General features: G+C 47.6%; 126 protein-coding genes and 3 tRNA genes (2 of these 129 running past the window's edge). 80 read left to right on the top strand and 49 right to left on the bottom strand.

Annotated features, from left to right (window positions below):
* On the bottom strand, positions 1 to 618 hold the 5' portion of the coding sequence (locus ACTHTY_RS02955; protein WP_440366419.1) for a TetR/AcrR family transcriptional regulator. 3 nt of this gene lie to the left of the window's left edge; the window shows 618 of its 621 coding nt (coding positions 1-618); the start codon lies at positions 616 to 618; its stop codon lies beyond the left edge, outside the window.
* A gap of 394 nt (positions 619 to 1,012) precedes the next feature.
* On the opposite strand from ACTHTY_RS02955, the gene ACTHTY_RS02950 reads away from it, so the two are divergent.
* The 4 genes from ACTHTY_RS02950 to ACTHTY_RS02935 all read left to right on the top strand — a co-directional run bounded on the left by ACTHTY_RS02950 (position 1,013) and on the right by ACTHTY_RS02935 (position 5,513).
* On the top strand, positions 1,013 to 3,058 hold the full coding sequence (locus tag ACTHTY_RS02950) for a TonB-dependent receptor (RefSeq protein ID WP_440366418.1): 2,046 nt from the start codon (positions 1,013 to 1,015) through the stop codon (positions 3,056 to 3,058).
* 97 nt (positions 3,059 to 3,155) lie between these two features.
* Positions 3,156 to 3,554: an extensin gene (locus tag ACTHTY_RS02945; RefSeq protein WP_440366417.1), complete on the top strand. Its 399-nt coding sequence runs from the start codon at positions 3,156 to 3,158 to the stop codon at positions 3,552 to 3,554.
* Between the two features lie 100 nt (positions 3,555 to 3,654).
* Positions 3,655 to 4,881 carry an MFS transporter gene (locus ACTHTY_RS02940; protein ID WP_440366416.1) on the top strand — a complete coding sequence of 409 codons (1,227 nt, stop codon included), beginning with the start codon at positions 3,655 to 3,657 and terminating at the stop codon, positions 4,879 to 4,881.
* Positions 4,882 to 5,024: 143 nt separating this feature from the next.
* Positions 5,025 to 5,513: a DUF456 domain-containing protein gene (locus ACTHTY_RS02935; protein WP_070712772.1), complete on the top strand. Its 489-nt coding sequence runs from the start codon at positions 5,025 to 5,027 to the stop codon at positions 5,511 to 5,513.
* A 60-nt stretch (positions 5,514 to 5,573) separates the two neighbouring features.
* Here ACTHTY_RS02935 and ACTHTY_RS02930 read toward each other — a convergent pair whose 3' ends face one another.
* The 6 genes from ACTHTY_RS02930 to ACTHTY_RS02905 all read right to left on the bottom strand — a co-directional run bounded on the left by ACTHTY_RS02930 (position 5,574) and on the right by ACTHTY_RS02905 (position 10,924).
* Positions 5,574 to 6,233 carry a YecA family protein gene (locus ACTHTY_RS02930; protein WP_049348483.1) on the bottom strand — a complete coding sequence of 220 codons (660 nt, stop codon included), beginning with the start codon at positions 6,231 to 6,233 and terminating at the stop codon, positions 5,574 to 5,576.
* 25 nt (positions 6,234 to 6,258) lie between these two features.
* Positions 6,259 to 7,059 (bottom strand): TrmH family RNA methyltransferase, encoded by an 801-nt coding sequence (locus tag ACTHTY_RS02925; protein ID WP_440366415.1) that lies wholly within the window; start codon positions 7,057 to 7,059, stop codon positions 6,259 to 6,261.
* A gap of 118 nt (positions 7,060 to 7,177) precedes the next feature.
* On the bottom strand, positions 7,178 to 7,726 hold the full coding sequence (locus tag ACTHTY_RS02920) for a sigma-E factor negative regulatory protein (RefSeq protein WP_440366414.1): 549 nt from the start codon (positions 7,724 to 7,726) through the stop codon (positions 7,178 to 7,180).
* A gap of 5 nt (positions 7,727 to 7,731) precedes the next feature.
* Positions 7,732 to 8,331, bottom strand: a complete 600-nt coding sequence (rpoE, locus tag ACTHTY_RS02915; protein WP_440366413.1) for an RNA polymerase sigma factor RpoE — start codon at positions 8,329 to 8,331, stop codon at positions 7,732 to 7,734.
* Between the two features lie 210 nt (positions 8,332 to 8,541).
* Entirely contained in the window at positions 8,542 to 9,876 is a 1,335-nt protein-coding gene (gene tilS / locus ACTHTY_RS02910) for a tRNA lysidine(34) synthetase TilS (protein ID WP_440366412.1), read from the bottom strand.
* An 88-nt stretch (positions 9,877 to 9,964) separates the two neighbouring features.
* The gene (locus tag ACTHTY_RS02905; protein WP_049333774.1) at positions 9,965 to 10,924 is read right to left on the bottom strand and encodes an acetyl-CoA carboxylase carboxyltransferase subunit alpha; all 960 of its coding nucleotides are present in this window, start codon (positions 10,922 to 10,924) and stop codon (positions 9,965 to 9,967) included.
* Positions 10,925 to 11,128: 204 nt separating this feature from the next.
* Between ACTHTY_RS02905 and ACTHTY_RS02900 the strand changes: the two genes are divergently transcribed.
* Positions 11,129 to 11,530, top strand: coding sequence for an RNA-binding S4 domain-containing protein (locus ACTHTY_RS02900; protein ID WP_003679090.1), 402 nt, complete (start codon positions 11,129 to 11,131; stop codon positions 11,528 to 11,530).
* A 93-nt stretch (positions 11,531 to 11,623) separates the two neighbouring features.
* On the opposite strand, the gene ACTHTY_RS02895 is transcribed toward ACTHTY_RS02900, so the two are convergent.
* The 4 genes from ACTHTY_RS02895 to ACTHTY_RS02880 all read right to left on the bottom strand — a co-directional run bounded on the left by ACTHTY_RS02895 (position 11,624) and on the right by ACTHTY_RS02880 (position 16,742).
* On the bottom strand, positions 11,624 to 12,823 hold the full coding sequence (locus ACTHTY_RS02895; RefSeq protein WP_440366411.1) for a hypothetical protein: 1,200 nt from the start codon (positions 12,821 to 12,823) through the stop codon (positions 11,624 to 11,626).
* A gap of 96 nt (positions 12,824 to 12,919) precedes the next feature.
* Positions 12,920 to 14,683: an exodeoxyribonuclease V subunit alpha gene (recD, locus tag ACTHTY_RS02890; RefSeq protein ID WP_440366410.1), complete on the bottom strand. Its 1,764-nt coding sequence runs from the start codon at positions 14,681 to 14,683 to the stop codon at positions 12,920 to 12,922.
* A gap of 132 nt (positions 14,684 to 14,815) precedes the next feature.
* A complete protein-coding gene (gene lolD / locus ACTHTY_RS02885; RefSeq protein WP_049333768.1) occupies positions 14,816 to 15,499 on the bottom strand; it encodes a lipoprotein-releasing ABC transporter ATP-binding protein LolD in 684 nt (227 codons plus the stop codon).
* Positions 15,492 to 16,742, bottom strand: coding sequence for a lipoprotein-releasing ABC transporter permease subunit (locus ACTHTY_RS02880; protein WP_004519734.1), 1,251 nt, complete (start codon positions 16,740 to 16,742; stop codon positions 15,492 to 15,494). Before ACTHTY_RS02880 ends, lolD begins: the two co-directional genes overlap by 8 nt.
* A gap of 214 nt (positions 16,743 to 16,956) precedes the next feature.
* Here ACTHTY_RS02880 and ACTHTY_RS02875 point away from each other — a divergent pair, with 214 nt between their 5' ends.
* Complete coding sequence (locus ACTHTY_RS02875; protein ID WP_440366409.1) at positions 16,957 to 17,244, top strand: hypothetical protein; 288 nt, start codon at positions 16,957 to 16,959, stop codon at positions 17,242 to 17,244.
* A 62-nt stretch (positions 17,245 to 17,306) separates the two neighbouring features.
* Here ACTHTY_RS02875 and recR read toward each other — a convergent pair whose 3' ends face one another.
* The 4 genes from recR to rnr form a co-directional block, all read right to left on the bottom strand.
* Positions 17,307 to 17,912 (bottom strand): recombination mediator RecR, encoded by a 606-nt coding sequence (recR, locus tag ACTHTY_RS02870; RefSeq protein WP_003679078.1) that lies wholly within the window; start codon positions 17,910 to 17,912, stop codon positions 17,307 to 17,309.
* Between the two features lie 83 nt (positions 17,913 to 17,995).
* Positions 17,996 to 19,849 (bottom strand): SurA N-terminal domain-containing protein, encoded by a 1,854-nt coding sequence (locus ACTHTY_RS02865; RefSeq protein ID WP_440366408.1) that lies wholly within the window; start codon positions 19,847 to 19,849, stop codon positions 17,996 to 17,998.
* Between the two features lie 145 nt (positions 19,850 to 19,994).
* A complete protein-coding gene (locus ACTHTY_RS02860) occupies positions 19,995 to 20,342 on the bottom strand; it encodes an ArsC family reductase (RefSeq protein ID WP_440366407.1) in 348 nt (115 codons plus the stop codon).
* 81 nt (positions 20,343 to 20,423) lie between these two features.
* Positions 20,424 to 22,919, bottom strand: a complete 2,496-nt coding sequence (rnr, locus tag ACTHTY_RS02855; RefSeq protein WP_440366406.1) for a ribonuclease R — start codon at positions 22,917 to 22,919, stop codon at positions 20,424 to 20,426.
* Positions 22,920 to 22,998: 79 nt separating this feature from the next.
* On the opposite strand from rnr, the gene ACTHTY_RS02850 reads away from it, so the two are divergent.
* The 4 genes from ACTHTY_RS02850 (at position 22,999) to ACTHTY_RS02835 (ending at position 24,747) form a co-directional block, all read left to right on the top strand.
* Positions 22,999 to 23,085 (top strand) — tRNA-Leu (locus tag ACTHTY_RS02850).
* Positions 23,086 to 23,123: 38 nt separating this feature from the next.
* Positions 23,124 to 23,210 (top strand) — tRNA-Leu (locus tag ACTHTY_RS02845).
* A gap of 61 nt (positions 23,211 to 23,271) precedes the next feature.
* Positions 23,272 to 23,362: transfer RNA gene (locus tag ACTHTY_RS02840), tRNA-Ser, on the top strand.
* Positions 23,363 to 23,535: 173 nt separating this feature from the next.
* Positions 23,536 to 24,747 carry a tyrosine-type recombinase/integrase gene (locus ACTHTY_RS02835; protein ID WP_440366405.1) on the top strand — a complete coding sequence of 404 codons (1,212 nt, stop codon included), beginning with the start codon at positions 23,536 to 23,538 and terminating at the stop codon, positions 24,745 to 24,747.
* Positions 24,748 to 25,050: 303 nt separating this feature from the next.
* Here the strand turns inward: ACTHTY_RS02835 and ACTHTY_RS02830 are convergent, their stop codons facing one another.
* Both ACTHTY_RS02830 and ACTHTY_RS02825 read right to left on the bottom strand, forming a co-directional pair.
* A complete protein-coding gene (locus ACTHTY_RS02830; RefSeq protein WP_440366404.1) occupies positions 25,051 to 26,037 on the bottom strand; it encodes a phage portal protein in 987 nt (328 codons plus the stop codon).
* Positions 26,038 to 26,047: 10 nt separating this feature from the next.
* Positions 26,048 to 27,865, bottom strand: a complete 1,818-nt coding sequence (locus ACTHTY_RS02825; protein ID WP_440366403.1) for a terminase large subunit domain-containing protein — start codon at positions 27,863 to 27,865, stop codon at positions 26,048 to 26,050.
* 167 nt (positions 27,866 to 28,032) lie between these two features.
* On the opposite strand from ACTHTY_RS02825, the gene ACTHTY_RS02820 reads away from it, so the two are divergent.
* From ACTHTY_RS02820 to ACTHTY_RS02670, 31 genes are all read left to right on the top strand, one after another.
* A complete protein-coding gene (locus ACTHTY_RS02820) occupies positions 28,033 to 28,824 on the top strand; it encodes a GPO family capsid scaffolding protein (RefSeq protein WP_440366402.1) in 792 nt (263 codons plus the stop codon).
* Between the two features lie 9 nt (positions 28,825 to 28,833).
* Positions 28,834 to 29,835 carry a phage major capsid protein, P2 family gene (locus tag ACTHTY_RS02815; RefSeq protein WP_440366401.1) on the top strand — a complete coding sequence of 334 codons (1,002 nt, stop codon included), beginning with the start codon at positions 28,834 to 28,836 and terminating at the stop codon, positions 29,833 to 29,835.
* A 91-nt stretch (positions 29,836 to 29,926) separates the two neighbouring features.
* On the top strand, positions 29,927 to 30,589 hold the full coding sequence (gene gpM, locus ACTHTY_RS02810; RefSeq protein WP_440366400.1) for a phage terminase small subunit: 663 nt from the start codon (positions 29,927 to 29,929) through the stop codon (positions 30,587 to 30,589).
* A 115-nt stretch (positions 30,590 to 30,704) separates the two neighbouring features.
* Positions 30,705 to 31,190: a head completion/stabilization protein gene (locus tag ACTHTY_RS02805; RefSeq protein WP_295697385.1), complete on the top strand. Its 486-nt coding sequence runs from the start codon at positions 30,705 to 30,707 to the stop codon at positions 31,188 to 31,190.
* Positions 31,191 to 31,200: 10 nt separating this feature from the next.
* Positions 31,201 to 31,419: a tail protein X gene (locus ACTHTY_RS02800; RefSeq protein WP_440366399.1), complete on the top strand. Its 219-nt coding sequence runs from the start codon at positions 31,201 to 31,203 to the stop codon at positions 31,417 to 31,419.
* Positions 31,420 to 31,428: 9 nt separating this feature from the next.
* Positions 31,429 to 31,770, top strand: a complete 342-nt coding sequence (locus ACTHTY_RS02795) for a putative holin (protein WP_440366398.1) — start codon at positions 31,429 to 31,431, stop codon at positions 31,768 to 31,770.
* 2 nt (positions 31,771 to 31,772) lie between these two features.
* Positions 31,773 to 32,051 carry a phage holin family protein gene (locus ACTHTY_RS02790; protein ID WP_440366397.1) on the top strand — a complete coding sequence of 93 codons (279 nt, stop codon included), beginning with the start codon at positions 31,773 to 31,775 and terminating at the stop codon, positions 32,049 to 32,051.
* A 3-nt stretch (positions 32,052 to 32,054) separates the two neighbouring features.
* Entirely contained in the window at positions 32,055 to 32,585 is a 531-nt protein-coding gene (locus ACTHTY_RS02785; protein ID WP_295697377.1) for an N-acetylmuramoyl-L-alanine amidase, read from the top strand.
* Between the two features lie 5 nt (positions 32,586 to 32,590).
* A complete protein-coding gene (locus tag ACTHTY_RS02780; protein ID WP_295697375.1) occupies positions 32,591 to 32,899 on the top strand; it encodes a hypothetical protein in 309 nt (102 codons plus the stop codon).
* Between the two features lie 8 nt (positions 32,900 to 32,907).
* Positions 32,908 to 33,141 (top strand): Rz1-like lysis system protein LysC, encoded by a 234-nt coding sequence (gene lysC, locus ACTHTY_RS02775; protein WP_440366396.1) that lies wholly within the window; start codon positions 32,908 to 32,910, stop codon positions 33,139 to 33,141.
* Between the two features lie 27 nt (positions 33,142 to 33,168).
* Positions 33,169 to 33,393: a TraR/DksA family transcriptional regulator gene (locus ACTHTY_RS02770; protein ID WP_315115025.1), complete on the top strand. Its 225-nt coding sequence runs from the start codon at positions 33,169 to 33,171 to the stop codon at positions 33,391 to 33,393.
* Positions 33,368 to 33,838 carry a phage tail protein gene (locus ACTHTY_RS02765; RefSeq protein ID WP_440366395.1) on the top strand — a complete coding sequence of 157 codons (471 nt, stop codon included), beginning with the start codon at positions 33,368 to 33,370 and terminating at the stop codon, positions 33,836 to 33,838. Before ACTHTY_RS02770 ends, ACTHTY_RS02765 begins: the two co-directional genes overlap by 26 nt.
* On the top strand, positions 33,801 to 34,451 hold the full coding sequence (locus tag ACTHTY_RS02760; RefSeq protein ID WP_440366394.1) for a phage virion morphogenesis protein: 651 nt from the start codon (positions 33,801 to 33,803) through the stop codon (positions 34,449 to 34,451). Before ACTHTY_RS02765 ends, ACTHTY_RS02760 begins: the two co-directional genes overlap by 38 nt.
* 87 nt (positions 34,452 to 34,538) lie before the next feature.
* Entirely contained in the window at positions 34,539 to 34,847 is a 309-nt protein-coding gene (locus ACTHTY_RS02755; RefSeq protein ID WP_440366393.1) for a hypothetical protein, read from the top strand.
* On the top strand, positions 34,844 to 35,458 hold the full coding sequence (locus ACTHTY_RS02750; RefSeq protein ID WP_440366392.1) for a phage baseplate assembly protein V: 615 nt from the start codon (positions 34,844 to 34,846) through the stop codon (positions 35,456 to 35,458). Before ACTHTY_RS02755 ends, ACTHTY_RS02750 begins: the two co-directional genes overlap by 4 nt.
* Positions 35,455 to 35,790, top strand: a complete 336-nt coding sequence (locus ACTHTY_RS02745; RefSeq protein WP_440366391.1) for a GPW/gp25 family protein — start codon at positions 35,455 to 35,457, stop codon at positions 35,788 to 35,790. The genes ACTHTY_RS02750 and ACTHTY_RS02745 overlap by 4 nt, the downstream gene beginning before the upstream one ends.
* Positions 35,791 to 36,702 (top strand): baseplate assembly protein, encoded by a 912-nt coding sequence (locus ACTHTY_RS02740; protein ID WP_440366390.1) that lies wholly within the window; start codon positions 35,791 to 35,793, stop codon positions 36,700 to 36,702.
* Complete coding sequence (locus tag ACTHTY_RS02735; RefSeq protein WP_440366389.1) at positions 36,695 to 37,333, top strand: phage tail protein I; 639 nt, start codon at positions 36,695 to 36,697, stop codon at positions 37,331 to 37,333. The genes ACTHTY_RS02740 and ACTHTY_RS02735 overlap by 8 nt, the downstream gene beginning before the upstream one ends.
* 1 nt (position 37,334) lies before the next feature.
* Positions 37,335 to 38,204: a phage tail-collar fiber domain-containing protein gene (locus tag ACTHTY_RS02730; RefSeq protein ID WP_440366388.1), complete on the top strand. Its 870-nt coding sequence runs from the start codon at positions 37,335 to 37,337 to the stop codon at positions 38,202 to 38,204.
* Between the two features lie 27 nt (positions 38,205 to 38,231).
* Positions 38,232 to 39,947: a tail fiber domain-containing protein gene (locus ACTHTY_RS02725; RefSeq protein WP_440366387.1), complete on the top strand. Its 1,716-nt coding sequence runs from the start codon at positions 38,232 to 38,234 to the stop codon at positions 39,945 to 39,947.
* Positions 39,928 to 40,551, top strand: a complete 624-nt coding sequence (locus ACTHTY_RS02720) for a hypothetical protein (protein ID WP_440366386.1) — start codon at positions 39,928 to 39,930, stop codon at positions 40,549 to 40,551. The genes ACTHTY_RS02725 and ACTHTY_RS02720 overlap by 20 nt, the downstream gene beginning before the upstream one ends.
* Entirely contained in the window at positions 40,552 to 41,034 is a 483-nt protein-coding gene (locus ACTHTY_RS02715) for a hypothetical protein (protein WP_440366385.1), read from the top strand.
* Entirely contained in the window at positions 41,024 to 42,229 is a 1,206-nt protein-coding gene (locus ACTHTY_RS02710; protein WP_440366384.1) for a hypothetical protein, read from the top strand. Before ACTHTY_RS02715 ends, ACTHTY_RS02710 begins: the two co-directional genes overlap by 11 nt.
* Before the next feature lie 89 nt (positions 42,230 to 42,318).
* Positions 42,319 to 43,497: a phage tail sheath subtilisin-like domain-containing protein gene (locus ACTHTY_RS02705; RefSeq protein WP_440366383.1), complete on the top strand. Its 1,179-nt coding sequence runs from the start codon at positions 42,319 to 42,321 to the stop codon at positions 43,495 to 43,497.
* A gap of 13 nt (positions 43,498 to 43,510) precedes the next feature.
* Positions 43,511 to 44,017, top strand: a complete 507-nt coding sequence (locus tag ACTHTY_RS02700; protein ID WP_295697348.1) for a phage major tail tube protein — start codon at positions 43,511 to 43,513, stop codon at positions 44,015 to 44,017.
* A gap of 44 nt (positions 44,018 to 44,061) precedes the next feature.
* Positions 44,062 to 44,430, top strand: coding sequence for a hypothetical protein (locus ACTHTY_RS02695; RefSeq protein WP_295697346.1), 369 nt, complete (start codon positions 44,062 to 44,064; stop codon positions 44,428 to 44,430).
* Between the two features lie 183 nt (positions 44,431 to 44,613).
* Complete coding sequence (locus ACTHTY_RS02690) at positions 44,614 to 45,279, top strand: hypothetical protein (RefSeq protein WP_440366382.1); 666 nt, start codon at positions 44,614 to 44,616, stop codon at positions 45,277 to 45,279.
* Positions 45,161 to 47,260 (top strand): phage tail tape measure protein, encoded by a 2,100-nt coding sequence (locus tag ACTHTY_RS02685; protein WP_440366476.1) that lies wholly within the window; start codon positions 45,161 to 45,163, stop codon positions 47,258 to 47,260. Before ACTHTY_RS02690 ends, ACTHTY_RS02685 begins: the two co-directional genes overlap by 119 nt.
* A complete protein-coding gene (locus ACTHTY_RS02680; RefSeq protein WP_440366381.1) occupies positions 47,260 to 47,715 on the top strand; it encodes a phage tail protein in 456 nt (151 codons plus the stop codon). The genes ACTHTY_RS02685 and ACTHTY_RS02680 overlap by 1 nt, the downstream gene beginning before the upstream one ends.
* Entirely contained in the window at positions 47,715 to 48,986 is a 1,272-nt protein-coding gene (locus tag ACTHTY_RS02675) for a contractile injection system protein, VgrG/Pvc8 family (protein WP_440366380.1), read from the top strand. Before ACTHTY_RS02680 ends, ACTHTY_RS02675 begins: the two co-directional genes overlap by 1 nt.
* Entirely contained in the window at positions 48,976 to 49,140 is a 165-nt protein-coding gene (locus ACTHTY_RS02670; RefSeq protein WP_440366379.1) for a hypothetical protein, read from the top strand. The genes ACTHTY_RS02675 and ACTHTY_RS02670 overlap by 11 nt, the downstream gene beginning before the upstream one ends.
* Before the next feature lie 47 nt (positions 49,141 to 49,187).
* On the opposite strand, the gene ACTHTY_RS02665 is transcribed toward ACTHTY_RS02670, so the two are convergent.
* The 5 genes from ACTHTY_RS02665 to ACTHTY_RS02645 all read right to left on the bottom strand — a co-directional run bounded on the left by ACTHTY_RS02665 (position 49,188) and on the right by ACTHTY_RS02645 (position 52,255).
* The gene (locus tag ACTHTY_RS02665; RefSeq protein WP_440366378.1) at positions 49,188 to 49,610 is read right to left on the bottom strand and encodes a hypothetical protein; all 423 of its coding nucleotides are present in this window, start codon (positions 49,608 to 49,610) and stop codon (positions 49,188 to 49,190) included.
* Complete coding sequence (locus ACTHTY_RS02660) at positions 49,607 to 50,047, bottom strand: helix-turn-helix domain-containing protein (protein WP_440366377.1); 441 nt, start codon at positions 50,045 to 50,047, stop codon at positions 49,607 to 49,609. The genes ACTHTY_RS02665 and ACTHTY_RS02660 overlap by 4 nt, the downstream gene beginning before the upstream one ends.
* A 2-nt stretch (positions 50,048 to 50,049) precedes the next feature.
* A complete protein-coding gene (locus ACTHTY_RS02655) occupies positions 50,050 to 50,385 on the bottom strand; it encodes a hypothetical protein (protein WP_440366376.1) in 336 nt (111 codons plus the stop codon).
* A gap of 290 nt (positions 50,386 to 50,675) precedes the next feature.
* Positions 50,676 to 51,473: a hypothetical protein gene (locus tag ACTHTY_RS02650; protein ID WP_440366375.1), complete on the bottom strand. Its 798-nt coding sequence runs from the start codon at positions 51,471 to 51,473 to the stop codon at positions 50,676 to 50,678.
* A 113-nt stretch (positions 51,474 to 51,586) separates the two neighbouring features.
* Positions 51,587 to 52,255, bottom strand: a complete 669-nt coding sequence (locus tag ACTHTY_RS02645) for a S24 family peptidase (RefSeq protein ID WP_440366374.1) — start codon at positions 52,253 to 52,255, stop codon at positions 51,587 to 51,589.
* A 111-nt stretch (positions 52,256 to 52,366) separates the two neighbouring features.
* Between ACTHTY_RS02645 and ACTHTY_RS02640 the strand changes: the two genes are divergently transcribed.
* Positions 52,367 to 52,561 (top strand): YdaS family helix-turn-helix protein, encoded by a 195-nt coding sequence (locus tag ACTHTY_RS02640; RefSeq protein WP_440366373.1) that lies wholly within the window; start codon positions 52,367 to 52,369, stop codon positions 52,559 to 52,561.
* Between the two features lie 261 nt (positions 52,562 to 52,822).
* On the opposite strand, the gene ACTHTY_RS02635 is transcribed toward ACTHTY_RS02640, so the two are convergent.
* The 3 genes from ACTHTY_RS02635 to ACTHTY_RS02625 are packed head-to-tail and all read right to left on the bottom strand — an operon-like array spanning position 52,823 to position 53,636.
* A complete protein-coding gene (locus ACTHTY_RS02635; RefSeq protein ID WP_440366372.1) occupies positions 52,823 to 53,074 on the bottom strand; it encodes a hypothetical protein in 252 nt (83 codons plus the stop codon).
* Positions 53,075 to 53,112: 38 nt separating this feature from the next.
* A complete protein-coding gene (locus tag ACTHTY_RS02630) occupies positions 53,113 to 53,268 on the bottom strand; it encodes a hypothetical protein (protein ID WP_440366371.1) in 156 nt (51 codons plus the stop codon).
* A gap of 53 nt (positions 53,269 to 53,321) precedes the next feature.
* Positions 53,322 to 53,636, bottom strand: a complete 315-nt coding sequence (locus tag ACTHTY_RS02625) for a hypothetical protein (protein ID WP_440366370.1) — start codon at positions 53,634 to 53,636, stop codon at positions 53,322 to 53,324.
* Between the two features lie 105 nt (positions 53,637 to 53,741).
* Here ACTHTY_RS02625 and ACTHTY_RS02620 point away from each other — a divergent pair, with 105 nt between their 5' ends.
* Positions 53,742 to 54,221: a hypothetical protein gene (locus tag ACTHTY_RS02620; protein ID WP_440366369.1), complete on the top strand. Its 480-nt coding sequence runs from the start codon at positions 53,742 to 53,744 to the stop codon at positions 54,219 to 54,221.
* On the opposite strand, the gene ACTHTY_RS02615 is transcribed toward ACTHTY_RS02620, so the two are convergent.
* Positions 54,218 to 54,388, bottom strand: a complete 171-nt coding sequence (locus ACTHTY_RS02615; RefSeq protein ID WP_440366368.1) for a hypothetical protein — start codon at positions 54,386 to 54,388, stop codon at positions 54,218 to 54,220. The genes ACTHTY_RS02620 and ACTHTY_RS02615 overlap by 4 nt on opposite strands.
* A gap of 127 nt (positions 54,389 to 54,515) precedes the next feature.
* Here ACTHTY_RS02615 and ACTHTY_RS02610 point away from each other — a divergent pair, with 127 nt between their 5' ends.
* The 8 genes from ACTHTY_RS02610 to ACTHTY_RS02575 are packed head-to-tail and all read left to right on the top strand — an operon-like array spanning position 54,516 to position 58,776.
* Entirely contained in the window at positions 54,516 to 54,824 is a 309-nt protein-coding gene (locus ACTHTY_RS02610; RefSeq protein ID WP_440366367.1) for a hypothetical protein, read from the top strand.
* On the top strand, positions 54,817 to 55,122 hold the full coding sequence (locus tag ACTHTY_RS02605) for an ogr/Delta-like zinc finger family protein (protein WP_440366366.1): 306 nt from the start codon (positions 54,817 to 54,819) through the stop codon (positions 55,120 to 55,122). Before ACTHTY_RS02610 ends, ACTHTY_RS02605 begins: the two co-directional genes overlap by 8 nt.
* 21 nt (positions 55,123 to 55,143) lie before the next feature.
* Entirely contained in the window at positions 55,144 to 55,695 is a 552-nt protein-coding gene (locus ACTHTY_RS02600; RefSeq protein ID WP_440366365.1) for a hypothetical protein, read from the top strand.
* Positions 55,670 to 55,882, top strand: coding sequence for a hypothetical protein (locus tag ACTHTY_RS02595; RefSeq protein ID WP_440366364.1), 213 nt, complete (start codon positions 55,670 to 55,672; stop codon positions 55,880 to 55,882). The genes ACTHTY_RS02600 and ACTHTY_RS02595 overlap by 26 nt, the downstream gene beginning before the upstream one ends.
* A complete protein-coding gene (locus ACTHTY_RS02590; protein WP_295697306.1) occupies positions 55,875 to 56,147 on the top strand; it encodes a hypothetical protein in 273 nt (90 codons plus the stop codon). Before ACTHTY_RS02595 ends, ACTHTY_RS02590 begins: the two co-directional genes overlap by 8 nt.
* Positions 56,144 to 56,281, top strand: a complete 138-nt coding sequence (locus tag ACTHTY_RS02585) for a hypothetical protein (protein ID WP_315115103.1) — start codon at positions 56,144 to 56,146, stop codon at positions 56,279 to 56,281. Before ACTHTY_RS02590 ends, ACTHTY_RS02585 begins: the two co-directional genes overlap by 4 nt.
* A 55-nt stretch (positions 56,282 to 56,336) precedes the next feature.
* On the top strand, positions 56,337 to 58,565 hold the full coding sequence (locus ACTHTY_RS02580; RefSeq protein ID WP_440366363.1) for a replication endonuclease: 2,229 nt from the start codon (positions 56,337 to 56,339) through the stop codon (positions 58,563 to 58,565).
* Positions 58,566 to 58,575: 10 nt separating this feature from the next.
* Positions 58,576 to 58,776: a hypothetical protein gene (locus ACTHTY_RS02575; RefSeq protein ID WP_295697299.1), complete on the top strand. Its 201-nt coding sequence runs from the start codon at positions 58,576 to 58,578 to the stop codon at positions 58,774 to 58,776.
* Between the two features lie 399 nt (positions 58,777 to 59,175).
* Here the strand turns inward: ACTHTY_RS02575 and ACTHTY_RS02570 are convergent, their stop codons facing one another.
* From ACTHTY_RS02570 to dnaQ, 5 genes are all read right to left on the bottom strand, one after another.
* Positions 59,176 to 59,919 carry a thermonuclease family protein gene (locus tag ACTHTY_RS02570; RefSeq protein ID WP_440366362.1) on the bottom strand — a complete coding sequence of 248 codons (744 nt, stop codon included), beginning with the start codon at positions 59,917 to 59,919 and terminating at the stop codon, positions 59,176 to 59,178.
* 73 nt (positions 59,920 to 59,992) lie between these two features.
* Entirely contained in the window at positions 59,993 to 60,664 is a 672-nt protein-coding gene (rpiA, locus tag ACTHTY_RS02565; RefSeq protein WP_003679072.1) for a ribose-5-phosphate isomerase RpiA, read from the bottom strand.
* Positions 60,665 to 60,707: 43 nt separating this feature from the next.
* A complete protein-coding gene (gene ispF, locus ACTHTY_RS02560) occupies positions 60,708 to 61,187 on the bottom strand; it encodes a 2-C-methyl-D-erythritol 2,4-cyclodiphosphate synthase (RefSeq protein WP_440366361.1) in 480 nt (159 codons plus the stop codon).
* Positions 61,188 to 61,219: 32 nt separating this feature from the next.
* Positions 61,220 to 61,906: a 2-C-methyl-D-erythritol 4-phosphate cytidylyltransferase gene (gene ispD / locus ACTHTY_RS02555; RefSeq protein WP_101755496.1), complete on the bottom strand. Its 687-nt coding sequence runs from the start codon at positions 61,904 to 61,906 to the stop codon at positions 61,220 to 61,222.
* Entirely contained in the window at positions 61,903 to 62,640 is a 738-nt protein-coding gene (gene dnaQ, locus ACTHTY_RS02550) for a DNA polymerase III subunit epsilon (protein ID WP_440366475.1), read from the bottom strand. The genes ispD and dnaQ overlap by 4 nt, the downstream gene beginning before the upstream one ends.
* Before the next feature lie 341 nt (positions 62,641 to 62,981).
* Here dnaQ and ACTHTY_RS02545 point away from each other — a divergent pair, with 341 nt between their 5' ends.
* The 3 genes from ACTHTY_RS02545 to ACTHTY_RS02535 all read left to right on the top strand — a co-directional run bounded on the left by ACTHTY_RS02545 (position 62,982) and on the right by ACTHTY_RS02535 (position 66,432).
* Positions 62,982 to 63,458 carry a hypothetical protein gene (locus tag ACTHTY_RS02545; protein ID WP_049348077.1) on the top strand — a complete coding sequence of 159 codons (477 nt, stop codon included), beginning with the start codon at positions 62,982 to 62,984 and terminating at the stop codon, positions 63,456 to 63,458.
* A 142-nt stretch (positions 63,459 to 63,600) separates the two neighbouring features.
* Positions 63,601 to 64,284 (top strand): 16S rRNA pseudouridine(516) synthase, encoded by a 684-nt coding sequence (locus ACTHTY_RS02540; RefSeq protein WP_440366360.1) that lies wholly within the window; start codon positions 63,601 to 63,603, stop codon positions 64,282 to 64,284.
* 783 nt (positions 64,285 to 65,067) lie between these two features.
* Positions 65,068 to 66,432, top strand: coding sequence for a sodium-dependent transporter (locus ACTHTY_RS02535; protein WP_440366359.1), 1,365 nt, complete (start codon positions 65,068 to 65,070; stop codon positions 66,430 to 66,432).
* A gap of 60 nt (positions 66,433 to 66,492) precedes the next feature.
* Here ACTHTY_RS02535 and dld read toward each other — a convergent pair whose 3' ends face one another.
* From dld to ACTHTY_RS02515, 4 genes are all read right to left on the bottom strand, one after another.
* Positions 66,493 to 68,184 (bottom strand): D-lactate dehydrogenase, encoded by a 1,692-nt coding sequence (gene dld / locus ACTHTY_RS02530; RefSeq protein WP_440366358.1) that lies wholly within the window; start codon positions 68,182 to 68,184, stop codon positions 66,493 to 66,495.
* A gap of 163 nt (positions 68,185 to 68,347) precedes the next feature.
* A complete protein-coding gene (gene pnp, locus ACTHTY_RS02525) occupies positions 68,348 to 70,471 on the bottom strand; it encodes a polyribonucleotide nucleotidyltransferase (protein WP_107697060.1) in 2,124 nt (707 codons plus the stop codon).
* 233 nt (positions 70,472 to 70,704) lie between these two features.
* Positions 70,705 to 71,568: a phosphoribosylaminoimidazolesuccinocarboxamide synthase gene (locus ACTHTY_RS02520; RefSeq protein ID WP_440366357.1), complete on the bottom strand. Its 864-nt coding sequence runs from the start codon at positions 71,566 to 71,568 to the stop codon at positions 70,705 to 70,707.
* Positions 71,569 to 71,731: 163 nt separating this feature from the next.
* Entirely contained in the window at positions 71,732 to 73,186 is a 1,455-nt protein-coding gene (locus tag ACTHTY_RS02515) for a calcium-binding protein (protein WP_440366356.1), read from the bottom strand.
* Between the two features lie 441 nt (positions 73,187 to 73,627).
* Here ACTHTY_RS02515 and rfbD point away from each other — a divergent pair, with 441 nt between their 5' ends.
* From rfbD to ACTHTY_RS02495, 4 genes are all read left to right on the top strand, one after another.
* The gene (rfbD, locus tag ACTHTY_RS02510; protein ID WP_107769397.1) at positions 73,628 to 74,491 is read left to right on the top strand and encodes a dTDP-4-dehydrorhamnose reductase; all 864 of its coding nucleotides are present in this window, start codon (positions 73,628 to 73,630) and stop codon (positions 74,489 to 74,491) included.
* Positions 74,492 to 74,641: 150 nt separating this feature from the next.
* The gene (gene uvrA / locus ACTHTY_RS02505) at positions 74,642 to 77,488 is read left to right on the top strand and encodes an excinuclease ABC subunit UvrA (protein WP_440366355.1); all 2,847 of its coding nucleotides are present in this window, start codon (positions 74,642 to 74,644) and stop codon (positions 77,486 to 77,488) included.
* Positions 77,489 to 77,525: 37 nt separating this feature from the next.
* Entirely contained in the window at positions 77,526 to 77,891 is a 366-nt protein-coding gene (locus ACTHTY_RS02500) for a hypothetical protein (RefSeq protein ID WP_440366354.1), read from the top strand.
* Complete coding sequence (locus ACTHTY_RS02495) at positions 77,888 to 78,199, top strand: hypothetical protein (protein WP_440366353.1); 312 nt, start codon at positions 77,888 to 77,890, stop codon at positions 78,197 to 78,199. Before ACTHTY_RS02500 ends, ACTHTY_RS02495 begins: the two co-directional genes overlap by 4 nt.
* Before the next feature lie 258 nt (positions 78,200 to 78,457).
* Here ACTHTY_RS02495 and ACTHTY_RS02490 read toward each other — a convergent pair whose 3' ends face one another.
* From ACTHTY_RS02490 to ACTHTY_RS02470, 5 genes are all read right to left on the bottom strand, one after another.
* A complete protein-coding gene (locus ACTHTY_RS02490) occupies positions 78,458 to 78,847 on the bottom strand; it encodes a DUF5339 family protein (RefSeq protein ID WP_049344783.1) in 390 nt (129 codons plus the stop codon).
* A gap of 190 nt (positions 78,848 to 79,037) precedes the next feature.
* On the bottom strand, positions 79,038 to 80,825 hold the full coding sequence (nrdD, locus tag ACTHTY_RS02485; RefSeq protein ID WP_440366474.1) for an anaerobic ribonucleoside-triphosphate reductase: 1,788 nt from the start codon (positions 80,823 to 80,825) through the stop codon (positions 79,038 to 79,040).
* Positions 80,826 to 80,936: 111 nt separating this feature from the next.
* On the bottom strand, positions 80,937 to 81,446 hold the full coding sequence (gene nrdG, locus ACTHTY_RS02480; RefSeq protein WP_440366352.1) for an anaerobic ribonucleoside-triphosphate reductase activating protein: 510 nt from the start codon (positions 81,444 to 81,446) through the stop codon (positions 80,937 to 80,939).
* Between the two features lie 287 nt (positions 81,447 to 81,733).
* Complete coding sequence (locus tag ACTHTY_RS02475) at positions 81,734 to 82,876, bottom strand: THUMP domain-containing class I SAM-dependent RNA methyltransferase (protein WP_440366351.1); 1,143 nt, start codon at positions 82,874 to 82,876, stop codon at positions 81,734 to 81,736.
* A 116-nt stretch (positions 82,877 to 82,992) separates the two neighbouring features.
* The gene (locus tag ACTHTY_RS02470; RefSeq protein WP_440366350.1) at positions 82,993 to 84,384 is read right to left on the bottom strand and encodes a nucleobase:cation symporter-2 family protein; all 1,392 of its coding nucleotides are present in this window, start codon (positions 84,382 to 84,384) and stop codon (positions 82,993 to 82,995) included.
* 336 nt (positions 84,385 to 84,720) lie between these two features.
* On the opposite strand from ACTHTY_RS02470, the gene dapA reads away from it, so the two are divergent.
* The 7 genes from dapA (at position 84,721) to ACTHTY_RS02435 (ending at position 89,762) form a co-directional block, all read left to right on the top strand.
* Positions 84,721 to 85,596, top strand: coding sequence for a 4-hydroxy-tetrahydrodipicolinate synthase (dapA, locus tag ACTHTY_RS02465; protein ID WP_070460828.1), 876 nt, complete (start codon positions 84,721 to 84,723; stop codon positions 85,594 to 85,596).
* Between the two features lie 81 nt (positions 85,597 to 85,677).
* Entirely contained in the window at positions 85,678 to 86,808 is a 1,131-nt protein-coding gene (bamC, locus tag ACTHTY_RS02460) for an outer membrane protein assembly factor BamC (protein WP_128581448.1), read from the top strand.
* A 122-nt stretch (positions 86,809 to 86,930) separates the two neighbouring features.
* On the top strand, positions 86,931 to 87,161 hold the full coding sequence (locus tag ACTHTY_RS02455) for an NGO_0222 family membrane protein (protein ID WP_003746993.1): 231 nt from the start codon (positions 86,931 to 86,933) through the stop codon (positions 87,159 to 87,161).
* A 9-nt stretch (positions 87,162 to 87,170) separates the two neighbouring features.
* On the top strand, positions 87,171 to 87,764 hold the full coding sequence (rdgB, locus tag ACTHTY_RS02450; RefSeq protein WP_440366349.1) for an RdgB/HAM1 family non-canonical purine NTP pyrophosphatase: 594 nt from the start codon (positions 87,171 to 87,173) through the stop codon (positions 87,762 to 87,764).
* Positions 87,765 to 87,841: 77 nt separating this feature from the next.
* On the top strand, positions 87,842 to 88,180 hold the full coding sequence (locus tag ACTHTY_RS02445; RefSeq protein WP_440366348.1) for a thioredoxin family protein: 339 nt from the start codon (positions 87,842 to 87,844) through the stop codon (positions 88,178 to 88,180).
* A 96-nt stretch (positions 88,181 to 88,276) separates the two neighbouring features.
* Entirely contained in the window at positions 88,277 to 89,452 is a 1,176-nt protein-coding gene (gene hemW / locus ACTHTY_RS02440) for a radical SAM family heme chaperone HemW (protein ID WP_440366347.1), read from the top strand.
* Positions 89,453 to 89,486: 34 nt separating this feature from the next.
* On the top strand, positions 89,487 to 89,762 hold the full coding sequence (locus ACTHTY_RS02435) for an opacity family porin (RefSeq protein WP_440366346.1): 276 nt from the start codon (positions 89,487 to 89,489) through the stop codon (positions 89,760 to 89,762).
* 104 nt (positions 89,763 to 89,866) lie between these two features.
* Here ACTHTY_RS02435 and ACTHTY_RS02430 read toward each other — a convergent pair whose 3' ends face one another.
* The 7 genes from ACTHTY_RS02430 to ruvB form a co-directional block, all read right to left on the bottom strand.
* Complete coding sequence (locus ACTHTY_RS02430; protein ID WP_440366345.1) at positions 89,867 to 90,235, bottom strand: VanZ family protein; 369 nt, start codon at positions 90,233 to 90,235, stop codon at positions 89,867 to 89,869.
* Positions 90,232 to 90,441: a dioxygenase gene (locus ACTHTY_RS02425; protein WP_107723153.1), complete on the bottom strand. Its 210-nt coding sequence runs from the start codon at positions 90,439 to 90,441 to the stop codon at positions 90,232 to 90,234. Before ACTHTY_RS02425 ends, ACTHTY_RS02430 begins: the two co-directional genes overlap by 4 nt.
* A gap of 103 nt (positions 90,442 to 90,544) precedes the next feature.
* A complete protein-coding gene (gene pth, locus ACTHTY_RS02420; RefSeq protein ID WP_107769415.1) occupies positions 90,545 to 91,123 on the bottom strand; it encodes an aminoacyl-tRNA hydrolase in 579 nt (192 codons plus the stop codon).
* A 54-nt stretch (positions 91,124 to 91,177) separates the two neighbouring features.
* Entirely contained in the window at positions 91,178 to 91,450 is a 273-nt protein-coding gene (locus ACTHTY_RS02415) for an RnfH family protein (protein ID WP_003747009.1), read from the bottom strand.
* The gene (locus ACTHTY_RS02410) at positions 91,443 to 91,874 is read right to left on the bottom strand and encodes a type II toxin-antitoxin system RatA family toxin (RefSeq protein WP_003683270.1); all 432 of its coding nucleotides are present in this window, start codon (positions 91,872 to 91,874) and stop codon (positions 91,443 to 91,445) included. The genes ACTHTY_RS02415 and ACTHTY_RS02410 overlap by 8 nt, the downstream gene beginning before the upstream one ends.
* Positions 91,875 to 91,964: 90 nt before the next feature.
* A complete protein-coding gene (locus ACTHTY_RS02405) occupies positions 91,965 to 93,872 on the bottom strand; it encodes an ATP-binding cassette domain-containing protein (protein ID WP_440366344.1) in 1,908 nt (635 codons plus the stop codon).
* Positions 93,873 to 93,994: 122 nt separating this feature from the next.
* Entirely contained in the window at positions 93,995 to 95,026 is a 1,032-nt protein-coding gene (gene ruvB / locus ACTHTY_RS02400; RefSeq protein WP_039862144.1) for a Holliday junction branch migration DNA helicase RuvB, read from the bottom strand.
* Positions 95,027 to 95,242: 216 nt separating this feature from the next.
* Here ruvB and cmk point away from each other — a divergent pair, with 216 nt between their 5' ends.
* The 10 genes from cmk (at position 95,243) to ACTHTY_RS02350 (ending at position 105,035) form a co-directional block, all read left to right on the top strand.
* On the top strand, positions 95,243 to 95,902 hold the full coding sequence (gene cmk / locus ACTHTY_RS02395) for a (d)CMP kinase (protein ID WP_440366343.1): 660 nt from the start codon (positions 95,243 to 95,245) through the stop codon (positions 95,900 to 95,902).
* A 154-nt stretch (positions 95,903 to 96,056) separates the two neighbouring features.
* On the top strand, positions 96,057 to 97,742 hold the full coding sequence (gene rpsA / locus ACTHTY_RS02390) for a 30S ribosomal protein S1 (protein ID WP_440366342.1): 1,686 nt from the start codon (positions 96,057 to 96,059) through the stop codon (positions 97,740 to 97,742).
* Between the two features lie 10 nt (positions 97,743 to 97,752).
* Positions 97,753 to 98,067: an integration host factor subunit beta gene (locus tag ACTHTY_RS02385; protein ID WP_003678992.1), complete on the top strand. Its 315-nt coding sequence runs from the start codon at positions 97,753 to 97,755 to the stop codon at positions 98,065 to 98,067.
* 259 nt (positions 98,068 to 98,326) lie between these two features.
* Positions 98,327 to 99,463, top strand: a complete 1,137-nt coding sequence (gene zapE / locus ACTHTY_RS02380; RefSeq protein ID WP_049333700.1) for a cell division protein ZapE — start codon at positions 98,327 to 98,329, stop codon at positions 99,461 to 99,463.
* A 94-nt stretch (positions 99,464 to 99,557) separates the two neighbouring features.
* Entirely contained in the window at positions 99,558 to 99,983 is a 426-nt protein-coding gene (ndk, locus tag ACTHTY_RS02375; protein ID WP_004519785.1) for a nucleoside-diphosphate kinase, read from the top strand.
* A gap of 168 nt (positions 99,984 to 100,151) precedes the next feature.
* Positions 100,152 to 101,240: a 23S rRNA (adenine(2503)-C(2))-methyltransferase RlmN gene (rlmN, locus tag ACTHTY_RS02370; protein ID WP_308903910.1), complete on the top strand. Its 1,089-nt coding sequence runs from the start codon at positions 100,152 to 100,154 to the stop codon at positions 101,238 to 101,240.
* Between the two features lie 8 nt (positions 101,241 to 101,248).
* Positions 101,249 to 102,004, top strand: coding sequence for a type IV pilus biogenesis/stability protein PilW (gene pilW, locus ACTHTY_RS02365; RefSeq protein WP_063075505.1), 756 nt, complete (start codon positions 101,249 to 101,251; stop codon positions 102,002 to 102,004).
* The gene (locus ACTHTY_RS02360; RefSeq protein WP_314459042.1) at positions 102,005 to 102,889 is read left to right on the top strand and encodes a helix-turn-helix domain-containing protein; all 885 of its coding nucleotides are present in this window, start codon (positions 102,005 to 102,007) and stop codon (positions 102,887 to 102,889) included. It begins immediately after the preceding gene.
* A 1-nt stretch (position 102,890) separates the two neighbouring features.
* A complete protein-coding gene (gene ispG, locus ACTHTY_RS02355; RefSeq protein ID WP_070826285.1) occupies positions 102,891 to 104,156 on the top strand; it encodes a flavodoxin-dependent (E)-4-hydroxy-3-methylbut-2-enyl-diphosphate synthase in 1,266 nt (421 codons plus the stop codon).
* A gap of 33 nt (positions 104,157 to 104,189) precedes the next feature.
* Positions 104,190 to 105,035 (top strand): DUF817 domain-containing protein, encoded by an 846-nt coding sequence (locus ACTHTY_RS02350; RefSeq protein WP_440366341.1) that lies wholly within the window; start codon positions 104,190 to 104,192, stop codon positions 105,033 to 105,035.
* Positions 105,036 to 105,095: 60 nt separating this feature from the next.
* Here ACTHTY_RS02350 and ACTHTY_RS02345 read toward each other — a convergent pair whose 3' ends face one another.
* A complete protein-coding gene (locus ACTHTY_RS02345) occupies positions 105,096 to 106,637 on the bottom strand; it encodes an L-lactate MFS transporter (RefSeq protein WP_440366340.1) in 1,542 nt (513 codons plus the stop codon).
* Positions 106,638 to 106,860: 223 nt separating this feature from the next.
* Positions 106,861 to 107,442: a superoxide dismutase gene (locus ACTHTY_RS02340; protein WP_440366339.1), complete on the bottom strand. Its 582-nt coding sequence runs from the start codon at positions 107,440 to 107,442 to the stop codon at positions 106,861 to 106,863.
* A 154-nt stretch (positions 107,443 to 107,596) separates the two neighbouring features.
* Between ACTHTY_RS02340 and dnaB the strand changes: the two genes are divergently transcribed.
* The 5 genes from dnaB to ACTHTY_RS02315 form a co-directional block, all read left to right on the top strand.
* Complete coding sequence (gene dnaB, locus ACTHTY_RS02335) at positions 107,597 to 109,003, top strand: replicative DNA helicase (protein ID WP_036493702.1); 1,407 nt, start codon at positions 107,597 to 107,599, stop codon at positions 109,001 to 109,003.
* Between the two features lie 157 nt (positions 109,004 to 109,160).
* Positions 109,161 to 109,826: a GspH/FimT family pseudopilin gene (locus tag ACTHTY_RS02330; RefSeq protein ID WP_440366338.1), complete on the top strand. Its 666-nt coding sequence runs from the start codon at positions 109,161 to 109,163 to the stop codon at positions 109,824 to 109,826.
* 15 nt (positions 109,827 to 109,841) lie between these two features.
* The gene (gene pilV, locus ACTHTY_RS02325; protein ID WP_440345689.1) at positions 109,842 to 110,489 is read left to right on the top strand and encodes a type IV pilus modification protein PilV; all 648 of its coding nucleotides are present in this window, start codon (positions 109,842 to 109,844) and stop codon (positions 110,487 to 110,489) included.
* A 2-nt stretch (positions 110,490 to 110,491) separates the two neighbouring features.
* A complete protein-coding gene (locus ACTHTY_RS02320; RefSeq protein WP_440366337.1) occupies positions 110,492 to 111,427 on the top strand; it encodes a PilW family protein in 936 nt (311 codons plus the stop codon).
* Positions 111,406 to 111,739, top strand: the 5' portion of a protein-coding gene (locus ACTHTY_RS02315; RefSeq protein ID WP_440366336.1) for a pilus assembly PilX family protein. Its footprint extends 212 nt past the window's final position; only the first 334 of its 546 coding nucleotides appear in the window; its start codon is at positions 111,406 to 111,408; its stop codon lies off the right edge, out of view. Before ACTHTY_RS02320 ends, ACTHTY_RS02315 begins: the two co-directional genes overlap by 22 nt.

Below are 111,739 nucleotides of genomic sequence, written 5' to 3'. Positions count from 1 at the left end.
TTCTTTCCCTGACAAACCGTGCAGCAGCAATCCTAATACGTCTTGCGGCAGCTTTTGCGGCGCGGCGGCATAAAGCGCGGTCAGTTGAGGATGGCGCATCAATATATCCGCCTGACGGATAAACAGGTCGATAAGTTCCACCGGCAAATCAGGCTGAATCAGGCGGCGTTGCTGCAGAGTATGGAAGAATCCGCGCATAAAGGCGTATTTTTCTTCGTTCAATTCGTGGAAAAACCGCTCCAGCTCCAAATCGGTGTTCTCTTCGATGTCGCGCAGGAAAGCGGCGGAATAGAGTTCTTCAAACGATTGTCTTTGCAGGGCAAACACAGCCTCGGCGGCTTCGCGCAGGCTGCATTGCCGTTCAAGCAGATTTTCAAATTCGGCACGGACGCGGTTTTTCTGCTCGGTAACAATTTCCTGCAAGAGTGCGTTTTTACCGCTGTAATATTTGTAAAAAGTGACGCGGCTGACGCTGGCCTCGGCGCAGATACTGCCTACGGATACAGCAGAAAAGCCATGTTCGCGGAATAGGCGGCGAGCGGTGTCGGCGATGGTTTGTTGTTTGCTGGCAGTCATGACGGTAAGAAGATTTTGATTTTGTTCATAAAGGTTTTTCATTAAAGTTATCCGCAAGTCGGATACTCATCATATTTCCCCACGGCGGCAATGGCAATACGGCGGCGTTTCAGACGGCCTCTTTCCTTATTCCTTCACTGCCCTACTGATAGAGGCTGTCGGATGCTTAGCAGGCTAAATTCATGAAAATTACATAATTTTCCTCCTCCAACCTTCTTCCCCAAATAGGAGAGGGATTTTTTTGGACGATTCACAAGATAAGAGGGAAGTAAAGTGAATGATAAACACTTGCATTCCTGTTTCTTATTTCTTATACTTTACATTAATAGTTTGTTTTATGTAAATGTGTAAACACAAATATTTGCATACTGACGGAGCAATTGGATTACCTGATGTTCAATCCACCCCGACGTATGCCGTCTGAAAGGATAAGGAAATGCAGAAACACACCCTCCGCCGCCTCCCCCTATTGATTGCCGCCGCTTTCGCCTCCGAATGGATTTATGCTGCCGATGCGGTGCAAGATGCGGAACAGGTGCAGTTGGAAGAAGTCGTCGTAACCGGCGAACGCACCAACCGCAGTGGCTTTGAAACCGCCACGTCCAACCGCGTTTTCTCCACGCCGAACATCGACCGCAGCGGCCACAACCTTTCCGCAACCGACCTGCTCAAACAGACTGTGAACACGGTGGACTTGGGCAGCGGCAACGATTTGCCGACCGTGCGCGGCGTGGACGGCTCCGGCCCTGCCGTCGGTGCGGTGGCGTTTTTCGCGGGCACGCGACCGCGCCTGAACCTGTCCATAGACGGCCGCTCCGCCACTTACAACGAATTCGCCTTCGGCACGCAGTCGCTGTGGGACATGCAGCAGGTGGAAGTCTTGCGCGGGCCGCAAAGCCATGTGCGCGGGCAGAACGCGGTGGCTGGCGCGGTGGTGATGCGTTCCAAAGACCCGACCGACGAATGGGAAGGCGCGCTGCGCTTGGGTTTAGGCAACCAGAAAACGCGCAACATCGCCGGCGTAGTGTCTGGTCCGATTGTGAAAAACAACCTTGCCTTCCGCTTGAGCGCGGAACGGCAGCAGCGCGAAAGCTACGAGCCGTTCGTGTCCTATGAGCCGACCGGCAACCCGCGCCGCGTGGAAAACACCAACGTGCGCTTCAAACTCCTGCTCACGCCCGAAAACCATCCCGATTTTTACAGCCGCCTGACGCTGAACCACATCCGTTCGCGCGCGCCGCAAAATGAAATCATGGGCAACACCGCCAGCCGCCGTTTCTTAAAAGAAAAGCCCGTGTTCGTAACCGGCTCGACATCGGGCATCTGGGACGTATCGTGGCAACTTAACGACTATCTGAAACTGGAAAACAAACTGGTTTACGGCCGCTACCACAACGAGCGGCTGCACCTGCCGATGACCGTCAGCCCGCAAGGCGTGCCCGCCGAACTCAAAGGCCGCGAACTGCAATGGGAGCCGGTACTGCATTTTTCCAACAAAGGCCGTCTGAAAGGCCTTGCCGGGCTGCACTACTTCCGCAGCAAACAAGACGAATGGGTAGATATCCGCAGCGTCGGCGGCCGCAACACCTTTGACGACCGCAATAACGTGCGTGCCCTGTTTGCCGAAACCACATACAGCCCCAGCGAAAAATGGGACATCACGGCCGCCGCCCGCATTGAAAAAGAAACGCACAAACGAAGCGGCGGTAGCGGCGCACTGCACCTTGATTTAGACAAAGGCCAGACCGTGTTCCTGCCCAAAATCGATATCGCCTTCAAACCCACCGACCAATGGGTCAGCGGCATCAAAGCCGCGCGCGGCTACAACCCCGGCGGGGCGGGCATCACCTTCGGCCGCCCCGTCGTAACCTACACTTATGAACCCGAATATGTGAACAACTACGAGTGGTACACCCGCTGGCGCAGCGCAGACCGCCGCCTGCAACTCTCTGGCAACCTGTTCCTGAACCACTACCGCGACATGCAGCTCCCCTTCTATCTCGGCACCAATTCCGTCGTCATCCGCAACGCCAAAAAAGTCCATACCTACGGCGCGGAACTCGCCGCCGACTGGCAGGCGACCGACAGCCTGAAACTCACCACCGGACTGGGGCTGCTCAACACCAGAATCAAAAGCTATCCCGACAGCGGCATCGAAGGCAACAAACTCGGCCGCGCGCCCAAATACACCGCCAACATCGGCGTGAAATACCTGAACGACAAAGGCTGGGAAGCCGGCGGCGACGTGCGCTTCTACGGCGGCTACTACTCCGCCACCGACAATGCCGAATCGGGCAAAATCGGCGCGTACAACCAAGTCAACCTCTACACCGCCTACAACTTCAAACAAGGCCGCGTCTCGCTCTACGCCGACAATGTGTTCAACCGCCGCCAACCTATATTCATTTCCAGCTCCGACCGCCAAGACGCGCTCTACCAACGCCCCAGAAGCGTGGGCATGAGCGCGGAATGGAAGTTTTAAATGAAGCTGAAATGATGAAGGCCGTCTGAAAAAAACATAGGTCGGACATTTATGCCCGACCTACTGTTTATTCCTCCAAAACACCCAAAGGAATCCCATGCACTACTTCACCCCCGCCAAAACCCTGCCCGAAGGCACCATCTACCTAACCGACCTGACTCACGTCGCCGACTTCGCCGACTGGCTAACCGAATTCGAAACCCTGTTAAACCAAACCTCCCGCTTCGCCACCGTCTGCACCCCGATGCGGCGGCAGGTAAGCGACGAACAGCGCATTGCCGACCGTAAAACTTACATCGAATGGATAAAGGCACATCGGCCGCAACTGTCCGAACGCTGCGCCGCCATGCTCCTTATCGAACCCGACGCGGCACAACTGGCGTTCTTCCGCGAACAATCGTCCAAACTCGGCCCCGCGCTGGGCGTGAACTACATCGTTGAAGCAGATGAAACAACCGCCCTACTTCGCGCAGAAGAAGCGTTGAAGGCCTTCTGAAAAGATACTAAACCTATTTAAATACAAATCAAGTATTGCCACCCAATATATTCAGACGGCCTTGTCCCTTTATTTGCCTCATCTTCAAAAGAATCATGTGATGTCCGACAATCAGACTTCCCCAAACTCACGCGACTGGCTGCTGCTTATCGGCGGCAGCACTTACAAATTCACGCTAACCGGTTTTTATCTGGTAGCACTGGTCGCTATTTTGAAAAATCACGGTTATAGCCTGAATCAACTGAGCTGGATTCATTTAATCGGCAGTATCGAAGCAGCGAAGGTATTGTTTGCCGCACTGATGGAGCGGCGGCCGGCAGGGCGGTTTCGCGGCTGGCTGCTGACGGCGACGCTGGGGCTTTCGGCAGTGTTCGGGCTGATGGCCTGTACCGACATAACGCAGAACTTCGCGCTGCTTTTGACCTGCTGCGTACTGCTCTCGGCGATGTCGGCGGTGTACGGCTGCGCGATGCTGGGTTTGTCGTGCATTGTCCTGCCGCACCGCGAACGTGGTTTCGGCGGCGTGATTCAAACGATGGCGGCACGCGGCGGCAAGATGATCGGCGGCGCGCTGGTGTTGTGGCTGTATCAGGAATATGGACAGACGGCGGCGGCCGGCTTTATGCTGGCGTTCAGCCTGCTGATGCTGCTGCAACTCTTGTACTACCGCGAGCCGGAAAGTCCGACTGCGCAAGGCAGTTGGACGGCGTTGACAGCACGGCTGGTTTCTTTTTGGCGGCGGCCTGAAACAGGCTGGCGGTGGCTGGTTTTGCTGTTTGCCGTTGCCGCACCGTATGCGTTTATGGCGGCGACTTTTGTGCCCAAACTAGCGGATTTGGGCTTCACTCCGAAACAGACGGGCGGAATTTTGGCGGTGGGCATTCCTGTTGCCTGCCTGATTGTGACTCCGCTGTCGGGCTGGTTTTCGCGCAATTATCCACGCCGCAAACTTGTGTTCCTGCTCTACGCGCTGCAACTGCCGCTTTTGGCGTCCATGACCGCCATCGATACGCTCGCCCGCGTCCACCCTTGGCTGCCCCCCGCGCAAATCATCGCCCTTAGCCTGAGCTACACGCTGCTGCTGCCGGTGATACTGGCGTTGGTGATGGACAAATCCGACCGCGCCACCGCTGCACTCGACAGCAGCCTGCAATTTTCCGTCGTCCTGCTCGGTAGTTACGCGGCCGGTTTCGCCGCCCTACGGCTGGCAAAGGCTATTGGTTATACAGATGCGTATTGGGTTGCAGTGTACTTAGCCGTATTGGTAGGCCTGCTTTTATATTTGAATAGAAATTTATTCAATCATTCAGAGCATGATTCACAATAATTCACTCAGATATTTATCCATCGATTTTAATTGGGTGCGCCTCCGGATAATTTTTCATTTTATTGCACAATCTCTCATGAAAATATAACAAAACGTGCCCATAATACTGCCGTTATTACACTCTTAAATTCAAAAGGAACCTCATGACTGCTGTTCTCATCGTTCTCGGCTTGATCGCCATTGTTGTCGGCATTTTAGGCACGATTTACCCTGCCTTGCCCGGATTGGGTTTGATGTTTGGTGGCGCATGGCTGTTGGGTTATGCTGGCGATTATCAAGTGTTTGGCTCGGGTACGCTGACATTTTTGGCCATCGTTGCCGTATTCGGCACTGCGATGGACTATGTGGCGGGTGCATTGGGTGCAAAATATACCGGTGCTAGCAAAACCGCAGTTTGGGGCGCGTTTATCGGCGGTATCGTCGGCGCATTCTTCTCCATTCCCGGCTTGTTGCTCGGTCCGTTGACCGGTGCGGCCATCGGCGAATTTATCGCACGCAAAGACACTTGGCAGGCAGGCAAAGTCGGTATCGGTACGTTTATCGGCTTTATCATCGGCACTGTGGCCAAAATCGGCTGCGCATTGACCATTGCAATGACCATCCTGTTTGTTTGGTTGGCCTCGTTGTTCTAAGACAAAACATTAAAGGCCGTCTGAATTTCAAGCATTCAGACGGCCTTTTCATTTCACTATTTATTTGCCGCAGCAGGCTTTGTACTTTTTACCGCTGCCACATGGGCAAGGATCGTTGCGCCCCACTTTTTCGCCTTCGCGGCGTACGGTTTGCGGTTTATTGATGATGGCCTGCCAATACCAGTAAATATCCAGCAGGACATGCGGCAAATCAGACTCCAGCTGGGTCAGCTCTTTTTCATTCAGATGCAAGATGACTTCGCCGTTTTCCTCATCGTCATAGATGCCGCCCAAAGCCATAATCGGATAGAACAAATCTTCAAACTCTTCCTGATCGACTGCTTCAAACCAATCGGTAGGCACAATATCCAGTGCGTAAAGGTAGGCGTTACACCAAGTGTAAAAATCCGGATTGCCGGCTTCATCTTCATAAAACCACAAATCAGGCAAAATTTTCTCGTTTAGCTTCATGCGCATATCGGCAGCCATTGCCATGACCAAACGCTCGATTTCGGTGCGCTCTTTGGCATCAAACAAAGATTCTTCACCTAAAATCTCAGGCAGCCAGTTGGTCGGATTCAAAGCATCCGGACCGCTCAATAAAGCCATCATAAAACCTTGAACCTCATCACAACGCATGGTGTTGTGGGCTTCGGATTTGGCATCCAGCAATTCCATCAAGCGGCTGCGTGCCGCTTCATCAAAAGTCAGTATTTGCATTTTTGTTCCTTAAAATAAAATCGTATTATTGTTTTCGGACGGCCTGGGCATGGATACGCTGCCGCATTTGTTCAAACAGACAAACCGTCGCCGCCATCGCGACATTCAATGATTCGGTTTGCCCCAACATTGGGATTTTGACACAGGCATCGGCTTTCTCTTTTACCGTTTCGCTCACGCCGCTGCCCTCGTTGCCAAACACCCAAGCACAAGGTTGACTGAGGTCCATTTCATACAAACCGATATTGCGACCGCCCAAGGCAGTTGCCCAAATTTGATGCTGATACGTTTCCATCCAAGCGGATAATTCCACTCGGCTGAAAATAGACAGCAGAAAATGCGCGCCCATCCCCGCTCGCAACACTTTAGGCGACCAGATATCCACGGAATCATTGCCGCACACGATTTGCCTGACTCCTGCTGCCGCCGCGCTGCGCAAAATTGTGCCTGCATTACCGGGGTCTTGTACCCGCTCCAATACCACACAATCGCCGTCTGAAGGCAAGTCTGCCTGTTTCGGAATATCAATCCAAGTCATCACATCATCGGCATCGGTCAGACTGGTGATTTTAGACAATGCCTCGTTACCGACCCAAGTAATCAATCCCTCATCCAACTGCGCCACAATCTCTTGAATTTCAGGATGTTGCTGTTTCTTTTCAGGCAGATAAACCTGTTTGGGCATACCGCCGCTTTGCAAATAAGTTTGCAGCAGATGTACGCCTTCCAATACGGTTTCACCGCTTTCGCGCCTTGCTTTGACTTGCGTTAACAGACGAAATAAATGTTTGAGCTGTTCGTTTTGAGCAGAGGTAATCAGTTTCATGAAGCGCATTATAACTGTTTTGACTTCGTTGAAGCTATGCTTTCAGACGGCCTGACGGTTTTGCTACGAAAATAAAAAACCCTTGCAATAAAGCAAGGGTTTTGCATGATTTCATTTTTTACTGCACAACAGTCTGCTGCTCATTTTGCTGCTCGGTGCGAACAGTAGGACGGTTTTCAAGTTTGCCGTCTTTTGCCGCATTCGGCACAACAGTCTCACCAGGCTCTGAAGCCGCTTTATCACCAGGCGTACCGCTTACTGGAATGATATTTTGGGCAGGCTGAGTATTAGACTTCTCTGCAACCGGCATAGCGTCGCGAGAAGTTTGCGGTGTAAATTGCCATACTGCAACAGCAATCGCACACACACTGGCAGCGGCCGCGAAGAATTTAAAGAAGCCGCTATTGGCCGCTTCACGCTGAGCATATTTTTCCTGTTTACCTTCAGCTTCGGCTTGAGGCACTGTAAATGCTTTGCTTTGCATGGTTTCATCAGCCACCTTCGCCGCCGCACCCTGACGGATACAGTCGCCGATAATATGGTACTCATGCCAAGCGCGCAATGCTTCCTCGTCTGCCAATACGGCATCCAGCATCTCATCAGTCAATGCTTCACCGTCCATCAATGCAGACACATACTCCAATGCTTTATTTGTTTTGTCGTTCATTTTTATTACCACCTTTGATCTTCAGAAGTATCCAACAGCGGCCGCAAATCTTTTGCAATCAGTTCACGCGCTCTGAAAATACGCGAACGTACAGTACCTATCGGACAATCCACTACCCGAGCTATTTCTTCGTAAGACAAGCCATCCATTTCCCTAAGTGTAATGGCTTGACGCATATCGTCTGGCAGTTGCGCAATGCTTGCTTCGACGGTCTGCAAGATTTCCCGATTCATCATTTCAGCTTCCGGCGTATGGTAATCCGCAATCTGATCGGTTAAATCAAGAACATCTCCCTCCTCATTGGCTGCTTCCGAGCTGACAAAAAACTGGCGACCCGAAGTGGTCAGGAAGTTCTTTGCTGTATTGATACCGATACGGTACAGCCATGTATAAAACGCACTCTCACCGCGAAAATTAACCAGCGCACGATAAGCCCTAATCATTGCCTCTTGGGTTACATCGTACACTTCATGCTCATCCTGAATAAAACGGGAAATCAGTCTGTTTAGCCGACGCTGATACTTGGACATCAGCATCTCGAATGCCTTATGGTCACCTTTCTGCGCGCGCTCCACCAAAACTTGATCTATTTGGCGATCGTTCATACCCAACCTTTAATCGTTTTACTGCTTTAAACCAAAAAATAGTAAAGCGTGCTGTGCACAATAAAGACAGCATCGCTTTGAAATAGTTCCACAAGATTACATTTAATCGCAAAAGTTTATTCGTGCAGATGCTCTAACATAAGCTGTATTGCTTATTATATATACACTTAGTACAAGTAGTTAAATTACTAATACTTACTAAATTTACAGTTAGTCTCTTTGCTTTTCTGCTATATATTTAACCAACTTTTCATGAACAGGCAGATAGCCTTCCCCTATTTGAACATCGCTTCCCACCCGAAGATTAACAACAGCAAGGCACTTGTTGCCCATACTTAGGATAATCGGCCAATATTTACGGACGAGTGGCACAATATGACACTCTTGCAATAGTTTTTCGACTGATTTTTCCCTCTGTCCCGACTGAATCACATCACTTTTGGCCACACTTCTAAGTACCGCTGGCTTCTCCAACTCCTCTGCCGACAAACCTCCCTTAAACGGTAATAAAACAAAACCATTTTCGAGCAAAATATCTTTCAGACGGCCTTGAACTTCCCTGCCATTACACCAAGGCAGTTTTTGAAACTCACTTTCCTGACAAACAAACAGCTTGTCCCGATATGCGACCAGTTTTCCGTCTGGCAAATTCAACTTCGCCTGATCTGCGGTTTCCAATACTCGGGCAAAATCGGCAATACTGTGATAAGAAGGCAATGATTCTGTTTGTTTTCGCAAAAAATACCAAAGCAGCCGACGACGCAAAAGCGGCGTACATTGCCGCCACAGGCTGATGCTAAATATCCCGTTTGGAGTGATGCGCTGGTATTCAGACTCAATCAATTCATCTAAAAGCTGCAAATCTTCCTGCAATAATCGAACATTGGCACAAATTTGCTGCTCAAAATTCGGAATACGCTGCTGCCATTGCGGCAAAGCCTGATTTCTCATCCAATTGCGTAAATAGCCGGAGTCTTCATTACTTTCGTCTTCGACAAAAGACAGCCCCCACTGTTGCGCATACTCAGCCAATTCCTGACGGGAAAATGCCAAAAGCGGCCGCCAAATTTGAATCTCTTCATTTAAATCACGCCATACCGGCATGGCCGCCATACCGCGCAATCCCCCCCCGCGCACAGCCGACAGCATAAATGTTTCGATTTGATCATTGCGGTGATGTGCCAAAACAATAATTTTCTTCAGGCCATCTGAAAATGCCTGATATCGGGCCGCCCTGGCCGCCGCTTCCAAACCTTTTCCTTGTTTTTCCACATTGACACGGCACACCCGCAAGGCAACATTCAGACGCTGACAATAATCCTGACAAAATTTAGCCCAATTGTCGGCATTGGTACTTAAACCATGATGAACATGGAGGGCACGCAAATCAAAATGGCGAAATTCGCGCATCCGATGCAAAAGATGCAATAGGACGACAGAATCCAATCCGCCACTCAAGCCAACTTCAACAACAGTATGACTCGGCAAATCAGGAAAAGCTGCTTGAAAACTTTTAAATAGGGAATCAGGGGATACTTGCGACATTTTAGACGGCCTGAAATTGTGAATGACTCAAAAATAGAACACAAAAAAAGCAAGCAGCGACATCTGCTTGCTTTTTCAGCAGTCAAACTTATTTATCGGTAAATTTACCGTAAGCCATGATGCGGTCAAAACGGCGAGAAAGCAAGTCAGGCATAGTCATGCTTTGCGCTTCGCTTAATTGCTGTTCCAAAACGGTTTTGACGTTTTTCATCGTGGTTTCAAAATCACGGTGTGCGCCGCCCAAAGGCTCATCAATCACTTTATCGATGACGTCCAATTCTTGCAGGCGTTTGGCGGTAATACCCAATGCTTGCGCGGCATCTGCTGCCTTTTCAGCAGTTTTCCAAAGAATAGAGGCACAACCTTCGGGAGAAATCACCGAATAAGTCGAGTATTGCAGCATATTGACGTAGTCGCCGACAGCCACTGCCAATGCACCACCCGAACCGCCTTCGCCAATAATGGTGCACAATACCGGCACATGCAGGCGGGTCAGTTCGTATAAATTACGGCCGATGGCTTCAGACTGGCCGCGTTCTTCCGCGCCAATGCCAGGATACGCACCCGGGGTATCGACAAAGGTCATGACCGGAATATTGAATTTTTCGGCAGTCTGCATCAAGCGCAGTGCTTTACGGTAACCCTCAGGACGCGGCATACCGAAATTACGGCGGATTTTTTCTTTGGTATCGCGGCCTTTTTGATGACCGATAACCATCACGCTTTGGCCGTTGAAACGCGCCAAACCGCCGACAATGGCATGATCGTCAGAATAATGGCGGTCGCCGTGCAACTCTTCAAAATCAGTAAAAATACCGTTGATGTAGTCCAAAGTATAAGGACGTTGCGGATGACGGGACACTTGTGAAATTTGAGCCGGAGTCAGCTTGCTGAAAATCGACTTGGTCAACTCGCTGCTTTTCTTTTGCAGTCTGGCAATCTCGTCGGAAATATCAACGGCAGATTCGTCTTGTACGAATCGCAACTCGTCGATTTTATTGGTTAATTCGGCGATGGGTTGTTCGAAGTCCAAAAAAACGGGTTTCATAAAACAAAGCTCTCGGTAACGGTTGCTGACATGATACGCTAATCAGACGTATTTGACAGCATTTCTCAAAGGGAAACTGCCATCTTTTGCAATAAAAAATCTTTCAGACGGCCTTTAATAAAGAAATAGTATATCTGCACTAAACGAATGAAGTGCCGTATCTTATGATAAACTTCAATTCAGTTCAATCATTTCAAACAGGCTATGAAAAACGATCATGACAATTCGTCCATGCGCTTGGACAAATGGCTGTGGGCCGCGCGCTTTTTCAAGACCCGCGCGCTGGCACAAAAACATATTGAGCTGGGCAGGGTTTTGGTAAACGGCTCAAAGGTGAAAAACAGCAAAAATATTTCTGCTGGCGACACCATCGACATGACTTTGAACTCCCTGCCCTATAAATTCAAAGTTGCCGCGCTCAATCATCAACGCCGCCCGGCACCGGAAGCGCGTTTACTCTACGAAGAAGACATGAAAACGGCTGCCGAACGCGAAGCTCAAAAACAACTCGACCAAGCCAGCCGCATCAGTGCTGCTTATCCGGACGGACGCCCAACCAAACGCGACCGCCGCCAGCTTGACCGTATGAAACGCGATAGCTGGTAAGCGTTGAATCCATTATTTCAGACGACCCCATATCCATGCCGTCTGAAAACCAAAAACAGGCAGAACATCCTGCCTGTTTTTTATTTGTGATGATTAAAATTTATATTCTAACTGACCACGAATAACGTTTACGTCCTGCTTATCTGTGCCGATGGTAGGCGTAACCTGTTTGCCGGCCAAATAGAAGCCTTTGAGTTTCCAGTTTTTCCAAGGAATATAGGTCGCACCGATTTGCACACCTTGGACGTTTTTGCTGTAATCCTCAACAGAAGAGACACCGGACAACGATCCGACACGGCGGTAGTTCAAGAATACGTCGTAAGAATTGCGGACGTTCCAGTCGGCTGATTTATAGCGCACTTCAGTGAACACGCCATCATTTTTAATTTTTTGTCCGGCATCATTATAGGCTTTGATATTGGACTTGCTGACTGCGGCCATCCAATGCCAATCATCATTAAACTTGATGTCCGTACCGATTTCTCCGAAGACCGCATTTTTCTTCGCACCGCGTACATCGATGTCTTTCATATAGCTGACGGTTGCGCCGACGTTGATATTCTCATTCACAGGCAACATGCTTTGAACCGCGGCAAAATGTCTGCGACGGCCGCCAATGCCCCATGCGTTGTCGTTCAGATTGCCAGTACGACGACCTGCATAGATTTTGGTCGGCAGGGTTTTATTGTCGAAGAAGATTTCGCCGCCGGTTACTTCGGCATCCCATACGCGGCCGTATGAAGAGAACGCACCAAATTTACCGACACGCGCTTTAATGTTATTGTACAAAGTGCCTTCGGCATACAGTTTATTCACCGGCACATCATGATCGCCATTGAATTTACCGGTTTCCAAATCGATATTCGGCTCGATTTGCGCAACCAATTTCCAGTCTTTGTACAGTTTTGCGCGTAACCAAAACTCCGCATTAAAGTTGGCATTGGTATCTTCAGGCGTCGGATTGATGCCGCTGTTGTTGGCATTGATGTCTTTGGTATCCGCACGCACGCGCAAGCCACCATTTACAGTCAATAAATCATTGAAAATACTGATTTTATCGTCATCTTTGCGAATAATACTGCCGGAATTGACGTAATCATTGGTGGTGGACAAAGCCGCCGCATCACGTCCGCCATCAGCATTTTCTGCCAATGAATAAGACGATGAAGCCAATAAAATACAGGTTGCAATCAGTTTGGTTTGAAATTTCATGCCGACTCTCCAAAAGAAGGTATTGAAAGTGAAGTATTCGATAAAGCGTACAAAATTATGAATTTCGTATAAATTATTCATTTTATTTACTAATTATTTTTATCGTATGTAAATTAGTGTAATCAGTCAAGCAGATTTAAACGCTTTATCCTCTTTCAGACGGCCTCTTGATTCAAGTCAAACGGAAGCCTGCTCATCAGGCTGTTCAAACTGCCATTTCAAGGCATCGGCCAATGCCGTCCTGCGTTTTTGATGGCATCCCACAGCCTGACATAATTCCTCCGCATTTCCCCAAAACACAAAACGTTCACGCGCACGGGTAATGGCTGTGTAAAGCAGAGCCTTATCTAAACCTCGAGCCTCTTCTTCACTCTCCGTCGTTGCAGGCACTGACGGAGGTAACAGCCATACTTCCCGATATTCCGAACCTTGGCTCTTGTGCACAGTCATGGCAAAAGCCGATTCAAAATCGGGCAAACGGCTGATGGCAATTTTTTTGAATCCATCTTTCTCAGGAAAATAGGCAGACAAGCCATTCAACGATTCTTTATCCGGCATAATCAGCCCGATGTCGCCGTTAAACACTTCCAGCATGTAATCATTGTGCGTAATCATGATGATTTGTCCGGCAAACCAAGGCATTTCACCCGAAACCTTGCCTTGTCGTTGCAGGTATTCTTGATAAGCCTGATTCAAATCATCCGCATCCTGCCGCCAAGCCGCCAATACCACCACATCGGCCGCATGACCATAGGCGAGTGCAACATTATTCTCTGCCACGGCCTGCCAATAATCCTGTTGCTTTTGATACAGCAAGGCGACCTGCTCTTTCAGACGGCCTGATTTCATTTCCAATTCTTTGGGGAACTTGTCAAACTGTTCGACCGCAGTTTGCTTTTCCCCGGAAACCACCGCCCTTGCCAAACAGCCGATACCGCTGTCTGCACCAAAACGGTGGCTGAACGTCAATTTGGCATTGTTTTGCGATAAAGCCTGTGGCTGCCCTTTAATCTCAAAGCCATGATTGGGCAGGTACACTTCCAGCTTTTCAGCGGTTTCTTTATCCAAAGCCGTCGGACGCGACAATGCCGCCAATACAGCTCCCAAGCCAACCGACGGCAACTGATTTTCATCACCAAGCAACACCAGACGACAGCCGGTCGGCACGGCGCGCAATAAATCCAACACCAGCGGCAAATCCAACATCGAAGCCTCATCCACCACCAAAACATCCAATGCAAGCGGATATTCATGATTGAACGCAGGGCGCATTTGCGGAGGACGCAGTTTCAACAAACGATGGACAGTCTGCCCTTCCAAGTTTTCTAAATGAGCTTTAATGCTCGGAGACAAATCAAAACCGTCCAAAGCACGTTGCAAGGCCCGTGCCATATGCGCAGCCGCTTTGCCCGTCGGCGCCGCCAACGCGATACGGGGCAGCTTCGTACTGTTATTACAAATCAGACCCAAAAGCTTTGCTACGGTCGTCGTCTTACCCGTACCCGGCCCGCCGGTAATCAGCATAAAGTTTTGCAGCAAGGCCAAAGCAGCAGCATCCCGTTGCTCTTTGCTGTCTTTAGTATCAAACCAGTCGCTCAGGCTTTTTGAAGCCGCCATGAAATTCACTTCTTCCGCCTCTGCACTTGCCAGCCGTTTGATTTCAACAGCCAAATCATGCTCCAACTGCCACATCCGCCCCAAAAACAATTTCCGGTCTTGCAGGATAAGCGGTTTATCCGCATTACCGACCAAATTCGGCAAGTTGCTTAAGGCATCGACATCCGCTTTATCCAAGTAAATAAACGAATGCCCGTTTTGCAAGGCTGCAAACAGTCGAACCACATAAGGCTCAATAACGGATGCGCCCTGTACTTCGTGGCGGCGGAAAAACGCTATGGCCGCATCTGCGGCAGAGGAAAGGATAGAGTCGGTTGGATTCATGGCTCAGGATTGATTGATACGGAAAAAAGAAAGGCCGTCTGAAAAAAAGCGTTTCCATAAATGAAAACCTATTTTTCAGACGGCCTCTATTATACCGTTCAAAGCATAAAATATTTTCCTGAAATAATAACCTTATTGCAGCACTTGCAGGCTGCCGTCTTTCATGGTCATTACCCGATCGAAACGCTCAGCCAGCTCGTCATCATGGGTCACCACAATCAAGCTGGTGTTCAATTCGCGTTTCAAATCCAGCATCATGTCCAGCACATTTTGCGCATTTTTACGGTCAAGGTTCCCTGTCGGCTCATCCGCCAACAGGCATTTCGGCTCATTGACCAAAGCACGGGCAATCGCCGCACGCTGACGCTCGCCGCCAGACAGTTCGCTCGGACGATGCAGCATACGCTTGTCCAAGCCAACCTTTTTCAACATATTGACAGCCTTCTCCTCAGCCATTGCCTTGGGCATTTTGCCGATTAAAAGCGGCATCATGACATTTTCCAAAGCAGAAAACTCAGGCAATAGATGGTGGAATTGATACACAAAGCCCAAATAACGGTTGCGCAATTCGCCCAACTGTTTTTGGCTCAAACCGCCCAAATCCTGATCCATCAGTATTACCTTGCCTTCAGACGGCATATCCAAACCACCAAGAAGGTGCAGCAACGTAGATTTACCACTGCCTGACGAACCAATAATACTCACGCTTTCCGCTTCGGCAACTTCAAAATCCAAATGATTCAACACTTGTACATTCAATGCGCCATCATTATAGCTTTTGCCAACGCCGATACATTTCAAAATTGTCTTACTCATAGCGCAAAGCCTCCGCAGGTTGGGTTTTTGCTGCACGCCAGCTCGGATACAGTGTGGCAATAAATGCCAAACCAAGCGAAATGCAGGCAATAACGGCGACATCCTTTAAATTCACATCGCTAGGCAGGTAATCGATGAAATAAACCTGTGAGTTAATCAAATGCACGCCAAACAGGTCTTCAAAAAACGCAACAATCTTGCCGACATTCCAACCCAGCAATACACCGCATACCACGCCCACAAGCGTACCGAAGAATCCCGCGAAAGCACCCTGTACCAAGAAAATCTTCATGACGCCGCCCGGGGACAAACCCAAAGTACGCAAAATCGCAATATCGGCTTGTTTTTCCGTTACCGCCATTACTAAAGAAGAAACGAGGTTAAACGCAGCAACCGCGATAATCAGTGTCAAGATAATGAACATCATGCGTTTTTCCAACTCAACGGCTTCAAAATAGCTGCGGTTGTTAAACGTCCAGTCACGCACCCACACTTCATCTTTTTTAGCATCTGGAATCAACTTGGCTATGAAAGATGGTGCATTCTGAGGATCAGCCAGTCGCAAACGCAGCCCACCGACATTTTCACCCAGTCGATACAAGACTTGCGCATCCTTGATATGCGTCATGGCCAATGTGTTATCGACTTCATAAACACCGGTTTTTACCACACCAACCACATTAAACTGCTTCAAGCGTGGCACCACGCCGGCAGGAGTAACATTACCCTCTGGCGTAATCACTGTAACCTTGCCGCCAATCTCCGTGCCCAATGCCTCAGCAAGCCCTTGACCCAAAATAATATCAAATTCGCCCGGCTTCAAATCGTCAAAACTGCCGGCCGGCATATCCTTGCCGTAATCAACGACATTTTTTTCTTCAGACGGCAAAATACCGCGTATCTGCACACCGCGCACTTCGCCGGCATTGGCAAGCAAAGCTTGATCGGAAACATAAGGCGCGCTAGCCAACACTTCCTTTTTGCCTTTTACAAATTCGCGCAAACTCTGCCAACCCGGCGCACTGCCGACATCGTAATAGCCGATTTCCGCATGAGGTGCGACATTCAACAATTGACCGCGTATCTCTTTCTGAAATCCATTCATTACCGATAACACCACAATCAGCGCCGTTACACCCAAGGCGATACCGACGATTGAAATCATGGTAATAAATGACATAAAGCCGTTGCGTTTTTTCGCACGCAGATAGCGCAGGCCTATCCAAGTTTCTAAAGAAGCCATTCAAAAATGCCTCATTCGTTTGTCAAAAAAGGCTTATTGTACCGTAAAACCGACAGGTCGTCCGATTGCCCAACTGATGTAGCATTCAGGGATAAAGTGTATGTAAAACCATGTATCTTCCCGTAAATTCCGCCGAAAAACTTGCACAATCGGCCAATCGCCCTTATTCTGAAGCTGTGACACACTTTGTCACCATCAAAAAGGAAATACACTAATGAACAGCAAAAAATTCTTGGCCCTCGTATCCGTAGCTGTAGGTTTGTCATTCAGCTTCAATGCATATGCCGCCAAAGAAATCAAAATCAGTTCAAACAATACCGCTTACTCCGACGCCGATGTTCAAAAACTGGCAGCCACTGCTGTCGGCATGGGCGTAAAAGAACCTGTCAGCCTCAACAGCGGAAACGGTGTTGTTACCGTATCCGGCAGCAGCGTAACCAAATGCGCATTTAAAGTCGGCAACGGCGATACGCCTCAAATTCAAGGCGTCAGCTGCAAATAATCTGATTTAATCAATGAAAAGGCCGTCTGAAAGACTTTCAGACGGCCTTTTTATATTGGTATTTAAGATTGGATATTTCTTCTATCGTAAACAGCCTGAGCCAAAGTACCGGCATCTACATATTCCATCTCGCCGCCCAAAGGGATTCCCCTTGCCAACCGGCTGACTTTATAAGGAAGATTTTTAAACAATTCCGCCAATACATATGCTGTCGCGTCGCCTTCGGCTGTGAAGTTGGTTGCAATGATAATTTCCTCAATATCACTCGCCTGCAAACGGGCAACCAGCTTATCTAATGCCACTGCCGAAATATCCATGCCCTGCGCCGGACTGACTTGCCCCATCAGAACAAAATACAGGCCATCATGACAATTGGCCGCCTCCATACTGGAAACATCTGCCGGCATATGCACAATCATCAAGCGGCTTTTCTCGCGTTTTTCGTCGGCGCAAATTTCACATAAATCGCCTTCGCAAAATGTATTACACATCCGACAATGCTGCACCTGCCTCAAGGCAAACTGCAAAGCATCTACCAACTCCTGCGCTTCTTCGCGTTTGTACTGTAAAAGCTGGTAAGCCATGCGTTGTGCGGATTTCGGGCCGACATTGGGCAGGATTTTTAATGCATTAATCAAACGGACAAAGGCATCAGGATTTTTACTCATGATTTCAGACGGCCTTTAAAAAGATAGCTAAAAATAAGAAAACAGCCGGAATTCATCCGGCTGCCCTACTCTAATATTTCTGCTTATTCGGCAGCATTATTAACTTGTTGTGCACCTTGCGTACGATCGATTTTCTTACCCAAATACTGGAGCAAGGCATCGAAAACATTGGCAGAAAGCTGCTGAACCAAAGCCTGTTTAGCAGCCGGAATCTGTGAATCGGCATTTTCAGGAGCAGAAACGCTCTGAACTTCCATAATCACTGGTGCAGGCATACCTTCCAACAATGCATACGCAGGTTTACCACCGACAGGACGCGCTTTCAGCAAAGCCGCATAAGCCTCCGGAGACATGGTTTTACGTGCATCTTGCGCGCTCAATTGAGAAACAGGCGACCATTGAACATCGGCAGCTTTACCGGCTTTCAATGCAGCCAAAGTTTCCTGGGCTTTTTTCTCTGCCAGTTTGGCGGCTTCAGAGCGCTGATATGCTGCACGGACATTGTCTTTGACTTCCGCAAATGGTGCGATTTTCTCTTCGCGCACTTCTTTCGCACGAATGACCCAAACGGTATCGTTGTTGATGGCGATCACTTCAGAATTGTGTTTTTTCTTCAGTACATCATCACTAAACGCGGCATTAATCAATGCTTCAGGCAAGCCGGCTTCCTTCGCGCCCGCTTTGGTCACCCATTCATCCAGGCTTTCCACTTTCAAACCTGAATTAGCGGCTGCTTTTGCCAAAGAAGACGGATCATTGAAGGTATCTTCACCCAGTTTTTCTTTAGCGGCATTAAAGGCAGAAGCCGCTTTTTTCAGTTTCAAGGCTGCTTCGATACGCGCTTTGGCTTGTTCTAAAGTCGGTTCAGCTTCGACATTCAAAACTTTAATGACGTGATAACCCAAAGATGATTTAACGGTATCGCTGACTTCGCCTTTGCCCAATGCAAATGCCGCTTTATCAAATTCTGGTCCAAAGCCGCTGCCGCCGCTTTTGCTCAGGTAGCCCAAATTGCCGCCTTTATTGCTGCTGGACAAGTCTTTGGAGTACTTGGCTGCCAGCTCGGCAAAAGCATCTGGGTGAGCTTTGAGCTCTGCAGCCATTTTGTCCACTTCTGCTTTAATTTCCGCATTGCTTGCTTCATCTCCGTTAGGCATGACCGGAATGAAAATATGCGCAATTTCGGCTCTTGGCGACAAATCTACGCTTTTACTGTCGTAAGCTTTTTGTACTTCTTCCGCACTGACGGTTTGCTTGTCAGCCAAATCCTTAATGTTCAAAGCCACATATTCCAGCTTAACGGCTTGAGGAATCAAGTAATCTTTCTTATGCGCTTCATAATACTTTTGCAAAGCCGCATCATCTACTTTGACTTGTGCCGCAAATGCTTCAGGGCTGAACGTAAATGAACGGATGGTACGGGTGGCTTGGGTCAGGTTAATCAACTGACGCGCTTGCGCATCGCTGACTAAGGCACCGTTTTGCACCAAATTCAACAGATTTTGTAATTGGAACTGTTCGCGGATATCTTCAACAAACTGATCTTCGGTCATTTTGCGCTGATCCAAATACTTCTTGAGCAAATCCTGACTGAATTTACCGGAAGCATCATGGAAATTCGGATCATCCACGATAACTTGTTTAATTTGTTCCTGAGACACAGCGATGCCCATCAGCTTGGCACCTTGCTTCAGATAAGCACGTTGCAATAACGATTGGAATACCGCATCACGCGAAGGCGCATTATTGCCGGCAGCCTGCTCGTTTTGTATCGCAATCTGTAAAGCGTGTTCGCTGACTTTCTCATCCCCGACTTTGACAATGTAATCAGAACCCGGCGAAGACAAATTATTGGCACCGAATCCGATAAAGGTCAGACCGATGATACCTAAAACAATCTGGGCGGGTGTTTTATATTTTTCAACAATATGGAACATATTTATCCGAAAGAAAAGTTTGGCGCGGCAGCCGGAAAATGCTGCCGCAAAAATCTTAAAATCCTAAAAACAGGCTCAAAGCGCGTATTGTAACGTATTTTTTCGAGGCTTGCTTTTTCAGACGGCCTAAAAACCTAAAAATACCTTATCCGAAAATTTCCTGATACGCTTCTACTGAAAATCCGACATGAACCTGTCCTTCTTTGACCAACACAGGCCGCTTGATGATGCTGGGATTCTCCACCATCAAAGCAATCGCACCTTCTTTTGTGGCGGCAGATTCTTGCGCATCTTTATCCAACTTGCGCCAAGTCGTGCCTCTTTTATTGAGCAAAATTTCCAAAGCCGCCTGCTCCAGCCAGCCATCAATCAATTCAGCAGTCGGGGCGTTTTTCTTAAAATCTACAAACTCAAACTCGATGCCGTTTTCCACCAACCAACTGCGCGCTTTTTTAACCGTATCGCAATTGGGAATACCGTATAGTTTTATCATCTTATTTATCCTTGGTTGTCTTCATAAAATCACAAATTCAGGCCGTCTGAAACTTTTCAGACGGCCTGAATAGAATGCAGCTTATTTCTTAGCAGCTTTCTTCACTTTAATCTTCACGCTTTTGCCTTGAGTGTTATTTTTACGCCCGGCTTTGACGGAAGCTGTTTTCGCCGGCGCTTTTTTCTTGCTTGCGGCTTTAGGTTTGCTTGACTTGTCAGGCTTGGAGGCAGGTTTGCTTTTTACCTTACCCTTCTTTGCCTTCGCAGGAGCAGCCAACGCTTCATCAATTTCTTTAGCCGAAAGTTTACGCTTACGCTTTTCGACAGGCTTGTCAGCAGCTGTCGGCTTGCTCACAGGTTTCGCTTTTCTACCGCCGCGTTTCTTACCGACTGAACCGCCGCTGATTAAGGTCAAATCAATCTTGCTGGTATCCAAATCGGCACGCGCAACTTTTACAGTGACCGTATCGCCCATGTTGAAACGGACACCGCTACGTTCGCCCTCAATCGCCATAATTTCAGGACGGAAGTTAAAATAATCCTCTCCCAAATCGCTGATATGAACCAAGCCGTCGATATGAATATCGTCCAAGGTTACAAAAATACCGAAACTGGTCATGCCCGAAATCTTGCCGCTGAAGACTTCGCCGACTTTGTCGCGCATATAATAAGTTTTCAGCCAGTTTTCCACATCGCGGCTGGCATCATCGGCTCGGCGCTCGCAGAAAGAAGTATGCACGCCCAAAGCCTGCCAGGTTTTATTGGGTTGGTAAGTTTGTCCGTTCAATACAGCCTTAATGGCACGATGTACCGTCAAATCAGGATAACGGCGGATAGGCGAAGTAAAGTGTGCATATGCGCTATAAGCCAAACCAAAGTGACCGTCGCAATGCGGCTCATAAACCGCCTGCTGCATAGAACGCAACATCATCACTTGCAACAGCTCCGCATCCGGACGGTTTTTAAATTGTTCGGCAAGCGCAGCATAGTCTTTCGGCGTCGGATTATCACCGCCACCCAAACTCAACCCCAGCAAACTAAGCTGCTCGCGTAAAGTGGCCAGTTTTTCGGGAGTCGGGCCCAAGTGATTGCGGAACAAAGCCGTATGTTTGTTTTTCAGCAAAAATTCTGCCGCGCAAACATTCGCCGCCAACATACATTCTTCAATCAGCTTGTGCGCATCGTTGCGGACGACGGGAACAATCTTGTCGATTTTACCGTTGTCATCAAAAATCATCTGAGTCTCAACGCTCTCAAACTCAACCGCGCCACGCTCAAAACGTTTTTTCTGCAAGATTTTAAATAACTGATACAGAGTATCAATTTGCTGCTTAAACGGATGATCCTGGCCGTCTGAAATCCAATCCCAAACTTGATTGTAAGTCAGTCGCGCATGAGAACGCATTACTGCCGGATAGAAGCGGTATTCCTTGATATTGCCTGCATAGGTAATCACCATATCGCACACCATACACAGGCGTTCGACATCAGGATTGAGCGAGCAGATACCGTTGGACAACTTCTCCGGCAGCATCGGAATCACACGGCGTGGGAAATACACGCTGGTACTGCGTTCCTGAGCATCTACATCAATTCCGTCATCAGGACGGACATAATGGCTGACATCGGCAATCGCTACCACCAAACGGTAATTGCGGCCGACTTTTTCAGCAAAAACCGCATCATCAAAGTCCCGCGCAGTTTCACCGTCAATGGTTACCAAAGGCAAATCGCGTAAGTCCACGCGCCCTTTCAAGTCGGTTTTACGCACATGATCGGGAATTTTCTTCGCAGCTTTGACACATGCTTCGCTGAATTGATGAGGCAAATGGTGCTTGCGTACAGCGATTTCGATTTCCATACCGCTGTCGGCATAATCGCCCAACACTTCAATCAGCTTAGCCACTGCAGGACGATGCGCTTCAGGATACGTCTCAATTTCAGCCACAATCACTTGGCCGGATTGCGGTTTAAATTGCGCCACGCTTTCAGGCTCTAACACGATACTTTGGCTCAAACGCTTGTCTTCGGCCTCCAAAATGGCCACGCCGCGATCCATATAAAAACGGCCGACCACTTTAGACTGCGCACGCTCCACCACATCCAAAACCGTACCTTCACGACGGCCTCTGCGGTCGATACCAGCAGGACGAACAGTAACAATATCCCCATGCATCACGCCGCGCATCTGACGCTCATACAAAACAAAATCGCCCTCGCCTGTCGGCGTTAGCGGCACGGCAAAACCAAAGCCGTCTTTATGCGCCTCGACACGGCATTTAACCAATGCCAATTTTTCTGCCGCACACACCGCGCCACGTCTGTTAATCAACACCTGACCATCACGCGCCATCGCTTTCAGACGGCGTTCGAAGAATTCATATTCATCTTCTGCAATCGACAATTCATGTGCCAAAGCTTCGATTTTGGTCGGCACACCTTTTTGTTCCAATAATTCAATAACCCATTCGCGGCTGGGCAACGGATGAGCGTAACGTTGTTTCTCCCGCTCCAAATACGGGTCTTTTTCTCGTAAATTTAAAGATTTAGTATTTTTGTTCATTTTGATAGTTGACATTCTTTTTTTAAAATATATAATAGCTGCTTCTTCGCAGTTCGGGTAGTCAACTCTACCTTAAATTGAAGAATAAAGCAAAGCCCAGGTGGCGGAATTGGTAGACGCGCTAGCTTCAGGTGCTAGTGTCCTCACGGGCGTGGAAGTTCGAGTCTTCTCCTGGGCACCAAGTAATTTGGTGCTTCTTTGCTTAAGAAAATTTAAATTGCCCAGGTGGCGGAATTGGTAGACGCGCTAGCTTCAGGTGCTAGTATCCTCACGGGTGTGGAAGTTCGAGTCTTCTCCTGGGCACCACTGATAAATCAATCAGTCAAGTTTTACATTATTCTGATAACAAGTCAGGATAATAGTCCACAGAGAGGTGGATGAGTGGTTTAAGTCGCACGCCTGGAAAGCGTGTATACGTGAATAGCGTATCGAGGGTTCGAATCCCTTCCTCTCTGCCACAGATAATTTTAAAAGATTTACGAATCTTTAGAACACAACAAAAAAGCCAGTAAATATCAAATATTTACTGGCTTTTTTGTTTGTCTAAAATTAAAAAGCTTTCTATTCGTTTTAAATCTTTTTTGTGTTTTTGTGTTATTTTATTTGTTACTGAGTGAATTATGGACTGAAAATGCCGAAAATCGTAACACCATTAACGCTGGCTCAAGTTAAGGCAGCAAGGGCGAAAGATAAAATTTATAAGTTACCTGACGGGGGTGGGCTTGCTCTTTGGGTATTGCCATCGGGGCGGAAATCATGGCGAATGCAATGTAGATATGACGGCAAGTCTGATACTTTAACGTTAGGCTTGTATCCTGAATATGGCCTTGCAGATGCAAGAGCATGGCGTGAAGAAATTTTGCAGAAAATCCGCGAGGGGAAAAATCCTAAAATATTATCTGATGATGTATCGGCTAGGTATCGGTTTGAAAATTGCTTGGTCGAGTGGTTTGAAAGATGGGCGCGCGGTGGCGGAAAAGTTGGCAAGGGAAAATCTGAGCGGTACGCTAAAAACGTTTTATCTGCTTTGGAATTGAACATTGTCCCCGTTTTTAAAGGTCGTGACATTCGAACTATAAAGACTGCAGAAATTGTGGATGTACTACGGAAGATGGAGCAGCGCGGCGTGCTTGAGTATTTACGCCGGGTAAAAGGTAGTTTGAATTTAATGTTTGATTATTATGTTGCAAGCGGAGTTATTGAAAGTAATCCTGTTGCTGTTATCGGGAAACAGGTTTTTGACAGACCTCAAGAGCGACATTTTGCCGCCCTATCCCCTAAAGATTTACCGTTATTGATTGAAAAAATAGAAACAACTGATGGAATTGGCGAGCGGGCAAGGTTACTAATATATTGGCAGCTTCTAAGTATGACTAGGCCGTCAGAAGCTGTTGGTACTATGCTTGCAGAGTTGGATTTATCGAGTGCGATATGGGAGATTCCAATTGAACGAATGAAAACAAGACCGCACATTGTCCCATTATCCAGTGCGTTGCTGCAGATTTATCGTGAAGCAATGAAGCTTAATGTAAATGGTATTTATCTGTTTGAGGGTGCTGGATATAACAAGCATCTTGATCGTGAAACGGTACGGCTGAAATTACGTAGGAAAATGGGATTGAATACAACTGCTCATGGTTTAAGAAGTCTTGCAAGAACATATTTGAGAGAGGTTCACAAGATAAGGCGTGATGTCGGTGAGCTGTTATTGTCACATGGTATTGCAGACAAAACTGAACGCGCATATGACCGCTCAGAACTTATAGATGAGAGACGTGAGGCTTTAGAGCTTTGGGGAAATGACGTGATGAATTTGCGTAAAAAATACAGATTAAATAAATGAGAAAAGGCCGTCTGAACTTGAATTTTCAGACGGCCTTTTTAAGTGTGCATAATCAAGCATAAAAATGCGTATTTTTGCATAAAAACGCATAAAAAAGCCAATACAGGAATTATAGCAAAGGCCCTGTAAATATAAGGGTTAGAGCTTAATCATACTTTGCATAAAAAAACGCACACGAGCGAGCATCGCAGGCGTGGAGGGGGAGCGCGGAAGCTCCGATACAGCGGCGGAGGATGTAAAAAAAATCCACCTGATTTTTTTTCAGGTGGATTTTCTGTTTTAGGTAGTGTTTTAGGCAGTGTTTTAAGCAGCAACGGTCAAGGAGTACGGCTTAAACTTGAATACCTCTGCCCCAAGTTGGTCATTTGCCTCAAGGAAAGCTGTCTGAATCGGCGCGATCTCATTTGCCGCGAATACCTCAGCCGCTGTACGAGCATCACCGAGGCCACCGGCAGCTTGAGGGACAACACCCATCAGGGCTGGAGGAACGCGGTGAATAGTGAGCATATCTTGGGCGGTTGTATTCTTGATATTGATGAACTCATCTTTCGCGGCAACTTCTGATATTGGTATCAGCTTGATACCATCCGGAGAACCACTGGGCGAACGCAGGAAAACATTTTTAAAATTGCCTTCACGTTGTGCGGCTTTAAACTGGTTTTTGAGTTGGTTCCAATCTGTCTGATTTAAATTGTTGTCAGTAGCGTAAACAATAAAACCGGCATGGCTGCCATTATCGTAGTATCGCCGTCTAAAGGTTGTAGCCGACTTATTAAGTTCAGCCGAACTCATCCCGGCAAGATAATCGGGAATGCCATAAACCTCTTGGGATAAATCGGGCTGCATTAGATGAACAATATCAGTTTCCGGAATAAAATCAGCATCGGTAGCAAGATGATGGCGAAGATAGAAGTAGCCATCTTTCTTCGAAGCTCTGCGCATATATAAGCCAAGACGGTTTTTCAACGTAAGAGGTTGCCCAAGCCGATTTCGCTCTACTTGTAAATAACCATTACCCAATACCAAGAAACCGAATGCCAGCTTTTTAAACTCCCCACGGCTTAACCATTTTGACGGAATAAACGTAGCTGCCAAAACATTAAGTTTGCATTGAAGCGCACTCGCATGATGAATGCCGGTGCGCATCAGTCCAGCCAAATCCGATAAATTAACAGGAGGCTCATAGTATTGACCGTTGTCCACACATTCCCATAAGTCCGCCAACCAAGTGAGACGATCATCATCGCCCCATTTGAAAACCTCAACATCAAACTGATTTTTTTCACTCATTACTAAATCCTCAACTATCAATCTCAACACGACCACTTACAGTGCCGTCTAAAGGTTCTTGGAAAAACAACATCATTGCTGCCCAGGCAAGGTCGCCGTGGCTGGCATCTTTACTTCGGACGGATTCATAAGTCGTATATTTACCGCTTTTAGTTGAAGTACGGCGTACGGAAAGGAAAGCCATCTGAATATCAAGGTCGCCACTATCCCACTCAACCCTGCCATTTTTAATAAGATTCTGCATCTTAAGTACCATCAAGCCTTTGATGTCGGGCGTGTAAGTCATACATACCGTGGATGGAAAAAACTTCTTAACCAAATCGGCAACCGCAACACCAATGCCATTAGTATCAATAACAATCTTCTGCACGTTATAAACATCAAGGAGTTTGCGTATAAAGGCTGCTTGGCTCTCAAAGTCCGCCCCTTGTAAAAGATTTTTTTGCACAATACAAAACTTATCCCGATTATGAGTTGGTGCAGTTGCCACAATTAAACCTGCAGCATCACCAGTGTAAGAAGGGTCGTATCCAATCCAAACAGGAGCATTGCCGCAAGGCCGGGCAGAGAAATCTTTATACCAATCCGCCCAAGTGTCCCATGAGTCAACCCCGCATTTTTGCAATTCAGCAAAAGTAAAAACCGAATCCCCATCAGGCATAAATTGACATTCGAACAACTGCGCGAATTTATCGGGCGAATTGCGCCGGCGCAAATAATCCAAGTCAAACAAATTACATCCCGACTCAAGCGCATCATGGATAGTTACAATCTGCCGCCACTGCGCATCGGCATCCAATCTCCCTTTTTTTAAAGCCGAATGGCTCAAATCTAGCGCAATATGCTCCGAGCGTGGTCGCCCATCGTTGTAGTCTGTCCCACTCCAAAAACCATACGCAGGATGAGCCTCACTAGACGGCGTGCTGAAAAAAGTCGTTTTCAAGTGTTTTTGTGATGCCATTGGCTCAGCCAATGTTTGCAGCTTCTGAAAATCAGGGATCCAAAAGTATTCGTCCACATACAGATTGCCGTTCCGACCCTGTGCTGTGCGGCTGTTGGTCCCTAAAAAATACAGCTCTGCCCCATTGTGCAATTGAACCGAATCACCGCCTTTCAATTCAACATCGACCATCGCCGCAAGGTTGAAAATGTACTGTCTGAATTGATAAGCCTGAGCGCGAGAGGATGACAAGAAAATCGAATTAATGCCCGTTTTGAGAGAATTTAAAAACGCCTCACGCGCAAAATAAAAAGTCGCCCCGATTTGGCGGCTTTTTAAGATATTTCTAAATCGCTGATTTTGATATTGCTGATGCCAGTATTTTTGATAACCAAAACTTTGATCTACAAAAATCTCACTCATACGGCGTATTTGCTCAGGATGTAAGAAATTCTTATGCGGCTTTTCCGTCCGTACATCTTTTGCATCACGTCCGCGAAAGTTTCGTTCGCGCGGAGGATTATCAATATTCGGAACATTTGTAACCAAGTCATCAATAAATTTCTTTTCACTGCGGCTATCTGAATCAGATTGCTTAGCAGAGCCTTGAATCAATCCCGAAAGCTGGCGAATCTCCTTATAGTCGCCGTCTGATTTCTTGGGTAAATGAATCAGCTGTATCAGTCGAGCTTCAACTGAAGCAGCTACCCGTTGCATAGGCGTGCCGCCATCCCAGTTCTCTCTTTGCTTCCAACTATGCACAGTCGCCGGCTTAATCCCAAGATGTCGACCAATGGCAGATATGCGCCAGCCCTGCCAATACAAACTGCGTGCAACAGTTCGAGGGTCAATATTCGCCGCAATTTCCACCTGATTTCTTTTTTCCATTTATTTAAGCAATTAGTAAACACAAGCGTATTTTCATGCCGTCTGAAAAAGAGAACATTGCTCTGCAAACCTTAAAAACGCACTAAGGCGGAAAGTAGATTGTCAAGGATTGGTCTTGGGGCAAAATAAAGACTTTAGTAACGGTTTCGCCAAAGAAGTCATTAATTATGAATATTAAAGATAAATGGTTTTGTATCGGCCAAAGCGGACCTACGGTTGATGGCCGTGAAATCGCATCTGACGATTTGGTACAAGCTGCCGAATCATACGACCCGAATACCTACACCGCAGTTTTAAATGTCGAGCATTACCGACCATTTTTCCCTAAATCAGAACTTGGTGGCTTAGGTTCGGTGATTGAATTAAAAGCCGAGACAGAAAACAGCGTGACAAAACTCTATGCCCGTCTTGATCCGACTGCAAAAACCCAGCAAATGATGAAAGACCGAGAAAAAGTCTTTACATCGATGGAGTTGCAGAAAAATTTCGCCAACACAGGCAAAACATATCTGATCGGCTTGGCGTTGACCGATAGCCCGGCATCTTTAGGTACATCAATGCTTAAATTTACCGTTGCGGCTGACCAGCAAGAAATCTTGTCAAATTACACCGAAATGGAAGAAAAAATGTCAGAAAAACAAACAATCTGGGGCAAGTTGCACGCCGCCATGTTTACCAAGCCTGCCGCTCCAAAAAATGAAGAAGGTCAAGAGCCGAAAGTAACTGAAGATGCGAAAGGCAAGCCTGAAGAAAAACAAGAGTATTCAGCCTTGCGTCAAGAGTTGGAGCAAGCCGCAAAAGTGGTGGCCCAGCTGGTTGACGACAACGAAAAATCTGCCGCTGCATTTGCCGCACTGAAAGAAGATTTTGAAAAGTTCAAAGCACAAGTTGAAGTTACGCCGGTAAATGCCCAGGCACCTCATTTGGGTGGTGCAACCAAGCCAGTATCAGAATTTTAAGGGTGAAAAATGCATAAATACATCAGTCAATACATCAACGCGGTCGCCGCAGCAAATGGCGTACAAAATACAGCCGATCAATTCAACGTTACCCCGTCGGTATCGCAAAAAATGCGCGAAAAAGTTCGCCAAAGCTCCGCATTTTTGCAAAAAATTAATATGGTCCAAAAGACAGAAATCGCCGGTGAAATCGTAGGTATTGGCGCAGGCTTGAACGCAAGCCGTACTCAAACGGACCCAACAGGCGAAAGCAAGGCACGCAAACCAAAAGCCGTACATACCAAAACTGGCCGTAAGTATCTGTGTGAAAAAGTAAACTTCGACACAATGATTCCATACGATGATATGGACCAATGGTCAGCCCATACAAACTACATTGAGTTGGTTAATAGCCAAATCGTCAAATCCAAAGCACTGAGCTTGATTGCCATCGGCTTTAACGGTGTCAAATCATCGCCTGATTCAGATGCCGGTCAAAATCCCTTGTTACAAGACATTAAAAAAGGCTGGCTGCAACAGTTGCGTGAAGATGCGCCTGAAAACGTGATGGGTTCAAGCAGTCAAGCAGTAGATGTTGGCCCTTCGGCTAAATACAAAAATCTCGATGCCATTGTAGTTGATGCCTGCAATGAGTTAATTGATGATGAATTTGCCGAACTGCCGGATATGGTCGTAATTTGCCATCGCACATTGCTGGGCGATAAATACTTTGCCGTAACCAATGAAGCAGGTCAAAAAGCAACCGAGCAAGTTGCTGCTCATGCCATTACGGCGGCCAAACGCGTTGGCGGCCTCACTGCCATCGCGGTGCCGTATTTCCCGAAAAACACAATGCTCATCACGCCATTGTCGAATTTGTCGATTTATTTCCACAAAACAGGTCATCGCCGCGAGTTGATTAACGAGCCGCGCTTTGATCGTGTATCCGACTACCAATCAGAAAACATCGACTACGTTGTTGAAGAGTTTGGCGCGGCCGCATTGATTGAAAATATCAAGATTGCCGAGTAAGTAATGAATGCCGTCTGAAATGAAAGTGGTAACCAGTCTGTTAAACAGTGGAGAAGTAATTTCAGACGGCATTAATTGGAGAAGAAAAAAAATGACCTCACCAGCTCGTGCTCATAAACAATCTGTCTTGGCAGGAAAAAATGCTGATATCGATTTATCCGCAGCCGAACCATACCAACGTTTGCAGTATCAGCTCGCACAAGATCGCCGAACATTATCAGGTATTAAAGGCATTGCCGACAAAATCGCAGCAAAACGTCAAATGATTGATAAATACCGCGATTGGTTAAATGAGGTGCATGAGAGCGGTAAAGCTCGGGCGACAGATACCGTTTTCACTACCGCATTATTGTGGTTGATTGATATCGGCGAAATCGAAACCGCCGTGCCATTGGCGGAATTTGCCATTGAGCAGAACATGATTGTCTCAGACCAATATCAACGCGATTTAAAAGACTTGATGTTTGAAGAAATCGCCGAACAGCTCGCATCCGGTGCTGAATTGTCAGTAGAAGCTGAAACACGCCTCATTAATAAGCTGGTTGCGGTTGACCATGAAACAGGCTTACACGAACTCAACGTCATGGATCCAATCCGTGCCAAGTTCTTGAAAGCCTGCGGTGAGCGCGCCGAAGACAATGATCCGGCTCGTGCATTGGATTTGTACGAAAAAGCCATTGAATATTTCAGTAATGTCGGTGTGAAGAAACGCATTGAGTCCCTCAAAAAGCAACTGAACATCGAAAGCAAGTAACCTCTCCCCTCACGGGAACGGCCGCCGCTGTCCTGTCTGTCATGTAAACGCATTGCGCTAATTGTCAGCCTGCGGCAAACGGAAAAGGCCGTTTTCCTTTTCTTAAAAGTATCAAATGTCATTAGTTTTTGCCGATAGCGATGAACAAGGCCGTCAAGAGTACGGACAATCAGAAATCATCAGTGGGACATTTTGGCCGCGTATTGATTTATCAGATTTACGCAATGTTATGCGCATTGATACCAATGTCAGTTCGAGCCGACTGTATCACGCTGCAATTGATGGAGTTGCCCATGTGAATGGACAGTTACGGGCTTGGAAAAAACAGGCGCAGCAAAACAGTATCAGCTCACTACATGAGTTGGACGATCCTGAAGACTATATCAATGGCGAATCCGTCCGTGTCTCTTATTACCGGCGCGCCGTCTATTGCTACACAAAGGCGATCCTGCTTGAAACGTGGGCAGATGCCGAAGCAACCGGCAAAAGTGGAGAGCGTGCAGAAGCAAAACAAAATCAGGCCGAAGACTATCGCCGCGAAGCACATTTTGCTGTTGCATCATTGATGGGTAAAAGCCGCTGTGATTCTGAGCTGATTTAAGGCTATAAAAATGGCAAAAATCAACACGATTATTACTAAAGAGGGAGATACTGCCGCCGGTATTACTGCCGCATTTTATGGCAGTTCAAAATACATTGTAGATGTGCTGGCGGCAAATCCTGATTTAAATCTATATCCCCTACTCCTACCGGCTGGATTAAAAATTGTAATGCCTGCCGTAGACACTGCCGCAGTTGCTGTTATCAAAACAATAAACCTATGGGATTAAAAAAACGTCATGCAATCCGATAAAACCACCACTGCCATCAACGCCGCCGTGATTGTTATTGGCAGTTATCACGTCCACGCCTCAGTTGCATTTGGGGCATTAATTGGTGCAAGTCTATTTGTTCTGAGCCAAAAAACATATGGGTCAATTTCGAAAGCATGGCTGTTTGCCGTCTCATTTTGCGGCGGTATTTTTGGCTATGACTCAGCGGAAGAAGTTTTGAACTGGGTAATCCCCGGTGATTGGCTTCATATCAACTCATTTACGTCTGCCGCATTATTTTCTGCCCTGCTTGTACTGGTGCTGCAAAAGCTGATGACCATTGTCAACGGATGGCCTAGAAAGGAGTAAGGATGGATAAAGTACAGACAACTGCCGTTATTGTTTTGGCGGCCACAGCCGCCGCCAGAATCATTATGTTTGATACGCGTGGAAAAACACACAAGCCATTATCATCGGCGATTGCCTATATTACTTTTGTATGGCTTGGCTCACTCGCATTCTGTGCCGCTTTTGGATTGAAGTGGCTGGCTATTTGGCTGCTTATATTTGGGCTTGCCCTGCATGCCGGCGCGGTAGTTTGGGCTGGCGGGAACATCAATAAAATTCATCCAGCAAAGAAAAGAGAGTAAAGCATGAGTAAACTTATTTGCCTGACAGCCGGCCACAGCAACACTGACCCGGGCGCAGTCAATGGGTCTGACCGTGAAGCCGATTTGGCGCAAGATATGCGCAATATCGTGGCTAATATCCTGCGCAATGATTATGGTATGACAGTGAAAACAGATGGCGAAGGCAAAGGGAATCTGCCACTGGCAAAAGCCATTACCCTTATTCGTGGCTCTAATATTGCGGTCGAGTTTCATACGAACGCGGCGGCCAATAAAACGGCCACAGGTATTGAGGCTCTCAGCCTGCCGCGCAATAAAGCTGCCTGTCAAGCAATCAGTAATGCCGTCGCGGCGGTTACAGGCTGGCGTTTGCGCGGTGAATCAGGATTTAAACCGGACAACGCCGGTCAGCATTCCCGCCTTGCCTATGCCCAAAACGGGGGCATTGTATTTGAACCATTCTTTATCAGTAATGATAAAGACCTTGCCGAATTCAAACAAAAAAAATGGACGATTTGCCGCGCTATCGCTGATGCGATTGCAAAGCTCGTGTAAGCATTATGAAAATTAAAATTACCTTAGCTTTGGTTGCAGTAGTTTTGATTGAATTGTTGGTTATCATCATGCAGGTCAAAATCAGCCATGCGCGTGCCGCCAAAATTGACAACCTGCAAAATCAGCTGAATCAAGCAAATGCCGATGCGCAGCAGAGCCGAACTCGTACCCAAGCCTTACAAGCCGAAATCGACAAACTAAACCAAGCGGCGGCAGTAAAGTCTGCCGCAGTTTCTGCTGCCGTGGCTAAAAATCCTCAGTGGGCAAATCAAGAGCTGCCTGCTGATGTGGCCGCAGCAATTAATCAACAATAGAGCATCAAATGAAAGAAGCCTTTTTTGCCGTTTTAATGTTTGCATGGTTGTTGGTTGGGTGTGCAAAACCTACTGCGCCCAACCCAGTATCATCATGTCCGCCTGTGCCACAATGCCGTGTGGATGTTGGTCAAATCACTACCAATGCCGATTTGTTGCATGGATTTACTGCCTATCGCGCTGCATACAATGCCTGTAAAGCATATCGTGATGCACTGGCGGCTTGCGTGGGTCAGCAATAGTTTGGCTGCCGTCCAAGAAAGCCTGAAATGACTGATATATTTGATAGAGCTGCCGAATTGGAACAAAAGCAGCGAGATTACTGGCTTTTAAAGCACAAAGAGCAGTTTGACCCTACTCCGTCGGCGTATGAATGTGAAGAGTGCGGTGAACCAATATCAGAGGCGCGCCGTCAAGCTGTCAGCGGTTGCCGATGTTGTATAAGTTGCCAAGAAGAGATTGAAAAGTATGGAAAAACCCGTTTCACTCCGTAAGGCGATCCAAGATGCCTTACCAGAATTAGCGATGCACCCGGACCGCTTGCGGATTTATATCGATGGCGGTGAGATTAAGCCAAATCGTGGCACGTTGAGTCATGCCGTTTCTTACACGCTCAATATTATGGCTTTAGAGTTGGCAGAAGATAAGCTGACACGGCTTAATATCGCAGTAATTTATTGGTTACAGCGTAATCAGCCCGATATACTCGAGCCGGGAACAAACGGTAATAAAGCCTACACTTTTGAAGCTGAGCCAATCGATTCAGATACTTGGGATGTGTTGATTCAGCTTCGCCTGACAGAAAATATTCTTGTCCGTCTTGATGAAAAAGGCCGTCTGAACTTCAAGACCAAAAAAGAGCCTCAATACGATAGCGATATGGTATTGGGAGACTTTGCCGATGCGCTTGGCGTGGTCAATGATGAACAGGTGGGTTGATGAGATGGAAGATGGTCTTAATAATTTCATTCAAAGCGTTGATGCCCTGATAAAAAACCTCAGCCCTGCTGAGCGCAGTGCAATGTTGCGCACCATATCGATTGAGGTCCGCAAACGAAACGCTGCCCGTGTTCGTGGAAATATTCAGCCTGACGGCTCTCCAATGGCAGGAAGACAGGGTGATCGTTGGAAAATGCGAGGCTTAAGAAATGGAGAGGCCCTGCTAAAAGGTAAAAAGTTCAATCACTTTAAACAAAGGGATTTAACTTTGGCATATGTTCGGCAGGAGGGAGAAAAAATCATTGGCCGGAAAGAAGGAGAGCCACGCAAACTGAGCGGCTATCTGCGTGAAAATATATATTTTCAAGGGCGCAGCAGCAAAAAGGCGCGAATGTACCAAAAAATGGCGCGCCCGAAATACCTGCGTAGCAAGAATACTTCCAATGAAGCAATTATTGGATTTTTGGGTGGTATTACTGCGAAAATTGCTGCCGAACACCATTACGGTGACAGCCGTAAAAATCTGACAAGCCGTGAATTGGTAGGATTGTCTGATTCGGATTTATCTTACATTGAGACTGAGATTATTAAATCCGTAGCAAAGGGAATTTAAACTAAAAAATAAGGCCGTCTGAAATCAGGCGGCCTTTTATTTCGCGCTGAAATCTTAAAATCACACTAAAGAATCAATCAAATTTACATGAAAAGCGCATGGAGAAATAATAGCCACGCGATTAAGCCATTTTGCCATTTAGCTCCTGACAGCCGGAAAGACGGCACCGAGCCGCCGTCTGCCGTCCCTAGTCGGCGGCTCAATCAATATAAGGACTTTATTTTGCTGGAAGCACGAATTGTACAAATTTTAAGCCGCCCATTGTTTTTCTGCGGTCTGTATTATCGCCGCGTACTAGTTGCCTATGACAGCGGACCTTGTGGCGAAAGAAGAATTGAATTTAAGACAAGAGAAGCAGCAGAAAAATGCCGTGTCGGAGATAAGGTAATTTTATGACACAACGCCAAATCGAGAATTTAATCAAAATTGGCACGGTAGCAGAAGTCAATCCGAATAAAAACCGTATTCGTATGAAGCATGGAGGATTGACGACAGATTGGTTGCAATATTTTGTCCCTGCCGCCGGTGGTGTATCCGTCTGGCGTTTGCCATCTGTCGGAGAAATGGGCGTGGTATTTAGCCCTAGTGGAGAGACAGAGAATGGTTTTGTCATGGTGGGTATCGCATCGGATTCATTCCCGTCCCCGTCATCAAGCCCTAATGAGACTGTTATTAAATTTCCAGATGGCGCAAAAATAAAATATGACCATCAATCAGGCGCACTTAAAGCAGAAGGTATCAAGACGGCAGATGTTGAGGCATCTGTTCAAGTCACTATTGATACACCAATGACAGCGGTAAAAGGTCAGCTCCACGTGCATGGGTTGCTGACATACAGCGGCGGTATGAGCGGTAGCGGTGGAAGCGGAACAACTATTGAGGGCAGTTTCAATCATATTGGCGAATTTAACAATGAAGGCAAGGTTGTAAGCAATGGCGTTCAGCTTGACGATCACAATCATCCTGACCTGACATCAGGCGGTAATACAGGGAAACCAAACAAATGACAAATGCCGAAACTGGTCAAGGAATGCCTCTTAAGGATCATATTGCTCAGAGTATTAAAAACATCCTATTCACCCGTATTGGCAGCCGTATTATGCGCGAAGACTACGGCTCAATATTGCCATATTTAATTGATATGCCGCTGATTCCGCCGGTTGTACTGGCTTGTCAGCAGGCGGTTGTTTCTGCGCTTGCAGCGTGGGAGCCGCGCGTAAAAATCGAAGCTGTCCGCTTTGATGCAGAAAGTGCGGCGGAAGGCCGTCTGAAAATATGGCTGGAAACCGTCATCGTATCGAGCGGTGTAAAAGAAACATTTGAGATTGCAGATATTTAAATGGCAAAGATTACCGACTTATCAAAAATCCCCCCTCCTGAAGTAGTGAAGCAGCTTGACTATGAGGCGATTTTGGCTGCGCGAAAAGAACGGTTTATCAATGAATATCCATCTGAAGAGCAGGAATATTGGCGCACGGTATTGGCTTTGGAATCCGAGCCGGTAACAAAGCTTTTGGAAGAGTGTGCGTACGCAGAATTGTTGTTTAGACAGGAGTTGAATGAATCGGCTCAGTCTTTAATGCTGGCCTATGCCAAAGGGGCAGATTTAGACCAGATTGCGGCAAACTACGATATTGAACGCTTGGTAATACAGGCTGCTGACGATACCGTTAATCCTCCTAAAGAAGAGATTTTAGAGTCGGACGAAGCCTTGCGCCGCCGCGTACAAGAGGCATTTGAGGTTTTATCGACTGCCGGTCCTGAAGCTGCCTATATAAATTTAGCGCGTCGTGCCGATGGCTCAATTAAAGATGTGTCCGCCGTCAGTCCATCCCCTGCTCATGTTGTAGTGACAGTTTTAGGCCATGCTGAAACGGGTGGAGTTGAGAAAGCGGTATTGGATAAAGTGTCAGATGCAGTGAACGCTAAACACCGTCGACCAGTTGCAGATCGTGTAGAAGTTAAAGCCGCAGAGGTGCTGGAGTATCGAGTTGAGGCAACGCTAAAAATGTATGCCACTCCAGACTATGTGCCGATTTTAACAGAAGCGGAAGCAGCTTTGAAAAAAGCAGTTGAGGAAAACTTTTTAATCGGTCGAGATGTATCACTCTCTATGATTTACAAGGCTTTGCGCGTTGAAGGCGTGCAAGACGTTGCCATTGCTCAGCCAGCAGCAAATATTGCTATATCGCCCACTCAGGCAGCCCGTTGTGTAGGTATTACCGTGAATTGGGGCGGTTGGAATGAGTAATTTCAAATGGCAATACCATCAAAATACTGCCCAGCCATCAAGTAAAACTGAGCTGGAGCATAAACTCTCGCGCTCACAAATTTACCCTATCCCTCATCCTATTCGTGACCTGTGGAATCCGCAGACCTGCCCTTTGCATCTGCTGCCCTACTTGGCTTGGGCAAGAAGCGTGGATTATTGGTCAGATGAATGGCCTGAGCAAGTGAAGCGCGATGTGGTTGCTGCCGCGTATTACAACCATAAGCATAAAGGCACGATTTCCGCGCTTGAGCGTGTCGCCTCAATTTTCGGCTTGAAAATAAAAATTACCGAATGGTGGCAGGCTAATCCTCAAGGCGTGCCGGGTACATTCGGCATCACAGTATTGTCTGAAAACGCCGTCATTGGCGAAGTCGAATTTAAAGAGCTGGTACGGTTGTTTTCGGAAACAAAGCCTGTATCACGCCACATCAGCGGTTTAACGGTTGGTGTCATCACTCGAGGCCGTCTGAATACGTCGGCAGCTACATTGCGCGCCGATACCGTCACCATTTATCCATATATCAAGCCAATTATTTCAATGCCTCCAGCCGGTCAGGTTTCTGCCGCCGCTCAGCGAGTCGAAATTATTACAATCAATCCAAAGGTATAGCATGAATCAACAGTATTACACCATTGTTACCTCAGCAGGTACGGCGCGTATTGCAAAGGCAACGGCATTAGGTACGGTTGTCGGATTAACGCATACGGCTGTGGGGGATGGCGGCGGTAAAGCAATCATACCGTCAGCCGATATGGTATCGCTTAAGCGCGAAGTTTATCGGGCAAACGTCAACCTGTTAAAGATTGATGAAAATAACCGAAATCAAATTATTGCAGAATTGCTGATTCCAGAAGAAGAAGGGGATTTCACAATCCGTGAAGTAGGTTTGTTTGCCGCAGATGGTACATTGATTGCTGTTGGTAATTTACCTGACAACTACAAGCCGCGCGCAAATAGTGGGACAGCAAGTCAGCAAGTCGTTCGTATGATTATTCAGGTCGATAATACTGGTGCAGTTGCGTTAAAAGTTGACCCGGCTGTCGTTTTGGCGACGCGCGAATATGTTGAGAAAACTGTCGCAAAATTATTCGGAAATATGGCATACCGCGTGCCAAGCATTGCCGCCCTGCGCGAATTTAACAAGCCCGGCGCAACCGCCGTCATCGTCGAAAACTATCATGACGGCATCAACGGCGGCGGCGGCGTGTTTGTGAAATCTGATAATCAAGCCCTTGCCGAAAACGCCGCCACAGTCATCGTCGGCGAATCCGGCACACGCTGGCTGCGCCAATACACCGCCTTGAGCCTTCGAGATTTTGGCTATGCCGAATCAAAAAACAACGCCGCCGAAACCATCGAGGCCGCCGAAACCATCGAGGCCGCCGAAAGCGCCGCGTTGGGCGTGTTTGTCGATTGCTTAGGCTTAAAAATTGACACAAATAAAAAATATCAAATAAAAAACAAATACGGAAACGGCTAATTTACCGTCAACGGCGTTACCGTCGATATGCCATATCAGCCGATCCGCACAGGAATTGGACGGTTTATTAGCGGAACCGGCGCGGCGGCCAATCTCAAATCCAACGAGTGGACCGGATCAGATTTGACCGTGATAGGGAAAGGCGCAATTGGGAACATGACCAATTGCGTGAGCGGGATTGCAATTGGCAGCCGGGCGCAAGGTAATGCCCAAAAGAGCCGCGACAACATCGCCATCGGCGCAGACAGCCTGTTCAACGTGCAAGCTGAGACTGAATGGTACGACCAGTCAAGGATGGCAGGTACTCGCAACATCGGCATCGGCGGCAATGCTGGGCGCGGCATTACTAGCGGTTATTCCAACGTTGCCATCGGGCGCAATGCAGGGCAAGGCTTGGGGACAGGCTCATCAAATATTGCACTTGGGGCAGGCGCAATAGGTGGAACGGCCCCTGTCGGGCTGACAGGAGACATCGAGGTTTTCTGGCCGTCCCCGACGTCTCAAACAGTCGCAATCGGCGAGGCCGTATTGAAAACATACCAAGGACTCGCCGCGCAAACCGCAATCGGCGGCAACGCGGCAAAAAATGCGAAAACCGCCGAGAAAGTGACAGTCATCGGCGCAAATGCAATGGAAAGCCTCGAACAAAACCGCGCGCCAAACGGCGGAAATGTTGTCTGGACAGGAACAGAGTCAGGCCGGTACACCCAATCGGGCGAGACTATTACTTTGACATTTAATAATATTCGAGCGGCGAAGGTTAATTATTGGGTAGGCATACGCCTGACATCAGGAGCTGCGCAAACCCTACAAAACGACGTCATCCCCGTGAAAGTCGTAGAGATTAGCGGCAATAATATAACAGTTCGTAGCTCAAAAGAGCTGAACACCTCCGGCGACGCCGAGCTAAAGTTTGTTTTCTCGGATACCTCATCAGCAACCAAGAATGACTCGCTAACAGTCATAGGGACAAATGCGATGAATAAGGCTTTAACGGCAGGTTATTCAACTATCATCGGCGCCGAGGCCGCGTTCTTGGGGGGCGATTATCAAAAATCAACCGCAATCGGGGCATCATCATTGCGAACTGGCACCCATACGTCAACAACCGCTATCGGGCATTGGACGATTCCGCTAGCGAGTAGTGAGAAATGTGTTGCCATCGGTGATAGCGCGGGATATCGAAACGTGCAAGGCGATACCTTGAACACAAAAATCACAAACTCCATCGCCATCGGTTATGGCGCGCGAATAAACGGTGACAACGAAATCCAAATCGGCATACCCGGGCAAACGCTATACGCCCCGACGAACGTAAATATTCGTTCAGACGGCCGCGACAAGACAGACATCAAGCCGCTTGAAAAGGGCTTGGATTTTGTCATGAAGCTGAATCCTGTAACTGGTTACTATGACCGCCGTGATTCATACGTTGACGAGCTTTTCCATGACCTGCCCGAAGAAGAGCGAGCCGCCAAAGTGCGCGAATGGTGGAAGAATCCAACCAAAGACGGCCGCCACAAAGAAGACCGGCCGCAGCATTGGTTTATTGCCCAGGACATCGCCGCGATGGAGCAAGAATACGGCCGCCTACCGATGGTCAACATCAAAAACGACACATACACCATTGAATATGAAACTTTTATCCCAGTTTTGGCAAAAGCCATCCAAGAGTTGGCCGAGAAAGTTGAAAAATTGGAAAACGAAAACAAGGAATTAAAAAATGACAAGATGCGTAATTGATTCAGACGGCCTTTTTGTGGAAGAGCAATATTTTGACGACGGCCGTCAAAGTATCGAAGCCGAAGTGCCACCGCTGCAAGAAAACCAAGCGGCACGATGGACGGGCAAAAGCTGGGAAATTCACCCCGATTATCGCGGCGAAGTCGTCTTTACAAAAGACGGCGAGAAAGTATGGAAAGAAATCGGCAGTCTGCCTGACGGCGTCAGCCTGACCCCATTGGAAACGGCAAATCTGGCAGATTTAAAAGCCGCCATGCTGACAAACCTCAATGCCGCCGCCCAAAACTTTGTTGACGCCCACTCCGGAGCGAGCCAAGTCCCCGATTTCGAGCTGGCGACATGGCCGCTCCAGTCAACCGAGGCGCAGGCGTGGGCTGCCGATAAATCAGCCGCTACCCCAATCCTAGACGGCATTGCCGCCGCGCGCGGCTTGGACAAAGACAAACTCAAGGCCGCCGCTTTAAAAAAATCACTGGCATATTCCGCCTTGTCTGCCATCGTTGCCGGTCAACGCCAGGCAATACAAGACCAAATCGAGGCTGCAAAAACCAAATCAGCCTTAGACAAAATAAAAATCGAGTTTAAGCTGCCGGAGGCCGTCTGAATGAGCAAAGTTTATTTGGCATTGTACAAAGGCCGAAAACAAATCAAATCGCCCAAAGACCTGATTTATCGCTTCATTGACTGGGGGATCCGAAAGGCAACGCGCGGCGAGTATTCTCATTGCGAAATCGCTATTCAGATGCCTGACGGACAGTTTGACTGCTATTCCTCATCTTTCCGCGATGGTGGTGTCCGTTGTAAACGTATGGAGTTACCGTCTGATAAATGGGATTTGATTGAGCTGCCAAAGCCTAATCTGAACTATGGGAAAACGATGAAGCTATGGCGTGATACTAAAGGCGAAAAGTACGACCTAAAAGGTGTGCTGTGTACGAAATCAATTTTCCGCCGGTTGAAAATTCAGCAATCAAAAAACAAATGGTTCTGCTCAGAATGGTGTGCGCACGCGTTGGGGTTCAGTAATCCTCATCTATTTACCCCGACTATGATTGCCAATCGTTACGGTTCAGGCTATGCAAAATAAAGACCTACATATCTATCAAGGCGATACTCATCGATTCCGCTTGGATTTATCTTCGAGCGGCTCTCCATTGGACTTGTCAAAAGCAAATCTGTTATTCACCGTAATGACAGTGGAAGGCAGCAAAATATTTCCATCTGTGGCGATTACTGAGCGCGGTGTTGTCGTTGATTTTTCTGCAGTGCAGACTGCTGCATTCGATTGGGTCGTAGCGGATTATGATTTTCGCACCGCTTTTGGCGATGTTGTAAAAACATATTTGCGCGGGAAAATACACGTCACGCCGTCAATCGGTAAATTATTGGCTGGCGAAGGTTCAGACGGCCTGCTGCATGATGAAACTGTCGAAATTGCAGTTGCACCGGAATCGGTTGTTATTCATACCGCGAATTCTGAGCCGTTTGACCGCAATGTGATTGCACGTTTGGAAGCGGAAATTGAGGCATTGAGAGGGGAAGTCAAAGCTGCCGAAGAGTCAGAAGAGATTGCAGCCTTATCAGAACGCCTTGATTTGGCACAGGCGGCAATTGCATCAGCCGGCACGCTTTCGCAACGATTGACTGACTTGGAGAATGCGCAGGGTCAATTATCTAATGTTGCTCAAGATTTGGCAGTTCAACGGCTAAAACTTGAGGAAGCAGTAAATCGGTCGGTGCAGTCGAATAAAGAAGTAGCTGCCTTGAAGCAGCAGCTTGACGGACTGCGGCAAGCCGTCAATCAGGCAGAGGAATCTGATGAGATTGAGGAAATCAACAATCAAATCAGTTCCATATTGCCCAAATTAGAAGAGGCAAAACGTGCAGCGGCGGAATTAGCGAATCCTGCTGCACTTGAATCATTGCGCGCTAAAGTAACAGAGATGGAAGGTGTCGTTCGCCAGCAAAGCGAAACAGCATCAGAAGTTGCGGCTCTGCGCGCTCTGTTGAAAAAGCCAAAGCGTGAAAAAATTCACTTGCCTCAAGCCATTTGGGCGGATGGTGGTTATACATGGGCAGAAGTCTCTTTTTCTCAGGAATACATAGATCCGAAGATTCATATTCAATTGGAGCATTTAAAACGCTTGCCGGTATTGTTTTTGACGCTCAACTTATCTGCTAAAACAAGTCGAGGTGTTTTTGTCCGCTCTAATATGGCAAAAGAAAAAATTGATGTGGAGTATTCGGTGTATCTCTATGTTGAAGAGATGGCAGATACCTAAAAAGCACGATTAGATTCGGATAATAATGAAAAAACCGAGAAAAAGCGGTAAAAAGTGTTGAATTTTATGAAATTTTAAAAGGTTGTCCTATGTCTCAAGTAAACCGTATGCACGGCGTAACCGCCAATGAATACACAAAGGGTTTGCGCCCTATTGCCGATGTTACCAGTAATATCATTGGCATTGTCGCCATTGCGGATGATGCAGATGAGAATGTATTTCCGCTCGACAAGCCGATGTTTACTACGTCTGTCGCCGCTGTAATCGATAAGGCAGGTAAGTCCGGTACGTTGTACAAGGTACTCGATGGCATCTTAGACCAAGCAGATGCGCGTGTAATTGTTGTCCGCGTATCATCAAATAGCGATGCAGAAGCTCAAAAAGCCAACGTTATTGCAGGTGTGAAAGCTCTGCGTAAAGCTGCGGCTGTTACAGGCTTTCGCCCAAATATTATCGGCGCGCCTGAATTGGACGTACAGGATGTGACTACCGAGATGGTCGCAGTGGCTGAGGCACTGGGTGCATTTGTGTACGCATCGTGCGCTACTGCGGATGACTTGGAAGAAGTTAAAACATACCGCAAAAACTTTGGTTCTCGTTTCCTAATGTTGGTTGACGGTGATTTTACAAGCTTCAATGATGCCGAAGAAGCCACCGGTAAGGCGGCAACAATTGGCCGTATTCTTGGCGCGCGTGCGCGACTAGATGATTCTATTGGTCCACATAAATCCATCTCAAATACTGAGATTTTAGGCGTGAGCGGCCTCTCAAATCCGCGCTCTTTCGGCTTGCTGGATAAAAACAGTGAGGCAAACACCATCAACAACGCCGATGTCACCGTATTGATTCGTGAGAACGGCTATCGTGTATGGGGTAACCGCACTTGTTCCGAAGATCCTGTTTGGGCGTTCGAGCCTACCGTGCGTATGTCAAACCTGATTAAAGAAACCATTGCCACAAGTTTCTTGTGGGCAATGGATAAGCCAATGCATCCAAGCTTAATGATTGATATTTTGATGAGTATCAATGCCAAGCTGAGCGAATATGTTGCTAAAGGCTGGTTGCTTGGTGCCGAGGTACGCATTGACCGTCAAAAAGTCAGCACGGCTCGTGTATCAAGCGGTATTTTCGCATTCGACTACGAATTTACCGTGCCACCGCCGCTGGAAAATATTGAGTTGAATCAGTATGTGAGCGATAAATTTATTGTCAATCTGACAGATAAGGTTATCGAGTTTGCCAGCAACATGAAACCGACTACCGTATAAAGGTTAAAAAAATATGCAGTTACCGCGTTTACTCAAAAGCTTCAACGTTTTTACAGACGGCCTCAATAAACATGGCGTAACCATGACGGTTAAACGCCCTGCTCTCAAATTCAAAACCGAAGACTATACACCGGGTGGCGTTCCTTTTGAGCTTTCCGCTATTCATGGCGTAGAGAAGCTGGAATTGGAATTGGTGTCTAAAGGTTATGATGTTGAGCTGTTTAAATCTATTTCTCATAAAATTGGCGGCAATCTTGTCCGCTACCAAGGCAGCCTGCATAAAGAAGACGAAGAAGAACACCAAATGCTGTATGGCGAATTTCGCGGCCGCATTGTGGAAGTAGAACCCAGCGAAGATAAAGCAGGCGAAGGTGGGGAACATACGTTTAAGTATGTCTTAACGTATTGGAAAGAATCGGTAAATGGCGAAGATATTATTGAGATTGATGTGATGAATCTGAAATGTATCATTAACGGTCGCGATTACTTCGCCGGTATGCGTAAAAATTTGGGCTTGTAAATTAAAGGCCGTCTGAAAAAATCAGGCGGCCTAAAGGAAATAAAATGACTGAGCAGAACATCAAAATTATTGATGAAGAAACCATCGAGATTACCCTGAGTAACGGTAAAACATACAAAATGATTGAGCCGACTGCACGCCATATGGAAGGCTTGCTGCAAGACCTTTTACAGCATAAGCACACAGAGCAAGTGCGTATGCTAGTGGGTCGCATTACCGAGCCTAAGCTGACTAAGTTGGACTATCTCAAGCTGAAAATGTCGGATACTCAGCTGATTAACGTTGCCTTAAATTTTTTTTCAGCCGCCCCGAAAGCCCGAACGGAGATGATGGCGGATTTGAAAGAGCTGGGCTACCTGTCGGAATCCGAATCAGAGGCGAAGACTTCGCAAGATGTGTCGCCGACCGAATAAGCATTTATGAGCTGCTCGTTGATGATGATGAGCAACCTTTAAAATATTACAACGCAATTGACGACTGTATCGCCCAGTGTGCCGCCATATTTGGCGGCGGTGTGGCCGGTTGGTATGACTTGAACTTGCCCGATTTAATCCGTTGGACGAATCGGGCAATTTTAATCAATAAGGCAGATTCGGATGAGTAAAAACCTTGTTGTCAAAATTCTGATGGATGCTCATGACAAGGCCAGCGGTGCATTGGGGCGCATCAAAGCATCGGCAAGTGGTCTGTCAAAAGAGCTGACAAAAACCAGTGAAGAGTTGAAGGCTCTTAGCCGTGCTCAGAAGCTGGTGGAAGACCGCGTAAGATTGGACGCAAAAATCCGTGAAACCACGCGCGAGATGAATGAAAACCGTAAAGCGGTCAGTGCATTAAACGCGGAAATCAAAAAAAACGGCACCGCAAGTAAAGCACAAACTGCCGAAATGGAACGGTTGGCATCTGTCCGTGAAGGGCTGAATGAGAAGCAAAAAAAGCAAACAGAAAGCCTTGAGGTACTTAATAAAAAACTGTCAGAACATAAAATAAAAGCCCGTGATGCCGCCGCCGCTCAGCATGAGCTTGATCGGCGCACAGAAGCAGCCACCGCCAAGATGGATAAGCAAAAGGCGGCCGCAGAGCGTATAGCCAACAGAAAAAATGCCATTAGTAATAGGGCGTATTCAGGGGATGGCAGCAAAAGGCATGGCGGGCGGCGTGGCATTGGGTGGGTTGACTGCAAAAGCAGTCAGCGCAGGCATGAGCGAAGAAGATGCCATGCTGGGTGTGATCCGCCAAGTGCAAGGATTGAAGAATGCGGATAACAGCTTAAATCACGCGGAAATCGCCAAAATCCGAACCGAGATTCAGGGCTTGAGCAATGATTTGCCGGTCGCGACAACTAAAATCATGGAGATGTATGAGGCCGGCGGGCGCATGAATGTGCCGCGTGAAGAGTTGGCTCAATATGTCAAAACCGCTGCCGCTGCCGCTACGGCGTTTGATGAAGAGGATATGGGCGGTCTAGCTGAAAACTTGGGGCGCATCAATGCCAACTTTAAGCTGACGGCTGAACAAGGGCGTGAGCTTGCCGATGTTATCAACTACTTAGATGACAACGCGATTTCAAGCGGCAAAGCCATTATCGACTATATGAACCGTGTCAGCGGCTCAATGGGGCTGGCAAAAATCAGCGAGAAAAACGTAGCGGCATTAGGCTCTACCCTGCTCTCTCAAGGCGTTGATGACTCAACAGCCGCCGGCGCGGTATCGGCACTGTTTACCCGATTGTCTACCGCTCCGGATATGAAGCCGGTAAGAAAAGCCTTGAAAGATATTGGGCTTGATGCAAAAGACGTGCAAAAAGGGATGGTTGAAGATGCAAACGCCACGTTAATAAAGATTGTCGAGGCGGTTAAAAAAATGCCGAAAGAAGAGCAGGCAGGCATTTTAAAAGGATTGGCAGGCGGCGAATATAACAAAGTGTTCGCAGGTTTAATCAGTAATACCGAAGAATGGCGGCGACAAATGGAGCTGGCAAATTCGCAAGATGCCATCGGATCGATGGCGCGTGAGTTTGAGACCCGTATGGGTGCAATGTCGTCAAAATGGCAGGTCTTCAAAAATCAGCTGTTCAACGCAGAAGCAGGTGCAGGACAGGCATTATTCGGTATGTTGTCGGGATTGATGACGACTGTTGGTGGTTGGCTCAATGCGATTACACGATGGACGGCCGCAAACCCTCAGCTTGCCGCCGGTATTATGAAAGTAGTCGCTGTGGGCAGTATGCTGCTGGTTGGTTTGAGCGGTTTGGCTTTGGTTGTGTCTACTCTGTTGGTACCGATGGTCATGGCTAAATTTGCCATTCTGTCGCTTGGTTCGTCTGCTTTAAGCGCATTTGGTATGCTGAAAAGTGGTTTGATGATCTTGCGCGCCGCAATGATGGCCAACCCGATTGTACTGTTCGTGACATTGGCGGTTGGTGCATTGATTCTATTATGGGCAAACTGGGATAAAGTGAAAGCTGCGCTGATTGCAGGGTGGAATTGGCTGAAAAACGTTTTCCGCCAAAATCCGCTGTTGGCGGCCTTTACTGGGCCGATAGGTGCAATTGTCGGGCTGATTGCCAATTTTGACAGGCTGAAAGCTGGACTTACTGCCGGTTGGAACTGGCTGAAAAACGTTTTCCGCCAAAATCCATTGATTGCCGCATTTACTGGACCAATTGGCGTAATTGCTGGATTGATTGCCAATTTCGACCGATTGAAAGCAGCGGCAAGGTCCGCTGTGGAGTGGGTAAGACGTGCAATTTCAGGCGGCGGTGCCACTCCTGCCAGTGTCGGCGTACCAAACAGAGGATTCTCTGTCGGTGGTTATACGGGCGCAGGCCGTAGTAATGAAGCAGCCGGTATCGTGCATAAGGGGGAGGTTGTTTTTAGCCAAAACGATGTATCCCGTTTTGGCGGCTGGCGCATTGTTGATGCCTTGCGCCGTGGCGGTATGGCCGCGCTCAACTGGGGGCGTGGGAAGATGGGTTCTTTGCAGTCATTTGTACGCGGTTCGGCCAGTGGACTGGCAAGGCCGTCTGAAAATGGCCGCCCTGCTCCGTCTTTGGTTGGAGCGGTCGCAGTGCCTGACGGATTCAACCGTTCAGGCGGCGGTGCTATGCCGATGAATATCTCCATCAACATCAATGGCGGCAATAGTTCGCCTGTCGATATCGCCAAAGAAGTCGCGCGGCAGATTGAGCAGGTAGCCCGTAATCAGGCGCGCCGCGCCCGTTCAATGTTCGCAGATAAGGATTAATGATGGCTTTAGCTGCTTTAGGTTTTTTTGTTTTCCATACGGTGACTGTTCCTTTTCAGGGGTATGACCGCAGCTATTCATGGCGGCATCCTACGCAAAATACCGTAGGAGGCGGTCTGTCTCCGGTGCAATATACCGGTCCGGAAAATGAGACTCTCAGTATTACGGCAGAGTTGCGCCCAGAAATCACGGGAGGCGATACATCATTAGCCCTGTTGCGGATGATGGCAAATGAAGGGAAGCCGTACAACCTGATTATGGGTAATGGCGATATCTTGGGCGCATACGTCATCACATCCATTAAGGAAGGTCGGAAAGAATTGATGTGGGATGGCAAAGCGCGCGCCATCAGCTTTAGTATGGAGCTGAAGAAAGTGTCGGATTCCCCGATGGGGATGTATGGTGCAGCTTTGACCGCCGCCGTGTCAACCGTACGTCAAATGGTGGGGTTGTAATGATTGCAGGATTGGGTAAGCAAATTAAAAATACCGCCGCCAAAGTGTTTTCAACTTTGACCGATACGGGCGGCAACCATCTAACACCGGTTGCCATGTTGACGATTAACGGCAAGCCGTTTGGGACAAATGCCGTCAGCCGCATTAGCAGCATCAGCCTAACGGATAAACGCGGATTTGAGGCGGATGAATTGACCATTACGCTTGATGATTCAGACGGCCTTTTGTCTTTGCCGCCCAAGGCTGCCGAAATCACACTGGCCATCGGCTACATGGAAACAGGCGTGGTAGATAAAGGGAAATACAAGATTACCGAAGTATCATGGAGCGGCGCACCTGATACCATCAGTATCACTGCCCAATCCGCCGATATATCCGACAAATTCGCAGAATCCGTTGAGAAAAGCTGGCATAAAAAGCAGTTGAAAGACATCATCGGAGAAATAGCCCAAAAGCACGGATATGAGCCGATTATCGGTAAAGCCTATGAAAAGGAGATGATAGACCATATCGACCAAAGCAACGAATCCGATGCAGCGTTTATAGCCCGACTTGCCCAGCGGTATGATGCAGTTGCCACAGTAAAAGGCGGCCGCCTGCTCTTCGTCAGCGCGGGCGAAGCGACTGATGCCAGCGGCGATAAGCTGCCGACCATTGCCCTGACCCGTAATGACGGCGACAACTTCAATTTCCGCTACTCATCGACAGAAAGCTACAACGCCGTGCGCGCCTACTATATCGATAAAAAGACAGGCAAGAAGCAAGAGGTTGTCATCGCGGAGGGAAATTACGACCCAATTAAAAAAACCGTTACCACGGTAAAGAAATACAAGACCAAGCGCAAAGACGGCAAAACTCACAAGACAACAACAAAAAATGTCGTAGAGACGAAAAAAATAGATACATCGTCTCATAAAATCAAAACCCTGCGCCATACATACCAATCCGCCGCCACTGCCGCCAATGGCGCGCGCGCCGCCTATCGCAAGTTAAAACGTGGTGCAATGGAGTTTGAAATGACAATGGCCGTCGGTCGTCCGGATATTGCCCCTGAAAGTCCTGTAACGCTTTCAGGCTTTAAATCCGAGATAGATGCAGAGTCGTGGGTAGGCGTTGAAGTATCCCATACGCTTGACAGCGGCGGATTAATCAGCAAAATAAGACTTGAGAGCCTGATAGATTTCGACATCACGCTCTATGACGGCGAAGTAACCGCCACTACATTCCCGACCACTGGGGAGACAACGGAGATAATAAAAAATGGAAGCTAATACTCACTCAAATCCATACGAATGGATAAAGAAGCAAATAGAATATTGGAAGGCAAAAAGCCGTGAGGCAAGCGAAGCCGCCGACATCGAGGCATTCAACCACGCCGAGCGCGAACTCGCCAATTATCAAGCCATGCTCAAAATAAAATATTAACTAAACAAAAAGGCCGTCTGAAATTCAGACGGCCTTGATACAAATAATTAGAAGTCTATATTATACTTACCTAAAGAATGACGAGAGTGGATGCCGAGCCCAAACAAAAATAAATCTAATTTAGAACGTACAGCATTAGCTGTCAGATTGAGCAAGACTTTCAATTTTTCGGGGTCATCACCGATAGCGTGCAAATCAACGTCGTTCTTAGATTCAATATCAAATGCAGCAGTATAAACCATTTTTATGGTAACAGTGCATGACTCTTCTGTTTCGGGATTAATAATATATTGAAAGTTAGCCTGGCAACGAATCTCTATACTCGGTGAATCTATGGCAATACGATAACCTTGTGTTTCGAGTCGAAGATTTTCCATAATATTAAGAGGAGGTATGCCAGGAAAATCAGCAAAATCTTCAGCATCAACACCGATATTGAGCAGCGAAAAATTATTTAGGGTAATAGTCATGCTGGCTCCAATTCAAAGGAAGATTTGCAACAACTTGAGGCAGAATCAGAAGAAATAGAAACGCCATCTTTTACAAAAAATTTACTGTATTCAAGGGAAGTTCTATCAACTTTATAACTAAGCTTCTCCTGATTAGTCGCTACTGTCACAGATACACAGTGTGGATCATCTACCAATTCTAAAGAAAATTGCATATCCAGCGCTGTCGCAATGTCTGCAATCGTATTCAACTCTAGATTCTTTTCCGATAAAGACAGTGTTTTTGAAACTGCTTGAATAGAGATTCCCAGTTTTTGAGCAATCTCTGTCCTTGTAATATTTTTGCTTTCCAATGCTTGGCGCAGCAAATCAACCGCCTGAATATTCAAATCCATACGATTATGTTTCTTGCGAAAATCAAAACGAGAAAATAATTGATTCAAGATTGGCATATTCATAATCAAACTCCACCGTTACGGATATATTCATCCCTAATAAGCTTCATTTTAGTTTTGTCTTCTAGGGTTAATTTTTGAGTTGTTTTCTTGATGAAATGAGTGATAACCATATTTTCACCATTATAGTCTTCATCATGAAAAAAATAAGCTCTTAGGCTTTCTGGTCTCGCCGTCTTAATCGCCCAAAAATAAGGCCCCTCGTTGTTCAATTCTAAGGGTTCATTTAGAGGTATTCCATCGCAATAACGAACAATACGAGCTAATAGTTCTTTTGAATCCTCGCCACAAATCTTCTTTGGGAAATCTATATCATTCCTATTAAAGCCAATTTCATTCATGGCCTTATCCGATAAGACACAAGAGTATCGGAGCCCCTTATATATCACTTCTGGCATAATAGTAAACTTTTAAGTTGATTTCAATGCTTTCATGAAAAAAAGCATTATAGAACTAGAAAAAATGTCGCACTTTGCAAATAAGATTGCCATTCAATATCCCAAAATACAACATCTAAAATCAGGCGATCCCTGTCTGTATCAAGGCTGATAAATAAAACACTTCGCCGGTGCGTGTTTTGACAACGCCGCCGTCTATACGGTCAATTCGAAAAGTCCGACTATCATGTTTATTATTCTTCCAGCGACAAACTAAACATAACAGGCAGGCCGGGCGTGATAGCAATGCTGTAAGTGATGCCGTCTTCAGTGTAGGAATCTTTGGCCTGTTCCTCCGGGTTCTTGTTGAAATCCTCTGCCGCTTTGACACTCATTTTTAGAAGTTTTGCGGACAACTCCTTACTTTTTGCCGCGTCGTCGGCAATAGGCGCAGTCAAGATGGCGATGGATTTCCCAAACAAGCCCAGCAATTCTGCGCCGTCACCTTCGCTGGTTGGCGCGGCAAGAATGAGTATTCCGCGCGGTTTTTTGTTTTCAGGGCTGGCCGAGATAATCATGCTTAAGCCTTCGGAGGCAGTATGCTGATAAACAAGATTAACCGAGTCTTTCTCTCCGGTTGGCTGGGCGTTTTTCGGGATAGGCTTGGTTTTCGGGTAATCAAAACGCGCCATTTGGCTGTTGATCCGTTTACGCAGCTCTTCAAAGCTGATGGGCAGCTCTTTTTTCGGCGTGTTGATGGTCAAATCATAACCTTTCTCGCTGGTAGGCTTAGAAGCGCTGTCATCGGCTTGCAGCGTTTCCGCTTTGGTATCCGCCGCCGTCTGCTTCGCCTCGTCGTCATCGCCCATCAACAGCGCACCGCCGACAAACATGGCAAGACCCAACGCCAGCGACTTCGCCCAAAATCCGCGCGTATGAATCTCGCCAGTTTTTCTGTCCTTCAAGAGCTTCGGCGCAAAAATCCCGATAAATCCGGCCACCGCCATCGCTAGGCCAAGCAAAAACAGCAAAATTCCAATAATAAACATCATGTGAGTTTCCCTTCGTTTTCTCTAAGATTGGTTGATAAAACTAAATATTCCAAAATCAAGCGGCCGCACATTCTAAAGCTTACTGTGTGCTGAGCCGCTTCTCAAACTTCAAATCAAAATCCCGACAAATGCCATGCGCCGCGCACTTTGCCGCAGATGGTTAATTTTTCCAGTCCATCGCCTTCGATGGTTTCCGTTCTGTATAACGGGTTGTCGCTGATGACGAGCAGGCCGCCGCCGACGGAGGCTTGCAGGCGTTTGGCTTTTAGGCCGTCTGCGAAGGATAGGAGGTAAATGCCCTCTCCTTCGAATGAGTGGACGGAGGTATCGACAAACAGCACGTCTCCGTCCTCGATGGTGCCTTGCATGGAATCGCCGCGTGCCGTGATGACTTGGATACGGGAGAGGTTGCCGCCGAGTTTTTCGCGCGCCCATTCTTTATCTACATGAACGAAATCGACCACCTCCACTGCTTCGTTGTTGATGTAGCCGTCTCCAAGCGCGGCAACCACGTCCAGCCGCTCAAAACGTACGCGGTCGTCAGCAAGGTCGTCTGAATCTTTAGGTAGTAATTTTTTTGGGAAGGTCTCCTGATAAGGCAAAGGGAATCCTGAAATTTCAGATATTTTTACCATCGTTTCAAATGTTGGCTTGTTTCGTCCTTTTTCGATTGCATTAACGCTGGCTTTTGTTGAGAAGCCAAGCTCAAGTGCAAAGTCCTCTTGAGTCATCCCTGCTGCTTTTCTTGCCTCAGTAGCCCATTTTGCCAAATCGTAAGTCATAAAATTCTCCATGTTTTCAGCATTGTAAATTTTAAATAGACAAAAAACGGCTACTAAAAGTTTACTTTTAAGGTTATTTAAAATATACTTTCTCTAAATTAAGGAGATGTCATGAATCATCTGGAAAAAGTAATTAAAGCTGCTGGCGGTCAAGCGGCATTAGCCGAAAAGCTTGGAAAAAAACGTTCTACTGTAAATAGTTGGGTAAAAGGAAGAAACAAAATGCCTGCTGAAATCGCGGTAGAAATTGAAAAACTGGGGTATGGCGTACGACGCGAAGATTTAAGACCAGACGTATTTTTATAATTTACTTTTGCTGAAAACGGAGCAAAAAAATGACAGAGCAGACGACGAAAAGATACTCCGATATTCGGGGCTGGTTGAAAGAAACCTATCCGCAGTATTACCCGTTAAGCCGCCGCGCGGAATCGGGCGAATGGAGGAGCGGTTTCTACAAGGAAGACCGCCCGTTCATTTTGGCGGGTATGCGATGCGCCGCCATGCGTTGGGAAGTGCAGAAGTTTTGCGATGGCTTGGGCATGGGGCGCGGGGTTCAGATATTAGGCTTTATTCCGGATGATGTGTCGGAAGCGGATTTGAATCGAGTTTTTGAAGCAGCCCTTGCAGATACGCCTTTTCGGATTCGTCTTGTGTCCGCACCGAAATGTGTTCCGTCAGTTGTCGTATATCGCCGTGAAGCTGCGGAAACTTGTCAATCAAGGCATATAGGACAAGCGCGTGAGTGCGGTATTTCTTGTATGCCTCGGCAAGCGGGCGTTGAAGTTCGAGACATTCCTCGTGCGTGATTTTTTGAGACATTTTTAAATCCTTAAGGTTGTTTGGTGAGAGATTCAATCTTAAGGAAATCGCGGACGCGCTTCAAGCCGTCCGCACCCCAAAACTTTCAGACGGCATCCGCCGCTAAACCCGAACAAGGAGCAAAAGATGACGGAGCAGGAAATCGAAGCGGTTTTGACGGCGCAAGCCCATATCCGCGCAAGAAGAAGAGCCATGATACACATGGCTTTGGGTGAAATGAAATCGGCGTTGGACAGAGGCGGCGTGTCTATTCGTCCGGACGTGTGGGCAGGATATTGCCGTCAAAGTCTTGCAGTGCTGCTTCAGCAAGACTGCGCTGAAGATCGGAAGAGCCGTGTTGCCACAATCGCTCGAGTTCTTGCCGAAAATCCGCAATACCGCCGCTCGTGCGCTCGAGAATCTTCAGGGCAACGTCCAGGGCAAACATGGCTTCAGCCTTCTGATACATCTGGAAATACAGCTCGCCGTCGTCCCGAACTTCTTCGATACCGTCTGATTCTTCGGTGTACAGATGGTCGAGAATTTCCTGAACTTGAGGTTTCAGGTAGTCGTTAAGTTCCATAACAGTGTTTCCGTTGAGTGATAAATGCGAATCGATTTTAACGGAAAGACTAAAACAGTAAAACAAATTTCAGACGGCGTAACCAGCTAAATAAGGAGCAGAAAAATGAAAGAAATCGTAGTGAAAGAAGATGTAGAACGCAAAAAATTTGAGGAATGGTGCAAGGCTCGCAACGAGGGAGATCGCCTGAAGACCGATGTTGATGACGGTGATGTTTACTATGTAGATGCCAGCATTGATTACGCATGGCAGGGATGGATCGGAAGTGCATATGAATCGGCAAAAGCAAAGCAAGCAGAAGCAGCAGCAGTAGCCTGCGCACAACGCGCCTATATCCGCACCAAAAAAGACCGCAAATACGGTTGCTTGTTCAATGACGACCTGCGAGAGCTGAGAAACCTTGCCGCTGAATTGGCAAGAATGCCTGACCGCCCCGTTGAAGAAATCACCGTCCGCGTTCAGGCATTGGAAATGCAGTTGCGCTATATCAACCGCCTCAAATACGGCAAAAAACTGCACATCATCAAGCGTGATGAAGCAATCAGGGCGGGTTATGCCGTAGCGTCAAAAACACTTAATCGCTAAGAAACTTCAAATTTCCCTTTTGGCTGCTGTGCATTAAGTTTGCGTTTGATGGCTTCGGCAATGTGGAACATACGTTCAACATATTCATTATCAACTGAATAACGGTCGGCATAGGGAGCAGCTAAAGTAGCTGCAAGTTGTAAAACTTCAAATTCGGAAAGTCTCATTTTAATTACTCCGTTTATGGTTACTGGAAATGACATTGTAACGGGGTTATGACAAAGCGGATAGACGTTTGACCCGCCGGACAGTCGGCATTCCTATTCATTCAAACCAATACTAAAGGAAAGTCTTATGTGCAAAAGCGTTCGTGTTATCAATTTGTCAGATGTTCAGCAGGCTCAGTTGAAGGCGATTTTTGAGGCCGGTCAGGCTCAGCCCGGCGGCTTTTTTGATGAGGTCGATGAGCAGGAGGAAGTGTGGAAGTTGGTACGCATTGCTGAGGATTACGGCCTGATTGAAGAGGCGGCTCGTGTGAAGCGTATGCCTGTGCCTGAATTTATCGCGTTTGCGGCGGCTGAATATGCGGATTTCTTCATGAATGCGTATGAGGCGGCGGTTGAGGATGTGGCTGAAAAAATTAAGGTGGGCGGGTATGAGTAAGCATCGTTCTATCAGCCGGTCGGAAAGTAATTTTGGAAATATGCGGATTCAGATTTTGTGTCCGTGTTGTGGCAGCCGCTGCAAGGTGGCATCCAGTAAGCAGGTAACAAGCAATCTGCGTAATTCTCAGGTGCAGTGCCTGAATGCTGCGTGCGGTTGGACTGGCGTGGCGGCTACGGAAATTATCAGGACGATTTCGCCGCCCTCTCCGCTTTATGGTAATGCGCCGCCGCCTTTGGATGTGGCGGAAATTGAGGAAATGGAAGGCAATATGCAGCCGCTGTTGATTGACTGTTAGGCCGTCTGAAAGGGGATTGTGATGTTGGTTAAGCCGAAAGTGATAGACAGGAAAAAGATTCTGCCGCTTGAGGTGGCGGAGGCGGCAAGTTGGCGTGTTTCGCCGCAGGTGGTCAGGGTTTGGAAAGACAAAGACCATGCGCGCCGGATGATGGTTTTGGGTAAGACGATTGCGCGCGCTAAGTCGAAAAATGCGCCTGTTATGGCTGCGCTTGAGCGTGATGCGCTGTTGGGTCGTCAAGGTGTGCCGCCGGTCATGACTGGGCCGTCTGAAGATGATTTGAGGTCTTGGTTGTTGAGTCCGAGTCAGGCGCAGGCGGTTGAGGATATTCAAAAGCTGGCAAGGGAAATCAAGCGTTTGGGCGATTTAATCAATCAGCAGAATGTGGTGTTTAGTTTGAAGCAGGATGTGTTAAGGCTGTCGGAGCTGAGCAGTTATTTGGTTGAGTTGGACGATAAGTTGGGCCGTGCGAAATATGCGGCAAGGCGGTTGGGTGTAAATCCTGTCGCTGATGATTTTAAAAACAAAATGGAGTTTAAAAATGGTAATGGGCAAACGGGGAAAGCAGCTTGAGGTTGCGATTGGTTTGATGGTGCTGATTGTGTTGGCGGTGGGGTATTGGGTTGCTGCAGGCCGTCAGGAAGAAGTTAAGGTGTTTCCACAGGATGTTGCGGCGCGTTTGCAGGAGGCTGAGGCGTATCGTTGGGCGGAAACTGGGATTGATTATACATTGGGCGATGCGGAGGTGGAGCATGAGTAGGTTTGTTGTTGAGAGTGGTATTCCGATTGGGCCGGTAAGTCAGGGGAAATGTGCTTATCCGTTTGATGAGATGAAATTCGGAGACAGTTTCTTTGTGGCGGTGAATTCGCCGGCATCGCAAAAGCGAACGCGTGATCAGTTAACTGGGGCTTTTAAGCGGTGGTGCAAATTCAATAAGGTTGAAAATGTTGGGTATGTAACGCGGCTTGTGGAAGAAGATGATGTGATGGGTGTTCGGTTTTGGATGGTGGAGCGTAAGAAATGATGTGGGCTGTTTTGATTTGGTGGTTGTTGTGTGTTTTTGCTTTTATCGGTGTGATGGCTGTATTCGCGGTGATTTGGGTATGGCTGCTTTATCGGGATATGGCGAAGGCGTTTGATAGTGACTTTGAGTTGTGATGTTGGGCGGCTGTCTGAATGGTTCAGACGGCCTTAAGTAAAACAGGTGGGATAAATGGACGTTGGTTTGTTGAATAAGGTTGAGCGTGATGAGTTGCTGTCGGTCTTGCCGTCGGCAATTCGTCCGCTTGTGCTTGCTGAATGGGCGCGCCAAGTGCGTTCGGGCAGTGAGATGTTCAATGCTTTTATCCGTGCCGATAGATGGTTGGGTCAGGTTGTTCAGTTGCCAGATGCGCTGCGTGGGATTGGTCTTGATGCGACAGACGAGGAAATCTGCGGCTTGGCTGATGCTGCGGTTAAGTCGTTTATGCAGTATGAGCGCATTGGCTACGGCCTGCCGGGTTTGTTGAAAAAGGCTGTAAACGACTATGGGCTGGATCTGAGTGTGTTTGACGGTAAGGAGCCTGAAGGCATTTTAGGCCGTCTGAAAAATGAGAAGTTTTGGCGCGGCCAGCTTCGCCGTTCTATTGCGCGTAAGGCTGAAAATTTAATGCGTGAGGTTGGCGGCGTTTCTCGCAAAACGGGTCTGTATGTGAGTAATGATGGCTTACGCCGCCGTAAGTCTCAAAAGGCACGCAATGCCGGTCTGTTGGCGCATATGGCTGCTGTGAATGAATTGGGTCAAGAGTTTACGCTCGATGAGCTGAGCGCGTTGGGGGTGTCTAATCCTGCCATCCGTCGTGCTGAGCTGATGGTGCGTATTCGCGGCTTTGAGGAGATTGCCAAACTTAAAGGCCATGTGGGCGAGTTTTTTACGCTGACCTGCCCTTCTAAGTTTCACGCATTCCATCACTTTGGTAAGCGTAATGAGAAGTTCAATGGGGATACGCCACGCGAGGCGGTCAAATATTTAAATAAGGTATGGGCGCGTATTCGCGCTGAATTGGGACGTATGGATATTAAGGTTTATGGTTTTAGGGTGGCTGAGCCTCATCATGATGGTACGCCTCACTGGCACGGCCTTTTGTTTATGGAGGCTAAGCATCGTGATGATTTTCGCCGCGTGGTCGCGAAACATGGCTGTCGTGAAGACCGTGAAGAGCTGGGCTTGCGCTACTTTGGCAGTAAAAAAGAGGCGGCGGCTGAGGCGCGCCGTATTCGCGAGCATCTGTTGGAGAAGAATGGCAGTGCGCCATCGCTCGCAGCAATTCAGGCCGGTTTGAAAACGGAGGTTGATTTTTGGTCGCGTAAGTATTTTAAATTTTGGCGACAAAGCAAGGCGGCGGCGCGTGTTGATTTTGAAAGCATCAACTGGGCGCGTGGTAGTGCGGCTGGCTATATCGCTAAATATATTGCGAAAAATATTGATGGTAAAAACAACGCCGGTGAGAGCTTGGGCGTTGACTTTGAGTCTGAAGAGCTGCTGGATATGGCAACGACTGCTGAGCGTGTAGATGCGTGGGCTTCTATTCACGGTACACGCCAGTTTCAGCAGATTGGCGGTGTGCCGGTAACGATTTGGCGTGAGTTGCGCCGTATTGTGCCGACCGATGATGACAGTGTTTTGATGTTGGCTCAGCGTGCTGCCGACCGTGGCGACTGGGCTGAATTTGTCCGTCTGTTGGGCGGCGAAGTGGTCAAACGTGAGGATATTCCTTTGGGTCTCTATAAGGAAGAAGCCGCTGAGGGCGTGGTCAACGAATACGGAGAAGTGCCTGCTCCTTTTACAATGGGTGTGTATGAGAAAGATACGGGTGAGGTACAGATCAGTCGTGTGCACACTTGGGAGGTTAAGAAAATCGGCGGCTCAGCCGCCGCTTGGACTCGTGTCAATAAGTGTACGGAAATTAAAAATGAGCCGGAAACGGCGATTTTTTGGGGAAGTCCAACTAAGCCGAATATTGAGGAGGCTGAAATTAAAGAATGGATGATGTGGAAAAAAGGAATTTCCGCAACTCAAATTGGCAATTGGAGAATTTCAGACAGCCTGCGCGCCGAATACGCCGATGATGTGAAGGCATGGGCGGCAGCTAAGCGGCCGCCAATGAGCCGTGAGTTCATGCAGCGCGTGATTGCCAAGCAGGAGGTTGCTGCCAAGCAATCTGAGCGCGCATCCGAACGCCTGCGCCTATATCGTGAATACATCACGCTGCTTGACCGTGCCAGCCAGCCATTGACAAGTGGCCTGACACCTTCTGAACCGAAATTTGACTTGTCGGCGGATAAGGTCGCGCATAAGCCGCGCCGATATACGCCGCCAACCTATGACACAGTAGAAAGCGCACTCGCAAAAGCGAAAGCCGCCCGTACTAATACTGAGCGATTCAATCGCCGCTTTGATTGAGGATGACAAAATGAATGAGTTTATTACATTGGAACAAGTAAAAGAGTTATGGACGTTGCCGGGCAAGAAGCCGCCATCAACAACAACCATTTGGCACCGCCGCCGCGCCGGTTTGATTCCAAAGCCGCGCCTAGTTGGTCGGGATAATCTGTTTAAACGCGATGAGGTAATCCGTTTGCGTGATGAATATCTAGGACTAGAGGTAAAGTAAATAGTGAGAAGAAACAACAATCAACACCGCCGCCGCTTGGCAATTTGGCAAGCAGAAAAGAAGCGGAAAAAGCGATGAAAAGGCCGTCTGAATTGAATTTCAGACGGCCTTTTTCTAAAAAGTTTATTTGTTATTCTATTTGTTATTTCAGAAATATAATTAAATAATCTATTTTATATTAATAGGTTATATAAATAACCTAATCCCTTCCTATCTGCCAGATACTAAAGACACCAGCTAACGGTGTCTTTTTTCATATCTGCCCTTCTTAAAAATATTACACCACACTTTTATTTCTATTACCCTCTAATCAGAAATCTGCCACTCATTCTTATCTTATACTAAACCTTGATGATTAAAGGCCGTCTGAAAGTTTTCAGACGGCCTCTTTCTTAAAACCTACCAAATCCCGAACCATTGTTTATCAGACTGCTTTTTATCACCGTTCTGCTGCTCGTGGTTTTGGCGGCGAAATTGCCAAGGCGCTTGCGGATTGTCTTTTTTCCATAAGCCTTTACGCTTTTCCTTGGCTTGTTTTTGTGCTGCCAAATAGTCGGTGTAAGCGGTTTTACTTTGTTGTTTTTTGGCATAACTTTCATAATGCCATGCGGCGCCATCCCGTATTTGCATTAAATTCAAGTCAATCGTGCCGACTGATACTTGGGCAACTTCGCGCTGGTAACGGTCGGCTTCAAATACGCGCACTTTGGCTTTTTTATTCAATGCGGCATCAATCAAATTGTCTCGTGATTGCGTACCATAAGCCTGATTGATTTCCGGTGCATCAATATAAGCCATACGGATTTTGTGTTTTCGGCCATCGCTATCGATAATGTGCACGGTATCACCATCATGGATTTTGATGATTTTTCCGTTGTATGTGTAAGTTTGTCGCGATGACTTTTGTTTTTGTTTCTGTTCTTGCTTAGGTTCAGCTTCGGTTTTGGTGTCAGATGTGGCTTTGACGACATTTTCTCCCAGCCATTCATTGACCTTTTCCAAACCGATATTGTCGCCTTGTGCCAATGTTGCAGCAACGCTTACCCCTGTACGAATCAACTCGGTATCGCGTGAGCTGTAACCAAGTGCGCCCAACACGGATAAAACAACAGGCAACCATTTTATAATTTTACTGATTTGCATATTTTGCCAAATTGAAGGCCGTCTGAAAGACCTGATGCACTTTCAGACGGCCTTTAAGATTGATTAATCTCCATTAATCCTGACAAGGCAGGATGACTTTTGCACCTTCTGCCGTACCCAAAACCAACACATCGGCGGCATCGCGGGCAAAAATACCGTTTTCGAGTACGCCGGTGATTTTGTTGATTTCATCTTCCATTTTCAGGGCTTGGTCGATATTGAGGCCGTGAACATCGACGATTTGATTGCCATAGAAAGTGGTATAACCGACACGCAACTCAGGCTGTCCGCCCATCGCAAGCAGTTTGCGCGACACCAGCGAACGGGCATTTTCAACCACTTCTACCGGCAATGGGAATTTGCCCAAACGGGAAACATATTTGCTTTCATCGGCAATACAAACAAATTTATCGGATGCGCTGGCCACGATTTTTTCGTTCAAATGTGCACCGCCGCCGCCTTTAATCATTTGCAACGCGTGGTTGACTTCATCTGCGCCGTCAACATAAACCGCCAAACCCATCACTTCATTCAGTGAAACTTCAGGAATCTCGTATTTTGCCAAAAGCTCGCTGGATTTTTTAGAAGTAGACACGGCACCCTTGATTTTCTTACCGCTTTTACCCAAAGCTTCGATAAAGAAGTTGATGGTAGAGCCGGTACCGATACCGATGTATTCGTTTTCAGGAACAAATTCCACCGCTTTTTCGGCGGCAATACGTTTGAGTTCGTCTTGAGTTGCCATGTTGTCAGTCTTTCAGTTTGAATAATAAAGTAATTTTAAGCTCTTAGGCTTTAATCAGCAATACTGCCGCTTGCGCTTCAATGGCTTCCATCCGTCCCAGATAGCCAAGTTTTTCGTTGGTTTTGCCCTTGATATTCACGCAGTTTTCAGGCAAACCCAAATCTGCGGCAATATTGGCGCGCATTACCGGAATGTGTGGCGCAAGTTTTGGCTTTTGCGCAATCACAGTCGTATCGACATTAACCACCTTCCAACCCAACTCCTGCACGCTTTGATAAGCCTCGCGCAACAGCACACGGCTGTCAGCATCTTTGAATTCGGCGGCAGTATCGGGAAAATGGCTGCCGATATCGCCCAAACCGGCCGCACCCAACAGGGCATCGGTAATCGCATGCAACAGCGCATCGGCATCTGAATGACCCAGCAAGCCTTTTTCAAACGGAATGTTTACGCCGCCGAGTATCAAATCTCGCCCTTCGACCAACTGATGGACATCGTAGCCCTGTCCGACACGGATATTCATGTTTGTTTCCTTAAATAATGGGTTTTGATTGTTCAGACGGCCTTGAGCAACAATCTGACAATGTATTCGTCTTGCGGCAGCGTCAATTTCAAATTGCGCGTATCGCCCTGCACCAAGCGCGGCCGGATACCCAGTTTTTCAATCGCTGATGCTTCATCCGTAATTTCACTTAAATCATCAACCGATAAAGCACGATGTAACAAGGCCGTCTGAAAAAGCTGCGGCGTTTGCGCCTGCCACAATCCTGCGCGTGCAACGGTTTCATCAATATGATGATTGCCGTCTGCCCGCTTGAGCGTATCAGCCACCGGTATGGCCAAAATACCGCCCTCATTACTCTCGCCCGCCTCATCAAGCAAACGCGTTAACGCTTCAGCAGGCAGACAACAGCGCGCGGCATCATGAACCAAAATATTATCTTGCGCCTCGGCCAAACCTTGCTCCAATAAAGCGGACACACCATTGCGTACCGTTTCGGCACGACTTGCGCCGCCTACTCGAAAGACGCGTACTTTCTCAGACAGGGCCGTCTGAAAAACCAAATCTTCCGGCGAAAGAATAACGGCAATTAAATCTATGCGGGGGTGTTGCTCAAAGATTTCTATGGTATGTTGCAATACGGTTTTACCATTGATTTCAACATATTGTTTAGGTTTTCCTGCACCAAATCGCGCTCCCACACCGGCAGCAGGAATCAAAGCGATATTGCGGCGCATCATGCTGACGCTCCGGCATTGGCCTCATCAGGCGTTTCAGCCTTGCGCCATACACACGCCTCGCCCAAGTCGTCCAAATATTTTTCATGTGCGACCAGCTCATCCGCATTGGCTTTGATGACTTTCAACTGCGACGTACGTTTGGTTTCCGCAATAACGGTTTTTTTGACTTCGCCCTCTTCTTCCGTCTCGCCGCCCATCAGATCGAACTGCTGACGCGTCATGGCAAGATAGACTTCACCCAAAAGCTCGCAGTCGATTAGCGCGCCGTGCAAGACCCGTTTGCTGCGGTCAACGGAAAAGCGGTTACACAACGCATCCAAGCTTGCCTTTTGCCCCGGGAACATTTCACGCGCCATGGCCAGCGTGTCGGTGACTTTACAACCCAGTTCCTCAATAGAAGGCAGTCCCATGCGGCGGAATTCCATATTCAGGAAGCCGACGTCAAACTTAGCATTATGGATAATCAGCTCTGCGCCACGAATAAAGTTGGCAATCTGTTTACCCACTTGGGCAAACGGCGGCGCATTCTTCGCTTCCAATACTTCAATCGTCAAACCATGCACCTTCGCCGCTTCCTCCGGCATATCGCGTTCGGGGTGGACATATAAATGAAGGTTGGAGTCGGTCATTTGGCGGTTGATCATTTCCAAGCCGGCAAATTCGACCAGACGGTCGCCGTTTTCAGGATAAAGACCCGTGGTCTCCGTATCGAGGATAATCTGACGTTGGCTCATGGTTGGTGGTTTCTGCAATTATCAAAATGCCTTGAATCATACTGAAGGCCGTCTGAAATGTATAGTCAGCAAAACTTTAGCTGCTTTTGAAATGCCTTTTTATAGCTGGATTTTTTCAGACGGCCTTTATTCTTTTTGCATTTAATGGCCATCTATTACTGTATTTTTAAGTAGAAAACCCAATTTCTACAAAATTTTTTAAATTTAATTTCTTTAATAATTAATACCTTACTTATTATTTGAATAATAGGAACAATTATCATTTGCAAATTTAAAAAATCTCCGTATAATACAACCCATCGAAACGAAATAACCGCACAACAGAATGAAAGGAGAAGAAAATGCCCGAAAGTATTTTTAAGCAAGTCTCCCTTGATATTCTGAGACTGCACCAACAAGCCATCCGCTCTTTAATCGCCACCAAGTGTTGCGATGAGTGCGAAGTACACGACGCAGTATTCATTACTTTAGATGGCCGATATTATGTTTGGCTCCCTTGTATGGGCAAATCGCCCCAATCAGAAACCGGCATCCTGCTGATTGAAGATGAAGACGGCAATACACGCTTGAGCTGGGTTGCCGATACACGCGAAGTCAAGCAAAAAGACAGTCTGTACAACCGCGTTGTTTCCGCCCTGCAAAGAAAAATGCAGCGCACGAAAAACAAATTTATCCAGTCGGCAAACGCCCGATTGCTTGAGCTGACGCCGCAGCAAGGCCGTCTGACGACAAACAGCAAAGATTTCTCGCTTTCACCACATGACTTGATGAAAGCACTTTATCCGGCAACACATCAAATAGGAGAATTTGCCTTGTAACAGTTTTTGGTAGTGGTTTGTGTTCCTTTTGCGCCCCTTAACATTTTAAAGGGGCGATTTTTTTGCCCCTACTTTTCAGACGGCCTAAACACCGGTTTTCCAGTACAATAAAGGCCGTCTGAACATTTCCTACTTTTCAACCATGCAACTGCTCAAATACATCCAATCGCAAGGCCTCGGCAGCCGCAAGCAATGCCAATGGCTGATAGACAATGACTGTATCGCCATCAACGGCGAAATTCATAATCGTGCCAAAGACGATATTGACCCATCTCAAGTGCACACCCTGTCTGTTGACGGCGAAGAAATTGCCGCCGTCCCCATGCCCTATTTCTACATTCTGCTTCATAAGCCTTCAGATTACGAGACTTCTCACAAACCCCAGCAATATCCAAGCATCTTCAGCCTGTTTCCCGACCACATGCGCAATATCGATATGCAGGCAGTCGGCCGCTTGGATGCAGACACAACCGGCATTATTCTGATTACAAACGACGGGCAATTTAACCACCGCGTTACCTCGCCCAAACACAAAGTTCCGAAGCTCTACCGTGTCACATTGAAACATCCAGCCGACGATACCCTTTGCACTGCGCTGAAAAACGGCGTCCTCCTGCATGATGATAATGAAACCGTCGCCGCGGCCGAAGCAGTATTGACCGACCCAACCACATTGATGATGACCATTACCGAGGGTAAATACCATCAGGTCAAACGCATGGTTGCAGCCGCAGGCAACCGTGTCGAGCAGCTCCACCGTGAGAAATTCGGCGACTGGAATGTCGATGATTTGGCCGCCGGAGAATGGAAATTTATCCAAATCTAAAAAAATTCCAAATTTTTTCGATCAATTTTTAAACAATATGGATTTTTTTATTTATTTAAAATCAAACATCTAAGCTTTATTATTTTTATTTAACAGAATTTAACACTGTAAAGACTGAACTATTGTATAATTCGCCTGTCTGAGTAACACTTGCTTCGAAAGAAGTGAGTAAGTGAGTAAGACGTTTTCCCCGTAATGTGTTTGGCCATCTATACTTTCCCCTTAGTATAGATGGTTTTTTTTTATCTAAAATTTGGCAACCAAGCGGGCGTACTTTCAGACGGCCTTTCTCATCTAAAAAAGCCATCATTACTAAACCTCATCTCCCATTCATTAACTTGCCATTATCCCTTTTCTCTTTCTCGTCTCTTCCGCATTAATCTGTGCCGTTCCAATTTCAGACAAATCGTTTTATAGAAAGAAAAACTATCGGCGACTACCCAAGCTAAGGTTACAGAATATTATTAGACAGCCTTAGAGAAATACCATCTTTGTTGCCGACATACTTGAAAGCACACTTTAGTGCTATCCAATATCCTCACAACAACCCTTTCCCATATCCCACTTTTCAGACGGCCTTTATCGTTAGGGCTCTTTCAATCATTCGTATCGCTTCAGACAAATTCTCTGTTTGCAGGTTTCAATACCAAGCAAACCAGAGAAACCCACTAAAAATTCTTCATTACATGGTTTTTTTAACTAATTTTCTTTTCAGACTTTAGTCAAGATTCGTTAAATCTTTGCGGTAAAATGTTGTCTTTATTTTTATGCATCTGAGTATTTATGTCTTCCAATCAACCCCGTCAAACCTGGTCCAACCGTTTGACTTACATCCTTACCGTTGCCGGTGCGACTGTCGGCTTTGGCGCAACTTGGCGTTTCCCGTATTTGGTCGGTGAAAACGGCGGCGGCGCGTATGTGTTTCTGTTCTGTATCGCCATGCTGGTCATCGGTATTCCGATGATTTTGGTGGAAAACGTCATCGGCCGCCGTAAAGGCGTGAACGCGCTGGATGCGTTTGGCGGCACAATGAATGGCAAACCCGTTGCTAAAGTTTGGAAGTTGGTCGGTTGGATGGGCCTGCTCGGCGCATTCGGCATCATGGCCTATTACATGGTACTCGGCGGCTGGGTCATAAGCTACATCGTTAATATCATTGGCGGTAATTTGGACATTTCCAGCCCTGTTTCTGGCGAAGTCACCAAAAGCTTCTTTACCGAACACATCGAAAACAGCCCTTGGGAAATTGCCTTTTACACTTTCCTATTTGTGGTTGTGAACCAATGGATCTTGGTCAAAGGCGTGATCGGCGGTATTGAAAAAGCGGCAAAATACCTGATGCCTTTGCTGTTTTTGTTCCTGATTGCCATGGTCGTGCGCAACGTTACCCTGCCGGGCGCAATGGAAGGCATTACCTTCTATCTGAAACCTGACTTCAGCAAAATTACAGCCGAACTGTTCGTCTTCGTTTTAGGACAAGTATTCTTCGCCTTGAGCTTGGGTTTCGGCGTGATGATTACGTTATCCAGCTATCTGGATAAAAACGAAAATCTGGTTCAGACGGCAGTGATTACCGCGATTACCAACACTTTGATTGCCGTATTGGCCGGCTTTATGATTTTCCCTTCCCTCTTCAGCTTTGGCGTTGCCCCTAACTCAGGCCCGACGCTGGTATTCCAAAGCCTGCCGATCGTGTTCTCCAATATGTGGGCAGGCCCCGTGTTTGCAGTGATTTTCTTCTCACTGCTTCTGATTGCCGCGCTGACCACTTCTCTTACCATTTATGAAGTGTTGATTACAACCATTCAGGAGAAAACCAAAATCCGCCGCGCAGCCGCGATTACGATTGTCTTGGCTGCCATCTTCATCTTCGGCAACATTCCGTCTATTTTGAGCTATGGCCCGTGGAAAGATATTTCCGTGTTTGGTAAAAACATTTTTGATGCCTTTGACTATATCAGCGGCAACATCCTGTTTATGCTGACCGCGCTTGGCTCTGCCTTGTTTGTCGGCTTCGTGATGAAAGATGAAGCGAAGGACGAATTGCTCTACAAAGGCAACCATACCACCGTCAATATCTGGTTTGCCTATGTAAAATACCTCGTACCGTTGGTGATTCTGCTGATTTTTGTCAGCAACTTGTTCTGATAAGCAAGCATATAAAAAGGCCGTCTGAAAAATTCAGACGGCCTTTATTTTGACTATGCTTTATTCTACCCAGTTTTTCTTCTTACTGGTTTTACCGATACCGGGGTTGAAGCTGTTGGTCGGGTCAAGTTTTTTATAGAACTGTTTCAGCTCGGGCTTGGCTTCATACAGATGACCGACATTATGCTCGGCAGGATATTGCGCACCGCGTTGGTCAAGCAGATGGAGCATTTCATGTTCCAAAGCCATACAGTCGTTGCCTTTTTTAATGATGTAGTCCTGATGGAACACATGACACATAAAATGTCCGTAATACAATTTATGGATGATTTTATTGTCGATTTCAGGCGGCAGTGTTTCAAACCAATCGCGATCATCACGGCGCAAGGCGATATCGAGTGCAACCAAATCCTCTACTTCATCATCATGTACAGAACGGTAACGGATCGCGGCAGAAGCCACAGCAAAGCGATGCAGCATGGCCGCCTGCGTTTCTTCGGCATTACATTCGAAGAATGCGCCGCCATGGGTTGCAAAATATTCCTTCAAGAAAGCACGCGCTTCTTCTACGCCCTCGCCACCCATTTTTAAAATCAGGTGATGTTCATATTTATCCCGATAGTTGCGCATAGATTTCGGCAAGTGATCAGGCAAAATTTTACTGATCAGTTGCATGAATTTATCAGAGAAGTGTTTTGGTAAGAAACTTATCTTTTTGCTGAATCTATCCACACGGGCTTTCAGATCAAACAGTTTCGGAAGTTGGTGGGTACCGAACGTCTTGATGATATAAAACGTATCTTTACCATAAATGGCAGCAATATCAAAAGCATGACGATGGATATACTCACCGGAAATAGGCAGGTTTTTAAACTCGCTCAAAGCGGCACGACGAATATCGGTCAGCTCATTAATATCATTGGTGCCGATATAGAACACGGCAGTCTGTTTTTCTTGCGGGAAAGTATCCAAGCGTACGGCAAACACCATCAGCTTGCCCGCGCAACCTGATGCTTCGTAGTGACGCGCAGGGTCGGCATTAAAACGGGCGGCAGTCGGTTCATTCACTTGGCGGACATGATCGCAATAAGCATGGTCATGCCCTTTGCCTGCATTTTGAACAATGTCTTTTTTCTGATAATGGAAACCTTGCAGATTGGTCAAAATTTCTTCAGGGGTTTCGCCCAAATCAATGCCCAAATGGTTGACCAGCTCCAGCTTACCCTCTTCGTTGATTTGTGCAAACAGGGCCATTTCCGTATAAGCCGGGCCACGCTGTACCAATGCACCACCGGAGTTATTGCATACGCCACCCAATACAGATGCGCCGATACAGGACGAACCGATCACTGAGTGCGGCTCACGGCCTAAAGGTTTCAGCAGCAGTTCCAATTGATTCAGGGTAGAACCGGGCAGGCAGACAACCTGTTCGTTATTGTTAATCGGCTGAATGATGTTCAGACGCATGGTATTCACAATCACGATATCGCGGTCGTAATCATTGCCGTCAGGAGTCGAGCCGCCAGTTAAACCGGTATTGGCGGCCTGCGTAATCACGATAACATCAGCCTCAACACACGCCTGCAAGATTTGCCACATTTCCAAAACCGTACCCGGACGGACAACCGCCAGCGCCTTGCCTTCGCCAAAACGGTAGCCTTGACGGTATTGTTCAGTTTTTGCCGGGTCTGTGATGATATATTTTTCGCCGACGGTTTGCGTCAGCCGACTGATTAATTGTGTAGCATTCATTGCATACTCCTTAAGAAATGAATATATTTATTAAATTACAAACATTGTAGTAATCCCTTTTATCAAAGTAAAGGCAAACTCACTTTTAAATTTATCATTCAAATAAACAAAAGGCCGTCTGAAATTTTCAGACGGCCTTTTGTTTCAAGCTTGAACAATCAAATTATTCAGCTGCTTTCTCTTCGCGAGCAGGAGCTTCAAGCAAAGCTTTGATAGACAGGCGTACGCGGCCGCGATCGTCTACTTCCAATGCTTTCACATTCACAACCTGACCTACTTGCAGATAGTCGCTGACATTGCGTACGCGCTCGTGGGCGATTTGGCTGATGTGTACCAAACCGTCTTTGCCCGGCATCACGCTGACAATCGCGCCAACGTTGTTATCGAGGATTTTAACCACAGTACCTTCGTACACTTTGCCCACTTCCACTTCGGCAGTGATTTCTTCGATACGTTTTTTCGCTGCATCGCCTGCTTCTTGAGTAGTCGCAGCGATAGTGATGGTACCGTCTTCAGCGATATTGATTTCAGTACCGGTTTCAGCAGTAATCGAACGAATGGTTTCGCCACCTTTACCAATCACATCACGGATTTTGTCTTGGTTGATTTTCATGGTGAACAAGCGTGGCGCGTGTGCAGACAGCTCTTGTGGGCCTGCAACGGCGGCTTTCATCTGATCCAAGATGTGCAAACGTGCTTCTTTGGCTTGAGCCAAAGCGATTTGCATGATTTCTTTGGTAATACCTTGGATTTTGATGTCCATTTGCAGCGCGGTCACACCTTCGGTTGTACCGGCTACTTTAAAGTCCATATCGCCCAAGTGGTCTTCGTCGCCCAATATGTCGGTCAGGACGGCAAATTTGTTGTTGTCCAAAATCAGACCCATGGCGATACCGGCAACGTGTGCTTTCAAAGGCACACCGGCAGACAACAGGCTCAAGCAGCCGCCGCAGACGGAAGCCATAGAGGAAGAGCCGTTGGATTCGGTAATTTCAGAAACCACGCGCATGGTGTAGCTGAAATCTTCAGGTTCCGGCAATACGGCCAACAACGCACGTTTAGCCAAGCGGCCGTGACCGATTTCACGACGTTTTGGCGCACCTACGCGACCTACTTCACCGGTAGAGTATGGAGGGAAGTTGTAGTGCAGCATGAAGCGGTCAGTGTATTCGCCGGACAGCGCATCAATGATTTGCTCATCGCGTGAAGTACCCAAAGTTGCAACCGCCAAAGCTTGGGTTTCGCCACGGGTAAACAGTGCAGAACCGTGAGTGCGCGGCAATACGCCGGTTTGAATATTCAACGGACGAACAGTGCGGGTGTCGCGACCGTCAATACGCGGTTGACCGTCCAAAATTTGGCTGCGGACAACATCGGCTTCCAAATGTTTGAAAATGCCTTTGATTTCGTTGGCTGCCAAGGTGTCGGTTTCTTCGGTAATCAACGCTTCTTTCACAGCATTCCAAGCTTCGTCCAACTTGGCAGAACGCGCTTGTTTTTGACGGATTTTGAACGCTTCTTTAATGGTTTCACCGGCAATTTCGCGTACTTTTGCAACCAATTCTTCATTGGTTTCAGGAGCTTTCCAATCCCAAACTTCCGGGTTGACTTCGTCGGCAAATTCATTGATGGCATTAATGGCCACTTGCATTTGATCGTGACCGTAAACAACCGCACCCAGCATCACTTCTTCAGACAAGATGTCGGCTTCGGATTCCACCATCAACACGGCTTTAGAAGTACCGGCAACAACCAAGTCCAATTGTGATTTAGCCAATTCGGCTTTAGTCGGATTCAAAACGTATACGCCGTTTACATAACCAACGCGTGCCGCGCCAATCGGACCGGCAAACGGTACGCCGCTCAACACCAGCGCGGCAGACGCACCCAACATTGCAGGAATGTCAGAATCAATTTCAGGATCAACAGACACGACCATCGCTACGATTTGGATGTCATGGTAGAAACCTTCGGGGAACAAAGGACGAATCGGACGGTCGATCAGACGGCTGGTCAGGATTTCTTTTTCGCTTTGTTTGCCTTCGCGTTTGAAGAAACCGCCGGGGATTTTACCTGCTGCGTAAGTACGCTCGAGGTAATCGACAGTCAGAGGGAAGAAGTCTTGGCCTTCTTTCACTTCTTTGTTAGTGGTAACGGCAACCAAAACAACGGTGTCGCCCATAGATACTTTAACGGCAGCAGCGGCTTGGCGAGCGATTTCGCCGGTTTCCAAAGTAACGGTTTGATTACCGTATTGGAAGGTCTTAACGTGTTTATTGAACATCATTGTTCCTTTCAAAATACCGCACTGCTAAAACACTAATAATGCACACTAAAATCCGAATGTGCATAGTTAGGGTTTCAGACCGTGCGGCAGGTTATAAACAAGCTTTCAGACGGCCTTTAAGGCACTGAAAACAACTCTCGATTATAAAGGCAACCATCCTTAAAATCCAGTATTTATACAATAAAAAGGCCGTCTGAAACATATCCTTTTCAGACGGCCTTCAAACTTAAAAATCAATCCTGAGTCAGCAAAGTCAATGCTTCCTGATATTTTTCGACTGTTTTTTGAATCACATCGGCAGGCACTTTAGGCGCAGGCGCTTTTTTATTCCAACCGCTTTGCTCCAGCCAGTCGCGGACAAATTGTTTGTCAAAAGACGGCGGATTGGTGCCGACTTTGTATTGGTCTGCAGGCCAAAAACGGCTGGAGTCAGGCGTTAATACTTCGTCCATCAAAGTCAGCGTACCTTCTTCATCCAAACCAAATTCAAACTTGGTATCGCAAATGATAATACCGCGAGATTTCGCATATTCGGCCGCTTCTGTATAAAGCTGAATCGCTTTAGCGCGCACCTCCGCCGCCAATTCTTTTCCGATAATGCGTTCGCATTCTTCAAAGCTGATGTTTTCATCATGATCGCCAACTGCGGCTTTGGTCGATGGCGTAAAAATCACTTCAGGCAGTTGTTGTGCTTCCTGCATACCTTCAGGCAGTTGAATCCCGCAAACAGAGCCTGTCTTTTGATAATCTTTCCAACCGCTACCAGCCAGATAACCGCGCACAATAGCTTCTACTTTCACCGGAGTGAGCTTTTTAGCCACAACGGCGCGTTTTTCTAAAACTTTGGCTTCGTTTTCAGGCAAAACATCGTAAACCGTCTGACCGGTAAAATGGTTAGGCATGATATGAGCCAGTTTGTTAAACCAAAAATTGGAAATCTGCGTCAGAATCTCCCCTTTACCCGGAATCGGGTCATCCAAAATCACATCGAATGCAGACAGGCGGTCGGAAGCAACCATCAACATACGTTTATCGTCAATTTCGTACAAATCGCGTACTTTGCCGGAGTAGATTTTTTTCAAGCTGATTTCAGACATTTCGAGTATCTCTTTGGTAGACAGAAGAATGCGGTATTTTAGCCCAATTTGGAACTTTTCGTTAGATTGTTTACAAAATAAAGGCCGTCTGAAACCTTATATTTTGGTTTCAGACGGCCTTATCCGTTGATTTCAGGTAAGAACCCTGAAAATCACCATCCTATCAGATTACAGAAGCTTGAGTCTGATCTTGGATTTGGTTCACAGCAGACAGAGAGTAGTAGTCGCCGTGGCCGGTTACTTGGTAAGTGCTACCGTCAGCAAACTTGAAGTTTTCAACTTTGTGATCGTTACCGGTGAACCAGTCGTCGATGGTGATGCTGTCGTTAGTACCGACAGAAACAGTCAGGTTAGCACCTGATTTGCTCAGCAATACGTCAGAAGCTGCAACACCTTTACCGAACAACAGGGTGTCATTACCGCTTTCCTCACGGATAGTATCGTGACCGTAACCTTTGTCGAAGAAGTAAGTGTCGTTACCGGTACCGCCGATCAGGATGTCGTTGCCGACACCGCCGTCGAGGTAGTCGTTACCGTCTTTACCAACCAGACAGTCGTCGCCGGCCAAACCGTACAGATGGTTGTTGCCGCCGTTACCTTCGATATTGTTGTTCAAAGAGTTACCGGTACCGTTCAGGTTTTGCATACCTTGCAAAATCAGGTTTTCAACGTGATCGGTCAGCGTGTAGTCAATAACGGTACGGACAGTATCGATACCGGCGTGTGCATTGCCGTACTCGATAACTTGGTCGTTAACATTGTCAACGAAGTAAACGTCATTACCGTCGCCACCGCGCATGATGTCCGCGCCGGAACCACCGTTCAGGTAGTCGTTACCGGCACCGCCTTGCAGGTAGTCTTTACCGTCCTCACCGTACAGAGAGTCACCGTCGGCATCACCGTAAATGGTGTCGTTACCGGCACCGGCGTAGATTACGTCTGTACCGTTACCACCGTAGATGATGTCTTCGCAAGCAGTACCATAAATGGTATCTTTAGCATCAGTACCGCGGATAACGTTGCCGTCTTTGCAGTCTTCAGCTCGGATGACATTACCTGGGTTTTTGTCTTCGTGACCGTATGAGTTGTTTTGGTTATGGTCGTCAACACAGTCTTTGCAGTCTGGCTCTGGCTTAGGCTCAGGTTTTGGTTCTGGCTTAGGCTCAGGTTTTGGCTCTGGCTTAGGTTCTGGTTTAGGCTCAGGTTTCGGTTCTGGCTTAGGCTCAGGTTTTGGTTGTGGTTTTGGTTCTGGTTGCGGTTCTGGCTGTGGCTCAGGCTTAGGCTCAGGTTTTGGTTGAGGCTTAGGCTGAGGTTTAGGTTGTGGTTTTGGACATGGGATCGGTTTGATTGGATCGCAGTTGTAAGGTGGGCAAACCGGAACACATTTGTAGTTAGGAGTTTTTGCCGGTGGGCAGAAAGCCGCAATAGCAGAAACCAAACCGGTTACCGCGTTAACTACTGACACGCCGACGCTGGCAATGCTAGCGATGCTGCCGATAGAAACAGAAGATTTTGCTGCAGGAGCGCAGTAGTAAGAAGAGTAGGAAGCCTTAGGCGCGGGTGCGCAGTAAGAACTAACCAGGGGTCTAGTATAATACCCCCCGTAACAGTATGCCATAATAATTACTCCCAAAAGTTAATAAAATATTGGGTTGACGGAACGAGCAAATCCGCCCTTGCCCAATTATTATTTTAGTAATATTTTGCAAAATATTTACTCAAAAATATCAAACGGTAGAATTTGCCGATAAAAGGACGGAGTTTCGCCTATTTTAAAATTCCATTCTCCTAGCAACAATAAAAACATTAACATTGATTCACACTCTCTCAAACAGCATAGATCCTTTATCTATCTTGTTAAAAGCTGAATTTTAACTATAGTTATAGTAAACAAACATAATACCGATAAGTAGTTATTATTATGGATAGATAATATCGACAATTTACCCAAATACAGCTACATTCGCATTTTGTTCTACGCCAATAATGTGAATTTGTCGTATTTACACTATAATGACACGAACACCTATTTAACAGCTATCAGAGGAGATACTCAACCATGCGTACTTTATTGACCGGAGCCAAAGGCCAGCTTGCCCGTTGTCTGCGCGACCGCCTGCCCGAAGATTGGGAACTGATTGCTACCGATTCGACTTCGCTGGACATTACCGATACCGAAGCCGTGCATCACATGATCAAAAACTTCCAACCAGATGCCATCGTTAATGCCGCAGCTTACACTGCCGTCGATAAAGCAGAAGAAAACGCAGAGGCTGCTTTTGCCGTCAACGCAACCGCTGTTCACAACCTGGCCGCAGCCGCCCGCGCCGCACATGCCCGCTTTATTCATATTTCCACTGATTATGTATTCGACGGCGAAGGCAAACGCCCTTACCGCGAAACCGACTATACCAATCCGCGCAGCACTTACGGTCAATCCAAAGTAGCAGGCGAGCTTTTGGCTTTAGCCGCACATCCGGAAAGTACAATCGTCCGTACTTCGTGGCTGTTTAGCGAATACGGCAGCAATTTCGTCAAAACCATGCTGCGCCTTGCCAAAGAACGCGATTCCCTCTCCATTGTTCACGACCAAACCGGCTGTCCGACTTATGCAGGCGACTTGGCTCACGCCATCATCAGTTTACTGCAACAGCCTACCTCCCCACGCGGCATCTTCCATTACTGTGGCAATAAATCGGCAACATGGTACGAATTTACCAAAGCCATCTTTCAGACGGCCCACCAATTAGACGACAGCTTCCGCATTCCGGAACTGAACGCGATTACTACCGATCAATATCCCCTGCCCGCTCCACGTCCGGCATACAGCATCATGGATTGCTCACGCCTAGAGACCGAGTTTGGTATCAAACCGTCCGACTGGCAAAAAGCCCTACGCGAAATTCTCCGCAAAATCGACTGATAAGCTGATTCATCTATATCAAGGCCGTCTGAAAACATATTTTCAGACGGCCTCTTTGTTTCTTTTATATCAAATGCTTTATCTATCCAGTCTGTCATTTGAAAAGTGCTACAATAACCGTTTATTTTATTTTTCAGACGGCCTGACAATATGTGCAACCATCATCCCAAACATTCACACGATAATGACACCATCCGCATCCGCGGCGCGCGCACGCATAATTTGAAAAATGTCGATTTGGACATTCCGCGTCACAAGCTCGTGGTGGTAACAGGATTGTCAGGCAGCGGCAAATCGTCGCTGGCGTTTGATACTTTATATGCCGAAGGCCAACGCCGTTATGTCGAAAGCCTTTCCGCCTATGCCCGTCAGTTTTTGCAGATGATGGACAAACCCGATGTCGATTTGATCGAAGGTCTGTCGCCTGCAATTTCCATCGAGCAAAAATCCACCAGCCACAATCCGCGCTCCACCGTCGGCACGGTAACAGAAATCCACGACTACCTGCGCCTTTTGTACGCCCGAGTCGGTACGCCGTATTGCCCCGAACACAATCTGCCGCTGTCGAGCCAGACCGTATCGCAGATGGTCGATGCCGTGTTGAAGCTGCCGGAAGACACGCGCGTGATGATTCTTGCACCGGCGGTGCGCGAGCGTAAGGGCGAGTTTGTCGATTTCTTTGCCGACTTGCAGGTTCAAGGCTTTGCCCGTGTGCGCGTAGACGGCGAAGTCTATCAGCTTGACGAAGTACCGAAGCTGGAAAAAAACATCAAACACAATATCGACGTCGTCATCGACCGCGTGAAAGTAAAAGCCGACATCAAACAACGGCTGGCAGAAAGTTTTGAAACCGCATTACGCCACGGCAACGAACGCGCACTGGCGATGGAAATGGAAAGCGGCGAAGAACATTGGTTCTCCGCGCGTTTTGCCTGCCCCGTATGTTCATACAGCCTGCCCGAATTAGAGCCGCGCCTGTTTTCCTTCAACAACCCTATGGGTTCTTGCCCGACTTGCGACGGCTTGGGTAATACCAACTTTTTCGATCCCGAAAAAGTGGTCGCCCATCCTGAATTATCCTTAGCAGCAGGCGCAATTGACGGCTGGGATAAGCGCAACCAATTCTATTTCCAAATGATTCAATCGCTTGCACATCATTATAAATTTGATGTCAATGCCGCTTGGGAAACCCTACCGGAAAAAGTCAGAAAAGTTGTCTTGCACGGTTCGGGCAAAGAAGTCATCGACTTCACCTACCTGTCCGAACGCGGCACCACCTTCAACCGCAGCCATGCCTTTGAAGGCATCATCCCCAATCTCGAACGGCGCTACCGCGAAACCGACAGCGAAACCGTGCGCGAAAAACTGCGTGAATACCAAAACCATCGCGCCTGCCCGAGCTGCGGCGGCGCACGTTTGCGCAAAGAAGCGCGCTACGTTTACGTCAGCGGCGAACCGCTGCACGAAGTCTCCGCCTGGCCGCTGACCAAAACCCACCAATTCTTTGAAACGCTAGATTTGGACGGTAATAAAAAACAAATCGCCGAAAAAATCCTCAAAGAAATCACCGAGCGGCTCGGCTTCCTGATTAACGTCGGGCTGGATTACCTGAATCTCTCCCGCTCCGCCGAGACCCTATCCGGCGGCGAAGCCCAGCGCATCCGCCTCGCCAGCCAAATCGGCAGCGGCCTGACCGGCGTGATGTACGTATTGGATGAACCCTCCATCGGCCTGCACCAGCGCGACAACGACCGCCTGCTCGCCACCCTCAAACGCCTGCGCGATTTGGGCAACAGCGTGATTGTGGTCGAACACGACGAAGACGCCATCCGCGAAGCCGATTTCGTCGTCGATATGGGCCCCGGCGCGGGTGAACACGGCGGCAACGTATTGATTGCCGACACGCCCGAAAACGTCGCCAAATGCGAAAACTCCGTTACCGGACAATACCTCAGCGGCAAAAAATCCATTGTCGTGCCGTCTGAACGCACGCCCGTCAATCCCGACCGAATGCTCGTCCTCAAAGGCGCGCGTGGCAACAACCTCAAAAACGTAACCCTCGAACTGCCGCTCGGTTTGATTACCTGCATCACCGGCGTATCCGGCAGCGGCAAATCCACCCTGATTAACGACACCCTCGCCAAAATCACCGCCCGCGAACTCAACCGCGCCCAAGAAGAACCCGCCCCATACGATGACATCCACGGCCTCGAACACCTCGACAAAGTCATCAACGTCGACCAATCCCCCATCGGCCGCACCCCGCGCTCCAACCCCGCCACCTACACCGGCCTGTTCACCCCCATCCGCGAACTCTTCGCCGGCGTACCCCTCTCGCGCGAACGCGGCTACAACGTCGGCAGATTCTCCTTCAACGTCAAAGGCGGCCGCTGCGAAGCCTGCCAAGGCGACGGCGTAATTAAAGTCGAAATGCACTTCCTGCCCGACGTGTACGTCCCCTGCGAAGTCTGCCACGGCAAACGCTACAACCGCGAAACCCTCGAAATCCAATACAAAGGCAAAAACATCAGCCAAGTCCTCGACATGACCGTCGAAGAAGCCCGCGAATTTTTCGACGCCGTCCCCACCGTATCGCGCAAACTGCAAACCCTCATGGACGTAGGCCTAGGCTACATCCGCCTCGGCCAGTCCGCCACCACCCTCTCCGGCGGCGAAGCCCAGCGCGTCAAACTTGCCTTAGAGCTATCCAAACGCGACACCGGCAGAACACTCTACATCCTCGACGAACCCACCACCGGCCTGCACTTCGCCGACATCGCCCTGCTGCTGGAAGTAATAGGCCGTCTGAAAGGCAAAGGCAACTCGATTGTGATTATCGAGCATAATCTGGATGTGATTAAAACTGCGGATTGGATTGTGGACTTAGGGCCGGAAGGCGGTGATGGCGGGGGGAGGATTATTGCTTCAGGTAGCCCTGAGCAGGTGGCGAAGGTTAAGAGGAGTTATACTGGGAAGTATTTGAAGGTGGTTTTGTAAAAACAATGTTTATCTACCTTATTAGGAAATTAACTAAATGCATATTCTAGCTTCTTTCTTACAGCATGCTAGTGCCTATGGTTCGAAATCTTCTATTTTAAGTTTTTGGGTTTGGCTTATATGCTTCACACTTCTGGCACTCATGTTTCTTGCATATGCGGGCATTACCGATTGGATAATATATGGTTTATTTATTGTATTTCTTATTGAAATAATTGGCGCATTTGGTACATTTTTTTATTGCCTGTTTACTAATAAACAAGACTTATTGAGAAGTGAAAACTTTGTTCTTAAGAAGATGGTTATTGAAAAACAAACTATTGGAGATAGCTTAACGGGTACACAAGAAATCCCTGCCATTAGTCAAAATGAAATAATTACACTAGAGGATGATCAAGAATGAAAAAACGATATATTGTTTGCGTTGACAACCTTGATAAAGAACAAAGCATAGAAATAACTAATTATTTTAAACAATCTAGCTATGGTTGGTGGCACTGGATTAGCAACACATGGTTTGTAACAGATAATAAAGGGGTATCTTCTGCCTCTGAGATGAGAGATGAAATAAAGAAAATTCTAAAAAATAAAAAAATAATAGTTGTTGAACTTAACGAAAATGGAGACAAATGGGCAGGAGCCACAGTTAATGACCCAGAAAAAAAGATGTTCAAATGGCTGCATAATTCATGGAAAAAGAGTAAACCGTAACCTGCATGAAATCTGACAAGCCGTAGCCTACATAAAACCCAAACCTCATGCGTAAGGTGTGTGCGATACGCATGCGGTTGCTTGATTGACGGTTTGCTGTTGTAAATTTCAACTTAGTTGAAACTAACGCTTTCAGACGGCATAAAAAATGGCCGTCTGAAAATTGAAATTAATTTATCTAAAATAACCATCCTAATTCACAAAACAAAAAACGGATTCCAAATCATTGGAATCCGTTTTTCTCTAAAGCTATCCGAATTATTTAGCTTCTTCTTTAGCGTCTTCAGCAGCTTCTTTAGCATCTTCCGCTGCGTCTTTTGCGTCTTCTTTAGCCTCTTCAGCGGCGTCTTTGGCTTCTTCGGCTTTTTCTTCAGGAGTTTCGGCAGCCGGAACGCCTTTCAAAGCGTCCAAAGAAGTTTTACAGGTTGCATCACGTTGGTCTGCCGGCAGATTTTTCAACGCTTCTTTGGTTTGTTCGAAAGATTTTTGCATCATGTCTTTGGTTGCAGCATCTACGTCTTTTGTTGCTTCGGCAAATGCTTTTTCGTATTCGTCACAAACGGCAGAAGAAGATGAGCCTGAACCGCCGCCGCATGCTGACAGGGACAGAGCAGCCAATAAAGCTGCCAATAAAGCTGATGTTTTCATGTGTCTCTCGCTTTTTTAAATTTAGGTTAAAGGACGTTATATGTTAATTAATTATATGAAGGTGTCAATAGTTTTTGTTTAATTTAATCAAAACTATATCATTGAAAGAGTCAGTCTATCTAAACATACTAAAGGCCGTCTGAAATTTCAGACGGCCTGTGCTTTTTTAAGTAATCCTTTTTGTCAACGATTACGCTGCTTTACGGTGATAATGTCTGAGCGCGTGCTCTTTGCGCCGACCGCTACTGAATGCGGATACACGCTTCAGATACCCGATCACTCGGGTGCCGTAGTCGATGTCGTGCGAGCCGCAGGCGGAACAGGCGTGCAGGGTGCGTTTGTCGATGTGGCCGCATTCGTTGCAAATGGTAATGCGTACGTTCACGCAGAAGTAGTTGCAGCCGGTTTGCGCGGCAATGTCCAAGAGTGAGCGGTAGCCGGATTCGGGCAGGGCTTCGTCAAGATTCAGGTGCAGCGCGGAGCCGCCGTCGAGCCAGTCCACCAGTTCTTTGCCGTGCAGCAGGAATTTGTCGAGCGCGTTGATTTCTTCGTCTTCGACGACGTAGAAATAGGAGTTGTAGCATTCGCGGCTGACTTTGTAGCCGTCGGCTTTGTCCCATTTGGCGTTTTTCACGCCGAGGTTTTCGGCGGGAACGAACTCGGTGTTGAACTTCACGCCATAGTGTTTGCTGGCGGCTTGGTTAGCTTCGAATATGGTTTTCAGACGACCTTGGACGAAGTGGATGTAATCGTCGTTGTAGCCGACTTTGATGCCTTGCGATTCGGCAGCCTCCGCCATGCCGTTGATGCCGATGGTGAGGAACTGTTTGTCCAACGTGATAAAGCCTGCATCGTAAACGGGCAACATTCCGGCGGCTTGGTATTCTTCCATCAGTTTGCGGTAGGCGTATTGGTATTTGTGGATTTTGGCGACTTCGGCAGCAAGGTCGCGCCCGTCTTGTTCCAGCCGGTTCATGTTGATGGTGATGACGTTGATGGAACCGGTCGCCACGCCGCCCGCACCGAGGGTGTAGCTGAAGGTGCGGTCTTCAATAGCATTGCGCAGACGGCAGCAGGAAGCCAAGGAGTCAGGGTTGTCGGAAAGATAGACGAAGAAGGAATTGCCCTCCGCCAACTCTTTCGCCATTTCGTCGGCAAACACGGTGTCTTTGCATTTGCCGCCGTCGGTCAGCATTGCGGCGGTCACGACGGGGAAAGTCAAAACGGCTTTGGTGCGCTCCTGATTGAACCATTTGAGGAAGAAGTTTTGCAGCTTCGCCACGCTCGCCCACACCGGTTTGCTGAAATCGGGAAAAACAAAATCGCCGAACATCGCATCGAAATAGTATTGATCGTAAACAGAAATATTCCAAAACACGCTCTGATAGCCGCGCGCGGCGGCGGGCTGATTGATGCTGTACACCACCTGCTGCATGTGGTTGGCGATTTCTTTGCCGTGGGTTTCCAAATAATCGTCGCCGTAGTCTTTGCGGGCAAAGTAGTCGAAATAGGTTAGAAATTCCACCGTCGCCACCGCACCGGCAAACTGCGCGCTGATGGCAAACACAAGATTGATAAACGAGCCGCAAAACGAAGCCAGATGCTGCGGCGCCTTAGATTCGCCGCCGAGTTTGCTTAAGCCGTCGAGCAGGAAAGGATACAGCGTAACCGACACGCAATAAGGCTTGAGGCTGGTTTCGTCATGCACATAAATCTCATGCGCCTCAATCTGGCGGATGTATTCGTCGGCGACGGATTGGTCGAAAATTTCGGCGATTTTGCGCGACACTTGGGCGCGGTTAATCTGCACGAAAAAGTCTTTCATGATTTCCGCTTCCATCGTGGCGATGTTTTTTTGCGTTACGTTGGCATTGGCGTCCATTTTCGAGCCGTCCGCCGCGTTTTGCGCGCTGATGTAGTCGCGCATGAATTGTAGTTTTCCGTTTAACTGTTCGGGATGCAGCCGAATCATGTTAATTCTCCTGTATGATTTGGATGATTTATCAAGCAATGACGGTCAGGCCGTCTGAAACATCGCTATCAGCGAATACAATAAATTCAATTTAAATCAGTGCAATACAGCATTGAGCTAAATTGAAGCCACTGGAAAAACTTTGGGCGCGGGTTTGTCTTTGATAAACAAGCGGTTCAATACCTCGCCCGTGCGCAAATCAATAAACTTCTGATTGGTGGTCGGGCTGTCTAAGCCGCCCAGCTCTATCTGCCAGCGGCCGGTTTTCAGATACGTAAGATAAGGCAGGATGCCGTCTGAAACCGCCTCCAACTCCTCACGCTCCAAGCCGGTGTACAAACAGGCTTTCAAACCTTCCTGCGTCACAATGGCCAGCATTTTCTGCAAGGCTTCCGACTGCCATTCCCCGCCCATAAACAACACGCACGTAATCAATCCGCGATAGCGTTTCAGACGGCCTTTTAAATAATCCTCGGTCAATTCCGTACCAATACCCTCTTTCCATGTATCGGCACTGTGACAGCCTTTGCAACGCAACGGACAGCCTGAAAACAGAAATGCCAACGATACTTCGCCCGGCACTTCCTGCCATACAATTTGCTCGATTGTGAATTTCAAACCGCTCATTGCAATGCCATAAAACACAAGATATGGTGTGAATTAAAACACAATACTACTAGATATGGTATTTTATTTAACAATCCATCTTTATTTTGTAATAGGTTTTTATAATTTAATAGATTGTAAATTTCAATAATTACATCTACACGGCTCCCTTGATAAAGGCCGTCTGAAAACAATTTCAGTGCATTAATATAAAAAAAGAAAAGCAAACTCCGTTATAACAAAGACGGTTTTAACAAATTAAAAAAGGCCGTCTGAAATCATCTTTCAGACGGCCTTAATTTCAGGTTTTACCCCCGATTCGAGCCTTTAACCATATCCATCAAAAACAATCGGCAATCCAAATTACCGTTAAACAAAGGAATTTTCCGCTTCGGAGAAAGGCGCATAAATTTCGGCATATCGCGATCGCCGGTAAACATTCCTACCAGCCAGCCGGCGTAATATTGTTTCAACCATGTACCGAGTTGCGGATAAAGCGCCTGCAAAGCCTGAATTTCGGCAAGGCGCACGCCATAAGGCGGATTGGAAATCATAATGCCGTGTTCGCCGTTCGGTCGCGCGGCCTGCGCATCTTGCACGTCAAAGCGGATGAAATTATCCACTTCGGCGGCTTGGGCATTCGCCAATGCGGCACGAATCATATAACGGTCGTTGTCGCTGCCGGAAATGGGCGCGGCGGCTGGTTTGATTTGTTTTTCAGCTTCACGGCGCAGCGCTTGCCATTTCTCTTTGTCGAAGTTTTGCAGTTTTTCAAAACCGAAACGGCGCATCAAGCCCGGCGCACGGTGTGTCGCAATCCATGCAGCCTCAATGGCAATCGTGCCGCTGCCGCAAAACGGGTCTTGGAAAGGCTGCGTACCGTCGTAGCCTGCCAAAAGCAGCAAACCTGCCGCCAAGTTCTCTCTTAATGGCGCTTCGCCGGTATCCTGACGATAGCCGCGTTTGAAGAGTGCTTCGCCGGAAGTATCGATAAAGATTTCCACATTGCGCTCATCGATAAAGGCATGAATGCGGATATCGGGGTTGATTTTGCCCACGCTCGGACGCGCATCATAAATATCGCGAAAGGCATCGCAGACGGCATCTTTGATTTTCAAACCGACAAAATCCAAGCTTTTCACATTGGCGCGCTTGCCTTCAACTTTGACTTTAAAGGTCTGCTCCAGTTTAAACCAACCTGTCCAATGCAGATTTCGTGCCAATTTGTAGATATCGTGTTCGTTGCGATAACCGCCTTTGGTCAAGCGCAGCAAAACACGGCTGGCAACGCGCGAATGCAGGTTGATGCGATACACCTGCTCCATTGTGCCTTTACATGCCACACCGCCGTCAACAGCACGTATATCCTGACATGCCATGCTTTCGAGTTCCTGCGTCAAAGGCACTTCCAAACCGCGAGGACAAGTGATAAAAAGTGAATAAACCGTCATATAAAACCTTTCCGGGTAGAGCTATCCGAACCACTCGGATAACAAATAAAAACAATATTATAGCCGAAAAACCAAAGGCCGTCTGAAACTTCAGACGGCCTTTGAATAAAGCCTGCTTAGTGATCCAAACTATCGGTTTCCACCTTAACCGCTTTATCGGTTTTATCCTCCGGCAAAACCAAGTTCAACAATACCGCCATAATACCGCCGGCGGAAATTGAGTTTTGGAACAATACCGGCAGGTTTTTGAACACTTCCGGCTCAAACGCCACGCCCAAACCCAAACCGACAGAAGTCGCCGCGATAACCGCTTCACGACGGCGAATACCGTGGCTGACCAAAATCCGCACGCCGGCAATCGCAATCAGGCCAAACATCAATACCATCGCGCCACCCAAAACCGGACTCGGAATCGTGGTAAACGCACGGCCAATGACGGGGAACAAGCCCAACAATACCAAAATCGCCGCAATATATTTGCCCACATGACGCGAAGCCACGCCGGTCATTTGAATCACGCCGTTATTTTGCGCAAAAGTGGTCAAAGGCAAAGAGCCCAACGCAGTCGCAATCACAGATACCAAACCATCTGCCAATACGCCGCCGCGCAAACGTTTGGTGTATTCCTCACCCTCAATCGGCTGCTCGGAGACCATCGCAGTCGCCGTCAAATCACCCACTGCTTCAAATACGCTCAACAAGAAAATCGCACCGGCAACGATAAACGCGTGCCAATCAAATGCAAAGCCATATTTAAACGGAACAGGCAGGGTAATCAGCGGCAGGTTTTGCAGGGCGGAAAAATCTACTTTACCCAAAAACAGCGCAACGATATACCCGACGATCAAACCCACCGCGATGCCGCTCATGCGCAGCAATGGATTCTTCAAGCAGTTGAAAACCAACACAATCAGCAACACCAGCGATGCCAGACCTAAGTTTTCCATCGAACCGAACGTACCGTCTGCTTTCGCACCGAAGCCACCGCCGAAATCGGTAATACCGACATGTACCAAGCTCAAACCGATCAACATGACTACCACACCGCTTACAGTCGGCGTAATCACTTTTTTCAAATAAGGCAAAAGCCAAGCGGAGAAGCACACCAAAAACGCGCCGACAAAGGACACGCCCAAAAGCGTTGAAATCATCGCATCTTCAGTCAAACTGCCCTCTTTCATACCGGTACCGAGCGCAATCATCACGGTAACAAAAGAGAAGTTGACCGACTGAATCGACAACATACCCGAACCGACCGGCCCGAAACGGTTAACCTGCAAATAAGTGCCGACACCTGAAGCCACCATCGCCATCGACACCAAATAAGCCGTCATTTCAACCGGCAGCTCCAACGCCCCGCCGACAATCAATGCCGGAGTAATCATCGGGACAAAAATCGCCAGAAGGTGCGTAACCGCACTCAACAACGCATTACCAAACGGCGGCTTATCTTCCAAACCATAAACCAAATCAAGCGGTTCCGCTTGTTTTTCAGTCATTCCGGCCATGTTGAACCTTCTCTCAAGAATCGTTAAAAAATATTAAGATGCGTATTTTAACCAATTTGAAATGTATCAGCAAATTCAAAACCATCAGGCCGTCTGAAAGTTCCGCCCAACTGTTTTCAGACGGCCTCAAACCGCCTTAACACATTTTAATTCTTGACATCATTTTTCCATCTCAAAACAAACAAGCCAATGATTTAAAAATGTATTATTCATTAAGATAATGACAAGTCACCATTAAACGGCAAAGCCTCATAGCGGATATGTTTCACACAAACAACAAAGTAAGCTACAATCCACTGCATAATTCACCTACACCATAAAATTAAAGGTTTCCGTATGTTAAAAGGCAGTCTGGTTGCCCTGATTACTCCAATGAATCAAGACGGCAGCATCAACTACGAACAACTTCATGACTTAATCGACTGGCACATTGAAAACGGCACCGACGGCATCGTCGCCGTCGGCACCACCGGCGAGTCAGCCACCCTGCCTGTCGAAGAACATTTGGCCGTTATTGAAGCCACTGTCAAACACGTCAACAAGCGCGTTCCCGTTATCGCCGGTACAGGCGCCAACAATACTGTCGAAGCCATCGCCCTTTCCAAAGCCGCCGAACAAGCCGGTGCGGACTACACCTTATCTGTTGTTCCCTACTACAACAAACCTTCGCAAGAAGGCATTTACCAACATTTCAAAGCCATCGCCGAAGCCACTTCGATTCCGATGATTATCTATAATGTTCCCGGCCGTACCGTCGTGAGCATGAGCAACGACACTATTTTGCGTTTGGCCGAGATTCCGAATATCGTCGGTGTGAAAGAAGCCAGCGGCAATATCGGCAACAACATCGAATTGATCAACAGCGTTCCTGAAGGTTTTGCCGTGTTCTCCGGTGACGATCCTACCGGCCTGCCTTTCATGCTGTGTGGCGGTCATGGCGTGGTAACCGTCGCAGCCAACGTTGCACCGAAACTCTTTGCCGATATGTGCCGAGCTGCCCTTGAGGGCGATATTGCGACCGCCCGTCGTCTAAACGAGCAACTTATCCCAATTTATAACACCATGTTCTGCGAGCCCAGCCCGGCCGCGCCCAAATGGGGCCTGAGCTTATTGGGCAAATGCGAACCCCATGTTCGTCTGCCTTTGGTAGCGCTGACCGAAGCCGGTCAAGCCAAAGTCCGAGCCGCTCTGGAAAAATCAGGACAAATCTGATCCGGAAATAAGGCCGTCTGAATCCCAAACACCCTTTTCAGACGGCCTCCCTGTTAAGAACTTCATCCACAGGAAAACAAGATGACCTATATCAAACCCATCGTAGTAGCCCTCGCCCTGATTAGCATGACTGCCTGTTCCGGCAGCAAAAAAGAACAACCCAAACTCGACTATCAAAGTCAATCACACCGCCTGGTCAAACTGGAAGTACCACCTGATTTGAACAACCCAGACCAAGGCAACCTCTATCAATTACCGGCAGGCAGCGGCGCCGTCCGCGCCAGCGACCTCAACAAACGCCGCACTCAAGCCGTACAACAACCTGCCAATGCAGAAGTCTTGAAATCCGTTAAAGGCGTACGCCTTGAGCGTGACGGCAATCAACGCTGGTTGGTTGTCGATGGCAAATCGCCTCGCGAAATTTGGCCATTGCTGAAAGTGTTCTGGCAAGAAAACGGTTTCGACATCAAATCTGAAGAACCGGCCATCGGCCAAATGGAAACCGAGTGGGCTGAAAACCGAGCCAAGATCCCTCAAGACAGCCTGCGCCGCCTGTTGGATAAAGTCGGCTTGGGCGGCATCTACTCTACCAGCGAACGCGACAAGTTCATCATCCGCATCGAACAAGGTAAAAACGGTTCGACCGACATCTTCTTTGCCCACAAAGGCATGAAAGAAGTTTATGCCGACCGTAAAAAAGACACTACGATGTGGCAGCCGGGTGAAAACGACCCTAACCTCGAAGCCGCATTCCTCGCCCGCTTTATGCAATACTTGGGCGTTGACGGTCAGCAAGCTGAACAGGCCCTGACCCAAAGCGTTGCCGCCCGCAGCAATGCTTCTGAGTTGGCCCGTGTGGACAACGGCACCCTGCTGCTGGCAGGCGATTACGGCCGCAACTGGCGCCGTACCGCCCTTGCGCTTGACCGCATCGGCCTAACTGTTATCGGTCAAAATGCCGAACGCCGCGCTTTCTTGGTTCAACAAGCGCCAACTGAAGGCGAAGCAGTCGCCAATAAAAAACCGGGCCTGTTCAAACGTGTATTTGGCAAAGGTAAAGCGGAAGCGCCAAAAACGTATCCTGAAATCATCGTCTATGTTGAGCCTATCAACAATGGCGCACGCCTCCATCTGTTGAACAAAGACGGCAGCCCATACAAAGGCAGCGATGCCTCCACATTGTTGAGCCGCCTGCACACAGAATTGCGTTAATCCGTTATTCGACTTAAGGCCGTCTGAAATATTCAGACGGCCTTTTTAACGAATCCGGCATGGTTTCAAATTCCCAATCTGACGTTATAATCAGAACATTTTTCCCCATTACCCAAGCTGCCATGACCCGACAAAAAGCCTATCTGATCCTGACCGCCCTGTTTACCCTGATGTTTATCGTACTGATTCTGTTGGGCGCTTATCTTCTGAGCATTCACAGCAAACAATTTGCCGTTGCCGCCTTTCTGTTTGCCTTTGCCGCCGTTTTTGCCCAAATCGGCAGCCTTGCCCTTTACATCCGCCACAAAGCACGCGCGCAAATGGCCCGTATGCAGCAAACCGAAACCCATTAAGGAAAAACCATGTTTGAAAAAATCGTCCTTGCCAGTGGCAACACAGGCAAACTCAAAGAATTTTCCCGCCTCTTTGCCGACTTAAACATCGAAGTCCTGCCACAATCGCAGTTCAATACGCCCGAATGTCCCGAGCCGTACCATACCTTTGTTGAAAATGCCCTGGCTAAAGCACGTCATGCCGCCAAATACAGCGGCTTACCGGCACTTGCCGACGATTCCGGCATCTGCACCAACGCCTTAAACGGCGCACCCGGCATTTTCTCCGCACGTTATGCAGGTGAAAACCCCAAATCCGATGCCGCAAACAACGCCAAACTGTCTGCCGATCTGGCCGATAAAGACGATAAAAGCTGTTACTACGTCTGCGTCCTCGTCCTTGTCCGTCATGAAAACGACCCGCAACCCATCATCGCCGAAGGCATCTGGCGCGGACAATGGCAGGCAGAAGCAGCCGGTACAAACGGCTTCGGCTACGACCCGCATTTCTATCTGGCCGAACATGGTTGCACCGCCGCCGAGCTTGACCCTGAAATCAAAAATGCCGAAAGCCACCGTGCCCAAGCATTGCGCGAACTATTAAGAAAAATCAAGTCCTTATAAATTGGTAACAGGCCGTCTGAAGCCTTCAGACGGCCTACCTCACATTTATTCCCATGCCCAAACCTACTCCTGAAGAATTGGCAGCCTTTGCAAAACACGTCGCTGCCTTCATCCCAACCACACCTGACGAACTTCTTCAACTCATTGACGGTCAAGAAACTGCTATCGTCTTTTTAGGCAAACCAAGCTGTTCATACTGTCGCCGTTTTGTTGCAAAACTGTTTACCGTTTCCTTAAACAAGCAGCTTACCATCCGCTTTACCGACAGCAGCAACAAAATAGCTTTAAAAACTTTTCGTGAACAATACGGCATCAAAACTGTTCCCGCATTACTCAAAATCTCACAAGGCAAAATAAAATCCGTCTGCAATTCCAAATTATCAGAAGAAGAAATTGAAGCTTTTTTGAGCGCTTAGACTTCGCATATTTCCTACTGGTTACTTTCCCCGCCGACATTTCAGTTAAAATAGCGGCCTAAAAATTTCAGACGGCCTTGAGCCTCAACACATACCATGACCCAAATTACTTTCCAACGCCCTGGCCAGCTAACCGCCCTGCCTCCTTTATCACTCTATATCCACATCCCGTGGTGCATCAAAAAATGCCCATATTGCGACTTCAATTCCCACAGTCTCAAAAACGGCCTGCCGGAAGAAGCCTATATCGATGCCCTATTAACCGACTTGCAGCTTGAATTACCCAATATTTGGGGCAGACCTGTGGAAACCATATTCTTCGGCGGCGGTACGCCCAGTCTGTTTCAAGCGGAATCAATTGACCGTTTGTTAAGCGGCGTGCGCTCGCTGTTGCGCTTGCAACCCGAAGCGGAAATTACTTTAGAAGCGAACCCCGGCACATTTGAAATTGAGAAGTTTCAAGGATTTAAAGATGCAGGTATTACGCGTCTGTCTATCGGCGTACAAAGTTTTAACGACGATATGCTTGCTCGATTGGGACGCGTTCACAATGGCAAAGAAGCCCTGTCAGCCATTGATACTGCATTGAAATTATTTGATAAAGTCAATATCGATTTGATGTATGCCCTGCCAAACCAAACGGTTCAGACGGCCTTAAACGATGTGCAAACCGCTATCGCAACAGGCGTATCGCATATCAGCGCATATCATCTGACCATGGAGCCGAACACGCCTTTTGGTCATACGCCGCCAAAAGGATTACCGCAAGATGAAGCAGCATTGGATATTGAAGAGGCTGTACACGGTGCATTAGAAAGCGCAGGCTTTATCCACTACGAAACATCGGCTTTTGCAAAACCTGGTATGCAGTGCCGCCATAATTTGAACTACTGGCAGTTCGGCGATTACTTAGGGATAGGCGCCGGTGCGCACGGCAAAATTTCCTATCCCGACCGTATTGAGCGAACTGTCCGCCGTCGTCATCCCAACGACTATCTTGCCGCCATGCAAAGCAATCCGCATGAAGCAGTTGAACGCAAAACCGTTGCTGCCGAAGACCTTCCATTCGAGTTCATGATGAACGCCCTGCGCCTGACCGACGGCGTACCTGCTTCAATGCTGCAGGAACGTACCGGCGTACCCACTGCAAAAATCATGGCACAAATAGAAACCGCCAGACAAAAAGGCCTGCTTGAATCAGACCCGACTGTGTTCCGCCCGACCGTGCAAGGCCGTTTGTTCTTAAACGACTTATTACAGTGTTTTTTATAAGTGCTGTTTTACAACAGTTAAAACATTTTTAGATTTGCTTAATTTACGACAAGAAAATACAATCAGAATAATTGTTGGGGTAGGTGCTCGTGTGGCTGTTAATCATGCTTCAACAAAAGTTGAGACAGCTAATTCACATCATGAACGTAAAGAAACTAAAACCGGCGTGGGTGTAATGGCTGGTGTAAGCTACGAAGTAACTCCTAACGTTGCTTTGGACGCTGGCTATCGTTATAACCATTGGGGCAAGATTCATAACGTTAAGCTCCATACTCACGAAGTATCTGCCGGCGTACGCGTAACTTTCTAATTCTTGTCATGAAGCAACGATTGCTTCATACATCAAGTAACAAAAAGGCCGTCTGAAACCTGTTTCTCAGGATTTTAGACGGCCTTTAAGTTGTTTAAATATGTCTAACTTTTTGCTGCTTTTACTTTTGCTGCAAACCATAGCGCCGCAGCCGTACCTGCCATATCGGCAATGCCGTCCGCGATCGAACCTTGGCGCGTAGTAGTCAGAAATGCTTGGGCCAGCTCACTTCCTACTGCAAACAATAAAGCGGCAAACAGAATGCCTTTATAGGGAATAGTCCTATTGTCTTGAATAAATATTTTTGCACACAACCATGCCTGACCGAAAAACAGTCCGAAATGGCCAACTTTATCAAAATGGGGAAATGGTGGAGCACTATTGCCGCCCTCTTTGAAAAGCAAGGCATAAATGGCAGCGGCAAACCAAATCAAGGCAGCGACAGTAAATTTGTTTAACGGCAAGGCTTTCATTTGTCGGCCTCTTCATCCAACCATGTTTGGCAAATACCTGCCAAGCGGACAAATTTTCCACCCCGTGCCTTCAAAATATCACGCCATTGTGCCACTTCTTCAGCATCCGGGGCATCTTCAATACTGCATTCGTAAAGGCAGAAGTCTAATGTTTCGCCAACAATGCCTGGGGCTTCGGTCTGCATAAGGCTGGTCAGTTCATTCATATTTACTGTTTCTTTAATTGGTTTATCGCTAGTCAGATCACACTGCCTGTTTTCAGGCCGTCTGAACATGATGCGCAAGGTTGCCCGTTTGATTCGGGTACGCTTACTTACTGTGTAAAAAACGTGTTGCCTCTTCCCATTCGCCATTCAACACGGCTGGCAATCCTTGCAGGGATTTGGCGATGGAATCATCAATTTGCTGTCTGTGTTCCGCTGACGGTTTATTCAACACATAACCGATAACCAGATTACGGTCGCCAGGGTGATCAATGCCCAAGCGCAGGCGGTAGAAATTAGGCGTACCCAAACGAGCCTGAATATCTTTGAGGCCGTTGTGTCCACCGTTGCCGCCGCCAAGTTTGAATTTGATACGGCCGCATGGAATATCCAGCTCGTCATGAACCACCAAGATTTCCTCCGGCTTGATTTTGTAAAACTGAGCCAAAGCGGCAACAGCCTGACCGGAACGGTTCATAAAGGTCATGGGTTTGAGCAGCCAAACATCGCCATCAGGCGTAGTGGCGCGCGCTACTTCACCGTAAAATTTCTTTTCGTCTTTAAAATTGACTTTCCATTTCCACGCCAGCTCATCCAACAGCCAAAAGCCGACATTGTGGCGCGTTTGTTCGTATTCTTGGCCTGGATTGCCCAAACCGACGATTAATTTAATTTTCAAGCTCATTACTGTTCTTTCAGTTTGACAGGCCGTCTGAAAAAGTTTCAGACGGCCTTTGATTTATTCTTGCCCTGCGCGTTTACGTCTCGCTTCTTTCGGATCAATCAACAATGGACGGTAAACCTCAATCCGATCGCCATCGCGCAACACCGTCTCGTCTTTCACTGCCTTGCCGAAAATACCCAAAGGCGCTTGCTGTAAATCCAACTCTGGGAACTCCACCTCCAAACCGCTTTGCAGGGCAGCTTCGCGTACGGTTGTACCTTCGGCAACGGTCATGCCCTTCAACACTTGCCTGTCGGCCAGTCCGTAAACAATTTCAATCTCAAGCATAGCGTCGGTCGGCCTCTTTAATAAAAGCATCTACCAGCGTACCGGCAAGATGGCCGAACACCGGGGAAATCATGGCAGAGAGTACGGCATTGGAGAAATCGTATTCTAATCTGAATTCGACTTTGCACATATCATCGCCCAAGTCGATAAATTTCCAAGTGCCGCGCAGGGTTTTAAACGGTCCTTCGAGCAAATCCATGCGGATTTCCTGCCCCGGGATATTGTGGTTGTGTGTCGCAAACGACTGTTTGACGCGCATATAGTCCATAAACAGGCGCGCTTTTAGCTCATTGCCTTTGCGTTCGATGACTTCGGTCTTGCTGTACCACGGCAAAAATTTTGGATAGTCCTCAACTTTGTCCACCAGCTCAAACATTTCCTTAGCGCTATGCAGCACCAATACGTTTTTCTCGACTTTTTTCATGTTGGTTGTAGACCTTGTTTTTGAATATTCGGGGTTCAGACGGCATGATTTAGAAAAATATCTGCCCTACTTTGGGACAAAATTCCTAATTTAAACCGCCTCGCCATTTTGTTTCGCTTCCAGCCATTCCCAGCGTTCCAGCTTTTCCAAAAGCAGCATTTCAATTTCTTCAGCCCTGCTTTGTAACGCACCTGCTTTTTCGTAATCTTTGAAAATTTCAGGATCGGAAAGCTGGGTATTGATTTCAGCCTGCTCGGTTTCCAAAGCGGCGATTTCGTCGGGTAGGGCGTCGAGTTCGCGCTGTTCTTTATAGGAAAGTTTAACCGTGCGGTTGGCTTTGGGTTTGATTTTTTCAGGCTCAGCAGCCGCTTTTGGCGCAGAGGCCGTCTGAATTTTATCTTCCCGCGATTTTGCGTCGATATAGTCCTGATAGCCGCCGATGTATTCTTTTAGACGGCCTTGTCCTTCAAAAACAATGCTTTGGGTAATCACATTATCCAAGAACATACGGTCATGCGAGACAAGGAATACCGTGCCTTGGTAATCGCGCAGTAGGTCCTCAAGTAGCTCTTGGGTATCGATGTCCAAGTCGTTGGTCGGTTCGTCCAAAACCAAAATATTAGCAGGACGGGTAAAGAGTTTTGCCAGCAGAAGGCGGTTGCGTTCGCCGCCGGAGAGCGATGAAACAGGACTTTGTGCTCGGGCAGGATGGAATAGGAAATCTTCCAAATAGCTCATGACGTGTTTTTTCTTGCCGCCGACTTCAACGTAATCATTGCCCTGTCCGAGCGTATAAAACACGGTGTCGTTTTCATTCAACGCGCTGCGGAACTGGTCAAAATAGGCAACTTCCTGCTTGCTGCCAATGCGGATTCTGCCGTAGGTCGGCTGCAATTCGCCCAAAATCAGCTTGAGGAAGGTGGTTTTACCGATACCGTTTGGACCGATTAAGCCGATTTTGTCGCCGCGCTGCAAAATGGCGGAGAATTTGTCCATGATGACTTTGTCACCATAGGCAAACGAAGCATGTTCCAATTCGGCGATGATTTTGCCGCTTTTTTCGCCGCTGTCGAGCTTAAAGTTGACCTGCCCTTGTACGTTGCGGCGTTCGGCGCGCTGGCGGCGCAGCTCTTCCAAACGGCGCACGCGGCCTTCGTTACGGGTACGGCGCGCTTCGATGCCTTTTCGTATCCACGCTTCTTCCTGAGCATGAAATTTGTCAAACAGGCGGTTGTGTTCCGCCTCAACTGCCAACTCTTGCGCTTTTTTCTCGCTGTATTTGGAGAACGAGCCGGGATAAGAGCGCAGAATGCCGCGGTCGAGTTCGACGATGCGCGTAGCAATATTGTCCAAAAAACGGCGGTCGTGGGTAATCACAACCAAGCTGCCTTCAAACGCTTTGAGCAGGTTTTCCAGCCAGATAATCGCATCGATGTCCAAATGGTTGGTCGGTTCGTCCAGCAGCAATACATCAGGCTTTTGCACCCAAGCCTGCGCCAAGGCGACACGCTTTTTCTGACCGCCGGAGAGGTTGCCGATTTTTTCGTTTTCCGGCAAACCGAGTTCGCCCAAAGTCTGCTTCACTGCCGCATCCAGCTTCCAGCCGTCCTTCGCTTCAATTTCAAGTTGCAATTCATTGAGCTCTTTCAACAAAGCCTCACTCGAACCATTTTCTAACTCATGGCTGACATGATGATAACGGCGCAATAAATCGCGAATTTCGCCCAAACCTTCGGCAACGGTATCAAATACGGTTGCGTCCTTATCAAAAAAGGATTCCTGCGGCACATAAACGATTTTGAGATTATTTTGAACAATAATCTGCCCGTCATCGAGCTTTTGTACGCCTGCAAGGATTTTTAAAAACGAAGACTTACCCGCGCCGTTGCGGCCGATTAAACCGATTTTCTCGCCGCTATCGAGTTGAAAAGAAGTTTTGTCGAGCAAGGCGACGTGGCCGACGGCAAAAGAAGCATTTTCTACGGATAAGATATTCATGGGGAAACTTCAAAAAAGAAAAGGGGGACATTTTAACCGATTATCGGCAGATATTTGCCGACAATCATATGAAATTGAAAGTATCAGGCCGTCTGAAAGCAGTTTTCAGACGGCCTTCATTATTATTCTTGAACCTTCAAACCGAAATGCAGATAGGCTCGTTCGGTTGCTACGCGTCCGCGCGGTGTACGTTGCAAAAAGCCCTGCTGAATCAGATAAGGCTCAATCACATCTTCGATGGTATCGGTCGATTCGCCAATCGCAGCAGCCACGTTTTCCAAACCGACAGGACCGCCGCTGAATTTGTGCAGAATCGCCTCAAGGAATTTCCTATCCATCACATCCAAACCTTGCCCGTCCACATCCAGCATACTCAAGGCCGCATCGGCAATTTCCGCATCAATCACGCCGTTGTTTTTCACATCCGCGTAATCGCGTACACGTCGCAAAAGGCGGTTGGCAATACGCGGAGTGCCGCGGCTGCGCTTGGCCACTTCCATAGCGCCCTCGTCGCCCATATCCAACTGCAATAGTTGAGCAGAACGGGCAACAATAGTCGCCAAATCTTTATTCTGATAAAACTCCAATCGGGACACGATACCGAAACGGTCGCGCAAAGGGTTGGTCAGCATGCCGGCGCGGGTCGTCGCGCCTACCAATGTAAACGGTGGCAAATCGATTTTGACCGAACGCGCGGCCGGTCCTTCGCCTATCATGATGTCCAACTGATAATCTTCAAGCGCAGGATAAAGGATTTCTTCAACCACGGGGCTTAAACGGTGGATTTCATCAATAAACAGCACATCATGAGGCTCGAGGTTGGTCAACAAGGCTGCAAGGTCGCCGGCACGTTCCAAAACCGGGCCGCTGGTTTGGCGCAAATTAACGCCTAACTCTTTGGCGATAATGTGTGCTAAAGTAGTTTTGCCCAAACCCGGAGGGCCAAACAGCAAAGTGTGGTCAAGCGCTTCACCACGTTTTTTCGCTGCCTGAATAAAAATAGCCAATTGCTCTTTTGCTTTATCCTGCCCGATATAGTCGTCTAAAGTTTTCGGACGTAAAGCGCGTTCAAGCAATTCTTCCTGAGCGGAAATATTTTGAGCAGTGATAATGCGCTGAGGTTGTGCAGAAGTAAGATTATCGGTTTGTAACATAATGTTTCTAAATTCTAAGACCGTTCCCGACCCGTTGTTTCAGACGGCCCGAACAATCAGACAAAGCGGTTAAATTATGATTTTGGCCATTATACCCGATAAGGTCGAGCCACTTTTCCCTCAAATCTAAATCACACAAAAATTTTCGTTTTCAGACAGACAAAGCAACGTATAATAAACGGTTAATTCAAATACCTATCGCATTCAGGAGAACACATGAGCCTCAAGCAAAAAGTCATCGCCATCGACGGCCCCAGCGCATCCGGCAAAGGGACGGTTGCCTCACGCGTAGCCGAAGCCTTGGGTTTTCTTTACCTCGACTCCGGTGCGCTTTACCGCCTGACCGCGCTTTATGCACAAAAACAAAATGTTGTCTGGACAGATGAAGATGCCGTCAGCACACTGGCAGAAACCTTGCCCGCACAATTTGAAGGCAGCGCCGTATTATTAAACGGCGAAGATGTATCCGAGCAAATCCGTACCGAAGCGATCGGTATGGGCGCATCTGCCGTCGCGCAGTTGTCTAAAGTGCGTACCGCCCTTTTGCAGCGCCAACGCGACTTCCTAACCGAAAAAGGTTTGGTCGCCGACGGTCGTGATATCGGCTCGGTTATTTTCCCTGATGCCGCATTAAAAATTTTCCTGACCGCAAGTGCCAATGTCCGCGCCCAACGTCGTGCAAAACAACTCGGTATCCCATGCGAAGGCGTTGCATTCGAGCGCATTTTGTCAGACATTGAAGCGCGCGACGAAGCAGACCGCCGCCGCCCTGTTGCTCCGTTGAAACAGCTGCCCAACGCCCTGCTTTTAGATACCGATAACCTTTCTATCGAAGAAGCTGTAAAAAAAGTGCTTGATTGGTATCATAAAGTTTAAAATTTGGAGTATAATCGCGAAGTTTTCATTTCAGACGGCCTGTTAATCCTATAACAAGGCCGTCTGAAAACATTTCCCAACCTGCCGCGCCAAGGACGGCAGGTCATTTCAAACCTAACCCGCACCCCTTGGCGGTGTACCGAAAAGAGTATATATGACTATGGAAAATTTTGCCCAGCTGCTGGAAGAAAGCTTTACCCTGCAAGAGATGAACCCAGGTGAAGTGATTACTGCCGAAGTAGTCGGCATCGATCAAAACTTCGTTACCGTTAACGCAGGTCTGAAATCAGAATCTCTGATTGATGTTGCTGAATTCAAAAACGCTCAGGGCGAGATTGAAGTTAAGGTTGGCGATTTCGTTACCGTTACCATCGAATCTGTTGAAAACGGCTTCGGCGAAACCAAACTGTCCCGCGAAAAAGCTAAACGCGCTGCCGACTGGATCGCTTTGGAAGAAGCTATGGAAAACGGCGACATCCTGTCCGGCGTTATCAATGGCAAAGTCAAAGGTGGTCTGACTGTTATGATCAACAGCATCCGTGCATTCCTGCCGGGTTCTTTGGTTGACGTACGTCCTGTAAAAGACACTTCTCACTTCGAAGGCAAAGAAATTGAATTCAAAGTGATCAAACTGGACAAAAAACGCAACAACGTTGTTGTGTCCCGCCGCGCTGTTCTGGAAGCTACTTTGGGCGAAGAACGCAAAGCCTTGCTGGAAAACCTGCAAGAAGGTTCAGTTATCAAAGGTATCGTTAAAAACATCACCGATTACGGTGCATTCGTTGACTTGGGCGGCATCGATGGCCTGTTGCACATCACCGACTTGGCATGGCGCCGTGTGAAACACCCAAGCGAAGTTTTGGAAGTTGGTCAAGAAGTAGAAGCTAAAGTCCTGAAATTCGACCAAGACAAACAACGCGTTTCTCTGGGTATGAAACAACTGGGCGAAGATCCTTGGAGCGGCCTGACCCGTCGTTACCCACAAGGTACCCGCCTGTTCGGTAAAGTATCCAACCTGACCGACTACGGTGCTTTCGTTGAAATCGAACAAGGCATCGAAGGTTTGGTACACGTTTCCGAAATGGATTGGACCAACAAAAACGTACACCCAAGCAAAGTTGTTCAACTGGGTGACGAAGTTGAAGTAATGATCCTGGAAATCGACGAAGACCGTCGCCGTATCTCTTTGGGTATGAAACAATGCCAAGCTAACCCTTGGGAAGAATTTGCCGCCAACCACAACAAAGGCGACAAAATCTCCGGCGCAGTTAAATCTATCACTGACTTCGGCGTATTCGTAGGTCTGCCTGGCGGTATCGACGGTCTGGTTCACTTGTCTGACCTGTCTTGGACTGAAGCCGGCGAAGAAGCTGTACGCAAATACAAAAAAGGCGAAGAAGTTGAAGCCGTTGTATTGGCCATCGACGTTGAAAAAGAACGCATCTCTTTGGGTATCAAACAACTGGAAGGTGATCCGTTCGGCAACTTCATCAGTGTAAACGACAAAGGTTCTTTGGTTAAAGGTTCTGTGAAATCTGTTGACGCCAAAGGTGCCGTAGTCGCTCTGTCTGAAGAAGTTGAAGGCTACCTGCCTGCTTCTGAATTCGCTGCTGACCGCGTTGAAGACCTGACTACCAAACTGAAAGAAGGCGACGAAGTTGAAGCCGTTATCGTTACCGTTGACCGCAAAAACCGCAGCATCCGTCTGTCTGTTAAAGCGAAAGACGCTAAAGAAAACCGCGAAGCGCTGAATTCAGTTAACTCCGCTGCAACTGCCAATGCCGGTACTACCAGCCTGGGCGACTTGCTGAAAGCCAAACTGTCCGGCGACCAAGAATAAGGTTGCAGACATGACGAAGTCTGAATTGATGGTTCGCCTCGCGGAAGTGTTTGCCGAAAAAAACGGCAACCAACTGCTGGCTAAAGATGTCGAATACAGTGTAAAAGTCTTGGTTGATACCATGACCCGCTCACTGGCTCGTGGACAACGTATCGAAATCCGCGGCTTCGGCAGCTTCGACTTGAACCACCGCCCTGCCCGTATCGGGCGCAACCCGAAAACCGGCGAACGCGTGGAAGTGCCTGAAAAGCATGTTCCTCACTTCAAACCGGGTAAAGAGTTGCGTGAGCGTGTAGACTTGGCATTGCAAGAAAGTGCTCATTAATACTTAGCAGCAAAACGCCGCAGAAATGCGGCGTTTTTTTGTTTTCGCAAGAAATACAAAGCCAGCTCTTTTCACGCATACCTTAATCGCACACTATTTCAACTATATTTACTACAATGCTTTTGCAAAAAACGCAGGCCGTCTGAAATCATTTATAATAGACCGACTATTCTGTAATGAAAACATCATTCCAACTACTGTCCAAACTATTACGGATGATGTTTCAACTATCGCCAGCAAAGCATAATAAAGGTTACACATGAGTAATAGAGACCAACTATTCACACCACCTCCATTTGAAAACCACAGCCCATTGACTTGGTATCAAGCTGCAGCCGAGCAACCCAACTTTATCCGCGATGAAGCCCAAGCGCGAGCCATTGAATATTTGGATCGTTTGTGGACCGAGCTGATGATGTTCAAACGCAAACGCAACCGTTTTCTTGGCCGTAGCTTGCGTTCCCCCCAAGTTCCTAAAGGGCTCTATTTTTATGGCGGCGTAGGACGAGGTAAAAGCTTTTTGATGGATGCTTTTTTCGGCTGCCTCCCTTATCGTCGTAAACGTCGCGTGCATTTCCATGCTTTCATGGCCGAAATCCATCAACGCCTTAAAGTATTGAAAAGCGAAGCCAACCCTTTAAAAGCCGTTGCAACAGAAATTGCCAAAGAAACACGTGTATTATGCTTTGACGAGTTTCACGTCAGTGATATTGCCGATGCCATGATTCTAGGCCGTTTGCTGGAAAACCTGTTGAGTGAAGGTGTAGTCTTGGTAGCCACTTCCAACTACGCTCCATCCGAACTCTATCCTCAAGGCCAAAACCGCAGTAGCTTTCTGCCAACCATCGCCCTTATCGAGTCCAACCTGACCGTTTTAAATGTGGATGGCGGCGAAGATTACCGCTTGCGTACGCTGCGTCCTGCTGAAATTTTCTTTGTCCCCAATAATGAAGAAAATGAGCAAAAACTGGCTGCTTTATTTAAAGAAATGAGCGGAATCTCTGAATTAAACCCAGGCATCAGCATTATTCATGGACGGGAAATTCCTCATAAAGCCCAGTCAGAACGCGCCATCTGGTTTGATTTCCGCGCATTATGTTTTGGCCCGCGTTCACAAGCTGACTATCTGTATTTAGCCGAACATTATGAGATGGTTTTCCTTTCAGGATTAGAACGTCTAACCCCGCAAGAAAAAGCAGAAGCACGCCGTCTGACATGGTTAATTGACGTTTTATATGATTTCCGTGTGAAATTGTGCGCCACCAGTGCAGTTGGCGTAAACGATATTTATGTCGAAGGCGATTTCGCCGAGGAATTTACCCGTACAGCCAGCCGTATGATCGAAATGCAATCCGAAGTCTATTTGGAACAACCACACCTGACTTTAAGCAAATAATGCCTTTCCCAAAAAGGGGCGAAATTTGGTAGAATACACTTCCCTCGCCTCTTGGCTACGGCAACTTACCTATTAATAAAAACAAGGACATAACATGGCCATCGAACGTACGATTTCCATCATCAAACCCGATGCAGTAGAAAAAAACGTCATCGGCAAGATTTACAGCCGCTTTGAAGAAAACGGCTTGCGCATTATTGCGGCGAAAATGAAACATCTGTCTGAGCGCGAAGCAAAAGAGTTTTATGCTGTACACAAAGACCGCCCTTTTTATGAAGACTTGGTTAAATTCATGACTCGCAATCCTGTTATGATTCAAGTATTGGAAGGTGAAAACGCCGTTGCCAAAAATCGCGAATTGATGGGCGCAACCAATCCAGCCGATGCAGCTCCGGGCACAATCCGTGCCGACTTTGCAGAATCTGTCAGTGTTAATGCCGTACATGGTTCTGACAGCGTTGAAAATGCTGCGATTGAAATTGCTTACTTCTTCAGCCAAAGCGAAATCTGCCCACGCTAAGAGTAAAAGCCTGTAGCCGCTTTACGGCCGTCCGATTTATATCGGACGGCAAAACTGCTTTGTATGTCCTACAAATTAAAGGCCGTCTGAAAACCCAAAGGCTTTTAAAGCAAAGCTGCCCAATAAGCCCCTTTGCTTTAAAAGCTTTACTGAGAAACATAAAAATACATGAAAACCAATCTACTGAATTACGATTTAAACGGACTGACGCAACACTTTGCCGAAATGGGTGAAAAACCTTTCCGCGCCAAGCAGGTAATGCGTTGGATGCATCAAGCCGGTGCACAAAACTTTGAAGAAATGACTGATTTGGCCAAATCATTACGCGCCAAGCTGAATGAACAAGCCACAATCGAAGTGCCTAAATTAATGATGGCACAAGAATCTACTGACGGTACACGCAAATGGTTGCTGGATGTCGGCACGGGCAACGGTGTAGAAACCGTCTTCATCCCCGAAGCCGAACGCGGTACCTTATGCATCTCTTCCCAAGTAGGTTGTGCATTGGAATGCACCTTCTGCTCTACTGGACGACAAGGTTTCAACCGCAACCTGACTACCGCTGAAATTATCGGTCAGCTTTGGTGGGCCAATAAAGCCATGGGTGTTACCCCTAAAAACGAACGCGTTATCTCCAACGTGGTGATGATGGGTATGGGCGAGCCTATGGCAAACTTTGACAATGTTGTTACTGCCTTGAGTATTATGTTGGATGATCATGGCTACGGCTTGAGCCGCCGTCGCGTGACCGTTTCCACTTCGGGCATGGTTCCACAAATGGACAGACTGCGTGATGCAATGCCTGTTGCTTTGGCTGTATCTTTACACGCATCCAACGATGAAGTGCGCGATCAGATTGTTCCTCTCAACAAAAAATACCCGCTCAAAGAATTGATGGCGGCCTGTCAACGTTATCTGGTCAAAGCCCCCCGTGACTTTATTACCTTTGAATACGTTATGCTCGACGGTATCAATGATAAAGCACAACATGCGCGCGAATTGATTGAATTGGTTAAAGACGTACCATGCAAATTCAATCTGATTCCGTTCAATCCTTTCCCAAATTCCGGCTACGAACGTTCTACCAATGAAAATATCCGTGTCTTCCGCGATATTCTGCAACAAGCCGGCTTTGTCGTTACTGTCCGCAAAACCCGCGGCGACGATATCGATGCCGCTTGCGGACAATTGGCCGGACAAGTACAAGATAAAACACGCCGCCAACAAAAATGGCAACAGATTTTGGTCGAACAATAAGGTTAATTATGAAAATCAAGTTCGGATTCGCTTTACTTACCGCACTGACTCTTTCTGCCTGCGCTTCCTCTTCCGGCCCAAGCCCTAAAGAACGTGCCATTCAAGTTTCTAATATCAAAACCCAACTGGCTGTGGAATATATGCGCGGCCAAAACTACCGCCAAGCTACTGAAAGTATCGAAGAGGCGCTTAAGTCCAATTCCAAAAATGACCTTGCTTGGTTGGTACGCGCTGAGATTTATCAGTATTTGAAGGTTAAAGACAAAGCCCAGGAAAGCTTTCTTAAAGCATTGTCTTTAAAACCTGATAGTGCAGAAGTTAACAACAACTACGGTTGGTTCTTGTGCAATCAAATGAATGCACCAGCCGAATCTTTGGCTTATTTTGACAAAGCACTGGCCGACCCGACCTACCCAAGCCCCTTTATTGCCAATATGAATAAAGGCATTTGCAGCGCAAGATTAGGCCAATACTCTTTGGCTCAAGCCTATTTGGAAAGGTCTTTAGCAGCGAATCCGCAATTCTTCCCTGCCTTCAAAGAACTTGCCCGAACCAAAATGATGGCAGGCAATCTGAACGATGCCGACTATTATTTCCGCCAATACCAAAGCAAAGTTGATGTCCTGCAGGCTGACGATTTGCTTTTAGGCTGGCGCTTGGCTACCGCCTTGGGCAATAAACACGCCGCATACGAATACGAAGCCCAACTTAGGGCAAACTTCCCCTATTCAGACGAACTACAAACCGTCACAACAGGCCACTAAATGGAAAATAACGATAAAATCAACTACGACACACAAGCCGCCAAAACATTGGGGGATGAATTACGCAAACACAGAACTGATGCCAAAATCGATATTCAAGATGTTGCTTCACGTTTGAAACTGTCTGCCGAACAAATTGATGCTTTGGAAAAAGGGGAATATTCAGGCTTTCCCGGTTTAGTCTTTGTTTCAGGCTATCTGCGTTCATATGCACGATTTCTGAAAATCAACGAACAAACCATCGCCAAACATTTGCGCTCCATTACTCCGCAACTTGAAGACCATGTATACGCGGTAACACGCAGTGCCAACACCGGCTTAAGCTACAAAGACACTGAGAAACAAGGCTTCCCGAAATGGATATTGGGAGTAGCCGCATTGGCTTTGGCTGCAGGCGGTGTTCACTTTTGGCAAAGCAAATCCAGTTTTGAAAACGAGCAGGCAAATATTCAAAACAGCAAAGATGTTGCTGATACGATGAAAACGCCTGCTTTAAAAACGGATAATGTTGCCGTTAGCGAAATGACGGAAGACGGCAAAAAAGAAATCACCAATAAGTCTGAAGCGGCTAATGATCAAGCTGTCTCAGCAGCTTCCGCCGTCGTACAAGAAGAGAAGCCTGCCGTCAAAGTTGAGAAAGACGAACTTTGGATTAAAGTCCAATACCGAAGCAATCTGATTATTACAGACAAAGATGGAAAAGTAGTATTCAGCCGTATCGTTCCGGCCGGAAGCGAACAGCGTCTGAGAGGCGGCGCGCCTTACAATGTTTGGATTGGTATTGCAGCCGGCTCTGAAGCCAATTACGGCGGCACACCTATCGAACCTTTAAAATACCGTGTTGCCGGTGAAAAATCCGCCTCTTTTGTTGCAGGAAAAAACTAAAATGACCACACCTAAACGCCGTCAGACACATCAAGTCAAAATTGACCATCTCATCATCGGCTCCGATGCGCCCGTTGTTGTGCAATCTATGACCAATACCGACACCGCAGATGCAGAAGCAACCGCCCGACAGGTCAAAGAGTTGAGCGATGCCGGCTCAGAAATGGTCCGTATCACGGTCAATACTCCGGAAGCGGCTTCCAAAGTAGCCGAAATCCGCAGCCGCTTAGACGATATGGGCTACACCACGCCCCTGATCGGCGACTTCCATTTCAATGGCGAACGCTTATTGGCTGAATTTCCTGAGTGCGGCAAGGCCCTGTCTAAATACCGCATCAACCCAGGCAATGTCGGCAAAGGCGCAAAAGGCGATGAGAAATTTGCCTTTATGATTCGTACAGCGGCAGAAAACAATAAAGCCGTACGCATCGGTGTGAACTGGGGTTCGCTTGATCAAAGCCTTGCCAAACGTATGATGGATGCCAACCTAGCTTCTGCTACACCGAAGCCGCCTGAAGAAATCATGAAAGAGGCTTTGATTGTTTCGGCGCTGGAATCGGCAGAAAAAGCCGTGGCTTTGGGCTTACCTGAAGACAAAATCATTTTGTCGTGCAAAGTCAGCGCCGTACAAGACTTGATTCAGGTTTACCGGGAATTAGGCAGCCGTTGCCGTTACCCGCTCCATCTCGGTCTGACTGAGGCTGGCATGGGCAGCAAGGGCATTGTGGCTTCCACCGCAGCTCTGGCCGTATTATTGCAAGAAGGCATCGGCGACACCATTCGAATTTCCCTTACGCCCGAACCTGGCTCCCCGCGTACACAAGAAGTCATTGTCGGTCAGGAAATCCTGCAAACCATGGGCTTGCGCTCCTTTACGCCAATGGTTACAGCCTGCCCGGGTTGCGGCCGTACCACCAGTACCGTATTCCAAGAGTTGGCTCAAGACGTACAAAACTATTTACGCCAAAAAATGGCTGTTTGGCGCACTGAATATCCAGGCGTTGAATCATTGAACGTCGCCGTAATGGGGTGCGTAGTCAATGGTCCGGGCGAGAGCAAGCTTGCCGATATCGGTATCAGCCTGCCAGGTACAGGCGAAACTCCGGTTGCGCCGGTTTATGTAGACGGCGAACGGAAAGTGACCCTCAAAGGCGACAATATCGCTGCCGAGTTTTTACAAATCGTTGAAGATTATGTCAAAACCAACTACTGCGAAGGTGGCGCAAAACGTAAGCAAAACCGCGTTATTCCGATTCAATCTGCCTAAAACATTTTCAAGATAAAGAGGCCGTCTGAAAATATGTTAGGCAAACTGGATACTTGGCTGACTGAGCATCCCAAACGCAAGGATTTGCATGATTGGCGACGCTTTATCGTTGAATTTTGGTTCTTCGGTTTGAAAGAAGCACGAGCCTGCTTATTTGCAGGCTTGTTTTTCATTGCCATGTTCCTCATTCCGAAAACAGGTTGGCTGGGAATTTCGCGCTATGACCTGCTGCTGATTTTTGCCGTCTCCGTACAAGCAGCCATGTTGTATTTCAAGCTGGAAACTTGGGATGAAGTGAAATCGATTACGCTGTTTCACTTGGTGGGCTTTGCTTTAGAGTGGTTCAAGACATCAGGCGATATCCAGTCTTGGAGCTATCCGGATGAGGCTTACACTAAAATCGGCGGCGTACCGCTGTTTGCGGGCTTTATGTATGCTGCAGTCGACAGCTATATCATTCAAGCATGGCGGCTGTTTGACTTAAAAATCAAAAGTCATCCGCCGTATTGGCTGGGTACTTTGTGCGCACTGGCGATTTATATCAATTTCTTCACCCATCACTATATCGGTGACTATCGCTGGTATCTTGCAGCTTTTGCTCTCGGCCTATACGCCCGGACAACGGTCTTATACACGCCCTATGACACCACTCGCAGAATGCCGCTCCTGCTCGCTTTCGTCCTGATCGGATTTTTCATTTGGCTGGCGGAAAATTTGGGAACCCTATTCGGCGTTTGGCGCTATCCAAACCAAATCGGCGCGTGGGCATCGGTACACATCAGCAAATGGAGTTCATGGGCTTTACTGGTGATGATGACTTTTACCATCGTTGCGAATTTAAAACACATCAAACATACCATCAGCGTATCGAAAGATTAGTTGTTTAACATTTGAAAAAAGGCCGTCTGAAACTTTCAGACGGCCTTTAATTTTCAACAATCAATTAAACAAACTTAAGGCTTTAACAAACACCATAATGACACCATAGCCCAAAGGAATGCAGACCAAAGCCCAGCGCCACCATACGCCGATACCGCCCGCTGATACTTTTTTACTGATCAGATAGGCATCGGATACAGCGGTTTCATCATCGGGATTGCGGCTATGTGCCGCTACTTTAATGTCTTTCTCGTGATGCTTTTCATGAACCGAACGAACACTCAAGTTACACAGCAAACCGACAATCAACAAACCTGCCATGATGTACATGGTAATGCTATAAGCTTCAGCAGCCGGAACACCGCTTTCAATTTGGCTTTGGCGGATATAGTTGACCAACACCGGGCCAATAACAGCCGCAGTTGACCATGCCAGCAAAATCCTGCCGTGGATTGCACCGACTTGATAAGTGCCGAACAAATCCTTCAGATACGCCGGAATCGCTGCGAAACCGCCGCCATACATGGAAATAATGACGCAGAACCCAATAACAAACAAAGCCTTGTTACCGCTCCCGCCAATCGACGGAATGGCAAAATACAACAGCGAGCCGAGCACAAAGAAAATAGTATAAGTATTCTTACGGCCAATTTTGTCGGACACGCTGGACCACAAAAAACGGCCTCCCATATTAAACAGGCTCAACAGACTCACAAAACCTGCCGCCGCACCCGCACCAATGGCAGCCTGTTTACCGACAGAAGTTTCAGAAAACAGCTCCTGAATCATGACGGAAGCCTGTCCCAACACACCGATACCTGCCGTCACGTTCAAACACAACACCCAAAACAAGAGCCAGAATTGCGGCGTTTTCATGGCTTGTGAGACATTAACATGATTGCTGCTGACCAATTTGCTTTTGTTTTTCGGCGCAACATAACCTTTAGGTTTCCAGCCATCGGTAGGTATGCGGATCGTAAACGCGCCAAACATCATCAACACCAAATAAAACAACCCTAAAACCACAAAAGTCTGCGCGACGCCAACCGAAGTTTCACTGGAGAAAAAACTCATCAGCGATACCGACAAAGGCGAAGCCAACATCGCGCCACCGCCAAAACCCATAATCGCCAAACCTGTTGCCATGCCCGGTTTATCGGGAAACCATTTCATCAAAGTCGATACAGGCCCGATATAGCCCAAGCCCAAACCAACCCCGCCAATCACACCGTTGCCCAAATAAAGCAAAAACAGATTGTGCATATGGACGCCGATCGCCGATACAAAAAAGCCCAAGCTAAAGCAGCAGGCTGCAACAAACATTGCTTTACGCGGACCAACGCGCTCCATCCAAGTACCAAACATGGCCGCAGACGCGCCCAACATCGCCAAGGCAATACTGAAAATCCAACCCACCGTGGTCAGCTTCCAATCTCCTGCAGCCGACTCAGTGATACCGATAAGCTTGGTCAGCGGCGCATTGAACACGGAATAAGCGTATATCTGCCCGATGGCAAGATGCACGGCCAAAGCAGCGGGCGGTACCAGCCAACGATTAAAGCCGGGTTTGGCAATGGTCGCCTCACGGTCTAGAAATTTCATAAAATCCTCTTGTCTATGTGTGTCAAACGCTGATTCCATATCATGCGAAATCAGAAAATTGTTGACAATATTTTAGCATAATCTCCCGTTTATCCTTTTTTCTGCTCCATGATAATTTTGCGCATCCGACAGAAAAAACATTCATCTAAACCATTTCTTCACACCCATATCGACAAAAAGGCCGTCTGAAAATTCTTCAGACGGCCTTTTCACTCATATCGTTTTATGCGGCGAAGCGTTTGGCTACTTCATCCCAGTTAACGATTTCCCAAAAACCTTTCAGGTAGTTAGGACGGCTGTTACGGTAGTCGATGTAGTAGGCGTGTTCCCATACATCGCAAGTCAACAGCGGAGTGTTTTCAGTAGTCAGCGGAGTACCTGCATTGGAAGTAGAAACCAGATCCAATTCACCGGCAGGCGTTTTCACCAACCATGCCCAACCGGAGCCGAAAGTACCGGCCGCGCAGGCATTGAACGCTTCTTGGAATTTCTCGAAGCTGCCCCATTTGGCGTCGATGGCCGCAGCCAATTCGCCGGCAGGTTTGCCTTGGCCTTTAGGGGTAAAGCCCAGCCAGTAGAAAGTGTGGTTCCAAGTTTGGGCAGCGTTATTGAACATACCGCCGGAAGATTTTTTCAGGATTTCTTCCAAAGGCATTGCTTCAAACTCAGTGCCTTTGATTTGATTGTTCAAATTGGTGATGTAAGTTTGATGGTGTTTGCCGTAGTGGAACTCCAAAGTTTCTTTGGTCAGATGAGGGGACAACGCATCCAGTTCATAAGGCAATTGTGGCAGCTTGTGTTCCATTTTTATGCTCCTAATTATTGATATTTATATTTTGGTAGTGTGTGTTGTCAAATCGACAACATTGCTATTTTACCTGCTTTAGCCTAAACAAACCAATTGAACTTACACTGCGCTATAATAGTGGATTGCAATTTTCCAGCCAGAGATGCCCGTCATGAGCAATTATTCCGATATGCCGTCTGAAGACCGTGAAATCAGCGCATTGTCACTGCCGCCACATTCTACAGAGGCGGAGCAATCCGTATTGGGCGGCCTGATGCTGGAAAATTCTGCTTGGGACCGTATTGCCGATGTCGTTTCCGGCGAGGATTTCTACCGCCACGAACACCGCCTGATTTTCCGTGCGATTGCCAATCTAATTAATGAAAGCCGTCCTGCCGACGTTATTACCGTTCAAGAAAGTTTGGAACGCAATGAAGAATTGGAAGCGGCAGGCGGATTCAACTATCTGATTACGCTGGCGCAAAACACGCCATCCGCTGCCAATATCCGCCGCTACGCCGAAATCGTGCGCGAACGTTCCATCATGCGCCAGCTTGCCGAAGTCGGCACGGAAATTGCACGCAGCGCATACAATCCGCAAGGGCGCGATGCAGGCCAGCTTTTGGATGAGGCGGAAAACAAAGTATTCCAAATCGCCGAAAGTACAGCCAAATCCAAACAAGGCTTCCTTGAGATGCCCGACCTTCTGAAAGAAGTGGTCGAACGCATCGATATGCTTTATTCGCGCGACAATCCTGATGAAGTAACCGGCATATCGACAGGTTTTATCGACCTCGACAAAAAAACATCAGGTCTCCAACCGGGCGATTTGATCATCGTCGCAGGCCGTCCGTCTATGGGTAAAACAGCCTTTTCGATCAATATTGCGGAACACGTTGCCGTAGAAAACAAATTACCTGTCGCTGTATTCTCTATGGAGATGGGCGGTGCGCAGCTGGTCATGCGTATGCTGGGTTCAGTCGGACGTTTGGATCAAAGCGTTTTAAAAACCGGCAGATTGCAAGACGAACACTGGGGCCGTCTGAACGAAGCGGTCGTTAAACTCTCCGATGCACCCATGTATATCGATGAAACTCCGGGTTTGACCGCGCTCGAACTCCGAGCCCGCGCCCGCCGTCTTGCGCGCCAGTTCAACGGCAAATTGGGCTTGATCGTCATCGACTACCTGCAATTAATGTCAGGCTCCGGCCGTTCTGACAACCGCGCTTCCGAGCTTGGCGAAATTTCCCGCTCCCTCAAAGCATTGGCGAAAGAGTTGCAAGTTCCCGTCATTGCCCTGTCACAGTTGAGCCGTACAGTTGAGCAGCGTACCGACAAACGCCCGATGATGTCCGACTTGCGTGAATCCGGTGCCATCGAACAAGATGCCGACTTGATTATGTTCATGTATCGTGATGAATACTACAACTCAGAATCACCCGCAAAAGGCTTGGCGGAATGTATTATCGGTAAACACCGTAACGGTCCCGTCGGGAAAGTATTCCTCACTTGGATGGGTCAATTTACCAAATTTGATAATGCCGCCTATGTTCCAGAATCCATGTTGATGGAAGATTGAGACAGATTATCTGAAAAACTAACCGAATTTCATATTTTATTAGTCACGCATTCCAAAATCGTTTAGAATAAATCCAATAAAAGCAAAAGCATTGCCACAGGCAAATGCAAAAGAGAAAACGTCGGTTACCCCAACACATTACTACCAAAAATCACTCATGTATCAGACACAAAAAGGCTTCACTCTAATTGAGTTGCTGATCGTCATTACTATTGCAGCAGTAATGGCCGTCATCGCACTTCCCAATATGAATCAATGGATTGCCTACAGACGTGCGGCATCGCAAGCAGAGCAAATTGCTAATCTGCTGCGCTTCGCGCGAAATGAGGCCGTCCGTCTCAATCTTCCCGTTTACATTTGCCCGGTCAAAATTAAATCCGATGGCTCGCCCAATAACGGTTGCGATTCCAAATATGCCGGTAATGGTATGTTGGCCTACGCCGATAAAAACGAAGACTTACGCTATCAAAACGATACTGTCGATTTATCCATCCGCTCCATTATTCTCAATGGGGACACCGACAAAGTGGAATACAGCTTCAACTATATCCCTATCGGCAATGACCGTTCTACCCTTTCTGCTTCAGCTTCAAAAGAAGTCTGGTGGAGATTTCTTCCCAATGGTACATTTGGCCATTCAACCGATGGTAAGAATTATCAATTTTCAGACGGCCACATCAAAATCAGCCTAACAGATAAATCTGCCGCCGATGCTGAAACCAAGAAAGCCCGTGCTACCGTACTTTTAATCAATGGTAATGGGCATGTCGAAATCTGTGCTAAAAACGATGAGCGCAAAATGTGCGAATACTCTTCCAAATAATAACAACGGTATCTTATGAACATTACTAATCCTACTCATCTCAGATTATTTAAAGGCCGTCTGAAAACGAGCTCATCAAGCTTTACCCCAAAACTTCAATCAGGCATGACCCTGATTGAAGTTTTGATTGCCATGTTTGTCCTTGCCATCGGTGTGCTGGCCCTTCTGGCTGTCCAACTGCGTACTGTATCCAACGTGCGCGAGTCTGAAAATCAAACCACCGTCGCCCAAATTACGCAAAATCTGATTGAAGGCATGCTCATTAACCCAACGCTCTCTGAAGAAACCGATACTACGGGGGAAAAAACCTCCCGTTATAAAAAATCCTATGATGCCTATCTAAAATCCGACTCTAAACAAACTGCAAAATTTGAAGCCAAAATGAACAAAACCCAACTTGCACAGGCTCAAATTGCCCAGTTTAAAGCCGACTTAGCCAAAGCCCTTCCCGAAGCCCAAGTCTTCTCGACCATCTGCAAAGATTCTTCCGGTGCAGAGCCAACTTACGAAAATGGGTTTAACGCAAAATGCGATGGCAAAGGCGACACGACCATCGTTAAAGTTTTATGGTTGCAAGATGTCGAAGAAGAAAATAGCGCAAAAAATCTCAATAAATCGGGGCATCACGTTGTCTATACCTACCAATCACGCGTAAGAGACTAACAATGAACAATAAACGCTTACTCAACCATATTCCCAATAAAACCGCCATTCGTGGTTTCAGCATCCTTGAATTTCTGGTTGCCAGCCTGCTCAGCATGATCGTCTTAATGGCTGTCAGCTCCACCTACTTTACTGCACGCGGATTGAACAAATCTGCCAACACCCGTATCGGTATCCAACAAGATTTGCGCAACACCGCCAATATGATCGTCCGTGATGCGCGTATGGCAGGCAATTTCGGCTGCTTCAATATGTCGAATTTTCCTGCCTCTGCAGTGATAGAAGACAAAAGCTCGGATGAATACACATTGAAAACAGCTGGTGTAAATAAGCTGTTACCAGTTAAAGAAATCAATAAATTAGGCTATGCAGGTTTTGCTCAAACCGGCAAAGCCCTGCTGTTTCAATATGGAATCGACAAAGCAAACCCTGCTGCAAAAACTGCTATTGTCAGTAGCTGCTCAGGCATTGCAAAGCCTCAAACAGAAATTAAAGATTTAGCTGCGGCAAAATTGGCTTTAAAAATTAACGACTCTGATCAAGACGGCAGTATCGCCATCATGAAACATGAAATGATTGCCTACGCTGTCGGCAAACTTGGCGAAGAGAGCGGTTTGTTCCGCTTCCAATTATCAAATGATGGATCATGGAGTAATCCGCAGCTGTTGATTAAAGGCATTACAACCATGGATATCCACTATATCTATGCAGAATGTTCTCATTCTGAAAATGCATCTGCCAGCGGAGTCAATACAGAATCATTTGATTACAAAAACGCATTGGATATCTCAGCTGAGGCTAAGTCTCCGGCTTCTATCCAAATCGTACTGAATAACGGCAGTATTGACCCATCAAAAGAACAAGACAATAAAGTCGATATCTATAATATTAATGCCACTATCCGCGGAGGAAACGTATGCGCCGACCGATCACTCTAATCAAACCTGACCGGCAGCAGGGCTATGCTTTGTTTATCGTTTTAATGATGATGGTCGTTATCGCCCTGCTCGTGGTCACAGCTACCCAGTCCTACAATACTGAACAGCGTATCAGCACCAACGATGCCGACCGCAAACTGGCAACCACCTTGGCAGAAGCCGCATTGCGTGAAGGTGAAAATCAAATTTTTGATATTGAAGGTAAAAAGACTACTTTTAGCGCAAAATGTGAAAAAGGTTTATGTTCCACACCAAACGTAAAATCCAATGGCGATTTTACTGAAGAGGGTAGCCCAACCGTAGATGCTTGGA

Origin of the sequence: Neisseria sp. P0019.S002 (assembly GCF_051957155.1) — a bacterium.
Classification (GTDB): Bacteria; Pseudomonadota; Gammaproteobacteria; order Burkholderiales; family Neisseriaceae; genus Neisseria; species Neisseria perflava.
Note: the sequence above shows the minus strand (reverse complement) of the source record. Positions and strands in the feature narration are given on the sequence as shown.

Coding starts and splice junctions, on each gene's coding strand:
- lysC (WP_440366396.1), top strand. CDS start 32,908: ATGAAAGAAGCCTTTTTTGCCGTTTTAATGTTTGCATGGTTGTTGGTT.
- dnaQ (WP_440366475.1), bottom strand. CDS start 62,640: ATGAGCCAACGTCAGATTATCCTCGATACGGAGACCACGGGTCTTTAT.
- ACTHTY_RS02750 (WP_440366392.1), top strand. CDS start 34,844: ATGACACAACGCCAAATCGAGAATTTAATCAAAATTGGCACGGTAGCA.
- ACTHTY_RS02615 (WP_440366368.1), bottom strand. CDS start 54,388: ATGAGACTTTCCGAATTTGAAGTTTTACAACTTGCAGCTACTTTAGCT.
- ACTHTY_RS02925 (WP_440366415.1), bottom strand. CDS start 7,059: ATGAAACTGATTACCTCTGCTCAAAACGAACAGCTCAAACATTTATTT.
- ACTHTY_RS02815 (WP_440366401.1), top strand. CDS start 28,834: ATGCATAAATACATCAGTCAATACATCAACGCGGTCGCCGCAGCAAAT.
- ACTHTY_RS02860 (WP_440366407.1), bottom strand. CDS start 20,342: ATGATAAAACTATACGGTATTCCCAATTGCGATACGGTTAAAAAAGCG.
- ACTHTY_RS02540 (WP_440366360.1), top strand. CDS start 63,601: ATGCAACTGCTCAAATACATCCAATCGCAAGGCCTCGGCAGCCGCAAG.
- recD (WP_440366410.1), bottom strand. CDS start 14,683: ATGAATCCAACCGACTCTATCCTTTCCTCTGCCGCAGATGCGGCCATA.
- ACTHTY_RS02575 (WP_295697299.1), top strand. CDS start 58,576: ATGAATGAGTTTATTACATTGGAACAAGTAAAAGAGTTATGGACGTTG.
- ACTHTY_RS02835 (WP_440366405.1), top strand. CDS start 23,536: ATGCCGAAAATCGTAACACCATTAACGCTGGCTCAAGTTAAGGCAGCA.
- ACTHTY_RS02425 (WP_107723153.1), bottom strand. CDS start 90,441: ATGAATGAACTGACCAGCCTTATGCAGACCGAAGCCCCAGGCATTGTT.
- zapE (WP_049333700.1), top strand. CDS start 98,327: ATGAGTAATAGAGACCAACTATTCACACCACCTCCATTTGAAAACCAC.
- ACTHTY_RS02635 (WP_440366372.1), bottom strand. CDS start 53,074: ATGTCTCAAAAAATCACGCACGAGGAATGTCTCGAACTTCAACGCCCG.
- ACTHTY_RS02405 (WP_440366344.1), bottom strand. CDS start 93,872: ATGAATATCTTATCCGTAGAAAATGCTTCTTTTGCCGTCGGCCACGTC.
- rfbD (WP_107769397.1), top strand. CDS start 73,628: ATGCGTACTTTATTGACCGGAGCCAAAGGCCAGCTTGCCCGTTGTCTG.
- ACTHTY_RS02320 (WP_440366337.1), top strand. CDS start 110,492: ATGAACAATAAACGCTTACTCAACCATATTCCCAATAAAACCGCCATT.
- ACTHTY_RS02780 (WP_295697375.1), top strand. CDS start 32,591: ATGAAAATTAAAATTACCTTAGCTTTGGTTGCAGTAGTTTTGATTGAA.
- ACTHTY_RS02520 (WP_440366357.1), bottom strand. CDS start 71,568: ATGTCTGAAATCAGCTTGAAAAAAATCTACTCCGGCAAAGTACGCGAT.
- ACTHTY_RS02590 (WP_295697306.1), top strand. CDS start 55,875: ATGAGTAGGTTTGTTGTTGAGAGTGGTATTCCGATTGGGCCGGTAAGT.
- ACTHTY_RS02605 (WP_440366366.1), top strand. CDS start 54,817: ATGAGTAAGCATCGTTCTATCAGCCGGTCGGAAAGTAATTTTGGAAAT.
- ACTHTY_RS02690 (WP_440366382.1), top strand. CDS start 44,614: ATGAGTAAAAACCTTGTTGTCAAAATTCTGATGGATGCTCATGACAAG.
- cmk (WP_440366343.1), top strand. CDS start 95,243: ATGAGCCTCAAGCAAAAAGTCATCGCCATCGACGGCCCCAGCGCATCC.
- ACTHTY_RS02905 (WP_049333774.1), bottom strand. CDS start 10,924: ATGAAACCCGTTTTTTTGGACTTCGAACAACCCATCGCCGAATTAACC.
- ACTHTY_RS02670 (WP_440366379.1), top strand. CDS start 48,976: ATGGAAGCTAATACTCACTCAAATCCATACGAATGGATAAAGAAGCAA.
- uvrA (WP_440366355.1), top strand. CDS start 74,642: ATGTGCAACCATCATCCCAAACATTCACACGATAATGACACCATCCGC.
- ACTHTY_RS02340 (WP_440366339.1), bottom strand. CDS start 107,442: ATGGAACACAAGCTGCCACAATTGCCTTATGAACTGGATGCGTTGTCC.
- rpiA (WP_003679072.1), bottom strand. CDS start 60,664: ATGGCAACTCAAGACGAACTCAAACGTATTGCCGCCGAAAAAGCGGTG.
- ACTHTY_RS02820 (WP_440366402.1), top strand. CDS start 28,033: ATGAATATTAAAGATAAATGGTTTTGTATCGGCCAAAGCGGACCTACG.
- ACTHTY_RS02495 (WP_440366353.1), top strand. CDS start 77,888: ATGAAAAAACGATATATTGTTTGCGTTGACAACCTTGATAAAGAACAA.
- dapA (WP_070460828.1), top strand. CDS start 84,721: ATGTTAAAAGGCAGTCTGGTTGCCCTGATTACTCCAATGAATCAAGAC.
- ACTHTY_RS02640 (WP_440366373.1), top strand. CDS start 52,367: ATGAATCATCTGGAAAAAGTAATTAAAGCTGCTGGCGGTCAAGCGGCA.
- nrdG (WP_440366352.1), bottom strand. CDS start 81,446: ATGAGCGGTTTGAAATTCACAATCGAGCAAATTGTATGGCAGGAAGTG.
- ACTHTY_RS02650 (WP_440366375.1), bottom strand. CDS start 51,473: ATGATGTTTATTATTGGAATTTTGCTGTTTTTGCTTGGCCTAGCGATG.
- ACTHTY_RS02740 (WP_440366390.1), top strand. CDS start 35,791: ATGGCAAAGATTACCGACTTATCAAAAATCCCCCCTCCTGAAGTAGTG.
- bamC (WP_128581448.1), top strand. CDS start 85,678: ATGACCTATATCAAACCCATCGTAGTAGCCCTCGCCCTGATTAGCATG.
- ruvB (WP_039862144.1), bottom strand. CDS start 95,026: ATGTTACAAACCGATAATCTTACTTCTGCACAACCTCAGCGCATTATC.
- ACTHTY_RS02695 (WP_295697346.1), top strand. CDS start 44,062: ATGACTGAGCAGAACATCAAAATTATTGATGAAGAAACCATCGAGATT.
- ACTHTY_RS02660 (WP_440366377.1), bottom strand. CDS start 50,047: ATGAATATGCCAATCTTGAATCAATTATTTTCTCGTTTTGATTTTCGC.
- ACTHTY_RS02800 (WP_440366399.1), top strand. CDS start 31,201: ATGGCAAAAATCAACACGATTATTACTAAAGAGGGAGATACTGCCGCC.
- ispD (WP_101755496.1), bottom strand. CDS start 61,906: ATGATGCGCCGCAATATCGCTTTGATTCCTGCTGCCGGTGTGGGAGCG.
- tilS (WP_440366412.1), bottom strand. CDS start 9,876: ATGTCGCAAGTATCCCCTGATTCCCTATTTAAAAGTTTTCAAGCAGCT.
- recR (WP_003679078.1), bottom strand. CDS start 17,912: ATGAGTAAAAATCCTGATGCCTTTGTCCGTTTGATTAATGCATTAAAA.
- ACTHTY_RS02735 (WP_440366389.1), top strand. CDS start 36,695: ATGAGTAATTTCAAATGGCAATACCATCAAAATACTGCCCAGCCATCA.
- ACTHTY_RS02350 (WP_440366341.1), top strand. CDS start 104,190: ATGTTAGGCAAACTGGATACTTGGCTGACTGAGCATCCCAAACGCAAG.
- ACTHTY_RS02515 (WP_440366356.1), bottom strand. CDS start 73,186: ATGGCATACTGTTACGGGGGGTATTATACTAGACCCCTGGTTAGTTCT.
- ndk (WP_004519785.1), top strand. CDS start 99,558: ATGGCCATCGAACGTACGATTTCCATCATCAAACCCGATGCAGTAGAA.
- ACTHTY_RS02330 (WP_440366338.1), top strand. CDS start 109,161: ATGTATCAGACACAAAAAGGCTTCACTCTAATTGAGTTGCTGATCGTC.
- ACTHTY_RS02795 (WP_440366398.1), top strand. CDS start 31,429: ATGCAATCCGATAAAACCACCACTGCCATCAACGCCGCCGTGATTGTT.
- ACTHTY_RS02865 (WP_440366408.1), bottom strand. CDS start 19,849: ATGTTCCATATTGTTGAAAAATATAAAACACCCGCCCAGATTGTTTTA.
- ACTHTY_RS02745 (WP_440366391.1), top strand. CDS start 35,455: ATGACAAATGCCGAAACTGGTCAAGGAATGCCTCTTAAGGATCATATT.
- ACTHTY_RS02945 (WP_440366417.1), top strand. CDS start 3,156: ATGCACTACTTCACCCCCGCCAAAACCCTGCCCGAAGGCACCATCTAC.
- rdgB (WP_440366349.1), top strand. CDS start 87,171: ATGTTTGAAAAAATCGTCCTTGCCAGTGGCAACACAGGCAAACTCAAA.
- ACTHTY_RS02715 (WP_440366385.1), top strand. CDS start 40,552: ATGAGCAAAGTTTATTTGGCATTGTACAAAGGCCGAAAACAAATCAAA.
- ACTHTY_RS02500 (WP_440366354.1), top strand. CDS start 77,526: ATGCATATTCTAGCTTCTTTCTTACAGCATGCTAGTGCCTATGGTTCG.
- pilV (WP_440345689.1), top strand. CDS start 109,842: ATGAACATTACTAATCCTACTCATCTCAGATTATTTAAAGGCCGTCTG.
- ACTHTY_RS02765 (WP_440366395.1), top strand. CDS start 33,368: ATGGAAAAACCCGTTTCACTCCGTAAGGCGATCCAAGATGCCTTACCA.
- ACTHTY_RS02545 (WP_049348077.1), top strand. CDS start 62,982: ATGCCCGAAAGTATTTTTAAGCAAGTCTCCCTTGATATTCTGAGACTG.
- ACTHTY_RS02570 (WP_440366362.1), bottom strand. CDS start 59,919: ATGCAAATCAGTAAAATTATAAAATGGTTGCCTGTTGTTTTATCCGTG.
- ACTHTY_RS02385 (WP_003678992.1), top strand. CDS start 97,753: ATGACGAAGTCTGAATTGATGGTTCGCCTCGCGGAAGTGTTTGCCGAA.
- ACTHTY_RS02655 (WP_440366376.1), bottom strand. CDS start 50,385: ATGAATGAAATTGGCTTTAATAGGAATGATATAGATTTCCCAAAGAAG.
- ACTHTY_RS02585 (WP_315115103.1), top strand. CDS start 56,144: ATGATGTGGGCTGTTTTGATTTGGTGGTTGTTGTGTGTTTTTGCTTTT.
- pnp (WP_107697060.1), bottom strand. CDS start 70,471: ATGATGTTCAATAAACACGTTAAGACCTTCCAATACGGTAATCAAACC.
- ACTHTY_RS02710 (WP_440366384.1), top strand. CDS start 41,024: ATGCAAAATAAAGACCTACATATCTATCAAGGCGATACTCATCGATTC.
- ACTHTY_RS02935 (WP_070712772.1), top strand. CDS start 5,025: ATGACTGCTGTTCTCATCGTTCTCGGCTTGATCGCCATTGTTGTCGGC.
- ACTHTY_RS02900 (WP_003679090.1), top strand. CDS start 11,129: ATGAAAAACGATCATGACAATTCGTCCATGCGCTTGGACAAATGGCTG.
- ACTHTY_RS02825 (WP_440366403.1), bottom strand. CDS start 27,865: ATGGAAAAAAGAAATCAGGTGGAAATTGCGGCGAATATTGACCCTCGA.
- ACTHTY_RS02785 (WP_295697377.1), top strand. CDS start 32,055: ATGAGTAAACTTATTTGCCTGACAGCCGGCCACAGCAACACTGACCCG.
- ACTHTY_RS02415 (WP_003747009.1), bottom strand. CDS start 91,450: ATGCTTGAGATTGAAATTGTTTACGGACTGGCCGACAGGCAAGTGTTG.
- ACTHTY_RS02600 (WP_440366365.1), top strand. CDS start 55,144: ATGTTGGTTAAGCCGAAAGTGATAGACAGGAAAAAGATTCTGCCGCTT.
- ACTHTY_RS02895 (WP_440366411.1), bottom strand. CDS start 12,823: ATGAATAATTTATACGAAATTCATAATTTTGTACGCTTTATCGAATAC.
- ACTHTY_RS02675 (WP_440366380.1), top strand. CDS start 47,715: ATGATTGCAGGATTGGGTAAGCAAATTAAAAATACCGCCGCCAAAGTG.
- ACTHTY_RS02685 (WP_440366476.1), top strand. CDS start 45,161: ATGGCGGGCGGCGTGGCATTGGGTGGGTTGACTGCAAAAGCAGTCAGC.
- ACTHTY_RS02645 (WP_440366374.1), bottom strand. CDS start 52,255: ATGACTTACGATTTGGCAAAATGGGCTACTGAGGCAAGAAAAGCAGCA.
- rnr (WP_440366406.1), bottom strand. CDS start 22,919: ATGTCAACTATCAAAATGAACAAAAATACTAAATCTTTAAATTTACGA.
- ACTHTY_RS02455 (WP_003746993.1), top strand. CDS start 86,931: ATGACCCGACAAAAAGCCTATCTGATCCTGACCGCCCTGTTTACCCTG.
- dnaB (WP_036493702.1), top strand. CDS start 107,597: ATGAGCAATTATTCCGATATGCCGTCTGAAGACCGTGAAATCAGCGCA.
- ACTHTY_RS02705 (WP_440366383.1), top strand. CDS start 42,319: ATGTCTCAAGTAAACCGTATGCACGGCGTAACCGCCAATGAATACACA.
- ACTHTY_RS02790 (WP_440366397.1), top strand. CDS start 31,773: ATGGATAAAGTACAGACAACTGCCGTTATTGTTTTGGCGGCCACAGCC.
- ACTHTY_RS02830 (WP_440366404.1), bottom strand. CDS start 26,037: ATGAGTGAAAAAAATCAGTTTGATGTTGAGGTTTTCAAATGGGGCGAT.
- ACTHTY_RS02940 (WP_440366416.1), top strand. CDS start 3,655: ATGTCCGACAATCAGACTTCCCCAAACTCACGCGACTGGCTGCTGCTT.
- ACTHTY_RS02930 (WP_049348483.1), bottom strand. CDS start 6,233: ATGCAAATACTGACTTTTGATGAAGCGGCACGCAGCCGCTTGATGGAA.
- ACTHTY_RS02430 (WP_440366345.1), bottom strand. CDS start 90,235: ATGAAAGCCTTGCCGTTAAACAAATTTACTGTCGCTGCCTTGATTTGG.
- ACTHTY_RS02360 (WP_314459042.1), top strand. CDS start 102,005: ATGGAAAATAACGATAAAATCAACTACGACACACAAGCCGCCAAAACA.
- pth (WP_107769415.1), bottom strand. CDS start 91,123: ATGAGCTTGAAAATTAAATTAATCGTCGGTTTGGGCAATCCAGGCCAA.
- ispF (WP_440366361.1), bottom strand. CDS start 61,187: ATGAATATCCGTGTCGGACAGGGCTACGATGTCCATCAGTTGGTCGAA.
- ACTHTY_RS02755 (WP_440366393.1), top strand. CDS start 34,539: ATGAAAAGCGCATGGAGAAATAATAGCCACGCGATTAAGCCATTTTGC.
- rlmN (WP_308903910.1), top strand. CDS start 100,152: ATGAAAACCAATCTACTGAATTACGATTTAAACGGACTGACGCAACAC.
- rpsA (WP_440366342.1), top strand. CDS start 96,057: ATGACTATGGAAAATTTTGCCCAGCTGCTGGAAGAAAGCTTTACCCTG.
- ACTHTY_RS02920 (WP_440366414.1), bottom strand. CDS start 7,726: ATGAACGACAAAACAAATAAAGCATTGGAGTATGTGTCTGCATTGATG.
- pilW (WP_063075505.1), top strand. CDS start 101,249: ATGAAAATCAAGTTCGGATTCGCTTTACTTACCGCACTGACTCTTTCT.
- ACTHTY_RS02625 (WP_440366370.1), bottom strand. CDS start 53,636: ATGGAACTTAACGACTACCTGAAACCTCAAGTTCAGGAAATTCTCGAC.
- ACTHTY_RS02470 (WP_440366350.1), bottom strand. CDS start 84,384: ATGGCCGGAATGACTGAAAAACAAGCGGAACCGCTTGATTTGGTTTAT.
- gpM (WP_440366400.1), top strand. CDS start 29,927: ATGACCTCACCAGCTCGTGCTCATAAACAATCTGTCTTGGCAGGAAAA.
- ACTHTY_RS02410 (WP_003683270.1), bottom strand. CDS start 91,874: ATGAAAAAAGTCGAGAAAAACGTATTGGTGCTGCATAGCGCTAAGGAA.
- ACTHTY_RS02880 (WP_004519734.1), bottom strand. CDS start 16,742: ATGGCTTCTTTAGAAACTTGGATAGGCCTGCGCTATCTGCGTGCGAAA.
- ACTHTY_RS02700 (WP_295697348.1), top strand. CDS start 43,511: ATGCAGTTACCGCGTTTACTCAAAAGCTTCAACGTTTTTACAGACGGC.
- ACTHTY_RS02610 (WP_440366367.1), top strand. CDS start 54,516: ATGTGCAAAAGCGTTCGTGTTATCAATTTGTCAGATGTTCAGCAGGCT.
- ACTHTY_RS02760 (WP_440366394.1), top strand. CDS start 33,801: ATGCGCTTGGCGTGGTCAATGATGAACAGGTGGGTTGATGAGATGGAA.
- ACTHTY_RS02595 (WP_440366364.1), top strand. CDS start 55,670: ATGGGCAAACGGGGAAAGCAGCTTGAGGTTGCGATTGGTTTGATGGTG.
- ACTHTY_RS02725 (WP_440366387.1), top strand. CDS start 38,232: ATGCCATATCAGCCGATCCGCACAGGAATTGGACGGTTTATTAGCGGA.
- ACTHTY_RS02535 (WP_440366359.1), top strand. CDS start 65,068: ATGTCTTCCAATCAACCCCGTCAAACCTGGTCCAACCGTTTGACTTAC.
- ACTHTY_RS02665 (WP_440366378.1), bottom strand. CDS start 49,610: ATGACTATTACCCTAAATAATTTTTCGCTGCTCAATATCGGTGTTGAT.
- ACTHTY_RS02730 (WP_440366388.1), top strand. CDS start 37,335: ATGAATCAACAGTATTACACCATTGTTACCTCAGCAGGTACGGCGCGT.
- hemW (WP_440366347.1), top strand. CDS start 88,277: ATGACCCAAATTACTTTCCAACGCCCTGGCCAGCTAACCGCCCTGCCT.
- dld (WP_440366358.1), bottom strand. CDS start 68,184: ATGAATGCTACACAATTAATCAGTCGGCTGACGCAAACCGTCGGCGAA.
- rpoE (WP_440366413.1), bottom strand. CDS start 8,331: ATGAACGATCGCCAAATAGATCAAGTTTTGGTGGAGCGCGCGCAGAAA.
- lolD (WP_049333768.1), bottom strand. CDS start 15,499: ATGAGTAAGACAATTTTGAAATGTATCGGCGTTGGCAAAAGCTATAAT.
- ACTHTY_RS02805 (WP_295697385.1), top strand. CDS start 30,705: ATGTCATTAGTTTTTGCCGATAGCGATGAACAAGGCCGTCAAGAGTAC.
- ACTHTY_RS02875 (WP_440366409.1), top strand. CDS start 16,957: ATGAACAGCAAAAAATTCTTGGCCCTCGTATCCGTAGCTGTAGGTTTG.
- ACTHTY_RS02490 (WP_049344783.1), bottom strand. CDS start 78,847: ATGAAAACATCAGCTTTATTGGCAGCTTTATTGGCTGCTCTGTCCCTG.
- ACTHTY_RS02720 (WP_440366386.1), top strand. CDS start 39,928: ATGACAAGATGCGTAATTGATTCAGACGGCCTTTTTGTGGAAGAGCAA.
- ACTHTY_RS02580 (WP_440366363.1), top strand. CDS start 56,337: ATGGACGTTGGTTTGTTGAATAAGGTTGAGCGTGATGAGTTGCTGTCG.
- ACTHTY_RS02620 (WP_440366369.1), top strand. CDS start 53,742: ATGAAAGAAATCGTAGTGAAAGAAGATGTAGAACGCAAAAAATTTGAG.
- ACTHTY_RS02475 (WP_440366351.1), bottom strand. CDS start 82,876: ATGACGGTTTATTCACTTTTTATCACTTGTCCTCGCGGTTTGGAAGTG.
- ACTHTY_RS02680 (WP_440366381.1), top strand. CDS start 47,260: ATGATGGCTTTAGCTGCTTTAGGTTTTTTTGTTTTCCATACGGTGACT.
- ACTHTY_RS02770 (WP_315115025.1), top strand. CDS start 33,169: ATGACTGATATATTTGATAGAGCTGCCGAATTGGAACAAAAGCAGCGA.
- ispG (WP_070826285.1), top strand. CDS start 102,891: ATGACCACACCTAAACGCCGTCAGACACATCAAGTCAAAATTGACCAT.
- ACTHTY_RS02950 (WP_440366418.1), top strand. CDS start 1,013: ATGCAGAAACACACCCTCCGCCGCCTCCCCCTATTGATTGCCGCCGCT.
- ACTHTY_RS02630 (WP_440366371.1), bottom strand. CDS start 53,268: ATGGCTCTTCTTCTTGCGCGGATATGGGCTTGCGCCGTCAAAACCGCT.
- ACTHTY_RS02345 (WP_440366340.1), bottom strand. CDS start 106,637: ATGAAATTTCTAGACCGTGAGGCGACCATTGCCAAACCCGGCTTTAAT.